Source organism: Roseateles sp. GW835-FHT13E02, from assembly GCF_058794035.1.
Window position 1 is genome coordinate 1 of the sequence record NZ_JBXAGJ010000018.1, and the last position, 115,343, is coordinate 115,343.

General features: G+C 65.9%; 88 protein-coding genes and 6 tRNA genes (1 of these 94 running past the window's edge). 49 read left to right on the forward strand and 45 right to left on the reverse strand.

Features of this window, described 5'->3' with window-relative positions:
* Nucleotides 1–6,065, reverse strand: a 6,065-nt coding sequence (locus tag AC1Q6P_RS17165; protein WP_492703265.1) for a heme utilization protein, incomplete at its 3' end; no start/stop codon positions are given.
* Between the two features lie 476 nt (nt 6,066–6,541).
* Entirely contained in the window at nt 6,542–16,603 is a 10,062-nt protein-coding gene (locus AC1Q6P_RS17170) for an SPM autocatalytic domain-containing protein (protein ID WP_492665296.1), read from the reverse strand.
* A 619-nt stretch (nt 16,604–17,222) separates the two neighbouring features.
* Here AC1Q6P_RS17170 and AC1Q6P_RS17175 point away from each other — a divergent pair.
* Together AC1Q6P_RS17175 and AC1Q6P_RS17180 are read left to right on the forward strand one after the other, a co-directional pair.
* The gene (locus AC1Q6P_RS17175) at nt 17,223–18,179 is read left to right on the forward strand and encodes a glycosyltransferase family 2 protein (protein WP_492665295.1); all 957 of its coding nucleotides are present in this window, start codon (nt 17,223–17,225) and stop codon (nt 18,177–18,179) included.
* A 2-nt stretch (nt 18,180–18,181) separates the two neighbouring features.
* A complete protein-coding gene (locus tag AC1Q6P_RS17180) occupies nt 18,182–18,856 on the forward strand; it encodes an acyltransferase (RefSeq protein ID WP_492665294.1) in 675 nt (224 codons plus the stop codon).
* An 11-nt stretch (nt 18,857–18,867) separates the two neighbouring features.
* On the opposite strand, the gene AC1Q6P_RS17185 is transcribed toward AC1Q6P_RS17180, so the two are convergent.
* The 3 genes from AC1Q6P_RS17185 to AC1Q6P_RS17195 all read right to left on the reverse strand — a co-directional run bounded on the left by AC1Q6P_RS17185 (nt 18,868) and on the right by AC1Q6P_RS17195 (nt 21,709).
* Nucleotides 18,868–19,743: a hypothetical protein gene (locus AC1Q6P_RS17185; protein ID WP_492665293.1), complete on the reverse strand. Its 876-nt coding sequence runs from the start codon at nt 19,741–19,743 to the stop codon at nt 18,868–18,870.
* Nucleotides 19,744–19,882: 139 nt separating this feature from the next.
* Nucleotides 19,883–20,848, reverse strand: coding sequence for a class I SAM-dependent methyltransferase (locus tag AC1Q6P_RS17190; RefSeq protein WP_492665292.1), 966 nt, complete (start codon nt 20,846–20,848; stop codon nt 19,883–19,885).
* A gap of 156 nt (nt 20,849–21,004) precedes the next feature.
* The gene (locus AC1Q6P_RS17195) at nt 21,005–21,709 is read right to left on the reverse strand and encodes a GntR family transcriptional regulator (RefSeq protein WP_492665291.1); all 705 of its coding nucleotides are present in this window, start codon (nt 21,707–21,709) and stop codon (nt 21,005–21,007) included.
* A 95-nt stretch (nt 21,710–21,804) separates the two neighbouring features.
* Between AC1Q6P_RS17195 and scpA the strand changes: the two genes are divergently transcribed.
* From scpA to AC1Q6P_RS17235, 8 genes are all read left to right on the forward strand, one after another.
* Nucleotides 21,805–23,982 (forward strand): methylmalonyl-CoA mutase, encoded by a 2,178-nt coding sequence (gene scpA, locus AC1Q6P_RS17200; RefSeq protein ID WP_492665290.1) that lies wholly within the window; start codon nt 21,805–21,807, stop codon nt 23,980–23,982.
* A 19-nt stretch (nt 23,983–24,001) separates the two neighbouring features.
* Complete coding sequence (locus AC1Q6P_RS17205) at nt 24,002–24,544, forward strand: GNAT family N-acetyltransferase (protein WP_492665289.1); 543 nt, start codon at nt 24,002–24,004, stop codon at nt 24,542–24,544.
* Nucleotides 24,541–25,581: a methylmalonyl Co-A mutase-associated GTPase MeaB gene (gene meaB, locus AC1Q6P_RS17210; protein WP_492665288.1), complete on the forward strand. Its 1,041-nt coding sequence runs from the start codon at nt 24,541–24,543 to the stop codon at nt 25,579–25,581. Before AC1Q6P_RS17205 ends, meaB begins: the two co-directional genes overlap by 4 nt.
* A 78-nt stretch (nt 25,582–25,659) precedes the next feature.
* A complete protein-coding gene (locus AC1Q6P_RS17215) occupies nt 25,660–27,192 on the forward strand; it encodes an acyl-CoA carboxylase subunit beta (protein ID WP_102766911.1) in 1,533 nt (510 codons plus the stop codon).
* Nucleotides 27,189–27,689 (forward strand): hypothetical protein, encoded by a 501-nt coding sequence (locus AC1Q6P_RS17220; RefSeq protein ID WP_492665287.1) that lies wholly within the window; start codon nt 27,189–27,191, stop codon nt 27,687–27,689. The genes AC1Q6P_RS17215 and AC1Q6P_RS17220 overlap by 4 nt, the downstream gene beginning before the upstream one ends.
* A gap of 38 nt (nt 27,690–27,727) precedes the next feature.
* The gene (locus tag AC1Q6P_RS17225) at nt 27,728–29,848 is read left to right on the forward strand and encodes an acetyl-CoA carboxylase biotin carboxylase subunit (protein WP_271009633.1); all 2,121 of its coding nucleotides are present in this window, start codon (nt 27,728–27,730) and stop codon (nt 29,846–29,848) included.
* A 127-nt stretch (nt 29,849–29,975) separates the two neighbouring features.
* Nucleotides 29,976–30,434 (forward strand): VOC family protein, encoded by a 459-nt coding sequence (locus AC1Q6P_RS17230; RefSeq protein WP_492665286.1) that lies wholly within the window; start codon nt 29,976–29,978, stop codon nt 30,432–30,434.
* Nucleotides 30,435–30,455: 21 nt separating this feature from the next.
* Nucleotides 30,456–31,850 carry a 3-oxoacyl-ACP reductase gene (locus tag AC1Q6P_RS17235; RefSeq protein WP_492665285.1) on the forward strand — a complete coding sequence of 465 codons (1,395 nt, stop codon included), beginning with the start codon at nt 30,456–30,458 and terminating at the stop codon, nt 31,848–31,850.
* A gap of 16 nt (nt 31,851–31,866) precedes the next feature.
* Here AC1Q6P_RS17235 and AC1Q6P_RS17240 read toward each other — a convergent pair whose 3' ends face one another.
* The 5 genes from AC1Q6P_RS17240 to AC1Q6P_RS17260 form a co-directional block, all read right to left on the reverse strand.
* Nucleotides 31,867–32,475, reverse strand: a complete 609-nt coding sequence (locus tag AC1Q6P_RS17240) for a PqiC family protein (RefSeq protein WP_492665284.1) — start codon at nt 32,473–32,475, stop codon at nt 31,867–31,869.
* 17 nt (nt 32,476–32,492) lie between these two features.
* On the reverse strand, nt 32,493–33,503 hold the full coding sequence (locus AC1Q6P_RS17245; RefSeq protein ID WP_492665283.1) for an MlaD family protein: 1,011 nt from the start codon (nt 33,501–33,503) through the stop codon (nt 32,493–32,495).
* The gene (locus tag AC1Q6P_RS17250) at nt 33,500–34,303 is read right to left on the reverse strand and encodes an ABC transporter ATP-binding protein (RefSeq protein WP_171828736.1); all 804 of its coding nucleotides are present in this window, start codon (nt 34,301–34,303) and stop codon (nt 33,500–33,502) included. Before AC1Q6P_RS17250 ends, AC1Q6P_RS17245 begins: the two co-directional genes overlap by 4 nt.
* Complete coding sequence (locus AC1Q6P_RS17255; protein ID WP_492665282.1) at nt 34,303–35,457, reverse strand: MlaE family ABC transporter permease; 1,155 nt, start codon at nt 35,455–35,457, stop codon at nt 34,303–34,305. Before AC1Q6P_RS17255 ends, AC1Q6P_RS17250 begins: the two co-directional genes overlap by 1 nt.
* A gap of 173 nt (nt 35,458–35,630) precedes the next feature.
* On the reverse strand, nt 35,631–36,458 hold the full coding sequence (locus AC1Q6P_RS17260; protein ID WP_492665281.1) for a substrate-binding periplasmic protein: 828 nt from the start codon (nt 36,456–36,458) through the stop codon (nt 35,631–35,633).
* Between the two features lie 511 nt (nt 36,459–36,969).
* Between AC1Q6P_RS17260 and AC1Q6P_RS17265 the strand changes: the two genes are divergently transcribed.
* The 23 genes from AC1Q6P_RS17265 to AC1Q6P_RS17375 all read left to right on the forward strand — a co-directional run bounded on the left by AC1Q6P_RS17265 (nt 36,970) and on the right by AC1Q6P_RS17375 (nt 58,639).
* A complete protein-coding gene (locus tag AC1Q6P_RS17265) occupies nt 36,970–37,866 on the forward strand; it encodes a LysR family transcriptional regulator (RefSeq protein ID WP_171828738.1) in 897 nt (298 codons plus the stop codon).
* A 55-nt stretch (nt 37,867–37,921) separates the two neighbouring features.
* Nucleotides 37,922–39,334, forward strand: coding sequence for a 3-isopropylmalate dehydratase large subunit (gene leuC / locus AC1Q6P_RS17270; protein WP_492665280.1), 1,413 nt, complete (start codon nt 37,922–37,924; stop codon nt 39,332–39,334).
* A gap of 118 nt (nt 39,335–39,452) precedes the next feature.
* Nucleotides 39,453–40,103 (forward strand): 3-isopropylmalate dehydratase small subunit, encoded by a 651-nt coding sequence (gene leuD / locus AC1Q6P_RS17275; protein ID WP_492665279.1) that lies wholly within the window; start codon nt 39,453–39,455, stop codon nt 40,101–40,103.
* Nucleotides 40,104–40,132: 29 nt separating this feature from the next.
* Nucleotides 40,133–41,224, forward strand: a complete 1,092-nt coding sequence (gene leuB / locus AC1Q6P_RS17280) for a 3-isopropylmalate dehydrogenase (protein WP_171828741.1) — start codon at nt 40,133–40,135, stop codon at nt 41,222–41,224.
* Nucleotides 41,225–41,326: 102 nt separating this feature from the next.
* Entirely contained in the window at nt 41,327–42,484 is a 1,158-nt protein-coding gene (gene asd / locus AC1Q6P_RS17285; RefSeq protein WP_492665278.1) for an aspartate-semialdehyde dehydrogenase, read from the forward strand.
* A gap of 382 nt (nt 42,485–42,866) precedes the next feature.
* A complete protein-coding gene (locus tag AC1Q6P_RS17290) occupies nt 42,867–45,470 on the forward strand; it encodes a FimV/HubP family polar landmark protein (protein WP_492665277.1) in 2,604 nt (867 codons plus the stop codon).
* A 152-nt stretch (nt 45,471–45,622) separates the two neighbouring features.
* A complete protein-coding gene (gene truA / locus AC1Q6P_RS17295) occupies nt 45,623–46,408 on the forward strand; it encodes a tRNA pseudouridine(38-40) synthase TruA (RefSeq protein ID WP_223696900.1) in 786 nt (261 codons plus the stop codon).
* 52 nt (nt 46,409–46,460) lie between these two features.
* Nucleotides 46,461–47,132, forward strand: a complete 672-nt coding sequence (locus tag AC1Q6P_RS17300; RefSeq protein WP_492665276.1) for a phosphoribosylanthranilate isomerase — start codon at nt 46,461–46,463, stop codon at nt 47,130–47,132.
* A 20-nt stretch (nt 47,133–47,152) separates the two neighbouring features.
* The gene (gene trpB, locus AC1Q6P_RS17305) at nt 47,153–48,448 is read left to right on the forward strand and encodes a tryptophan synthase subunit beta (RefSeq protein ID WP_492665275.1); all 1,296 of its coding nucleotides are present in this window, start codon (nt 47,153–47,155) and stop codon (nt 48,446–48,448) included.
* Nucleotides 48,448–49,245 (forward strand): tryptophan synthase subunit alpha, encoded by a 798-nt coding sequence (gene trpA / locus AC1Q6P_RS17310; RefSeq protein WP_492665274.1) that lies wholly within the window; start codon nt 48,448–48,450, stop codon nt 49,243–49,245. Before trpB ends, trpA begins: the two co-directional genes overlap by 1 nt.
* A gap of 34 nt (nt 49,246–49,279) precedes the next feature.
* The gene (gene accD / locus AC1Q6P_RS17315) at nt 49,280–50,152 is read left to right on the forward strand and encodes an acetyl-CoA carboxylase, carboxyltransferase subunit beta (RefSeq protein ID WP_102766892.1); all 873 of its coding nucleotides are present in this window, start codon (nt 49,280–49,282) and stop codon (nt 50,150–50,152) included.
* Between the two features lie 100 nt (nt 50,153–50,252).
* Entirely contained in the window at nt 50,253–51,620 is a 1,368-nt protein-coding gene (gene folC, locus AC1Q6P_RS17320) for a bifunctional tetrahydrofolate synthase/dihydrofolate synthase (RefSeq protein ID WP_492665273.1), read from the forward strand.
* 152 nt (nt 51,621–51,772) lie between these two features.
* Nucleotides 51,773–52,726, forward strand: coding sequence for an SPOR domain-containing protein (locus AC1Q6P_RS17325; RefSeq protein ID WP_492665272.1), 954 nt, complete (start codon nt 51,773–51,775; stop codon nt 52,724–52,726).
* A gap of 58 nt (nt 52,727–52,784) precedes the next feature.
* A complete protein-coding gene (locus tag AC1Q6P_RS17330) occupies nt 52,785–53,273 on the forward strand; it encodes a CvpA family protein (RefSeq protein WP_492665271.1) in 489 nt (162 codons plus the stop codon).
* A gap of 91 nt (nt 53,274–53,364) precedes the next feature.
* Nucleotides 53,365–54,879, forward strand: a complete 1,515-nt coding sequence (gene purF / locus AC1Q6P_RS17335) for an amidophosphoribosyltransferase (protein WP_492665270.1) — start codon at nt 53,365–53,367, stop codon at nt 54,877–54,879.
* Nucleotides 54,880–54,881: 2 nt separating this feature from the next.
* Entirely contained in the window at nt 54,882–56,120 is a 1,239-nt protein-coding gene (locus tag AC1Q6P_RS17340) for an O-succinylhomoserine sulfhydrylase (RefSeq protein ID WP_102766887.1), read from the forward strand.
* Nucleotides 56,117–57,550, forward strand: a complete 1,434-nt coding sequence (gltX, locus tag AC1Q6P_RS17345; protein WP_492665269.1) for a glutamate--tRNA ligase — start codon at nt 56,117–56,119, stop codon at nt 57,548–57,550. The genes AC1Q6P_RS17340 and gltX overlap by 4 nt, the downstream gene beginning before the upstream one ends.
* A gap of 124 nt (nt 57,551–57,674) precedes the next feature.
* A tRNA-Ala gene (locus AC1Q6P_RS17350) sits at nt 57,675–57,750 on the forward strand.
* Between the two features lie 119 nt (nt 57,751–57,869).
* Nucleotides 57,870–57,945 (forward strand) — tRNA-Glu (locus tag AC1Q6P_RS17355).
* Nucleotides 57,946–58,033: 88 nt separating this feature from the next.
* Nucleotides 58,034–58,110, forward strand: a tRNA-Asp gene (locus AC1Q6P_RS17360).
* 155 nt (nt 58,111–58,265) lie between these two features.
* A tRNA-Ala gene (locus tag AC1Q6P_RS17365) sits at nt 58,266–58,341 on the forward strand.
* Nucleotides 58,342–58,398: 57 nt separating this feature from the next.
* Nucleotides 58,399–58,474: transfer RNA gene (locus AC1Q6P_RS17370), tRNA-Glu, on the forward strand.
* 88 nt (nt 58,475–58,562) lie between these two features.
* Nucleotides 58,563–58,639, forward strand: a tRNA-Asp gene (locus AC1Q6P_RS17375).
* A gap of 517 nt (nt 58,640–59,156) precedes the next feature.
* Here AC1Q6P_RS17375 and lexA read toward each other — a convergent pair.
* A complete protein-coding gene (gene lexA, locus AC1Q6P_RS17380; RefSeq protein WP_492665268.1) occupies nt 59,157–59,912 on the reverse strand; it encodes a transcriptional repressor LexA in 756 nt (251 codons plus the stop codon).
* A gap of 112 nt (nt 59,913–60,024) precedes the next feature.
* Here lexA and AC1Q6P_RS17385 point away from each other — a divergent pair, with 112 nt between their 5' ends.
* Entirely contained in the window at nt 60,025–60,996 is a 972-nt protein-coding gene (locus tag AC1Q6P_RS17385) for an asparaginase (protein ID WP_492665267.1), read from the forward strand.
* Nucleotides 60,997–61,024: 28 nt separating this feature from the next.
* Here the strand turns inward: AC1Q6P_RS17385 and AC1Q6P_RS17390 are convergent, their stop codons facing one another.
* Complete coding sequence (locus tag AC1Q6P_RS17390; protein ID WP_492665266.1) at nt 61,025–61,450, reverse strand: organic hydroperoxide resistance protein; 426 nt, start codon at nt 61,448–61,450, stop codon at nt 61,025–61,027.
* A 16-nt stretch (nt 61,451–61,466) separates the two neighbouring features.
* The gene (locus AC1Q6P_RS17395; RefSeq protein ID WP_492665265.1) at nt 61,467–61,952 is read right to left on the reverse strand and encodes a MarR family winged helix-turn-helix transcriptional regulator; all 486 of its coding nucleotides are present in this window, start codon (nt 61,950–61,952) and stop codon (nt 61,467–61,469) included.
* Nucleotides 61,953–62,119: 167 nt separating this feature from the next.
* Here AC1Q6P_RS17395 and AC1Q6P_RS17400 point away from each other — a divergent pair, with 167 nt between their 5' ends.
* Nucleotides 62,120–62,482 (forward strand): DUF1304 domain-containing protein, encoded by a 363-nt coding sequence (locus AC1Q6P_RS17400; RefSeq protein ID WP_223696890.1) that lies wholly within the window; start codon nt 62,120–62,122, stop codon nt 62,480–62,482.
* Between the two features lie 108 nt (nt 62,483–62,590).
* Here the strand turns inward: AC1Q6P_RS17400 and AC1Q6P_RS17405 are convergent, their stop codons facing one another.
* The 9 genes from AC1Q6P_RS17405 to queF form a co-directional block, all read right to left on the reverse strand.
* Entirely contained in the window at nt 62,591–64,594 is a 2,004-nt protein-coding gene (locus AC1Q6P_RS17405) for an ABC-F family ATP-binding cassette domain-containing protein (RefSeq protein WP_492665264.1), read from the reverse strand.
* The gene (gene prmB, locus AC1Q6P_RS17410) at nt 64,591–65,508 is read right to left on the reverse strand and encodes a 50S ribosomal protein L3 N(5)-glutamine methyltransferase (RefSeq protein ID WP_492665263.1); all 918 of its coding nucleotides are present in this window, start codon (nt 65,506–65,508) and stop codon (nt 64,591–64,593) included. Before prmB ends, AC1Q6P_RS17405 begins: the two co-directional genes overlap by 4 nt.
* A 119-nt stretch (nt 65,509–65,627) precedes the next feature.
* On the reverse strand, nt 65,628–67,319 hold the full coding sequence (locus AC1Q6P_RS17415; RefSeq protein ID WP_492665262.1) for an aspartyl protease family protein: 1,692 nt from the start codon (nt 67,317–67,319) through the stop codon (nt 65,628–65,630).
* 267 nt (nt 67,320–67,586) lie between these two features.
* The gene (dapE, locus tag AC1Q6P_RS17420) at nt 67,587–68,735 is read right to left on the reverse strand and encodes a succinyl-diaminopimelate desuccinylase (RefSeq protein WP_492665261.1); all 1,149 of its coding nucleotides are present in this window, start codon (nt 68,733–68,735) and stop codon (nt 67,587–67,589) included.
* Between the two features lie 84 nt (nt 68,736–68,819).
* Nucleotides 68,820–69,974 carry a PilT/PilU family type 4a pilus ATPase gene (locus tag AC1Q6P_RS17425; RefSeq protein ID WP_102766877.1) on the reverse strand — a complete coding sequence of 385 codons (1,155 nt, stop codon included), beginning with the start codon at nt 69,972–69,974 and terminating at the stop codon, nt 68,820–68,822.
* A 78-nt stretch (nt 69,975–70,052) separates the two neighbouring features.
* Complete coding sequence (gene dapD, locus AC1Q6P_RS17430; protein ID WP_492665260.1) at nt 70,053–70,877, reverse strand: 2,3,4,5-tetrahydropyridine-2,6-dicarboxylate N-succinyltransferase; 825 nt, start codon at nt 70,875–70,877, stop codon at nt 70,053–70,055.
* Between the two features lie 29 nt (nt 70,878–70,906).
* Nucleotides 70,907–72,163 carry a succinyldiaminopimelate transaminase gene (dapC, locus tag AC1Q6P_RS17435; RefSeq protein WP_492665259.1) on the reverse strand — a complete coding sequence of 419 codons (1,257 nt, stop codon included), beginning with the start codon at nt 72,161–72,163 and terminating at the stop codon, nt 70,907–70,909.
* 26 nt (nt 72,164–72,189) lie between these two features.
* On the reverse strand, nt 72,190–72,615 hold the full coding sequence (locus tag AC1Q6P_RS17440) for an SET domain-containing protein (protein ID WP_171828761.1): 426 nt from the start codon (nt 72,613–72,615) through the stop codon (nt 72,190–72,192).
* A 45-nt stretch (nt 72,616–72,660) separates the two neighbouring features.
* Nucleotides 72,661–73,092: a preQ(1) synthase gene (queF, locus tag AC1Q6P_RS17445; protein ID WP_102769474.1), complete on the reverse strand. Its 432-nt coding sequence runs from the start codon at nt 73,090–73,092 to the stop codon at nt 72,661–72,663.
* Between the two features lie 400 nt (nt 73,093–73,492).
* Between queF and smc the strand changes: the two genes are divergently transcribed.
* The 3 genes from smc (at nt 73,493) to paeA (ending at nt 79,535) form a co-directional block, all read left to right on the forward strand.
* Nucleotides 73,493–77,005 carry a chromosome segregation protein SMC gene (gene smc / locus AC1Q6P_RS17450; protein ID WP_492665258.1) on the forward strand — a complete coding sequence of 1,171 codons (3,513 nt, stop codon included), beginning with the start codon at nt 73,493–73,495 and terminating at the stop codon, nt 77,003–77,005.
* Nucleotides 77,006–77,111: 106 nt separating this feature from the next.
* On the forward strand, nt 77,112–78,167 hold the full coding sequence (locus tag AC1Q6P_RS17455; protein WP_492665257.1) for a cell division protein FtsZ: 1,056 nt from the start codon (nt 77,112–77,114) through the stop codon (nt 78,165–78,167).
* A gap of 60 nt (nt 78,168–78,227) precedes the next feature.
* Nucleotides 78,228–79,535 carry a polyamine export protein PaeA gene (gene paeA, locus AC1Q6P_RS17460; RefSeq protein ID WP_223696891.1) on the forward strand — a complete coding sequence of 436 codons (1,308 nt, stop codon included), beginning with the start codon at nt 78,228–78,230 and terminating at the stop codon, nt 79,533–79,535.
* 24 nt (nt 79,536–79,559) lie between these two features.
* On the opposite strand, the gene AC1Q6P_RS17465 is transcribed toward paeA, so the two are convergent.
* Both AC1Q6P_RS17465 and AC1Q6P_RS17470 read right to left on the reverse strand, forming a co-directional pair.
* Nucleotides 79,560–80,453: a DMT family transporter gene (locus AC1Q6P_RS17465; protein WP_492665256.1), complete on the reverse strand. Its 894-nt coding sequence runs from the start codon at nt 80,451–80,453 to the stop codon at nt 79,560–79,562.
* Nucleotides 80,454–80,577: 124 nt separating this feature from the next.
* Nucleotides 80,578–81,357 carry an SDR family NAD(P)-dependent oxidoreductase gene (locus tag AC1Q6P_RS17470; RefSeq protein WP_492665255.1) on the reverse strand — a complete coding sequence of 260 codons (780 nt, stop codon included), beginning with the start codon at nt 81,355–81,357 and terminating at the stop codon, nt 80,578–80,580.
* Nucleotides 81,358–81,563: 206 nt separating this feature from the next.
* Here AC1Q6P_RS17470 and AC1Q6P_RS17475 point away from each other — a divergent pair, with 206 nt between their 5' ends.
* The gene (locus AC1Q6P_RS17475) at nt 81,564–82,532 is read left to right on the forward strand and encodes a LysR family transcriptional regulator (RefSeq protein WP_492665254.1); all 969 of its coding nucleotides are present in this window, start codon (nt 81,564–81,566) and stop codon (nt 82,530–82,532) included.
* Nucleotides 82,529–84,652 (forward strand): NAD-dependent DNA ligase LigA, encoded by a 2,124-nt coding sequence (gene ligA / locus AC1Q6P_RS17480; protein ID WP_492665253.1) that lies wholly within the window; start codon nt 82,529–82,531, stop codon nt 84,650–84,652. The genes AC1Q6P_RS17475 and ligA overlap by 4 nt, the downstream gene beginning before the upstream one ends.
* Here the strand turns inward: ligA and AC1Q6P_RS17485 are convergent.
* From AC1Q6P_RS17485 to AC1Q6P_RS17495, 3 genes are all read right to left on the reverse strand, one after another.
* Nucleotides 84,644–86,803: a putative bifunctional diguanylate cyclase/phosphodiesterase gene (locus AC1Q6P_RS17485; RefSeq protein WP_492665252.1), complete on the reverse strand. Its 2,160-nt coding sequence runs from the start codon at nt 86,801–86,803 to the stop codon at nt 84,644–84,646. The genes ligA and AC1Q6P_RS17485 overlap by 9 nt on opposite strands.
* A gap of 245 nt (nt 86,804–87,048) precedes the next feature.
* Nucleotides 87,049–88,314 (reverse strand): 3-deoxy-D-manno-octulosonic acid transferase, encoded by a 1,266-nt coding sequence (locus AC1Q6P_RS17490; RefSeq protein WP_492665299.1) that lies wholly within the window; start codon nt 88,312–88,314, stop codon nt 87,049–87,051.
* 83 nt (nt 88,315–88,397) lie between these two features.
* On the reverse strand, nt 88,398–89,786 hold the full coding sequence (locus AC1Q6P_RS17495) for a phosphomannomutase/phosphoglucomutase (RefSeq protein ID WP_492665251.1): 1,389 nt from the start codon (nt 89,784–89,786) through the stop codon (nt 88,398–88,400).
* 399 nt (nt 89,787–90,185) lie between these two features.
* On the opposite strand from AC1Q6P_RS17495, the gene AC1Q6P_RS17500 reads away from it, so the two are divergent.
* The 4 genes from AC1Q6P_RS17500 (at nt 90,186) to AC1Q6P_RS17515 (ending at nt 94,164) form a co-directional block, all read left to right on the forward strand.
* Nucleotides 90,186–91,214, forward strand: coding sequence for a sensor histidine kinase (locus tag AC1Q6P_RS17500; RefSeq protein ID WP_492665250.1), 1,029 nt, complete (start codon nt 90,186–90,188; stop codon nt 91,212–91,214).
* 40 nt (nt 91,215–91,254) lie between these two features.
* The gene (locus AC1Q6P_RS17505) at nt 91,255–92,070 is read left to right on the forward strand and encodes a LytR/AlgR family response regulator transcription factor (RefSeq protein WP_492665249.1); all 816 of its coding nucleotides are present in this window, start codon (nt 91,255–91,257) and stop codon (nt 92,068–92,070) included.
* 160 nt (nt 92,071–92,230) lie between these two features.
* Entirely contained in the window at nt 92,231–93,367 is a 1,137-nt protein-coding gene (locus tag AC1Q6P_RS17510; RefSeq protein ID WP_492665248.1) for a sensor histidine kinase, read from the forward strand.
* Nucleotides 93,364–94,164: a LytR/AlgR family response regulator transcription factor gene (locus AC1Q6P_RS17515; protein ID WP_271009598.1), complete on the forward strand. Its 801-nt coding sequence runs from the start codon at nt 93,364–93,366 to the stop codon at nt 94,162–94,164. The genes AC1Q6P_RS17510 and AC1Q6P_RS17515 overlap by 4 nt, the downstream gene beginning before the upstream one ends.
* 232 nt (nt 94,165–94,396) lie before the next feature.
* On the opposite strand, the gene AC1Q6P_RS17520 is transcribed toward AC1Q6P_RS17515, so the two are convergent.
* Together AC1Q6P_RS17520 and AC1Q6P_RS17525 are read right to left on the reverse strand one after the other, a co-directional pair.
* Complete coding sequence (locus tag AC1Q6P_RS17520) at nt 94,397–95,596, reverse strand: helix-turn-helix domain-containing protein (protein WP_102766855.1); 1,200 nt, start codon at nt 95,594–95,596, stop codon at nt 94,397–94,399.
* A 220-nt stretch (nt 95,597–95,816) separates the two neighbouring features.
* Nucleotides 95,817–98,369, reverse strand: coding sequence for a GspE/PulE family protein (locus AC1Q6P_RS17525; RefSeq protein WP_492665247.1), 2,553 nt, complete (start codon nt 98,367–98,369; stop codon nt 95,817–95,819).
* A gap of 263 nt (nt 98,370–98,632) precedes the next feature.
* On the opposite strand from AC1Q6P_RS17525, the gene pcp reads away from it, so the two are divergent.
* The 5 genes from pcp (at nt 98,633) to AC1Q6P_RS17550 (ending at nt 101,989) form a co-directional block, all read left to right on the forward strand.
* The gene (gene pcp / locus AC1Q6P_RS17530; protein WP_102766853.1) at nt 98,633–99,295 is read left to right on the forward strand and encodes a pyroglutamyl-peptidase I; all 663 of its coding nucleotides are present in this window, start codon (nt 98,633–98,635) and stop codon (nt 99,293–99,295) included.
* 131 nt (nt 99,296–99,426) lie between these two features.
* On the forward strand, nt 99,427–99,705 hold the full coding sequence (locus AC1Q6P_RS17535; RefSeq protein WP_102766852.1) for a BufA1 family periplasmic bufferin-type metallophore: 279 nt from the start codon (nt 99,427–99,429) through the stop codon (nt 99,703–99,705).
* Nucleotides 99,706–99,718: 13 nt separating this feature from the next.
* The gene (locus AC1Q6P_RS17540; RefSeq protein ID WP_492665246.1) at nt 99,719–100,624 is read left to right on the forward strand and encodes an MbnB/TglH/ChrH family RiPP precursor modification enzyme; all 906 of its coding nucleotides are present in this window, start codon (nt 99,719–99,721) and stop codon (nt 100,622–100,624) included.
* On the forward strand, nt 100,621–101,406 hold the full coding sequence (locus tag AC1Q6P_RS17545) for an HvfC/BufC family peptide modification chaperone (RefSeq protein ID WP_492665245.1): 786 nt from the start codon (nt 100,621–100,623) through the stop codon (nt 101,404–101,406). The genes AC1Q6P_RS17540 and AC1Q6P_RS17545 overlap by 4 nt, the downstream gene beginning before the upstream one ends.
* 55 nt (nt 101,407–101,461) lie before the next feature.
* Nucleotides 101,462–101,989, forward strand: coding sequence for a DoxX family protein (locus AC1Q6P_RS17550; RefSeq protein ID WP_243392708.1), 528 nt, complete (start codon nt 101,462–101,464; stop codon nt 101,987–101,989).
* 24 nt (nt 101,990–102,013) lie between these two features.
* Here the strand turns inward: AC1Q6P_RS17550 and tolA are convergent, their stop codons facing one another.
* The 16 genes from tolA to AC1Q6P_RS17630 form a co-directional block, all read right to left on the reverse strand.
* Entirely contained in the window at nt 102,014–102,940 is a 927-nt protein-coding gene (gene tolA / locus AC1Q6P_RS17555; RefSeq protein WP_102766850.1) for a cell envelope integrity protein TolA, read from the reverse strand.
* A 7-nt stretch (nt 102,941–102,947) separates the two neighbouring features.
* The gene (tolR, locus tag AC1Q6P_RS17560) at nt 102,948–103,397 is read right to left on the reverse strand and encodes a protein TolR (protein WP_271009592.1); all 450 of its coding nucleotides are present in this window, start codon (nt 103,395–103,397) and stop codon (nt 102,948–102,950) included.
* A 19-nt stretch (nt 103,398–103,416) separates the two neighbouring features.
* Nucleotides 103,417–104,115, reverse strand: coding sequence for a protein TolQ (gene tolQ, locus AC1Q6P_RS17565; RefSeq protein WP_102766848.1), 699 nt, complete (start codon nt 104,113–104,115; stop codon nt 103,417–103,419).
* Nucleotides 104,112–104,585, reverse strand: a complete 474-nt coding sequence (locus tag AC1Q6P_RS17570; RefSeq protein WP_492665244.1) for a YbgC/FadM family acyl-CoA thioesterase — start codon at nt 104,583–104,585, stop codon at nt 104,112–104,114. Before AC1Q6P_RS17570 ends, tolQ begins: the two co-directional genes overlap by 4 nt.
* A gap of 11 nt (nt 104,586–104,596) precedes the next feature.
* On the reverse strand, nt 104,597–105,808 hold the full coding sequence (locus AC1Q6P_RS17575; RefSeq protein ID WP_492665243.1) for a pyridoxal phosphate-dependent aminotransferase: 1,212 nt from the start codon (nt 105,806–105,808) through the stop codon (nt 104,597–104,599).
* A complete protein-coding gene (gene nusB, locus AC1Q6P_RS17580; protein WP_171828778.1) occupies nt 105,805–106,344 on the reverse strand; it encodes a transcription antitermination factor NusB in 540 nt (179 codons plus the stop codon). The genes AC1Q6P_RS17575 and nusB overlap by 4 nt, the downstream gene beginning before the upstream one ends.
* Nucleotides 106,341–106,814, reverse strand: a complete 474-nt coding sequence (gene ribH, locus AC1Q6P_RS17585) for a 6,7-dimethyl-8-ribityllumazine synthase (protein WP_102766844.1) — start codon at nt 106,812–106,814, stop codon at nt 106,341–106,343. Before ribH ends, nusB begins: the two co-directional genes overlap by 4 nt.
* Before the next feature lie 14 nt (nt 106,815–106,828).
* A complete protein-coding gene (ribBA, locus tag AC1Q6P_RS17590; protein WP_171828780.1) occupies nt 106,829–107,929 on the reverse strand; it encodes a bifunctional 3,4-dihydroxy-2-butanone-4-phosphate synthase/GTP cyclohydrolase II in 1,101 nt (366 codons plus the stop codon).
* Nucleotides 107,930–107,977: 48 nt separating this feature from the next.
* Entirely contained in the window at nt 107,978–109,072 is a 1,095-nt protein-coding gene (ribD, locus tag AC1Q6P_RS17595; protein ID WP_492665298.1) for a bifunctional diaminohydroxyphosphoribosylaminopyrimidine deaminase/5-amino-6-(5-phosphoribosylamino)uracil reductase RibD, read from the reverse strand.
* 60 nt (nt 109,073–109,132) lie between these two features.
* On the reverse strand, nt 109,133–110,137 hold the full coding sequence (locus tag AC1Q6P_RS17600) for a recombination-associated protein RdgC (RefSeq protein WP_492665242.1): 1,005 nt from the start codon (nt 110,135–110,137) through the stop codon (nt 109,133–109,135).
* Nucleotides 110,138–110,202: 65 nt separating this feature from the next.
* Nucleotides 110,203–111,645, reverse strand: coding sequence for a type IV pilus modification PilV family protein (locus AC1Q6P_RS17605; protein WP_492703268.1), 1,443 nt, complete (start codon nt 111,643–111,645; stop codon nt 110,203–110,205).
* 49 nt (nt 111,646–111,694) lie between these two features.
* Nucleotides 111,695–113,017: a PilX N-terminal domain-containing pilus assembly protein gene (locus AC1Q6P_RS17610; RefSeq protein WP_492665240.1), complete on the reverse strand. Its 1,323-nt coding sequence runs from the start codon at nt 113,015–113,017 to the stop codon at nt 111,695–111,697.
* Nucleotides 113,014–113,742, reverse strand: coding sequence for a PilW family protein (locus AC1Q6P_RS17615; RefSeq protein ID WP_492665239.1), 729 nt, complete (start codon nt 113,740–113,742; stop codon nt 113,014–113,016). The genes AC1Q6P_RS17610 and AC1Q6P_RS17615 overlap by 4 nt, the downstream gene beginning before the upstream one ends.
* On the reverse strand, nt 113,736–114,296 hold the full coding sequence (locus AC1Q6P_RS17620) for a GspH/FimT family pseudopilin (protein ID WP_492665238.1): 561 nt from the start codon (nt 114,294–114,296) through the stop codon (nt 113,736–113,738). Before AC1Q6P_RS17620 ends, AC1Q6P_RS17615 begins: the two co-directional genes overlap by 7 nt.
* Nucleotides 114,293–114,772 (reverse strand): type IV pilin protein, encoded by a 480-nt coding sequence (locus AC1Q6P_RS17625; RefSeq protein ID WP_492665237.1) that lies wholly within the window; start codon nt 114,770–114,772, stop codon nt 114,293–114,295. Before AC1Q6P_RS17625 ends, AC1Q6P_RS17620 begins: the two co-directional genes overlap by 4 nt.
* Before the next feature lie 106 nt (nt 114,773–114,878).
* Nucleotides 114,879–115,343: the 3' portion of a GspH/FimT family pseudopilin gene (locus AC1Q6P_RS17630; RefSeq protein WP_271009581.1), read on the reverse strand. It continues 81 nt past the right edge of the window; 465 of the gene's 546 nt are visible here — the last part of the coding sequence; the start codon falls outside the window, past its right edge; it ends in the stop codon at nt 114,879–114,881.

A 115,343-nucleotide genomic window follows, 5' to 3' on the forward strand; every position in this document is an offset into this window, starting at 1 on the left:
TTCAGGTCGTCGCTGGACAGGTTCTGGATCTGGCTGGCCGTCAGCGCATTGACTTGCGCCGTGGTCAGCGCGCCGAGCTGGTCGGACGCCAGCGCACCGAGCTGGTCGCTGTTGAGGTTGCGCAGGGCGCTGGTGTTGATCGCCTGCAGGTCATCGGTGGCCAGCTTGGAGACTTGTTCCGTGCCCAGGCCGGCAATCTGCACGCTGTTGAGCGTGGCGGCTTGCTGGGTGGTCAGGGCGACGATCTGGTCGGTGGTCAGGGCGCCGACCTGGCCGGCCGTCAGGCCACGCAGGCCACCCGTGCCGATGGACGCCAGGTCCTCGGTGGTCAGGGTCTTGATCTGGTCGGTGCTGATGGCGCCGACCTGGGCCGAGCTCATGGCGCGGAACTGCGCGGTGGTGAAGGCGTTCAGGTCGTCGCTGGACAGGCCTTGGATCTGGCCGGCCGTCAGTGCATTGACCTGCGCCGTGGTCAGGGCGCCGAGCTGGTCGGATGCCAGGGCACCGAGCTGGTCGCTGTTGAGGTTGCGCAGGGCACTGGTGTTGATGGCTTGCAGGTCATCGGTGGCCAGCTTGGAGACTTGCTCCGTGCCCAAACCGGCAATCTGCACGCTGTTGAGTGCCGCGGCCTGGGCCGTGGTCAGGGCCACGATCTGGTCGGTCGTCAGCACACCCACTTGGCCCGCGCTCAGGCCACGCAGGCCGCCGGTGCCGATGGCGGCAAAGTCCTCGGTGGTCAAGGTCTTGACCTGGTCGGTGCTGATCGCGCCAACTTGCGTCGAGCTCATGGCGCGGAACTGGGCCGTGGTGAAGGCGTTCAGGTCATCGCTGGACAGGCCTTGGATCTGGCCGGCCGTCAGTGCGTTGACTTGCGCGGTGGTCAGGGCGCCGAGCTGGTCGGATGCCAGGGCACCGAGCTGGTCGCTGTTGAGGTTGCGTAGGGCACTGGTGTTGATGGCTTGCAGGTCATCGGTGGCCAGCTTGGAGACTTGCTCCGTGCCCAGGCCGGCAATCTGCACGCTGTTCAGGGCGGCGGTTTGCTGGGTCGTCAGGGCGACGATCTGGTCGGTGGTCAGCGCGCCGACCTGGCCGGCGCTCAGGCCACGCAGGCCGCTGGTACCGATGGCCGCGACATCCTCGGTGGTCAGGGTCTTGATCTGGTCGGTGCTGATGGCGCCGACTTGCGTCGAGCTGATGGCGCGGAACTGTGCCGTGGTCAGCGCATTGAGGTCGTCACTGGACAGACCTTGGATCTGGCCCGCGGTCAGCGCATTGACTTGGGCGGTGGTCAGGGCGCCGATCTGGTCAGAGGCCAGGGCACCGAGCTGCTCGGTCGTCAGATTGCGCAGGGCGCTGGTGTTGATGGCTTGCAAGTCATCGGTGGCCAGCTTGGAGACTTGCTCCGTGCCCAGGCCGGCAATCTGCACGCTGTTGAGCGTGGCGGCTTGCTGGGTGGTCAGGGCGACGATCTGGTCGGTGGTCAGGGCGCCGACCTGGCCGGCCGTCAGGCCACGCAGGCCACCCGTGCCGATGGACGCCAGGTCCTCGGTGGTCAGGGTCTTGATCTGGTCGGTGCTGATGGCGCCGACCTGGGCCGAGCTCATGGCGCGGAACTGGGCGGTGGTGAAGGCGTTCAGGTCATCGCTGGACAGGCCTTGGATCTGGCCGGCCGTCAGTGCGTTGACTTGCGCGGTGGTCAGGGCGCCGAGCTGGTCGGATGCCAGCGCACCGAGCTGATCGCTGTTGAGGTTGCGCAGGGCGCTGGTGTTGATGGCTTGCAGGTCATCGGTGGCCAGCTTGGAGACTTGCTCGGTGCTGAAGCCCGCGACCTGCACGCTGTTCAGGGCGGCGGCTTGCTGGGTGGTCAGGGCGACGATCTGGTCGGTCGTCAGCACGCCGACCTGGCCGGCCGTCAGGCCACGCAGGCCACCCGTGCCGATGGCGGCAAAGTCCTCGGTGGAGAGGGCTTTGATCTGGTCGGTGGTGATGGCCGCGACCTGGGTCGAGCTCATGGCCCGGAACTGGGCCGTGGTCAGCGAGTTGAGGTCGTCGGTCACCAGGCCTTGCACCTGGCCGTTGTTCAGTGCGTTCACCTGCAGGGTGGTCAGGGAGGCCAGCTGATCCGAGGCGAGCGCGCCGACCTGTTCGGTACTCAGGGCCCGCAGGGCACTGGTGTTGATGGCTTGCAGGTCGTCCGTGGCCAGCTTGGAGATCTGCTCCGTCGTCAGGCCGGTCACCTGCACGCTGTTGAGCGCAGCCGTTTGGGCCGTGGTCAGCGCAACGATCTGGTCGGTGGTCAGGGCGCCGACCTGGCCGGCGCTCAGGCCCCGCAGGCCGCCTGTGCCGATGGCGGCGAAGTCCTCGGTGGTCAGGGTCTTGACCTGGTCGGTGCTGATCGCGCCAACTTGCGTCGAGCTCATGGCGCGGAACTGCGCCGTGGTGAAGGCGTTCAGGTCATCGCTGGACAGGCCCTGGATCTGGCCGGCCGTCAGTGCATTGACTTGCGCGGTGGTCAGGGCGCCGAGCTGGTCGGACGCCAGCGCACCGAGCTGATCGCTGTTGAGGTTGCGCAGGGCGCTGGTGTTGATCGCCTGCAGGTCATCGGTGGCCAGCTTGGAGACTTGCTCCGTGCCCAGGCCGGCAATCTGCACGCTGTTCAGGGCGGCGGCTTGCTGGGTGGTCAGGGCGACGATCTGGTCGGTCGTCAGGGCCCCCAGCTGGCCGGCCGTCAGGCCACGCAGGCCGCCCGTGCCGATGGCGGCAAAGTCCTCGGTCGTCAGGGTCTTGATCTGATCGGTGGTGATGGCCGCGACCTGGGTCGAGCTCATGGCGCGGAACTGGGCCGTGGTGAAGGCGTTCAGGTCGTCGCTGGACAGGTTCTGGATCTGGCTGGCCGTCAGCGCATTGACTTGCGCCGTGGTCAGCGCGCCGAGTTGGTCGGACGCCAGCGCACCGAGCTGGTCGCTGTTGAGGTTGCGCAGGGCGCTGGTGTTGATGGCTTGCAGGTCATCGGTGGCCAGCTTGGAGACTTGTTCCGTGCCCAGGCCGGCAATCTGCACGCTGTTGAGCGTGGCGGCTTGCTGGGTGGTCAGGGCGACGATCTGGTCGGTGGTCAGGGCGCCGACCTGGCCGGCCGTCAGTCCACGCAGGCCACCCGTGCCGATGGACGCCAGGTCCTCGGTGGTCAGGGTCTTGATCTGGTCGGTGCTGATGGCGCCGACCTGGGCCGAGCTCATGGCGCGGAACTGCGCGGTGGTGAAGGCGTTCAGGTCATCGCTGGACAGGCCTTGGATCTGGCCGGCCGTGAGTGCATTGACCTGCGCCGTGGTCAGGGCGCCGAGCTGGTCGGAGGCCAGGGCACCGAGCTGATCGCTGTTGAGGTTGCGCAGGGCGCTGGTGTTGATGGCTTGCAGGTCATCGGTGGCCAGCTTGGAGACTTGCTCCGTGCCCAAACCGGCGATCTGCACGCTGTTGAGCGCCGCGGCCTGGGCCGTGGTCAGGGCCACGATCTGGTCGGTCGTCAGCACACCCACTTGGCCCGCGGTCAGGCCACGCAGGCCGCCGGTGCCGATGGCGGCGAAGTCCTCGGTGGTCAGGGTCTTGACCTGGTCGGTGCTGATCGCGCCAACTTGCGTCGAGCTCATGGCGCGGAACTGGGCCGTGGTGAAGGCGTTCAGGTCATCGCTGGACAGGCCTTGGATCTGGCCGGCCGTCAGTGCGTTGACTTGCGCGGTGGTCAGGGCGCCGAGCTGGTCGGATGCCAGGGCACCGAGCTGGTCGCTGTTGAGGTTGCGCAGGGCGCTGGTGTTGATGGCTTGCAGGTCATCGGTGGCCAGCTTGGAGACTTGCTCCGTGCCCAGGCCGGCAATCTGCACGCTGTTCAGGGCGGCGGTTTGCTGGGTGGTCAGGGCGACGATCTGGTCGGTGGTCAGCGCGCCGACCTGGCCGGCGCTCAGGCCACGCAGGCCGCTGGTACCGATGGCCGCGACATCCTCGGTGGTCAGGGTCTTGATCTGGTCGGTGCTGATGGCGCCGACTTGCGTCGAGCTGATGGCGCGGAACTGTGCCGTGGTCAGCGCATTGAGGTCGTCACTGGACAGACCTTGGATCTGGCCCGCGGTCAGCGCATTGATTTGGGCGGTGGTCAGTGCGCCGATCTGGTCAGAGGCCAGGGCGCCGAGCTGCTCGGTCGTCAGATTGCGCAGGGCGCTGGTGTTGATGGCCTGCAAGTCATCGGTGGCCAGCTTGGAGACTTGTTCCGTTCCCAGGCCGGCAATCTGCACGCTGTTGAGCGTGGCGGCTTGCTGGGTGGTCAGGGCGACGATCTGGTCGGTGGTCAGGGCGCCGACCTGGCCCGCCGTCAGGCCACGCAGGCCACCCGTGCCGATGGACGCCAGGTCCTCGGTGGTCAGGGTCTTGATCTGGTCGGTGCTGATGGCGCCGACCTGGGCCGAGCTCATGGCGCGGAACTGGGCGGTGGTGAAGGCGTTCAGGTCATCGCTGGACAGGCCTTGGATCTGGCCGGCCGTCAGTGCGTTGACTTGCGCGGTGGTCAGGGCGCCGAGCTGGTCGGAGGCCAGCGCACCGAGCTGATCGCTGTTGAGGTTGCGCAGGGCGCTGGTGTTGATGGCTTGCAGGTCATCGGTGGCCAGCTTGGAGACTTGCTCGGTGCTGAAGCCCGCGACCTGCACGCTGTTCAGGGCGGCGGCTTGCTGGGTGGTCAGGGCGACGATCTGGTCGGTCGTCAGCACGCCGACCTGGCCGGCCGTCAGGCCACGCAGGCCACCCGTGCCGATGGCGGCAAAGTCCTCGGTGGTCAAGGTCTTGACCTGGTCCGTCGAGATGGCAGCCACCTGGCCCGAACTCATGGCGCGGAACTGGGCGGTGGTGAAGGCGTTCAGGTCATCGCTGGACAGGCCCTGGATTTGGCCGGCGGTCAGTGCATTGACTTGCGCAGTGGTCAGAGCGCCCAGTTGGTCCGAGGCGAGCGCGCCGAGCTGGTCGGTGCTGAGATTGCGCAGTGCTGCCGAGTTGATGGCTTGCAGATCATCGGTGGCGAGCTTGGAGACTTGCTCGGTGCCCAGGCCGGCGACCTGACTGCTGTTCAGGGCGGCCGCTTGTTGGGTGGTCAGGGCGACGATCTGGTCGGTCGTCAGGGCGCCCACTTGACCAGCGCTCAGGCCGCGCAGGCCGCTGGTGCTGATGGCGGCAAAGTCCTCGGTGGTCAAGGTCTTGATCTGGTCGGTGCTGATGGCGCCGACCTGGGTCGAACTCATGCCGCGGAACTGCGCCGTGGTGAAGGCGTTCAGGTCATCGCTGGAGAGGCCTTGAATCTGGGCGGCAGTCAGTGCATTGACCTGGGCGGTGGTCAGGGCGCTGAGCTGGTCGGAGGCCAGGGCGCCGAGTTGTTCGGTCGTCAGATTGCGTAAGGCGCTGGTGTTCAGCGCCTGCAGATCGTCGGTGGCCAGTTTGGACAGCTGCTCGGTGCTCAGTCCCGAGACCTGGGTGCTGTTCAAGCCCGCCGCTTGCTGGGTGGTCAGCGAGACGATTTGATCGGTGGTTAGGGCCCCCAGCTGCCCGGCGCTCAGGCCGCGCAGGCCGGAGGTGCCGATGGCGGAGACATCCTCCGTGGTCATGGTCTTGAGCTGATCGGTGGTGATGGCCGCCACCTGGGTCGAGCTCATGGCCCGGAACTGTGCCGAGTTCAGCGCGTTCAAGTCGTCGCTGCCCAAGCCCTGGACCTGGCTCGCCGTCAGGGCATTGACCTGGGCGGTGGTCAGGGCGCCGAACTGGTCGGAGTTCCAGGCCGCCAGCTTGTCGGTGCTGAGCTGACGGATCGCCGCGCTGCTCAAGACCCGCAAATCGTCGGTCTGGAAGAAGGCCACCTGGTCGGAGCTCAAGGACGCGAGCGCCAAAGTGCCCAGCGAGGCGAATTGACGGGTCGTCAGCGCAATGATCTGGTCGCTGCTGAATGCCGCCCAGTCTTCGGAGGTGAGGCGGGACAGCGTGCGCGTGGACAGGCCTGCAATCTGCTCTGTCGAGTAGCCGGGGATCAGTGTCGTCATGATGAGCTCACTTGGTATGTTCCTGGTTCCAGGGCCGGATCGGGCATCTGGAACCGATGATTCGCTGGGCTAAAACTGGCCTTGCTTCAGCAATTACGTGCTCGGACTGGGGCGTGAACGCCGCCGCCGGGCGGGGGGGTGTGCGCATCCACACTGCGCTTGTGTCGTCGGCTTCCTGGGTGGCCGGAGATCAGGGCGGGCTTGCGCAGGCCGCCATGCTCTCCTTCCGCTTCCGTGGGATTTCGACGTTGCTGGACCAAACTTGAGCAAGCACCCCCGCGCATGCGGCGGTGCTCATCCCGGCCTGAGATCTGGCTTTTCATGCTTTGGGCTCCCTGGTCAGAGTTTTCCGGAACTTGAGCCGGCCGAATCGGGCATAACAAGCCGATTGCCTGCGCATTTCTGCCTGCCACGGCGGCCGAAGCGATGCCGTGGCATTGAAGGGAAGGTGGGATCGAGCTTGCATCGCGGGGCCCTCAGATCAGGGGAGGTGGCAGGCTGTCGTCGTCCAGCCAAGAACGACGCAAGGCCGCCAGGGCATGTGCGCCTTGCGCAGCCGACACCTGCTGGTCCTGTGCGGATGGGGCCAGCAAGGACGCGCTGGGGCCGCTCAGCAGCTCACCCAGGGCCGGCATGCTGGCGGCCGGGCCGGCGCTGTCGCCGCCACGGTCGCGGGCAAACCAGACATCGACCAGGGCGTGGTTCTGACCATCCTCGGTGCGGTAGTCCGAGACCAGGCCGAGCAGATTGCCCTGATCCAGGCTGCTGCCTTGCTGGGCTTGCAGGTTGAAGTCGCGAATGCCCAGTTCCTGCAAGGAGCGCAGCTCGCCGGCGTCGGTGCGGCCATCGCCGTTGCCGTCGACCCAGACCTTGAGGTCCTGGAAGCCGGCGTCGAGGGCGTCCAGACGGCCGTCGCGGTTGAGGTCGAGCTCGGCCATGGCGGCAAAGCCGTGGCTGGCGCGTTGGCCATTGGCCAGCAGCGTGCCGCTGCCGAACAGCTCGCGGCCGCTGTTGATCTGGCCGTCACCGTTGCGGTCCATGACCAGCAGGCCATCTTGCGGTGCCACCCAACCCCATTGGTGGGCATGGCCGGTGCCGAACATATCGAACTGCGCGCCCTGCGCGGCGGCCACGGTGCTGACGCCGTTGCCATCCAGGTCCAGCACGATGGGCGTGGCCAGGTACAGGCCTTCCAGCTGTTCGGCACTGAACACATTGGCAGCAGCGTCGCTGAAGGCCAGCACCTGGGTCATGTTCAACGAGGCCAGGTCCTCGGGTTCGAAGCCCGGGATCTGGTCGGTGGTGAAGGCATGGATCTGCTCGGTCGTCAGGCCGTGCATCTGCTCGGTGGTGAAGGCCTTGATGTCGTCGGTGCTGAGGGAGATGATCTGCTCGGTGCTGAAGCTGCCCAGCTGACGTGAGCTGAAGGCGGCGATCTGCTGGCTGCTCAGGGCCTGGATGTCCTCGCTGCTGAAGCTGCTGATGTGCTCGGTGCTCAAGGCCAGGATCTGCGGTGTGGACAGGGCGCTCAGGTGCTCGGTGTTGAGGGCGGCGAATTGCTCGCTGCTCAGCTGCTGAACCACCTGGGTGCTCAGGGCCCGCAGGTCTTCGGTTTGCAGCCGTGCCATATCGGCCGCCTCGATGCCGGCCACCTGGCTGCTGCTCAGGGCCGCGAACTGGCTGCTGCTCAAGGCCCGCAGCTGGTCCGAACCCAGGGCGGTGAAGTCTTCTGCGCTCAGCCCTCGCAGAGAACCGGTGCTGATGGCGGCCAGATCCTCGGTCGAGAACTGCAGGAGCTGATCCGTGCTGAGTGCACCCAGCTGGGCCGAGCCCATGGCATAGACCTGGCTGCTGTTCAGGGCGCGGATGTCCTCGGTGCTCCAGCTCTGGACCTGTGCCGTGGTGAGTGCACCCACCTGCAGCCGGCTGAGGGTCGCGATCTGGTCGCTTTGCAAGGCATTGAGCTGTTCGCTGCTCATGCCGCGCAGGGCGAAGATGCTCAGGGCGCCGACATGCTCGGTGCTCAGGCTGGCCACCATCTCGGTGCTGAAGCCCTCGATCTGGGCCGAGGTGAATCCACGGACCTGCTCGGTGTTCAGGCTGCGCAGCTCTTCAGTGCTGATGGTGCGCACCTGGGCGGCTGTCAGCACGGCGAACTGGGCGTTGGTGAGACGGGTCAGCTGCTCGGAGCTGAGGGCGGTGAATTGCTCGCTGTCCAGGGCGCGGATGGCAGCGGTGGACAGGGCTTGCAGATCGTCGGACTGCAGCTTGGCGATTTGGTCCGTGCGCAGGCCTTCGGCCTGGGCGGCGGTCAGGGTGGCGGCCTGAGCGGTGCTCAGGGCCACGATCTGATCCGTGCCCAGGGCGGCGATGTCGCCGGCATCCAGGCCGCGGAAGCCCGCCGTGCTGATGGCGGCGAAGTCCTCGGTGCTCAGGGTGCGCAGCTGGTCGCTGCCGAGTGCGCCGATCTGGGCCGAGTTCAGGCCGCTGAACTGGGTGCTGGTCAGGGCATTGAGGTCATCGCTGCCCAGGCTCTGGAACTGCTCCAGGGTCAGGGCATTGACCTGGGCCGTGCTCAGGGCCTGGATCTGCTCCGAGCTCAGAGCCGCCAGCTGCTCGCTGTCCAGGGCCCGCAAGGCGCTGGTGTTGAGGGCACGCAGGTCCTCGGTTTGCAGCTTGCTGATCTGTTCGGTGTTCAGCCCGCTGACCTGGGCGCTGCTCAGGGCTGCGCTCTGGGCTGTACTCAGGGCCACGATCTGATCGGTGCGCAGCGCGCCGATCTGGTCGGCGCTGAAGCCTCGCAAGCCGGCCGTGCCGATCGTGCTCAGGGCCTCGGTGCTGAGGCTGCGCAGCTGGTCGCTTTGCAAGGCGGCCAGCTGGGTCGAGGCGATGGCCTGGAACTGCTCGCTGGTCCAGGCATTGAGGTCTTCGCTGCGCAGGCCCTGGATCTGCTGGGTCTGCAAGCTGTTGAGCTGCTGCGTGCCCAGGGCACGCCATTGCTCGGAGCCCAGGGCCGCCAATTGGTCGGTGCTGAGGGCGCGCAGGGCGCTGCTGCTGAGGGCGCGCAGGTCTTCGGTCTGCAGCGTGCGCATCTGGTCGCTGCCCAGTCCGCTCACCTGGCTGCTGCTCAAGGCGGCGAACTGGCTGCTGCTCAGGGCCACCGTGGCTTCGGTACCCAAGGCTCCGAGCGTGGCGGCACTCAGACCGCGCAGCCCGGCCGTGCCGATGGCGGCCAGGTCTTCGGTGTTGAGCAGGCGCAACTGGTCGCTGCCCAGGGCAGCCAGCTGGCCGCTGCTCAGGGCGGCGAACTGGGTGGTGGTCAGCGCATTCAGGTCCTCGCTGCGCAAGCCTTGCATCTGGCTCGAGGTCAGCGCGTTCACCTGGGCCGTGCTCAGCGCAGCCAACTGATCGGAGCCCAGGGCCGCGATCTGATCGGTGCTGAGGGCCCGCAGGGCGCCGCTGTTGAGGGCTTGCAAGTCATCGCTGGCGAGCTTGGCGATCTGGTCGGTGCGCAGACCGGCGATCTGGGCGCTGTTCAGCGCTGCCACCTGGGCCGTGCTCAGCGCCACGATCTGCTCGGTGCCCAGGGCGCCGAGCTGGCTGGAGCTCAGGCCCCTCAGCCCAGCGCTGCCGATGGCCGCCAGGTCTTCGCTTTGCAGGCTGCGCAGCTGGTCGCTGAGCAGGGCCGAAACCTGGGTCGAACTCAGGGCCGCGAACTGGGCTGTGCTCAGGGCGTTGAGGTCCTCGCTGGCCAGGCTCTGGATCTGACTGGAGCTCAGGCTGTTGACCTGGGCGGTGCCCAGTGCCGCCCACTGCTCGCTGCTCAAGGCGGCCAACTGCTCGCTGCTCAGGGCGCGCAGGGCGCTGCTGTTCAGGGCTTGCAGGTCGTCGCTGGCCAGCTTGGCCAACTGATCGGTGCGCAGGCCCTGCACCTGGCTGCTGTTCAGGGCGTTGACCTGGGCCGTGCTCAGGGCCACCAACTGGTCTGTGCCCAGCACACCGAGCTGACCGGCGCTCAAGCCCTTGAGCCCGGCTGTGCTGATGGCGGCCAGGTCTTCGGTGCTGAGCGTGCGGATCTGTTCGGTCAGGATCAGGGCGATCTGGGCCGAGCTCAGGGCCCGGAACTGGGCGGTGCTGAGGGCGTTGAGATCTTCGCTGGACAGGCTTTGCACCTGGGCCGCGGTCAGGTTGTTGATCTGGTTGGTGCTGAGCGCCATCCATTGCTCGCTGCTCAGGGCCGCCAGCTGCTCGCTGCTCAGTGCGCGCAAGGCGCCGCTGTTGAGTGCCTGCAGATCGTCGGTGGCCAGCTTGGCCATCTGGCTCGCTTGCAGCCCCGCGACCTGGACGCTGTTGAGGGCCGCCACCTGGGCGGTGGTGAGCGCGATCAGCTGATCGCTGCCGAGCACACCGAGCTGCGCGGCGCTCAGGCCGCGCAAGCCGGTGGTGCTGATGGCGGCCAGGTCCTCGGTGCTCAGGGTGCGGATCTGCTCGGTCAGGATCAGGGCGATCTGCGAGGAGTTGAGGGCGCGGAACTGGCTGCTGCTCAGCGCGTTCAGGTCCTCGCTGCCCAGGCTCTGGATTTGCGCCGCAGTCAGGCTGTTGACCTGCTGCGTACCCAGGGCCGCGAACTGATCCGAGCCCAGGGCGCGCAGTTGATCGGAGCTGAGCGCGCGCAGGGCGGCGCTGTTGAGCGCCGCCAGGTCGTCGGTGGCCATGCGGGCCAGTTGATCGGTGCGCAGGCCCGCGATCTGGGCGCTGTTGAGGGCGGCCGCTTGGGCGGTGCTGAGGGCGATGATCTGCTCGCTGCTCAGCACGGCCAGCTGGTCGGCGGCCAAACCCTTCCAGGCCGCCGTGCTGAGGGCGGCCAAATCTTCGGTGGCCAGGGCCTGGACCTGGTCGCTGCGCAATGCGCCCAGCTGGGCGGAGTTGAGGGCGCGGAACTGCAGGCTGGTCAGCGCATTCAGGTCCTCGGTGGCCAGGCTTTGCACCTGGCTGCTGCTCAGGGCGTTGACCTGGGCGGTGCTGAGCGCGGCCCATTGCTCGCTGCCGAGCGCGGCCAGGCGATCGCTGGCCAAGGCCTTGATCGCATTCAGGTTGAGGGCCTGCAGATCGTCGGTGGCCATGGCGGCGACCTGCTCGCTGCTCAGGCCCTGGATCTGGGCGCTGTTCAGGGCCGCCACCTGGGCGGTGCTGAGGGCGCGGATTTCATCGCTGCTCAGCGTGGCCAGCTGGTTGGCCGGCGCCGTGCTGAGGGCGGCAATCTGGGCGGTGGTGAGGGCGGCGATCTGGTCCGAGCCCAGGGCCTGGAACTGCTCGCTGCTCAGGGCTCGGATGGCGGCTGAGCTGAGCGCGCGCAGGTCCTCGCTCTGCATGGCCACCAGCTGGTCGGTGCGCAGGCCCTGGATCTGGGCGCTGTTCAGGGCCGCGAACTGGCTGCTGCTCATGGCCACGATCTGCTCGGTGCCCAGGGCGCCCAGCTGGGCGGCGCTGAGACCGCGCAGGCCGGTGCTGCCGATGGCGGCGAGATCCTCGCTTTGCAGGCTGCGCAGCTGGTCGCTGCCCAGGGCGGCGATCTGTGCCGAGCCGATGACGCGGAACTGGGCCGTGCTCAGGGCATTGAGGTCTTCGCTGCCCAGGCTTTGCAGCTGGCTGGGCGTCAGGGCATTGACCTGGGCAGTGGTGAGCGCAGCCCATTGGTCCGAGCCCAGCGCGCGCAGCTGATCGCTGTTCAGGGCACGCAGGGCGCCGCTGTTCAGGGCACGCAGGTCGTCGGTTTCCAGGCGCGCGATTTGATCCGTGCGCAGGCCGGCCACCTGGGCGCTGTTCAACATGGCGGCCTGGCTGCTGCTCAGGGCCACGATGTGTTCGGTGCCCAAGGCCGCCAGCTGCTCGGCGCTCAGGCCGCGCAATCCGGTCGTGCTGATGGCCGCCAGGTCTTCGGTCTGCAGGCTGCGCATCTGATCACTCGAGAGGGCCGCGATCTGCGCCGAGTTCATGGCCCGGAACTGGGCGCTGGTGAAGGCGTTCAGATCCTCGCTGGCCAGGCTTTGAATCTGTGCCGAGGTCAGGGCGTTGATCTGCTGGCTGCTCAGCAAGGCCAGTTGCTCGGAACCCAGGGCGGCGAGCTGCTCGCTGCTGAGCGCGCGCAGGGCGGCGCTGTTCAGGGCTTGCAGGTCGTCGCTGGCGATCTTGGCGATCTGATCGGTGCGCAAGCCGCTGACCTGGGCACTGTTCAGCACCGCGACCTGGGCGGTGCTCAGGGCGATGATCTGGTCGGTGCCCAGGGCACCGAGTTGGTTGGCACTCAGGCCTCGCAGAGCGCCGGTGTGGATGGCAGCCAGGTCTTCGCTGGCCAGGGCGCGCAGCTGGTCGGTCGTCAATGCCGCTACCTGGGCCGAGTTGAGGGCGCGGAACTGGGCCGTGCTCAGCGCATTGAGGTCCTCGCTGGCCAGGCTCTGGATCTGCACGCTGCTCAGGGCGTTGAGCTGATTGCTGCCCAGCACCCGCCATTGATCCGAGCCCAGGGCGGCCAACTGTTCCGAGCTCAGGGCGCGCAAGGCCGCCGAGTTGAGCGCTTGCAGGTCATCGGTGGCCAGCTTGGCCATCTGGCTGGCTTGCAGACCCGCCACCTGGGCGCTGTTGAGAGCGGCGGCCTGGGCGGTGCTGATGGCAATGATCTGATCCGTGCCCAGTACCGCCAGCTGGGTCGAGCTGAAGCCGCGCCAGGCGCCGGTGTGGATGGCAGCCAGATCGTCGGTGGCCAGGCTGGCGACCTGCTCGGTGCTCAGCGCGGCGATCTGTGCCGAGTTGAGTGCTCGGAACTGGGCCGTGCTCAAGGCGTTGAGGTCTTCGCTGCCCAAGCCCTGGATCTGGCTGCTGCTGAGTGCGGCGACCTGGGCCGTGGTCAGGGCTGCCATCTGGTCCGAGCCCAGGGCGGCCAGCCGGTCGGTGCCCAGCGATTGAAGCGCACGGGTGTTGATGGCGGCCAGGTCTTCGGTCGCCAGGCTGGCGAACTGGTCGCTGCTGAGGCCACCGATCTGGGCGCTGCCCAGGGCTGCAATCTGGGCCGAGCTGAGGGCACGAATCTCGTCGCTGCTGAGCACGCCCAGCTGGTTGATCGGCGAACTGCTGAGCGCCGCGATCTGCGCGGTGCTCAGAGCAGCAATCTGTTCTGAATCCAGCGCCCGCATCTGATCGGTGCTGAGGGCGCGGATGGCGCCGGTGCTGAGGGCTCGCAGATCATCGGTCTGCAGATGGCTGATCTGCTCGGTGCTCAGGGCCTGGATCTGGGCGCTGTTCAGTGCCGCGGCCTGCGCCGTGGTCAGGGCGATGATCTGGTCGCTGCCCAAGGCGGCGATCTGGTTGGCGCTCAGGCCGCGCAGACCGGCAGTGCTCAGCGCTGCCAGGTCTTCGGTTTGCAGGCTGCGGATTTGATCGCTGGCTATCGCTGCCACTTGGGCCGAGTTCATGGCGCGGAACTGGGCCGTGGTGAGGGCGTTCAGGTCTTCGCTGGACAGGCTTTGGATCTGCACCGAGCTGAGCGCGTTGATCTGGGCCGAGCCCAGGACTGCCCATTGTTCGCTGCCCAGGGCGGCCAGCTGCTCGCTGCTGAGGGCGCGCAGGGCGGCACTGTTGAGGGCTTGCAGGTCATCGCTGGCGATCTTGGCGATTTGCTCGCTGCGCAGGCCCTGCACCTGGACGCTGTTCAAGGCAGCGAACTGCTGGGTGCTCAGCGCCACGATCTGATCCGTGCCCAGGGCGCCGAGCTGAGCGGAGTTCAGGCCGCGCCAGCCGGCACTGCCGATGGCCAGCAGGTCCTCGCTTTGCAGCGAGCGCAGCTGATCGGTGCTCAACGCGCCCACCTGGGCCGAGTTCAGGGCCTGGAACTGCTGGGTGCTGAGGGCATTCAGGTCTTCGCTGGACAAGGATTGCAGCTGGGTCTGCGTCAGCGCATTGACCTGCTGTGTGCCCAGGGCGGCCAGCTGATCGCTGCTCAAGCCGGCCAGTTGTTCGGTGCTGAGGCCTCGCAGGGCGCCGCTGTTGAGCGCGCGCAGGTCATCGGTGGCCAGCCGGCCCATCTGGGCGGCGCTCAGGGATTGGACCTGGGCGCTGTTGAGCACGGCGTACTGCTGGGTGCTCAGGCCGATCAGCTGATCGCTGCTCATGGCGGCCAACTGGCCGGCATTGAGGCCGCGCAGGGCGGCGGTGTTGAGGGCGGCGAGGTCGGAGACATCGAGCGCCTGTACCTGATCGCTGCCCATGGCCGCGACCTGGCTGGAGTTCATCGCCGCAAACTGGCCGGAGCTGAAATCCTTGAGCGAGGCACCCAGCCCCTGAATTTGCGCGCTGCTCAACGCAGCCACCTGCTGGCTGCTTAGTGCTTGCTGAGAATCCGAACTGAGGTTGCCCAGCTGCTCGGAGCTGAGCGCGCGGATGGCGGCCGTGCTCAGGGCGCGCAGGTCGTCCGTCTCCATGGCCTGCACCTGCAGGCCCGTGATCTGGCTGCTCGTCAGCGCCGCCGCCTGGGCGGTGGTCAAGGCGGCGACCTTGCTGCCGGTACCCAGGCTTTCGAGCTGGGCCGAGCTGAGTCCACGCAAGCCCGCGGTGCCGATGGCGGCCCAATCTTCCGTGCCAATCCCGGCAATCTGATCCGTCAGCAGGGCGGCGGTCTGGGCCGAGCTCATGGCTTGCCACTGCGTGGCCGTCAGGGCATTGAGGTGTTCGCTGTCCAGGCTGCGGATCTGGGCCGAGGTGAGGGCATTGAGCTGGGCCGTGCCCAGGGCCGCCATTTGCTCGGAGCCCAGGGCCACCAGCTGTTCGCTGCTCAGTGCACGCAGGGCGCCGCTCTGGATGGCGCGCAGGTCTTCGGTCTGCAGGGCGGCGATCTGGTCGCTGCGCAGGCCGCCGATCTGGGCGCTGTTGAGCACCGCCATCTGGGCGGTGGTGAAGGCGCGGATCTCGTCGGTGCTGAGTGCCGCCAGCTGGTTCACCGGGGCGCTGGCCATGGCGCTGAGTTGGGCCGTGCCGAGCACGGCAATCTGGTCCGAGCCCAGCGCGGCGATCTGTTCGCTGCTGAGCGAGCGGATCACGGCGGTGCTGAGCGCGCGCAGATCCTCGCTTTGCAGGGCGGCGATCTGGTCGGTGCGCAGACCTTGGGCCTGCACGCTGTTGAGGGCCGCGAACTGCTGGCTGCCCATGGCCACGATCTGCTCCGTGCCCAGGGCCGCGAGCTGCTCGGCGCGCAGGCCGCGCAGACCGGCGCTGCTCAGGGCGGCCAGGTCTTCGCTGCTCAGCGTGCGCATCTGGTCGCTGCTGATGGCCGAGAGCTGGGCCGAGTTCAGGGCGCGGAACTGGGCGCTGCTGAAGGCATTGAGGTCGTCGCTGGACAGGCTCTGAATCTGGGCGGCGGTCAAGGCGTTGACTTGCGCCGTGCCGAGTGCGGCCAGCTGGTCCGAGCCGAGCGCGGCGAGCTGATCGGTGCCGAGGCTGCGCAGGGCCGCGCTGTTGAGCGCTCGAAGATCGTCGCTCGCCAGCTTGGCAATCTGCTCGGTGCGCAGGCCGGCGACCTGGGCACTGTTCAGCGCTGCAGCCTGGGCGGTGCTCAGGGCCGTGATCTGCTCGGTGCCCAAGGCGCCGAGTTGCTCGGCGCTGAGACCGCGCAAGGCCGCGGTGTTGAGGGCGGCCAGGTCTTCGGTTTCCAGGCCGCGGATCTGGTCGGTGCGCAGAGACGCGACTTGGGCTGAATTGAGCGCGCCAAACTGGCGGCTGCTCATGGCATTGAGCTCCTCGCTGGCCAGGCTGGCCAACTGGCTGCCGCTGAGGGCAGCCACCTGGGCGGTGCCCAGGGCTTGCCACTGCTCGGAGCTGAGCGCCGTCAGCTGTTCGCTGTTCAGCGCGCGCAGGGCGGCCGTGTTCAGGGCCTGCAGATCGTCCGTCGCCATCTTGGCGATCTGTTCGGTTTTCAAACCAGCGACCTGGCTGCTGTTGAGCGAGGCCACTTGCTGCGTGCTCAGGGCGACGATCTGGTCGCTGCCCAACTGGCCCAGCTGGTTGGCGCTCAGACCGCGCAGGCCGGCTGTGCTGAGGGCCACCAGGTCTTCGGTGCTGAGGCTGCGCAATTGATCGCTGCCCAGGGCCGCGATCTGGCTGGATTGCAGGGCGCGCATCTGTGCGCTGTTGAAGGCATTCAGGTCTTCGCTGAGCAAGCCCTGAATTTGCGTGCTGCTCAGCGCGGCCACCTGTTGGGTGCCCAGGGCGCCGATCTGGTCGGAGTCGAGCGCGGCGATCTTGTCCGTGCTCAGAGCGCGCAGGGCGGTGCTGCTGAGTGCGCGCAGATCGGCGGTTTGGAAGAAGCGAATCTGCTCGCTGCTCAGCGCGCTCATGGCAAAGCTGCCGAGTGAGGCGAACTGCTGCGTGGTCAGGGCCTGGATCTGGTCGCTGCTGAAGGCAGCCCAATCTTCGGTCGAGAAACGGCCCAGCGTGCGGGTGGTCAGGCCCGCAATCTGGGTGGTCGACAAGTGGGGGATCAGGGTGCTCATCAGTGGCTCGCTCGGGCAGGCGATGGCAGCGGGCATTCATGCATGCCCAGCCGCACCGTCCCGACCTCCTCAGGGGTGTTCAGTGGTCCGACCCGGCAACTCCTGTGAAACCATGAGGCAGCGCACCCCAGCGGCGACAGGGTCGATGTCGCGCCGTGGTGATCGAGCGGGCTCGAATGGCGGAACACAGTCCCTGTGATCAGGGGCTGTGTGCGCTTGATTCGAACGTCAGGGCCGGAAAACCATGCCTGTTCCGGGCATGAGTTCTCGATTCCTGTGCTAGCGCTTTCGACGAATGCCGCCCGGACTTGAGCCCGCAGCCTGGGGGGGGTCCCCCGGGCTGTGGCGCAAGAGCTGGCGGTGAAGGGTCGGGTGCGCATGGCGGGCTGCTTCAGGTGTCAGAGTGAAATGGCGGTTCGGTTCGTGTCCAACGGAATCGTTTTGTTCTTCTGTGTGAAAAAAGGCCTCAAGTTCTTCGAGGCTCTACCGATGTTAGGAAATGGTGCGAAAAACGAAGGTCGCATAAGGGGGCGCATTGCTCGCTTGTTTGGCGCGCTGTGCGCTCTGCGTCTTCGATGTAATGGCAGGGCCGCAAGCTGCGGTGAGACCGTCGCGCGCCATGCACATCACCACCCTGATCCCGGCCTACAAGACCAAATACCTGCAAGAGCTGCTGGCCGGCTTGATGACCCAGACCCGCAAGCCGGATCGGATCGTCATCTCCGACGACAGCCCCGGCGGTGAGTTCACGCAGCAGCTGCTGTCCCCGCGCTATGCCAACTGGGTGGCCACGCTGCCGCTGGAGCTGCATGTCGGCCGCCGTGCCGGCGCCTACGAGAATTTCAAGAACCTGGTGCGGCTCTGGGCGGGCCGCAGCGAGCTCTTCCACATCCTGCTGGACGACGACGTCATCTTTCCGGACTTCTACGCCCAGCATCTGCAGACCCACCAGATGGCCGAGCTGTCCTGCAGCATCAGCGCCCGCTGGAACGCCAACGAACGCGGCCAGCCCATCGAGGGCATGCCGGTGCCCGAGGCGATTGCCAGCTCCAACAGCCGCATCATGTCCATGGGCCCCAAGGCCATGTTCTCGAGCACGGTGCCGGGCAGCGTCAACTGGCTGGGCGAGTTCTCCAATTGCGTGATCCGGGCGCGCTGCGCCGAGCTGCTGGAGCAACCGGCCTTTGGCGGCGTGTCCTACGCGGGCTTGTGGGACCTTGGCTTCTTCCTGGCCGCCAGCCTGCAAGCGCCGATCGGCTACATCCAGGACCGGCTCGGCTACTTCCGTGCCGGTGGCGAGGGCCATTCGGCCCAGCGCAACGGCCCGCACATGAAAGCCGCCTACCTCGGCTATGTGGCCCTGGCCGTCGGCGGTTGCCGCATCGGCCAGGTCACGCCGGAGCAGATGCGGATGTGCGCCACCGGCATGGCCGGTGCCCTGGTCAAGAACTATGCCGATCAGCCGGACGTGATGGCCTTTGTGCCCCTGCTGCTGGAGTTGGGTCAGGGCAGCGAAGGGGCTGAAGCGGCCTTTGTCGAAGCCTGGCATGGCTTCCTGCAATCCCACGGGTTTTGAACATGGCCTTGCAGAACCGACTGGAACGCCTGCGCGGCCTGATCTCGCGCAGCTCCCCCTTGGAGCTGGAAACCTGGGTGCGCGCCTTGCTGGTGCACTACTTCTTTCATGTGTCCGACAAGCAGCGCATCGAGATCCAGGGCCCGGGTTCGCGCAGCCTCAACTTCCTGACGCCCACGGTGCTCAAAGGGGCTGGGCGCATCGTGCTCAGCACCAGCACCGTGTTTGGTGTGCCGCGCTCGCCGGGCAGCTATGCCTGCAGCTATGTGGAGTCGCGCACACCCGATTCGCTGATCGAGATCGGCCCCGGCACGGTGTTCAACAACCGCCTGAACCTGATCTCAGAGGGCGCGGCCATCCGCTTTGGCGCCAACTGCCTGGTCGGCGCCGAGCTGCAAGTCATGGACAGCAATCTGCACGACTTGCGCCTGGCCCACCGCCGCGAGCCCGACCCGCAGCCGGCCGAGGTGGTGATCGGCGACGAGGTCTTCATCGGCTCACGCGTGACCATCCTCAAAGGCGTGCGCATCGGCCGCGGCTGCGTGATCGCGGCCGGCGCCGTGATTCAGCCGCATTTCCAGGCGCCCGAGTTCTCGGTCATTGCCGGCAACCCGGCGCGGGTGGTGGGTCGCTTGCCGGAGGCGGGGGAGCTCGATGCCACCGTGGTTGCCGGCTGAATTGGCTTACGCTATTGCCCAGAGTTGACTCTCTGGCTGTAATAGTGGACTGCATAGGCCAAGCCCAGTGCCAGCAGCGCTGCCAGAAACATGCTCATGTTGCGAGCACGCCCCATGCCCATGGCGGGCGCGACAACGGGCGCCACGACGACGGGCACCGGCCCGACGGGCGGTACGGGGACAAGTGGAGGAGCAAGCGGAAGCGCCGCCAACGCCGCCGCAGCCTGTGCTGCGGCAAGAACCACCGCCGGTAGGCCATGTAGGCTTTGCAGATGCCAGTTGTGCGGTGCGTTGAGCGTCTGGGTGACCAGTTGGCGCAGATGGGGGGGGACGAAACCGGCGCCGACCTGGTGCCAGCCCAGGGCGTCGTGGACTTGGAAGGCCCCGGCCAAAGCCGGCATGCGCATCGGTTGGTACCAGCCGCCGGGGGGAATGAGCGGGCTGGGGCCCAAGGTATTGGGCGCAGCCAGCGAGCCCACCACCTGCACACTGGCCAATTCGTCATCGACAGGCGTGTTGTTGGCGATGTTGTTGTTGATGTCGTTGGCCAACAAGTTCAGATCGGCCAGGCTGTTCACCTGAACGTACAAGGTTTGAAACGGCCCGTGGTTCACCAGCTGGACATGCACGATGTGATAGTTCGCGACTGCCAGCGGTGCTTGCAAATTGATGCCCGTCTCTTCATCGAACTCGGCGTAGGCCGCAGCGAGCGCTGCCATGCCGTTTGGAATGGCGCCGCCCGGAAAGCACACCTGCCCTGCGCCATTGAGCAAGACGGGTGGGATGCTCGGGACATTGTTGAATCGGGTGCCGAGGAACCGTTTGGTCGCCGTCAGCACCTGTTGCCCAGCGGCGTGGTTGCACCACACCATCACGTAGACACTCATGAGACACCTCCCGTGCAGGCCACTGCACTTGTCGATGTCTGAGAGAGTAATTGGGGTCTCGGTTCTCTGCGTGTGCTTTGTACCGGCGCCAGCCAGCACTTGTCCTCGCTGGGGGGGATGTCAGATCGCAGTTGACCTGTCAGGACTCGTCCATCAGCCTCAGCAGATAGGTGTCTTCCACGCGCTTGGCGCGCTCGACGCGGCGGCCCAGTTCGTTGACGGCCAGGTGCAGGTCGATCGAGCCTTTCTGCGCGACCATGGCTTGCAGGGACTCGGGCAGGTCATAGCCGATGGTGGAGGGCGGCAGGGCCGGGTCGTGGTTCTGTTTGGACAGGCCCACATATTCCCAGCTGCCCAGCATGGAGTGGCGGCCCCAGCTGTCGCCCGGGGGCAGGGCGGTGCCGGGGTCGACCGCGCGGCAGACGATGGAAATGAATCCGCATTCCTTGCCCGCCACATGCAGGGGGCTGTTGGACGGGTGGCGGCTGTAGAGGCAGTCAATCGGTGCGAAGTTGAAGTAGCGCAGCATGTACTCCAGCAGCGGGATGCTGGGGTACCAGAAGGTGTTGGGCTCGGTCTGCAGCTTGCCGGCGGTGTTGAAGTGCATCAGGTCGGACTGCTCGTTCACCACATTGGTGGAGAGCATGAAGAGACCGTTCTTCTTGACCAGGGGGCGGGCGCTGGCCAGGGTGTGCATGGGCGAGAACACGTGGTACAGCACGCCCGACAGGTTCACATAATCGAACATGCCATCGGCAGCCAGCTTCTGCGAGAGCTCGTACATCAGGCCGATTTCGCGGAAATCCCAGCTCGCACCGTAGACGCTTTGCAGCAAGGCCATCTTGTCGGCGCAGTGCGGCACGGCGTCGGCCGCGACGATGCGTTTGGCGCCCTTGCGGTGCATCAGCACAGGGATCACGCCTTCCATGGTGCCCAGGTCCAGGCAGTCCTGGCCGTGCAGATGGGCATTGCGCATCAGCATGCGCGGCATGTAGGGGAAGTCGGTGGGGTAGCTGCCCGGTGCGATCAGGCCCGGGGCCAGTTCCACGGTGTAGTACCACCAGGCTTTGGCGGCCTGTTCCAGCTGCTCGCGGCTCATGCTCATGTCGGTGCGCTCCTTGCGGGGATGGGATGAAGGCGGGGCTGGCGCGCGCAGCAGCGAGCCCGGATGCCGTGCAGTTTGCACGGCAGCGCCACCCCCGAAACCCCGGTGGAGCCGGGTGCTTGGCCCCCAGTTCCAGGCTTTGGACGCCGCCGCTGCTCAGGCGCCGGTTGCGGCCGCCAGGCCGTTGTCGAAATGCGCCCGCATCAGGCGCGCGGCCTCGTCGGCGCGCCGGGCTTGCAGGGCCTGCATCAGCTCGCGGTGCTCGCGCAGGGAATCCTGCAAGCGGCCCTGCTTGAACAGCGAGTGGTGGCGGTTGAGCTTCATCACGCGGCGCAGGTCGGTGACGATCTGCTGGCGCCAGCGGTTGGCTTCGATCTCCAGCAGGCGCAGGTGAAAGCGCTCGTTGGCGGCGAAGAAGGCGTCGCGCTCGTCCACCTGGCGCTCCAGCGCCTCATGCAGGGCTTGCAGCTCGGCCAGATCCGCCTCGCTGCCTTGGGCAGCCACGCGGGCGGCGGCGTCGCTCTCGAGCAAGGCCAGCAGCTGGTAGGCCTCACGCACATCGCGCTCGCTCATCTCGGTGACATAGGCGCCGCGGCGCAGCTTCATGGTCACCAGGCCTTCAACGGCCAGCACCTTGAGTGCCTCGCGCATGGGCGTGCGGCTGATGCCCAGCTCGCCGCAGAGCTTGAGCTCATCGATCCAGGCGCCGGGTTCCAGCTGGCGGCTGAAGATCTGTTGGCGCAGGTGCTCCGCCACCTCTTGATAGAGGGCGCGGTGGGCCAGTGCGTGGGCAAGCGGGAGCGCCGGAGCGGCCGTTCCGAGTGCCGGGCTGGGCTTGATCGAGCGAGGTTCGGCAGGCATGGTGGGGGTGCGTCGCCGTCAGTGTAGCGTCAATTCTGAATTTATAATTATGAATGATGGTCGCGCTATGATGGGGTGTCCGCAGGAGCCAAGAGATGTCTGAATCCAAGAAGCAAGCGTTCGAATTCCCGCAAGCCACGCTGGCGCAGTGGGAAAAAGCCGCCGCCAAATCCGCCCCCGGGGGCGATGTCTCGGCCCTGAACTGGCACACGCCCGAGGGCCTGACGGTCAAGCCGCTCTACACCGCGGCCGACACGGCGGGCCTGCCCTATGCCGACACCTTGCCCGGCTTCGAACCCTTTCTGCGTGGCCCGCAGGCCACCATGTATGCGGTGCGGCCCTGGACCATCCGCCAGTACGCGGGCTTCTCCACCGCCGAGGAAAGCAACGCCTTCTACCGCAAGGCCCTGGCGGCCGGCGGGCAGGGCGTGTCGGTGGCTTTTGATCTGGCCACCCACCGCGGCTACGACAGCGACCATCCGCGCGTGACCGGCGATGTCGGCAAGGCCGGCGTGGCGATCGACTCGGTCGAGGACATGAAGATCCTCTTCAACGAGATCCCGCTCGACAAGGTGTCCGTCTCCATGACCATGAACGGCGCCGTGCTGCCGGTGCTGGCGGGTTATGTGGTGGCGGCGGAGGAGCAGGGCGTCAGTCAGGACAAACTCAGCGGCACCATCCAGAACGACATCCTCAAGGAGTTCATGGTCCGCAACACCTACATCTACCCGCCCGAGCCCTCGATGAAGATCATCGGCGACATCATCGAGTACACGGCGCAGAAGATGCCCAAGTTCAACTCGATCTCGATCTCGGGGTATCACATGCAGGAAGCCGGCGCCAACCAGGCGCTGGAGCTGGCCTTCACCCTGGCCGACGGCAAGGAGTATGTGAAGACCGCCCTGGCCAAGGGCCTGGATGTCGATGACTTCGCGCCGCGCCTGTCCTTCTTCTGGGCGGTGGGCATGAACTTCTATCTGGAGATCGCCAAGATGCGGGCGGCGCGCCTGCTCTGGTGCCGGATCATGAAGGGCTTCGAGGCCAAGAACCCCAAGAGCCTGATGCTGCGCACCCACAGCCAGACCTCGGGTTGGAGCCTGACCGAGCAGGACCCCTACAACAACGTGGTGCGCACCACCATCGAGGCCATGGCCGCGGTCTTCGGCGGCACGCAAAGCCTGCATACCAATTCGCTGGACGAGGCGATTGCCCTGCCGACCGAGTTCAGCGCCCGCATTGCCCGCAACACCCAGCTCATCATCCAGGAAGAGACCCACATCACCAGCGTGATCGACCCCTGGGCCGGCAGCTACATGATGGAATCTCTGACCCAGGACATGGCCGACAAGGCCTGGGCCATCATCGAAGAGGTTGAGGCCATGGGCGGCATGACCCGTGCGGTGGACAGCGGCTGGGCCAAGCTCAAGATCGAGGCCAGCGCTGCCGAGAAGCAAGCGGCCATCGACTCGGGCCGCGATGTCATCGTCGGCGTCAACAAGTACAAGCTGGCCAAGGAAGACAAGATCGAGATCCTCGATGTCGACAATGTCCGCGTGCGTGACGGCCAGATTGAGCGGCTCAAGGCCATCAAGGCCAGCCGCGACAGCGCCGCTGTTCAAGCTGCGCTCCATGCCCTGACCGAAGCCGCCAAGTCCGGCCAAGGCAATCTGCTGGACCTGAGCATCCAGGCTGTGCGCCTGCGCGCCACGGTGGGCGAGATCAGTGATGCACTCGAGGCGGTGTACGGCCGCCACCGCGCCGACACCCAAAAGGTCACTGGCGTCTATGCAGCGGCCTATGACTCGGCCGAGGGCTGGGCCAAGTTGCAGGATGAGATCAAGGCCTTTGCCGATGAACATGGCCGCCGCCCGCGCGTGATGGTCGCCAAGCTGGGCCAGGACGGCCACGACCGCGGCGCCAAGGTCGTGGCCACGGCCTATGCCGACCTGGGCTTCGATGTGGACATCGGCCCCTTGTTCCAGACCCCCGAGGAATGCGCCCGCCAGGCGATCGAAAACGATGTGCACGCGGTCGGCATCTCGACCCTGGCCGCCGGTCACAAGACCCTGGTGCCGGCCATCATCGCGGCGCTGAAGGCACAAGGTGCCGACGACATCATCGTCTTCGTCGGCGGCGTGATCCCGGCGCAGGACTACGACATGCTTTATGAGGCCGGCGTCAAGGGCATCTACGGCCCCGGCACCCCCATCCCGGCCAGTGCCAAGGATGTGCTGGAACAGATCCGCCAGTCGTTGACGGCCGCTGCGGCGTGAGCGGCACCGGGAGCCGCGCATGAGTGCCTATCAGCTGCAACCGGTGGCGGGCGAGGATCTGGATGCGCTGTTTCAGCTGCGCATGGAGGCCTTGCGGCCCAGCCTGGAGCGACTGGGGCGCTTCGACCTCGTGCGCAGCCGCGATCGTTTTGAGGCCTTGTTCGAGCCCGAGACCATGCGCCACATCTGTCGCGGCAGCGAGCGGGTCGGGTTCTTGATGCTGCGCGAAACGCCCGCGGGTGAAGCGCCAGCCTTGCGCCTGGATCAGCTCTATCTGCAGCCCGCGGCACAAAGCCAAGGCATCGGCTCCTGGGTGCTCAGCTGGGCCAAGGACCAGGCGCGGCGGGCCGGGCGCGACCTCAGCCTCTCGGCCCTCAAGCTCAGCGATGCCAACCGCTTCTATCTGCGCCACGGCTTCAAGGCGGTGGGCGAGAGCGAGTTCGACATCGACTACCTCTGGCGCCTGCCTGCCGCCGGCGACGAGGTGCGCCTGGCCCAGGTGCCGGATGGCATTGCGCCTGTCTGGTCGGGCGTTCAAGGCGAGCGGCCGGGGCGCGCATGACGCTCGTGTTGCCCAGCCCGAGTCTGGCACCGGCCTTGCTGGCCGGCCCCGGCCCCCAGCAGCGCCGGGCCATGGCCAAGGCCATCACCTTGCTGGAGTCGACGCGCCGTGATCACCGCGCCCAGGCCGACACCTTGCTGACCGAGTTGCTGCCGCACACGGGCCAGAGCTTTCGCCTGGGCATCTCGGGCGTGCCCGGCGTGGGCAAGAGTACCTTCATCGAGGCGCTGGGCCTGTTTCTGATCGCACGCGGCCACCGCGTCGCCGTGCTGGCGGTGGACCCGAGCAGCAGCGTCTCGGGTGGCTCCATCCTTGGCGACAAAACCCGCATGGAACGCCTGTCCATGGACGAGCGTGCCTACATCCGCCCCAGCCCCAGCAGCGGCACCCTGGGCGGCGTGGCCGAGAAGACGCGTGAGGCTATGCTGGTCTGCGAAGCGGCCGGTTTTGATGTGGTCATCGTCGAGACCGTCGGTGTGGGCCAGAGCGAAACCGCCGTGGCCGGCATGACGGACATGTATGTGCTGCTGCAGCTGCCCAATGCCGGCGATGATTTGCAGGCGATCAAGAAGGGCGTGATGGAACTGGCCGATCTGGTCGTCATCAACAAGGCCGATCTCGATTGGGCGGCCGCCACCCGCGCTCAGGCCCAGATCGGCTCCAGCCTGCGGATCTACGGCTTCCATGGCCACAGCCACACGGACCACGCCACGGCAGGCAAGACCTGGCACCCACAGGTGATGCAGCTCAGCGCCCTCAAGCCCGAGCAGGGCGAGGGCCTGGAGCGCTTCTGGGCCCAGGTGACGGCTTACCGCGAATTGCAGCAGACCCAAGGCCACTGGCTGGCCAAACGTCAGCAACAGGCGCAGAGTTGGATGTGGGAGCGCATCCATGCCGGCTTGCGCCAGCAGTTTGCTGAGGCGCCTGCCGTGCGGGACTGCCTTGCCGAAATCACCGAAGACGTGCTGCAGGGTCGCCTGGCCCCGTCCACCGCGGCACGGCAGCTTTTGAATCGATTTTCTGGAGACCAGAAATGAAACCCCCACGCCCATTGACAGGGCTGCCCCCCGAGGGGGCGCGTCCTTCCTTGGGACGGCCCGACGAAAGGACTTCCCATGCATGACATCCAACAAAGACTGGAAGAAAAACGTGCCCAGGCCCGTCTGGGCGGCGGCGAAAAGCGCATCGCTGCCCAGCATAAAAAAGGCAAGCTGACGGCGCGCGAACGCCTGGAGCTGCTGTTCGACGAAGGCACCTTCGAAGAATGGGACATGTTTGTCGAGCACCGCTGCGTGGATTTCGGCATGGCCGAGAACAAGATCCCCGGCGACGGCGTGGTTACCGGCTACGGCATGATCAACGGCCGCCTGGCCTTCAGCTTCAGCCAGGACTTCACCGTCTTCGGCGGCGCTTTGTCCGAGGCCCATGCCGAGAAGATCTGCAAGGTCATGGACCAGGCCATGAAGGTCGGCGCGCCGGTGATCGGCCTCAACGACTCGGGCGGCGCGCGCATCCAGGAAGGCGTGGCCTCCCTGGGCGGCTATGCCGATGTGTTCCAGAAGAATGTGCTGGCTTCGGGCGTGATCCCGCAGATCAGCATGATCATGGGTCCTTGCGCCGGCGGCGCGGTCTACTCGCCGGCCATGACCGATTTCATCTTCATGGTCAAGGACTCGAGCTATATGTTCGTGACCGGGCCTGAGGTGGTGAAGACCGTGACGCACGAAGAGGTGACGGCCGAAGAGCTCGGCGGCGCCGGCACCCACACCAGCAAGAGCGGTGTGGCCGACCTCAGCTTCGAAAACGATGTCGAAGCCATCCTGATGCTGCGCCGCTTCTTCAACTACCTGCCGCTGAACAACCGCGAGAAGGCGCCGACCCGGCCCAGCGGCGACCCCGGCAACCGCCTCGACCATTCGCTCGACACCCTGGTCCCGGACAACCCGAACAAGCCCTATGACATGAAGGAGCTGATCCAGAAGACGGTCGACGATGGCGACTTCTTCGAGCTGCAGCCCGACTACGCCAAGAACATCCTGACCGGCTTTGCACGCATGGAAGGCCAGACGGTGGGCATCGTCGCCAACCAGCCGCTCGTGCTGGCCGGCTGCCTGGACATCAAGAGCTCCATCAAGGCCGCGCGCTTTGTGCGCTTCTGCGATGCCTTCAACATCCCGGTGATCACCTTCGTCGATGTGCCTGGCTTCATGCCAGGCACCAGCCAGGAGTACGGCGGCATCATCAAGCATGGCGCCAAGCTGCTGTATGCCTATGCCGAGTGCACGGTGCCGAAGGTGACCGTGATCACCCGCAAGGCCTACGGCGGCGCCTACGATGTGATGGCCTCCAAGCATCTGCGCGGCGATGTCAACTTCGCCTGGCCTAACGCCGAAATCGCGGTGATGGGCGCCAAGGGGGCGGTCGAGATCATCTTCCGCGAGGACAAGGGCGACCCGGAGAAGCTGGCCGCCAAGGAAGCCGAATACAAGGCCCGCTTCGCCAACCCCTTTGTCGCTGGCGCCCGGGGCTTCATCGACGATGTGATCCAGCCGCATGAGACCCGCAAGCGCATCTGCCGCTCCCTGGTCATGCTCAAGGACAAGAAGCTGGACAACCCCTGGCGCAAGCACGGGAACATTCCGCTGTGAGAGCTGCGAAGGCGCTGCTGATGTCGGGCTTGCTGCTGAGCGGCAACTTGTGCGCGCGCGCGGCCGTGCCAGCGGCGGACTGCGTGGCTGCCCATGCCCAGGCTTATGCGTCTTCAGTGCCCGCCGAGGACTCGGCCGCGTCAGCGCCGGAAAGCGCCTCGGCCCAGCAGCTGTTCGCCAGTTGTGCCTTGCAGCGCTACGGTGCATCGGCCGCCAGCCGCGTGGAGGCCTGCGGCAACGATCTGGCGAGCCTGCCGGTGATCCTGCTTTATCGCGTCGATGGCCTGTCACGCAGCCAGGCCCTGGCCGATCTGCAGCGCGAAGGCGCGCTCAGCGATGGCAGCGAGTACGCGCAGCGCGCGCCGGCCATGCTGAGCTTTGCCTACCAGGGCGCTGCGGCGGCCAAGGGGCAGGGCGCTGCCTGGATCGAGCGCCGCGTCGTCGAATGGACCGATCTCTGCCTGGCTGGGCGCCTGCGTTTCTCGAACCCGCGCTGAAGCCGGCCGAACCAATTTACTGATGGGGACAAGACATCATGTTTGAAAAAATTCTGATCGCGAACCGGGGTGAGATCGCTTGCCGAGTGATCAAGACGGCCCGCAAGATGGGCATCAAGACCGTGGCCGTCTACTCCGAGGCCGACAAGGACGCCCGCCATGTGGAGCTGGCCGATGAGGCCGTGCTGCTGGGCCCGGCGCCCAGCCGCGAGTCCTATCTGGTGGCCGATAAGATCATCGCGGCAGCCAAGCAGACCGGCGCCCAGGCCATCCACCCCGGCTACGGCTTTCTGAGCGAGAACGAGGAGTTTGCGCGCCGGGTCGAGGAAGAGGGCATTGCCTTCATCGGCCCTAAGCATGGCTCCATCGCCGCCATGGGCGACAAGATCGCCTCCAAGAAGCTGGCAAACGCCGCCCAAGTCAACACCATCCCGGGCCACAACGAGCCCATCCTCTCGCCTGAAGAGGCGGTCAAGATCGCCCAGGGCATTGGCTACCCGGTGATGATCAAGGCCAGCGCCGGCGGTGGTGGCAAGGGCTTGCGCGTGGCCTTCAACGACAAGGAATGTTTCGAAGGCTTCAGCAGCTGCCGCAATGAGGCGCGCAACAGCTTTGGCGACGACCGCGTCTTCATGGAGAAGTTTGTCGAGGAGCCGCGCCACATCGAGATCCAGGTGCTGGGTGACAGCCAGGGCAACACGCTCTACCTGTGGGAACGGGAATGCTCCATCCAGCGCCGCCACCAAAAGGTGATCGAAGAGGCGCCGTCGCCCTTCATCAGTGAAGCCACGCGCAAGGCCATGGGTGAGCAGGCCGTGGCCTTGGCCAAGGCGGTGAACTACCAAAGCGCCGGCACGGTGGAGTTCGTGGTCGGCAAGGACCAGAGCTTTTACTTCCTGGAGATGAACACCCGCCTGCAGGTGGAGCACCCGGTGACCGAGTGCATCACCGGCCTGGACCTGGTCGAGCAGATGATCCGTGTGGCCGCCGGCGAGCCGCTGAGCCTCAAGCAAGAGGACATCAAGCGCGAAGGCTGGGCGATCGAGTGCCGCATCAATGCCGAAGACCCGTTCCGCAACTTCCTGCCCTCGACCGGCCGCCTGGTCAAGTACCAGCCGCCGCAGGCCAATCTGGAGCAGGGTACGCTGACCCTGCAGGGTGAGAGTTATGCCCAAGGTTCATTCGGCGGCGAGGCAGTGACGAACACCGCTTGGGGCGGCGTTCGGGTCGACACCGGCGTCTACGAAGGCGGCGAGATCCCGATGTTCTACGACTCGATGATCGCCAAGCTCATCGTCCACGGCCGCGACCGTGCCGACGCCATCGCCAAGATGCGCGAAGCCTTGAATGGCTTTGTCATCCGCGGCATCTCCAGCAACATCCCCTTCCAGTCGGCCCTGCTGGCGCATGAGGACTTCAAGTCCGGCAACTTCAACACCGGCTTCATCGCCCAGCATTACGGCGGCGGCTTCCGCGCCGAAGATGTGCCGCACAGCGATCCGCTGTTCCTGGTCGCCCTGGCCGGCTTCATCCGCCGCAAGGCGCGCGAGCGTGAGGCCGGCATCAGCGGCCAGCTGCCGGGCCATGAGGTGCGCATCGAGCACGACTACGTGGCCCTGGTGTCCGAGGGCACGGCCGGCCAGCAGGCCCGCCACGCCCTGCACATCTCCGAGTTCGTGGGGCACCTGGGCGAGGCCCTGGTACGCGTCGGTGAAGGCGCCGAGGCCAAGAGCTATCGCATCGTCTGCAACTCGCGCCTGAACGACATCCGCCTGACCGGCACCGTCAACGGCCAGCCCTTTGTGGCCCAGGCCGAGCGCGGCACGGCCAAGCAGCCGCTGGCTTATCGCTTGCAGCACAACGGCTACGCCATCCTCGTCAATGTGCTTTCGCCGCGTGCCGCCGAGCTGCAGGCCTTGATGCCCTTCAAGGCTCCGCCGGACACCAGCAAGTTCCTGCTCTCGCCCATGCCGGGCCTGCTGGTGCAGATCGCTGCGCATCCGGGCCAGACCGTGCAAGCCGGCGAGCGCCTGGCCGTGATCGAGGCCATGAAGATGGAAAACATCTTGATCGCCGAGCGTGACGTCAAGGTGGCCGAGGTGCTGGCCAAGGTGGGCGAGAGCTTGTCGGTGGATCAGCTGATTCTGAGGTTTGAGTGAGGTTGATGGGTGAACAGGTGAATGGTTCACCAGGCGCGCAGCGCCGCTCACCTGTTCACTCGTTCACTTCTTTCATCCCCTTGCCCAACAAGCCGACCTCAGCAACTCTAATCAAGGTGACCCAAACATGAAACCCTACAAGATCCTCGGCATCCAGCAGATCGCCATCGGCGGCCCCGACAAGCAGGCCTTGCGCAAGCTCTGGGTCGATGTGCTGGGCCTGCAGGTCACCGGTAACTTCGTCTCCGAGCGCGAGAACGTGGACGAAGACATCTGCGCCATCGGCCGGGGCCCGCACAAGATCGAGGTCGATCTGATGCAGCCGCTCGATCCCGAGAAGAAACCGGCTGTGCACGCCACGCCGCTCAACCATGTGGGCCTGTGGGTGGACGACCTGCCCAAGGCCGTCGAATGGATGACGGCGAACGGCGTTCGTTTCGCACCGGGCGGCATCCGCAAGGGCGCGGCCGGCTACGACATCTGCTTCATCCACCCCAAGTCCAGCGCCGAGTTTCCGATCGGTGGTGAAGGCGTGTTGATCGAGCTGGTGCAGGCGCCAGCCGAGGTCATCGCCGCCCTGGGCTGATCGGGCCCTTCACGGACCGCCATGGCTTCGAGCTCAGATCCTTTGATCGGCCTGACCGCTGGCCGCTTGACGGGCCCGCTCGTGCGTGCGCTCGGCCTGCCGCGCCCACGCGCCTTGCGGCGCGAGGCTGGCCCCTACCGCAGCGACGAGCTGCGAGGTCGACAGCTGGTATTGACCGCCATGCCGGGCGGGCATGCGGGCGAAGCTGCGCGAAGCTTGCTGCAGGCACTGGGCGCCCGCCTGTTGACGGAGACCGATCTGGCCGCCGATGCGTCGGCCCGAGTCGACATCGCCGTGCTGGACGCCACCGGCTGCCGTGAGCTCGCGTCCCTGGCCCAGCTGCGCAGCTTTTTTGCGCCCCTGCTGCGCCGCCTGGCGCCCTGCGCCAAGCTCTTGCTGCTGGCGCCTTGTCCGCTGGAGGCCGCTCGCCTTTCGCCCGAGGCTGCGGCGGCCGCCCAAGGCATCGACGGTTTCGTGCGCAGCCTGGCTAAAGAGCTGGGCCGCAGCCATGCCGCCACCGTCAATGCGCTGCAGGTGCCGGTCGCGGCGGCGAGCGCTTTGCTGGGGCCTGTGCGCTTTTTCTGCAGCGCCCGCAGCGCTTACGTGTCCGGGCGGATTCTGCGTTTGGATGCAGACCAGGCTCTTTATGCGAGCCCTGAACTCCCTTCGGTGCCAGGCCGCTTGCGCGAGCGCCTGGCCGTGGTCACCGGTGCCGCGCGGGGATTGGGCGCTGCCACGGCGGCGCGCCTGGCCGAGGAGGGCGCTCGCGTGCTGTGCATCGATGTGCCCTCGGCCGAGCCGCATTTGCGCGAGCTGGCGCGGCGCATCCAGGGTGACGCCCTGGCGCTGGACATCACCAGCGCCGCAGCACCCGCGGCGCTGTGCGACTGGCTGCGCCAACACCCTGGCCTGGCGGTCGATGTGCTGGTGCACAACGCCGGCATCACGCGTGACCGCAGCCTGTTCAAGATGAGCGAGGCCGAGTGGAAGCAGGTCATGGCCGTCAATCTGCAGGCCATCCTGGCCATCGATGCGGCGCTCGATCAGTCCGATCTGCTGGCGCCCGGCGCGCGAGAGATCTGCCTGTCGTCCATCAGCGGCATCGCCGGCAATGCCGGCCAGACCAACTACGCCACCAGCAAATCGGCCCTGATCGGCTACGTCGCTGCTCGCAGTACCGTGCTGGCCTCCCGCGGCGCCACCGTCAATGCCGTGGCCCCCGGCTTCATCGAAACCGACATGACCCGCCAGATGCCCTGGCTGATCCGCGAAGCCGGCCGCCGCCTCAACGCCCTGTCCCAGGGCGGCCAGCCCCGCGACGTGGCCGAGGCCGTCGCCTTCCTGGCCTTGCCGGAATCCGGCGCCGTGCGGGGTCAAGCCTTGCGGGTGTGCGGTCAGGCTTTGATGGGGGCTTGAGCAGGGCCAGCGCAGCCTAGTTTGCCGCGATGGCCTGGGCCAGCGCCCAAAGCGCCGCCCGATGCGCCGCCACCAGTGCATCGGTGCCGCCGTCTCCCGCCGGCACTTCGAAGCGCTGTACGCGCACCTGGGGCGGTTGGCGGCCACTGGGGTCCAGCCAGGTCCAGCGTGCTTGCAGCACCAGCAGCGGGCGTGGGCCTGCGTCCGCGTCTGCGTCCAGCCTTTGGATGTCCACGCGCAGCTGTCGTTCGGCCCTGAGCCCGGGCGGCAGGGGCAGGCGCCAGATGCGGGCGCTGCCGTGCAAGCGGGCCAGGTCTTGCTGCAGCAAGCGGGGGATGGCGTCGCGCAGGGGCTCGGCCCAGCGCTCGCTCGGGGTCAGACGCAGCATGGCCTGGCCGCTGGGGCGGACGATGGCGTCGCGGTCCAGGTACTCGGGAATCTGCACCGGGCCGAGGGCCCAGATGCCAGCGGAGGCCGACGCGGCTGAATCGGCCGAGACCGGGGCGGCGATTGGGCTGGATGATGTACCGGGCGGTTCCGCGCGCAGCTGGTAGTACTGCACCTGGGGGGAGCTGCCGCAGGCGGCGAGCAGGCTGAGGCCGATCAGCACGGGGACGGCCTTCATTCGATTGAGGAATCTGCTCATTTGGCGCGGCCCTTGAGTACGGCTTCGGGTTGCTGGTCCAGGGTGTCGGCCAGCTCGCGCAGGGCGCGGGCGGCTTGGGCGATGTCCTTGAGCGCGCGCTGCAGGTTCTGGTTCAGCGGCGCCTCGTCCTGTGCCACATCGGCCACCGCCGCGGCAGCACGGGCCAGTTCGGTGGAGACCCGGCGCAGGTCCTGCACCACGGCGCCCTCGGGATTGAAGGTCTTGCCCACCCGCTCGGCCGATTCGTTGACGGTCACGGCCGCGCGGCTCATGCGCTCCATGGCGTCCTGGGTGGCGGCCAGGGCGTTCAAGGCGGCGTCGCCCACCGGGCCGGCGCGGCGGTCCAGCTGCTGGCTGAGGCGGCGCAGGCTGGCGCTCACCGCCTCGATGTCCTTGAGGGCGCGGCTCAGCTCGGGCCCCTCGATCAGCCGCCGGCCGGTGCTGGCGATGGCCGAGAGGTCGCCCACCAGGCGCTTGATATCCAGGCCGTCCACCTGGTTGCGCAGGTCCTGAAAGGGCGTGGCCACGGTGGGGATCTGCACATAGCGGCTGGCCTCGACGGTGCTGCCCACGGTGGGTTTGTCGGGTCGGAAGTCCAGGTCCACATAGAGTTGCCCGGTCAGCAGGCTTTGCAGACCCAGCTGGGCACGCAGGCCGCGCTCCACCAGGGCTTTGAGCGAGGTGGCGCCGCTGCCCGGCAGGCGTTCGCCGCTGAGGTTGCCGATCATGTCGCGCTCCAGTTCGGCTTCCACCGGGATGGACACCGCATTGCTGGCGTTGTTGTAGGCCACGCCGATGGCGCTGACATTGCCCAGGTGCACGCCGCGGAACACCACCGGCGCGCCGATCTGCAAGCCGTAGATGGAGCCGTGGAAGTACATCACCACGCGTTCCTTGCCGCCCAGCAGCTTGCCGCCAGCGATGACGAACACGGCGATGAAGAGCAGGATCAGGGCGGTGACGACGAACAGGCCCAGCAGGGCGGGGTGACCGTGGCGCTTTCTCATGCGTGGCCTCCGGAGCCGGACGTTTCGCCGCGGCGCAGAAACAGGCGCACCGCCTCGGGGCCAGTCTCCAGCAAACGGCGCGGGGCATCGAGCGCGGTCATGGTTTTCTCCTTGGCATCGAGAAACAGGGCGCGGTCGGCTACCGCAAAGATGCTGCTCAATTCATGCGTCACCAGCACGATGCTGGTGCCCAGATGATCGCGCAGATTGAGGATCAGTTCATCCAGGCTGGCGGCGCTGAGCGGGTCCAGGCCGGCCGAGGGCTCATCGAGGAAGAGCAGAGGCGGGTCCAGGGCCATGGCGCGGGCGATGGCGGCGCGCTTCTTCATCCCGCCGCTGAGGGCGCTGGGCAGCTCGTCAAAGGCGGCTTCCATGCCGACCAAGGCCAGCTTGAAGCGGGCCATCTGCTCGGCCGCGTCTTCGTCCAGCTCGCTGAACTCGGTCAGCGGCAGCATCACGTTCTCACCCACCGTCATCGAGCTCCACAGCGCCCCGCCCTGGAACATCACGCCGAATTGGCGGCGCAGCTGCGCCAGCGTGTCGTCGTCGGCCTCGGCCAGGTCTTGCTCGCCATAAAGTACGCGGCCCGCGGCCGGCGTCTGCAGGCCGATCAGATGGCGCAGCAGGGTGCTCTTGCCACAGCCGCTGCCGCCCATCAGCACCAGGATCTCGCCGCGCTGCAGCTCGAAGCTGATGCCTTGCTGCAGCACGCGACCCGGCACGGCCAGGGTCAGATCCTCGGCGCGGAGCAGGGGCAATGGCGAGGGCACGGGCAAGGCCTGTTGCGGCTGCGTGTCCATCACCAGCCCAGACGTTGAAAGGCAATCGTCAAGGCCGATGCGGCGATGACGATCCAGATGATGGCCTGCACCACGGCGGCCGTGGTCGCCTCACCCACGGCCTGGGCGCTGCGGCCGGCGTGCAGGCCCTGGCGGCAGCCCGCCATGGCGACCAGCACGCCGTAGACCGTGCCCTTGAGCAGGCCGATGCCCGCATGCGCCAGGGTGATGGCCTTGGAGCTGCGGTAGAGGTAGTCCAGCAGCTCGACATGGAAGATGCCCACGGCCACCAGCAAGCCCGCCATCATGCCCACCACGGCGGCAAAGGTGGTCAGCAAGGGCGCCATCAAGGCCATGGCCAGCACGCGCGGCAGCACCAGGTGCTCGACCGGGTTCAAACCCAGGGCGCGCAAGGCGTCGATCTCCTCGTTCGCCTGCATGCTGCCCAACTGGGCGGCAAAGGCGGCGCCGACCCGGCCGGCCAGCATGATGCCGGTCATCAGGGCCGCGATTTCGCGCACCACGCCGATGGTCACCAGATCGGCCATGAAGGCCTGCGCGCCCAGGCGCTGCAGCTGGGCCGCGCCCATATAGGCAATGATGAGCCCGACCAGAAAGCTGACCAGGGTGACGATGGGCAGGCTGGCCGGGCCGGTGGCGTGCAGTTGCTGGGCCAGGTCTTCGCCGCGCATGGCGGTGCTGCCGCGCAGGGCGCGGTAGACGGCGATCAAGAGCTCGCCGGTGAAAGCCAGGGTGTCGCGCGTGCGGCGGTAGCGGGCCTGCCAGTCCAGGCCGATGCGCGTGAGCCAGCGAGGGCGGCGTTTGCCGTTCGTCGTGTCGCCGGCGCTCTGGCGGGCGGCCAGGTCCAGCATGCCGCGCAATCCGGGCGGCAGAGCCTCGGTGTTCAGCGCCTGCTGGCGGCTGCGGCTCAGGGCCCAGAGCTGGGCGGCGAGGCGGCTGTCGAAATGGCTGAGTGCCTGGCCGTCGATATGCAGGAGCAGGAGCCGGGCGGCCCCGGGCGGATCCGTCGAGTCTTGTGGTTCGGGGGGCGGCGGCAGCAGGGGGCCGCCGCGCCAATCGCCGCTCAGGCGCAGCCGCAGGCCCGATTCGTCCTGCAGCCATTGCGCCAGGGCGGCTTGCCCTGCGCCAGCGTTGCCTTGCTGTGCCTCGCCCAAGTCTGCTCCCGCGCTGCCGGACCGGCCGTGTGCGCCTAGGTTAACAGCCCGCTCCCCGCTGCGGGAAGCCCGTGTGGCCGTGAGCAGTTGCACCCACCAAAAAAGAACGGCGACCCGAGGGCCGCCGTTGTTGTTGTTGCTGTTGCTGTTGCAGGCTTGCGCCTGCTTGCGAATCAGTCCACGGACTTCATCAGGTGCGAGACCTGACCCTTGAACTCGGGCGATTCGCGCAGCTTGCCTTGCAGACGCCAGACCTCGCGCGCCGTCTGGCCATGCTTGGCGAAGAAGGGCTTGGAAAAGATGGTGAAGTAGGCCTTGTCGACCAGGGGCGGGCTGATTCGTTCGATCTTGCTGTGCAGCGCTGGCAGGGCGGCCAGCGAGGCCTCGGCCTCGGTGGTCTGCAGGGCCGCGGCGAGGTAGCGGCCCGAGGCCACGCGGTTCAGCAGCTCGTCGGCCGTGGGCGCGTTGTCCTCGACCTTGACGCCCAGCTGTTTCAGCTGCGCGACGATGGAAAAGCCGGCCTGGGCGCCAAAGGTGCCGCTGCCGGACAAGGCCTTGCCGTCCCAGCTGACGCTGGCGCCCTTGGTCTTGTAGAGCGCGTAGGTGGCGCGGTACATGCGCTTGGTGGCGTCGGCCTCGCCGTCGAGCTTGAGCGGGTAATGGGCAAACTCAGCGCGCTCGGCGCTGAAGCTGGCGTTCATGGCGCCGTCGATCTTGCCGCTTTTGACTTCAGCCAGGCATTGCTTCCAGGGCATGGGCACCAGCTTGATCGGCGTACCCAGCTGCTTTTCCAGCTGCGCCATCATGATCTGGCTGTAGCCGGGTTTGTCCTTGAGCAGCCAAGGGAAGGCGTCTTCGTTCTCGTGGCAGATGTGCACGCTCTCGGGGCCGCCCTCGGCGGCTCGGACTGGCGAGCACAGGCCTAGCAGGGTGCCGCATGCGAGCAGGCTGAACAAAATGCCCTTGTGGGCGCGATGGGGGGAGGTGTGCAGTTGGGGCATGGGAGGCAATCGCGAACGATTCATCAAGAAGGTGAGTGAGTCATCCTAGGCCGCACCCCGCCCGCCCAAGCGCAGGAATGTGTGCATTCCTGGGCTCATTTCTCACTTGCGTGCGGCCGGCCTGTCGTGGACCTGACAGTGACAGCGATCGGATCTGGGTGAACGCGACACTTTCGGCGTTCTTCTGGGATGGGGCCTTTGCCAATGCCTCTGGGGTTGAGTTCTGTGGCCGAGCGGCCTGCTGCACATCCTGTGCCCCATCTTCGCGCTTGCTAAAAAACATGGAATCACAGCGTGCCTGGCTGGTTTAGACTTCGTGAGGCGCGAAGATGCAATTGATGAACTCTGTGTGCGCATCTTGTTGGCGAAAGCTAAATTTCGTCTCTCGAGGGTGATTGCCGCCGGTCTGCCCTGCGATCGGTGCTTGTTTCCCGCATACCTAACTTGCTTTTCTTCGCGCCACGGACCCTGATTTCCCGCTCTTGTCGGACCTTCGAACTCGGACACACCCATGCGCCTTGATCTGACCACCCTCAACCTCGTGCTGGCCATCGAGCAGACGCGCTCCATCACGCGCGGCGCGCAGCAAGAGCATCTGGCCCTGGCCGCGGCCAGCAAGCGGGTGTCCGATCTGGAGGCGCGCCTGGGCGTGCAACTGTTCGAGCGCCGCTCGCGTGGCGTCGAGCCCACCGAAGCCTGCCGCGCCCTGGTGCGCCACATCCGCTCCCTCCATGCCTCCTTGCATGCGCTCGAGAGCGAGGTGGTCGAGTTCGCCCGCGGCATCAAGGGCCATCTGCGCATTGCCGCCAACAGCGGTGCGATTGCCGAATGCCTGCCGGCCGATCTGGTGGCCTTCAGCCAGGGCCACCCGCAAATCCGCATCAGCCTTGAAGACCTGACCAGCGCCGAGGTGCAGGCGGCGGTGGCCGAGGGCCGGGCCGATGCCGGCGTGTTCACCGCGCCCTTGCTGGACAGCCGCCTACAGACCTGGTCCTACGCCCGTGGCCGCCTGGCCGTGCTGGTGCCCCAGCGCCATGCGCTGGCGGCGCAGGACAGTGTGCGTTTTGCCGACTTGCTCGATTACGACCTGATTGGCCTGCATGCCGGCGCCTCGGCCCAGGAAATGATGCGCCAGCAGGCCCAGGCCCTCGGCCGCACGCTCAATGCCCGCATCCAGGTGCGCGGCTTTGATGCGATAGCCCAGCTCGTTGAGGCCGGCCTGGGCGTGGCCGTGCTGCCCGGCGGGCCGGCCGAGCGCTTCTCGCGCGTGTTCGACGTCAAGCTGCTGGCCCTGGACGAAGACTGGGCCGTGCGCGAGTACTGCCTGGGCGTGCTGCGCCAGGAGCGCCTGCCGGCCGTGCTGCAGCGCTTTGTCGACAGCCTCTGCCCGCCGGCGCCCAAGGCTTGATGGACCCTCAAGCCGAACCGAACTCATCGATTGAATTGAAGGAAAGAAGACTGTCATGACTGCTCGCACGCTCTACGACAAGCTCTGGGATGAGCATGTCGTCCACACCGAAGACGACGGCACGGCCGTGCTCTACATCGACCGCCATCTGCTGCACGAGGTGACCAGCCCGCAGGCCTTTGAAGGCCTGGAGCTGGCCTCGCGCAAGGTCTGGCGTTTGTCGGCCAATCTGGCGGTCAGCGACCACAATGTGCCCACCACCGACCGCAGCGGCGGCATCTCCGACCCGATCTCCAAGCTGCAGGTCGACACCCTGGACCAGAATTGCGACCGCCACGGCGTGACCCAGTTCAAGATGAACGACAAGCGCCAGGGCATCGTCCATGTGATCGGCCCGGAGCAGGGCGCAACGCTGCCCGGCATGACCGTCGTCTGCGGCGACAGCCACACGTCCACCCACGGGGCCTTTGGCGCGCTGGCGCATGGCATCGGCACCTCCGAGGTCGAGCATGTGCTGGCCACGCAGACCCTGCTGGCCAAGAAGGCCAAGAACATGTTAATCCGCGTCGAGGGTCAGGTCGTGCCCGGCGTCGGCGCCAAGGACATCGTGCTGGCCATCATCGGCAAGATCGGCACGGCGGGCGGCACCGGCTACACCATCGAGTTCGGCGGCTCGGCCATTCGCGCGCTGACCATGGAAGGCCGCATGACGGTTTGCAATATGGCCATCGAAGCCGGTGCCCGCGCCGGCCTGATCGCCGTGGACGAGACCACGCTCAACTATGTCAAGGGCCGGCCCTTCACGCCGACCGGTGTCGAATGGGATCTGGCCGTGCAGTACTGGCGCGGCCTGCATTCGGATGCCGGCGCGCATTTCGACTTGGTGGTTGAGCTGGACGCCAGCCAGATCCGCCCGCAAGTCACCTGGGGCACCTCGCCCGAGATGGTGCTCGATGTGAACGCCCGCGTGCCAGACCCGGACAAGGAAAAGGACGCAGTCAAGCGCGGCGCCATCGAACGCGCCTTGCAGTACATGAGCCTGGAGCCCAACAAGGCGATTGCCGACATCCATGTGGACAAGGTCTTCATCGGTTCCTGCACCAACAGCCGCATCGAGGACATGCGCGAGGCCGCCGCCGTGGTGCGCCGCATCGGCGGCCGCCTGGCCTCGAATGTGAAGCTGGCCCTGGTCGTGCCCGGTTCGGGCCTGGTCAAGGCGCAGGCTGAAGCAGAAGGCCTGGATCAGGTCTTCAAGGCCGCAGGATTCGAGTGGCGCGAGCCCGGCTGCTCCATGTGCCTGGCCATGAATGCCGATCGCCTGGAGCCTGGCGAGCGCTGTGCCTCCACCAGCAACCGCAATTTCGAAGGGCGCCAAGGTGCTGGCGGCCGCACTCATCTGGTCAGCCCGGCCATGGCCGCCGCGGCCGCCATGCGCGGCCATTTCGTCGACGTCAGCCACTTGGCATGACCCGCCCCCTAAGCGCTTCGCGCGCCCCCTCAAGGGGGCGTCACCGCGCGACCGGCAAAGCCGGATCGCCGGTGCCTGCTGGGTGGGGCACGAAAGAATTTTGAGAAAGGTTTCTCTGATGGATAAATTCACCCTGCACCAGGGCCTCGTCGCCCCCATGGATCGCGAGAACGTCGACACCGACGCCATCATCCCCAAGCAGTTCCTCAAGTCCATCAAGCGCAGCGGCTTCGGCCCTAACTTGTTCGATGAGTGGCGCTATCTGGATGCCGGCGAGCCCGGCCAGGACCCGGCCAGCCGCCGGCCCAACCCCGATTTCGTGCTCAACCAGGCGCGCTATGCCGGCGCTTCGGTGCTGTTGGCGCGTGCCAATTTCGGCTGCGGCTCCAGCCGCGAGCATGCGCCCTGGGCGCTGGAGCAGTACGGCTTTCGCGCCCTGATCGCGCCCAGCTTTGCCGACATCTTCTTCAACAACTGCTTCAAGAACGGCATCCTGCCCATCGTCTTGCCCGAGTCGCAAGTGGCGCGGCTGTTCGACGAAGTGCATGCCTTCCCGGGCTACCAGCTGAGCATCGATCTGCCGCGCCAGGTGGTGATCAAGCCGGACGGCACGGAGCTGCCCTTCGAGGTGCAGGCCTTCCGCAAGTTCTGCTTGCTGGGCGGTTTCGACGACATCGGCCTGACCCTGCGCCATGCCGACAAGATCAAGGCCTTCGAGGCCGAGCGCCTGGCCGCCAAGCCCTGGCTCAAGCACCAGTTGTCGGCCTGAGCGCCACGCGAATTTTTCCAAGGACAGATATGAAGATCGCAATCCTCCCCGGTGACGGCATTGGCACCGAAATCGTCGCCGAAGCCGTCAAGGTGCTCAAGGTCCTGGACCTGCCGCTGGAGATGGAAACCGCGCCGGTGGGCGGCGCCGCTTACGAGGCGGCCGGCCATCCCTTGCCGGACTCCACCCTGCAGCTGGCCAAGGATGCCGACGCCATCCTGTTCGGCGCCGTGGGTGACTGGAAGTACGACAAGCTGGACCGCCCCCTGCGCCCCGAGCAAGCCATCCTGGGCCTGCGCAAGCACCTGGGCCTGTTCGCCAACTTCCGTCCGGCCATCTGCTACGAGCAGCTGACGCACGCCTCGAGCCTGAAGCCCGAGCTGGTGGCTGGCCTGGACATCCTCATCATCCGTGAGCTGACCGGCGACATTTACTTCGGCCAGCCGCGCGGCCGCCGCACCGCGGTGGACGGGCATTTCCCGGGCAGCGAGGAAGCTTTCGACACCATGCGCTATTCGCGCCCGGAGATCGAGCGCATCGCCCATGTCGCCTTCCAGGCCGCGCGCAAGCGCAACAAGCGCGTCACCTCGGTGGACAAGGCCAATGTGCTGGAGACCTTCCAGTTCTGGAAAGACGTGATGATCGAAGTCGGCGCCCAGTACCCCGACGTCGAGCTCGACCATATGTACGTGGACAACGCCGCCATGCAGCTGGTCAAGGCGCCCAAGCGTTTCGACGTGGTCGTGACCGGCAATATGTTTGGCGACATCCTCTCGGACGAGGCGGCCATGCTGACCGGCTCCATCGGCATGCTGCCCTCGGCCTCCTTGGACAAGAACAACAAGGGCCTGTACGAGCCCAGCCATGGCAGCGCGCCGGACATCGCCGGCAAGGGAATCGCCAATCCTCTGGCTACAATCCTGTCCGCTGCCATGATGCTCAAGTTCTCCCTCAACCAACCCGAAGCTGCTGCTCGTATCGAAGCCGCAGTGGGCTCGGTGTTGTCCCAAGGTCTGCGTACCGCAGACATTTGGAGCGAGGGCACCCAGAAGGTGGGCACGCGCGAGATGGGTGACGCTGTAGTTGCAGCGATTACCACGACCAAAACCATGAAGGGCTAGTTCAGCTCCGGTTCGTCTCGCCCCTACACCCCCGGCGACACGAGCCGGGGGAGAAGAAGTCCAGAGGCTTTTTTCTTTTTTAGGGCGATAGAGGTAACAGCGATGACGACACTTGTTGGATTGGTAGGCTGGCGCGGCATGGTGGGTTCGGTCCTGATGGACCGGATGAGCGCAGAAAAAGACTTTGACCTGATCGAGCCGCTGTTCTTCAGCACCTCGAACGCCGGCGGCGCCGCCCCGGCCCAGGCCAAGAACGAAACCAAGCTCCAGAACGCGTTTGACATCGAGCAGCTCAAGCGCTGCGAGATCATCATCACCGCCCAGGGCGGCGACTACACCAGTGAAGTTTTCCCCAAGCTGCGCGCCGCCGGCTGGACCGGTCACTGGATCGATGCGGCCTCGACGCTGCGCATGGAATCTGACGCGGTCATCATCCTGGACCCGGTCAATCTGCCGGTCATCAAGGACGCCTTGGCCAAGGGCGGCAAGAACTGGGTCGGCGGCAACTGCACCGTGTCCTGCATGCTGATGGGTGTGGGCGCGCTCTACAAGGCCGGTCTGGTCGAGTGGATGAGCACCCAGACCTACCAAGCTGCCAGCGGCGGCGGTGCCCAGCATATGCGCGAACTGCTGACGCAGTACGGCACCTTGAACGCGTCCGTGCGTGCCTTGCTGGATGACCCCAAGAGCGCCATCCTCGAGATCGACCGCCAGGTCATTGCCACCCAGCGTTCCTTGAGCGCTGCCGAGACCGCCAGTTTCGGCGTGCCCCTGGGCGGCTCGCTGATCCCCTGGATCGACAAGGATCTGGGAATCGGCAAGAGCCGGGACGAGCCCGGCTGGGGCCAATCCAAGGAAGAGTGGAAGGGCATGGCCGAGACCAACAAGATCCTCGGCATCGGCGAGGGTTTCGGTTCCAGCGCCATTCCGGTGGACGGCTTCTGCGTGCGCGTGGGCGCCATGCGCTGCCACAGCCAGGCCCTGACTTTCAAGCTGAAGAAGGACGTGCCCCTGGCCGACATCGAAGCCATGATTGCCGCCGACAACGAGTGGGTGAAGCTGGTGCCCAACACGCGTGAAGCCACGATCAAGGACCTGACCCCGGTGGCCGTGACCGGCACCATGACGATTCCCGTCGGCCGCCTGCGCAAGCTGGCCATGGGTGCGGAGTATCTGGGCGCTTTCACCATCGGTGACCAGCTGCTCTGGGGCGCGGCCGAACCGCTGCGCCGCATGCTGCGCATCCTGCTGGACCGCTGAGGCGAGGGGCTTCGCCGAGTGGGGTGCGCAAGGCGCCCGCTCAGTGATATCCCGCATTCACGTTGCCCCCAAGCGACAAGCTGGGGCGGACGGGCGAAACTCAGCGGGGGCAAAAGTGCTTTTCAGGCATTGCCTGAGCTTGTGAGCGTATATGCTCGCCGCTATTGAGTTTTCCGGTCCGTGGACCTGGCGCGGACTTGGCGCGAGAGGATGGCATCGTGAGTGCTGTTGTGCGGAGAATCGTGATCGTCGAAACAGGCGGACACCCCTTGGTGCCCGCCTTGTTGCTTTGGGGGATGCCTTGAAACTACATAAAAGCGCCGTGGGTAGCGCACTGGGCCGCACATGGGGCCGTTTTTCTCTGACTCATGTGGCCGCCGCCATGTTGGCCGCCGCGAGCAGCGGAGCGTGGGGCCTGGGTCTGGGCAAGCTGACCGTGCAATCGGCGCTGGGCGAGACGCTCAAGGCCGAAATTGACATCACCAGCATCAGTGCCGAAGAGGCCGGCACCCTCAAAGTGCGCGTGGCGCCGCCCGAGTCCTACCGCGCCACCGGCGTCGAGTACAACGCCGTGCTCACTGGCACGCAGGTGCAGGTGGTGCGCCGTGACGGCCGCAATGTGCTGCGCGTCAGCAGTGATCGCGCCGTGCAGGAGCCGTTTGTCGATGTGATTCTGGAGCTGACCTGGGCCAGCGGCCGCTTGGTGCGCGAATACACCTTGCTGTTCGATCCGCCGGCCAATCCCAAGCCCAGCAGCGCCGCGCCCGCCGTGGCTGCAGCGCCGGTGATTTCTTCGCCGGCTTCGGAGGCCACGCCCCTGCCAGCCGCTGCCAGCCGCCCGCGCCCGCCCGTGCCAGCACCGGCGGTGGCCGAAGCGACCCGGCCGCGCGCTGAAGCACCGGCGCCTCGCCCGGCTCCGGCCCCCGTGCCTGCGCCGGCGCCACGCGCTGCAGCCGCACCGGCCGCGTCCGAGTATGTGGTCAAGCCCGGCGACAGCCTGTCGCGCATTGCAGGCAAGACCCAGCCCGCTGGCATCTCGCTGGACCAGATGCTGGTGGGTCTCTACCGCAACAACGAAGACGCCTTCATCAACGGCAATATGAACCGCCTGAAGGCCGGCAGCGTGCTGCAAGTGCCTTCGGCCGAGAGCCTGGGTTCGGTCAGCACGGCCGAGGCCCGCCAGGTGATCCGCGCCCAGAGCGCCGATTTCAATGCCTACCGCCAGCGCCTCAGCGGCGCCGCGCCGACGATCAAGCAAGACGAGAGCGATCGCCAGGCCAAGGGCCGCGTGCAGGCCGCCGTGGACGATCGCAAGCAAGCTGCCGCACCCACGCCGGACAAGCTGACCCTGAGCAAGGCCGCCGACGGCAAGACCGCGGCCGTGTCCAAGGACACCGAGAAGAAAGATTCCGCCGCCCGCGTGGCCGAGTTGACCCGCAATGTGGAAGAGCTGAAGAAGCTCTCCAGTGCGGCCAAGCCCGCTGCCACACCTGCACCTGCACCTGCACCTGCGCCGGTCGCTGCACCCGCTCCGGCCCCAGCGCCGGTGGTGGCTGCGCCCGTGCCAGCTCCGGTGGTGACGCCGCCCGCTCCAGCCCCGGCTCCGGTGGCATCGGCACCTTCGCCGGTGGCCTCCAAACCGCTGCCTAGCACGGCGGCGCCGGCGGCTTCCAAGCCTGCCAGCGCGGCCATGCCGCCGGCTCCGGCCGCCGAGGTGGCCGAGCCCAGCCTGCTCGACCATTTGCTGGACAACCCGCTGCTGCCGCTGTCGGCCCTGCTGGTGGCCGCGGCCGGTGGTTTCGGTTTCTACCGCTTCCGCAATCGCAAGGCCCAGGCCAAGTCCGACACGGGCTTCCAGGAAAGCCGTCTGCAGCCCGATTCCTTCTTCGGCGCCACCGGCGGCCAGCGCGTGGACACGCGCGATGCGGCCAACGGTGCCTCGTCGATGAATTACTCGCTGAGCCAGCTGGACGCTATCGGTGATGTCGACCCCGTGGCCGAAGCCGACGTCTACCTGGCTTACGGCCGCGATCTGCAGGCCGAGGAAATCCTCAAGGAAGCCCTGCGAGCCAATCCCGAGCGTATGGCCATCCGCCTCAAGCTGCTCGAGGTTTACGCCAAGCGCCGCGACATCAAGGGCTTCGAGCAACTGGCCATCCAGCTGTACGCCGAAACCCAGGGTCGTGGCGACGACTGGGCCAAAGCTCAGGAGCTGGGCCGTCAGATCGATCCCGAGAACCCGCTCTACCAGCCCGGTGGCGCACCGAGCCTGCCGGCCAGCGGCCGCGAAGTGCATCCCGAGCCCATGGACGCCAGCACCCTGCCACACACGGTGAATGCTGGCGGTCATCTGGCCACCGAGCCGCTGGGCCGCAACGCGCCCGACACCGGCCCGACCAGCGTGTTCGATCTGGACCTCGATCTGGATCTGGATTCGCCAGCGCCTGCGCCGTCGCCGATCTCGATGGAAGCCACGCAAGCCTTGCCTACCACCGTGGATCAGGCGCCCATGGCCATGGACTTCGACCTCTCGCCGCCGGCCACGCCGACGCAAGCGGGCGGCGCCGATCTGGAGTTCGATCTGGACGACCTGAGCGACGAGCGCCCGGCCACCGTGGCGCCGGACAGCGGCAACGGCGCCCTGGACTTCGACCTCTCGTCCATCGACCTGGACCTGCCGGCCACGCCCGCGGCTCCGGCCGCACCGATTCCCGCGCCTGAGTCGACCTCGGGTGCCGATCTGGCCGCTGAGTTCGATGCGTTGATGAACCAGGTGCCCGAGCCGGCTGCGCCGCCGGTGGTGCCGGACATCGCCGACCTGGGCCTGGACGATGGCGACCCGCTGCTGCGTCAGCTGGAACTGGCCGACGAGTTCCGCCAGATCGGTGACACGGAAGGTGCGCGCGAGGTGCTGACCGAGCTGATCTCCAAGACCAGCGGCACTCTGCGCGACAAGGCGCAAGCCATGCTCAACGAGCTGCGCTGACCGGCCCTTGTGGCATCCTGTGAGGCGCTCGGCTTGGCCGAGCGCCTTTTTCTTTGTGGAGTGAGCGATTGATGTCGGGGCAAGACGAGGCGGGGCAAGACCAGGCGGTGCAGCTGGGGTCGGTGGAAGAGGGCGCAGCTGCCGCAACAGCGCTGCAGCGCGTGGCGCTGGGCGTGTGTTATCGCGGCCAGGGCTACCACGGCTGGCAAAGCCAGAAAGACCGCCGCACGGTGCAGGACGTGCTGGAACGGGCGCTCAGCGAGTTTGCTGCTGCCGAAGTGCGCACCATCTGTGCCGGCCGCACCGACACCGGCGTGCATGGGCTCAACCAGGTGGTGCATTTCGACACGGCCGTGCGGCGCGAGGCGGCCTCCTGGGTTCGTGGGACCAATCGCTACCTGCCGGCCGATGTGGCGGTGCAGTGGTGCGTGTTCCCGCCGGCCGACTTTCATGCCCGCTTTCTCGCGCGCGGCCGGCGCTACACCTTTGTGCTGCTGGAGTCGCCGGTGCGGCCGGCGGTGGAGGCCGGCTCGGTCGGTTGGGTGTTCCGTCCGCTGAATCTGGAGGCCATGCAGGCCGCCGCGGCCTTGCTGATCGGCGAACATGATTTCAGCAGCTTCCGCTCCTCGGACTGCCAGGCGCTGTCGCCGGTGAAGACGGTGCGCGCGATCGAGATCTCGCGCCGCGGCGCCTACTGGCGCTTTGACTTCGATGCCTCGGCCTTTTTGCATCACATGGTGCGCAACATCATGGGCTGCCTGGTGGCCGTGGGCGCTGGGCACCGCGACCTGCGCTGGATGGCCGAGGTGCTGGCGGCACGTGATCGCAGCCGCGCCGCGCCGACCTTCTCGCCGGACGGGCTCTACTTCAATGGCCCGTACTACGACGCGGAGTTGGCCATCCCGACCCGCACCGCGGCCATGGATTGGCTACCCTGAGCACCATCTGACTCAGTTTTCTACGTTCCTGTTTCCGCTGAGGCGCCTGCGCATGAGCCGTACCCGAATCAAGATCTGTGGCCTGACCCGCGAGGCCGATGTGCTGGCTGCAGTGTCGGCTGGAGCCGATGCCATCGGCTTCGTGTTCTACGCCAAGAGCGCCCGCTTTGTCAGCCCGGCGCGGGCGGCCGAGTTGGCGCGCCTGCTGCCACCGTTCGTCACGCCGGTGGGCTTGTTCGTCAACGCCAGCGAGGCTGAGGTGCAGGCGGCGCTGGCGGCGCTGCCGAACATGCTGCTGCAGTTCCACGGCGATGAAAGCGCGGCGGATTGTGAGCGTTACGGTCGCCCCTATCTGCGCGCTGCGCGCATGGAGCCGGGCTTCGATTTGCTAGACTACGCCCAACAGTTTTCAACAGCACAAGCCATCCTGCTCGACGCCCACGTCGAAGGCTATGGCGGTGGTGGAAAGGTTTTCGATTGGTCACTCATTCCAAAAAACGTGCTCTCTCCAGTCGTTTTGTCTGGTGGGTTGCATGCCGGAAATGTGCTGACTGGCGTGCTTCAGGTCCGGCCCACGGCCGTTGATGTGAGCTCCGGCGTCGAACAGGCCAAGGGCCTGAAGGACGCTGCCCTGATCCAGCGGTTCTGCGCCGCCGTGCGCGAGGCCGATGCCCAAATCGATCAGCAGATCGATGCCCAAGCGGCTCGCCAGAACTGCGTCTGAAGAGAAGCACGATTCCCACCATGCAAGACTACGCACAGCCCGATGCCCAGGGGCATTTCGGCCCCATCCATGGCCAAACCTACGGCGGCAGCTTTGTTGCCGAGACCCTGGTTCACGCACTCGACGAGTTGAAAGAGGCCTACGCTCATTTCAGCAAGGACCCGGAATTCATCAAGGAGTTCAAGCGTGAGCTGGCACATTTTGTCGGCCGCCCGAGCCCGATTTATCACGCCGATCGCCTGAGCCGCGAGCTCGGTGGTGCCCAGGTCTACCTCAAGCGCGAGGACTTGAACCACACCGGCGCGCACAAAATCAACAACACCATCGGTCAAGCCCTGCTCGCCAAGCGCATGGGCAAGAAGCGCATCATTGCTGAGACCGGCGCAGGCCAGCACGGCGTGGCCACGGCCACCATCTGCGCCCGTTACGGCATGGAATGCGTGGTGTACATGGGCAGCGAGGACGTCAAGCGCCAGAGCCCCAATGTTTACCGCATGCATTTGCTGGGCGCCCGCGTGGTGCCGGTGGAGTCGGGCTCCAAGACGCTGAAAGACGCGCTCAACGAGGCCATGCGCGACTGGGTCACCAACGTTGAGTCGACCTTCTACATCATCGGCACGGTGGCCGGCCCGCATCCTTACCCGATGCTGGTGCGCGATTTCCAGCGCGTGATCGGTGACGAGTGCCTGACCCAGATGCCCGAGATGATCGGCCGCCAGCCCGATGCCGTGATCGCCTGTGTGGGCGGCGGCAGCAATGCCATGGGCATCTTCTACCCTTACATCCCGCATGCCGGCACGCGCCTGATCGGCGTGGAGGCAGCCGGGGAGGGCATGGACAGCGGCAAGCATGCGGCCACACTGAGCGCCGGCAGCCCGGGTGTGCTGCATGGCAACCGCACCTACCTGCTGCAAGACGACAACGGTCAGATCATCGAGACCCACTCGATCTCGGCCGGCTTGGACTACCCCGGCGTCGGCCCCGAGCATGCCTACCTCAAGGACATCGGCCGCGCCGAGTATGTGGGCGTGACCGATGCGGAAGCGCTGGCCGCCTTCCACCACCTGTGCCGCACCGAGGGCATCATTCCGGCGCTGGAGTCCAGCCATGCGGTGGCCCATGCCATGAAACTGGCGCCGACGATGCGGCCCGATCAGCACCTGCTGGTCAATCTGTCCGGCCGTGGCGACAAGGACATCGGCACCGTGGCCGATCTGTCCAAGGCCGAGTTCTACTGCCGGCCGTCTTGCAAGGGACAGTCGGTCAAGGGCGGCGAGCAGCCGGTCCATGTGCTGAGCTCGAAAGGAGGCCTGTGATGAGCCGCATCCAAGCCACTTTCGCCCGTTTGGCCGAACAAGGCCGCAAGGCCTTGATCCCCTTCGTCCACACCGGTGATCCTTACCCCGAAACCACGGTGCCGCTGATGCGCGCCATGGCCGAGGCCGGCGCCGATGTGATCGAGCTCGGCGTGCCGTTTTCTGACCCCATGGCCGACGGCCCGGTGATCCAGCGCGCGGCCGAGCGGGCCTTGCAAAAAGGCATCGGCTTGGCCCGTGTGTTGGCCGATGTGCGCGAGTTCCGTCAGGCCGACGATGTCACGCCGGTGGTGCTGATGGGCTACGCCAATCCGATCGAACGCTACGGCATAGCCCGTTTCGTCGACGATGCGGCGGCGGCCGGTGTCGACGGCGTGCTGGTGGTGGACTATCCGCCCGAGGAATGCGAAACCTTTGCCGCCCTGCTGCAGGCGCGCGGCCTGGACCCGATCTTCTTGTTGGCGCCCACCTCGACCGAGGCGCGCATGGCCCGCATCGGCAAGATCGCCAGCGGTTATGTCTACTACGTCTCCCTCAAGGGCGTGACCGGCGCGGGCCACCTGAACACCGCGGCTGTGGCCGAAATGATCCCGCGCATCCGCCAGCATGTCAGCGTGCCGGTGGGCGTGGGTTTCGGCATCCGCGATGCGGCCACCGCCCGGGCCGTGGCCGATGTTTCGGACGCGGTGGTGATCGGTTCTCGCCTGGCCGAGCTGCTGGAGACGCAGACACGCGATAATGTCGCTTTGACGGGTGCCCAGTTCATCCGCGAGATCCGCGCTGCGCTCGACGCGTAGCCTGACCTGAGAACCAGAACAAAGGAGTCTGCTTGTGAGTTGGCTTGAGAAACTGTTGCCGCCCAAGATGCAGCAAACCGACCCGACCGAGCGCCGCATGGTGCCGGAAGGTTTGTGGATCAAGTGCCCGTCCTGCGAGACGGTGCTCTACAAGACCGATCTGGAAAAGAACGTCAACGTCTGCCCCAAGTGCAGCCACCACCACCGCATCGGTGCCCGGGCTCGCCTGGACGCCTTCCTCGACGGCGAAGGCCGCTACGAGATCGGCCAGGAAGTGCTGCCGGTGGACGCGCTGAAGTTCAAGGACAGCAAGAAGTACCCCGATCGCCTGAAGGAGGCGCTGGAGCACACCGGCGAAACCGACGCGCTGATCGTCATGGGCGGCGCCGTGATGACGCTGCCGGTGGTGGTGGCCTGCTTCGAGTTCAATTTCATGGGCGGCTCGATGGGTTCGGTGGTCGGTGAGCGCTTTGTGCGTGGCGTGGAAACCGCCATCGAGCAAAAGACGCCGTTCATCTGCTACACCGCCACCGGCGGCGCCCGCATGCAAGAAGGCCTTCTGAGCCTGATGCAGATGGCCAAGACCAATGCGGCCCTGACCCGATTGGCCAAAGCCAAGCTGCCTTACATCAGCGTGCTGACCGACCCGACCATGGGCGGCGTGTCGGCCTCCTTTGCCTTTGTCGGTGATGTGGTGATCGCCGAGCCGAAGGCGCTGATCGGCTTTGCCGGCCCGCGCGTGATCGAGAACACCGTGCGCGAGAAGCTGCCGGCCGGCTTCCAGCGCGCCGAGTTCCTGATGGAAAAGGGCGCCGTGGACATGATCGTGGACCGCCGCGAACTGCGCGAGACCATCGCCCGCTCGCTGGCCATGCTGCAACGCCAGAGCTCGGACGCCGTGGCCTGAGCTGCCTTGGCAGCCTCTGTCTGAGCCCTCGCTCCTCACCCCACACGGCCAGGCCCACAAGGTCTGGCCGTCTTTCTTTGCTGGAAGCTTTTTCCTCGCCATGACCTCTCAGAACCTCACGCCCGTGCCTGTCACTCTGGACGACTGGCTGGCCCATTGCGAACGCCTGCATCCCAAGACCATCGACATGACCCTGGAACGGGTCACCACCTTGCGCGAGCGCCTCGGCTTGAACTTCGAGCCGCCCGTGGTGGTGGTGGCTGGCACCAATGGCAAGGGTTCGACCTGCGCCATGCTCGAGTCCATCGCCCTGCAGGCGGGCTACCGCGTGGGCCTCTACATCAAGCCCCATCTGGTTCATTTCCAGGAGCGCTGCCGGGTGGGCGGGGCGCCGGTAGAGGCCGAGAGCCTGCTGCCGCATTTCGCGGCGGTGGAGGCGGCGCGCGGCGAGATGACCCTGAGCTACTTCGAGTTCACCACCCTGGCCATCATGCGCCGTCTGGCGGCCGAGCCGCTGGATCTGGTGATTCTCGAGGTGGGGCTGGGCGGGCGCCTGGATGCCGTCAACTGCATCGACGGCGACTGCGCCGTCATCACCAGCATCGACCTGGATCACACCGAGTACCTGGGGCCGGACCGTGAGTCGGTGGGTCGCGAGAAGGCCGGCATCATGCGCGCCGGCCGCACGGTGATCGTCAGCGACCCCATGCCGCCGGACAGCCTGGCGGCACGCGCCGCCGAGATCGGCGCCGATCTGCGCCAGCTGGGCGTTGATTTCAGCTACAGCGGCGATCGCCAGCAGTGGCAATGGTCAGGCCGCGAGCGCCGCTTCAGCGGCCTGGCCTATCCGGCGCTGCGCGGCGTCAATCAGCTGCTCAATGCGGCCGGTGTGCTGGCGGTGTTCGAGGCCTTGTACGAGCGCCTGCCGATCAGCGCGCAGGCGGTGCGCACCGGCCTTGCCTTGGTGGAGTTGCCCGGGCGCTTCCAGGTCGTGGCCGGCCAGCCGGCCCTGGTGCTGGACGTGGCGCACAACCCTCATGCCGTGGCGGCCCTGGCCCAGAACCTGGACCAGATGGGCTTCTACCCGCGCACGCATGCGGTCTTCGGCGCCATGGCCGACAAAGACCTGGCCAGCATCTTTCAACGGATGGCCCCGCTGGTTGACGTCTGGCATTTCTGCAATCTGGAGCTGCCCCGCGCCGCCAGCGCCGCCGATTTGCAGGCCCAGTTCGCCGTCCTGCAGGCCGAAGGGCGCCTGAAGGCGCCGCCGCAGGTGCGGCTGCACACCCATGCGCAGCCGCTCGACGCCCTGGCGGCAGCGGCGGCCGAGGCAGACCCCGCTGATAGAATTCTGGTCTTCGGTTCCTTCTACACAGTGGGTGGCGTACTCAAGAACGGTGCCCCCCGTTTGCAGTCCCACAAACCGCCGTCAGAAGCGGTGCCGCCACCGCAATTCCCCACCGCCTGATCGGGCTGGGTCGCCAGATTCGCCGGGCGGCCGGGCGGGGTGTTCGGTGCGGCGCTGAAGCGCCGAGGCCGGACGCCTCACCCGCTCCGGTGCTTCGCTTTCCATCGTCAACGCTGTCCTCCTTCACCTCGGCGCAGGCCGGATTTCTTGCCATGGGTTTGCTGTCCTTTTTCAAGCGCGACAAGGCCGCACCGGCTGCCAAGCGGGTGTCGGATTCGGCCGATGCGGTGCAGCAGCTGCGCCTGCGCGCACGCCATCGCTTGATCGGTGCCGCGGTGCTGGTGGGTGTGGGTGTGATCGGCTTCCCGCTGGTGTTTGAGACCCAGCCGCGGCCCATCCCGGTGGACCTGCCGATCCAGATCCCCAGCAAGGACGGCGCGGCGCCTCTGGCGATTCCGCAGGCCCGGCCGGCTCAGGCGCAGCAGCCTCAGCAAAGCCTGCCGACACTGGCCTCCGAGGACGAATTCGAGGTGGCCAAGTCTTCGGCCAACACCGCCGCAGGCAGCAGCCGTGCCAGCGAGGGCAAGGCGGCTTCCAACGCGGCGCCGACCCCGCTGCCGGTTCCCGTTCCGGCCAAGGTGGCTGAAAAGGCGATCGAGAAGGCGGCAGAAAAAGTGGCCGAGAAGCCTCCGGTCAAGCCGATCGAGCGACTGGTCGACAAACCCGCCGAGAAGCTGGCTGACAAGCATACCGACAAGACCAGCAGCAAGCCGAGCACAGAGAAGCCTGCCGACAAGGCCACCGAAAAACGCAATGCCGCCGCCAACAGCAGCAACCACAGCCCCGAGGCCGCCCGCGTGCAGGCCTTGCTCGAAGGCCGCAGCGGCGGCAGCATAGCCGCTGCATCGGCCAGCAAGCCCGGCGAGGCCGCGACCGGCGCACGCCACATCTTGCAGATCGGCGCCTACGCCGACAGCAAATCGGCGCAGGAGGTTCGCATGAAGGTCGAGCGTCTGGGCCTCAAGACCTACACCCAGGCTGTGGACACGGCCGCAGGCAAGCGCATCCGTGTGCGCCTGGGCCCGTATGCCAGCCGCGAGGAGGCCGACAAGGCCGCCGCCAAGCTCAAGTCCGCCGGTTTGTCGGCCGCGGTGCTGACACTTTGATGCTGCACAAGGTCGCCTTGCTGGGGCATGCGCGGCTTGCGCGGGAGCACGGTGCACCATGAGCTGGGTGGACCTGACCCTGCTGAGCCTTTTGCTGCTGTCCGTGCTGGTTGGCCTGTGGCGGGGTTTGGTGTTCGAGTTGCTGTCTCTGGCCGGCTGGCTGGTGGCCTACCTGGCCGCGCCGCATGTGTCGCCCTGGCTGCAGGCATGGTTGCCCCAGCAGCGTCTGGGGCCGAGCTTGAGCGCGGGCTTGGGTCTGGTGCTGAGCTTTGCCCTGGTCTTGTTGCTCTGGGGCCTGGGTGCGAAACTGCTGCGGGCCTTGATCCATGCCTCGCCGTTGAGTGTGTTGGACCGCCTGGCGGGCGCCGGATTCGGCGCGCTGCGGGGGCTGTTGCTGGCCTTGTTGCTGGTGGTGCTGGTGCAGATGACGCCGGCGGCGCAGTGGCCGGCCTGGCAGGAATCGCGGCTGGCGCCGCAGCTGCATCAGGTGCTGGGCGCCTTGCGGCCGCTGCTGCCGGAGGCGGTGGTGAATCGATTGCCGGCCTGAGCCACAAGCTCGGGCCGGTGTGAGTTGGAGCGGTGCCTCGCGGCGCCGCTGGGTATTGCGTAGAAAAGTCTCATCCAGAGAAGGAAAAGCCATGTGCGGCATCGTTGGCGTCATCTCCCGTTCCCCTGTCAATCAGCTGATTTATGACGCCTTGCTGCTGCTGCAGCACCGCGGTCAGGATGCGGCGGGCATCGTCACGATGCAGGGCAACAAGTGCTTCATGCACAAGGCGCGCGGCATGGTGCGCGACGTCTTCCGCACCCGCAATATGCGTGCGCTGCCCGGCAGCATCGGCCTGGGCCAGGTGCGCTACCCGACTGCCGGCAATGCCTACAACGAGGAAGAGGCCCAGCCCTTCTACGTCAACGCGCCGTTTGGTTTGGTGCTGGTTCACAACGGCAACCTGACCAATGCGCAGGGCCTGAAGACCGAGCTGTTCGACATCGACCGCCGCCACATCAACACCGAGAGCGACTCCGAGGTGCTGCTCAATGTGCTGGCGCATGAGCTGGAGCAGGTGGCGCGCGACCTGCCGCTGAGCCCCGAGGCCGTGTTCCAGGCCGTGCGTGCCGTGCACAAGCGCATCAAGGGCAGCTATGCCGTGATCGCCCTGATCGCCGGCCATGGTTTGCTGGCGTTCCGCGACCCTTTCGGCATCCGCCCGCTGTGCTTCGGCCAGGCGGCCGATGGCGAGTTCATGGTGGCCAGCGAGAGCGTGGCGCTGGAAGGCAACGGCTTCCAACTGGTGCGCGATGTGGTGCCCGGCGAGGCCCTGTTCATCGACATGAACGGCACGCTTCACACCCAGCAATGCGCCGAGAATCCGACGCTGAACCCCTGCATGTTCGAGTTCGTCTACCTAGCCCGCCCGGATTCGGTGATGGACGGCATCTCGGTCTACCAGGCCCGCCTGAACATGGGCGAGACGCTGGCGCAGCGCCTGATCTCGACCATGCCGCCCAGCGATATCGATGTGGTGATCCCGATCCCGGAATCGAGCCGCCCCTCGGCCATGCAACTGGCCCATCGCATCGGCAAGCCCTACCGCGAAGGCTTTGTGAAGAACCGCTACGTCGGCCGCACCTTCATCATGCCGGGGCAGGGCGCGCGCAAGAAGTCGGTGCGCCAAAAGCTCAACGCCATCGGCCTGGAGTTCAAGGGCCGCAATGTTCTGCTGGTGGATGACTCCATCGTGCGCGGCACCACCTCCAAGGAAATCGTGCAGATGGCCCGCGAGGCCGGTGCGCGTAAGGTCTATCTGGCCTCGGCCGCGCCGCCGGTGCGCTTCCGCAATGTCTACGGCATCGACATGCCGACCAGCGAAGAGCTGGTGGCGCACAACCGCAGCATCGAAGAAATCCGTGCTTTCATCGGCGCCGATGCGCTGATCTACCAGGATGTGGATGCAATGAAGCGCGTGGTCGCGGCCTTGCAGCCGAATCTGCAAGGCTTTGAAGCGTCCTGCTTCGACGGCCGCTACATTACCGGCGATGTGACCGCCGAAGACTTCGCCAAGCTTGAAGCCCAGCGCCGCGCCCAGGGCGACGAAGAAGAGGGCCCGGCCCGCACCCGCCTGGCCCTGCAAAGCGGGGGCGAGGGCCAATGAGCATGAGCGAGGAAGCCCGCCGCATCGCCCGCGCCACGCTGCCCGAGGGCCTGCGCCCCGAGACCCTGGCCGTGCGCACGGCCTTGCCGCCCAGCCAGCATTGCGAAAACTCCGAAGGCCTGTTTCTGACCAGCGCCTATGTGCAGCCGGACGCAGCCACCTCGGCCCAGCGCTTTGCCGACTCGGAAGACTTCACCTACTCGCGCACCAGCAACCCGACGGTGCGCAGCCTGGAAGCGCGCCTGGCCGCCATGGAAGGCACCGAAGGCGCCATCGCCACCGCCACCGGCATGAGCGCCATCCTGCTGCTGTGCATGGGCTTGCTCAAGGCGGGCGACCATGTGCTGTGCTCGCGCTCGGTGTTCGGCACCACCATCAATCTGTTCGCCAAGGAGTTTGGCAAGTTCGGGGTCGAGACGACGTTCGTTTCGCAGACCGAGCTCGCCGAATGGCGCGCGGCCCTGCGCCCCAACACCCGGCTGCTGTTCGCCGAGACGCCGACCAACCCGCTGACCGAGGTCTGCGACATCCGCGCCCTGGCCGACATCGCCCATGGTGCCGGTGCGCTGCTGGTGGTGGACAACACCTATTCGACGCCGGCGCTGCAGCAGCCCACGCGCTTCGGCGCCGACTTGGTCATGCACTCGGCCACCAAGTACATGGACGGCCAAGGTCGGGTCATGGGCGGTGCGCTGTGTGGCCCCAACCGCCTGATCAAGGACGTGTTCGGCCCGGTCATGCGCACGGCCGGCATGGTGCTCTCGCCTTTCAACGCCTGGGTCATTTTGAAAGGGCTGGAGACCTTGAGCCTGCGCATGAAGGCCCAGAGCGAACAAGCCCTGGCCGTGGCTCGCTGGCTGGAGGCCCGGCCCGAGGTGGCACGGGTGTACTGCCCGGCTTTGCCCTCGCATCCCCAGCATGAACTGGCCATGCGTCAGCAGTCGGGGCAGGGCGGGGCGGTCCTGTCTTTCGAGCTGAAGGCCGACACGCCCGAGGCCGCGCGAGCCGCGGCCTTCCATGTGATCAACAGCACCCGGGTGCTCAGCATCGCCACCAATCTGGGCGACACCAAATCCATCATCACCCACCCAGCCACCACCTCGCATGGTCGCCTCAGCGAGGCCCAGCGCCAGGCCGCCGGCATCAGCCAGGGCTTGATCCGTCTGGCCGTCGGTCTTGAGCATGTCGACGACATCACCGATGACCTGAACCGCGGCCTCTCCACTTTGAACAGCTTATGAGCCAACACGCCAACACTCCCGTGCGCACCCGCATTGCGCCGTCGCCGACCGGTTTTCTGCACCTGGGCACGGCCCGCACTGCCCTGTATTCCTGGGCCTATGCCCGCCACTACGGTGGCAAATTCGTGCTGCGCATCGAGGACACCGATGTGGCACGTTCCACCCAGGATTCGGTGGAGCAGATCCTGGCTTCGATGAAATGGATGGGCCTGGACTACGACGAAGGCCCGATCTACCAGATGCAGCGCCTGGAGCGCTACCACGCGGTGGCCGAGCAATTGATCGGTGAAGGCAAGGCCTACCGCTGCTACTGCACGCCCGCCGAGCTGGACGAGATGCGCGAGGCCCAACGCGCCCGCGGTGAGAAAACCCGTTATGACGGCCGCTGGCGCCCGGAGCCCGGCAAGGTGCTGCCGCCCGTGCCGGCCGGTGTGACACCGGTGGTGCGTTTCAAGAATCCGATGGACGGTGACGTCACCTGGGACGACCTGGTCAAGGGCCCCATCACCATCAACAACCGCGAGATTGACGACCTGATCATCGTGCGTCCGGCCGCTGAAGACGCGCCGGCCGGCAGCCTGGGTGTGCCGACCTACAACTTCGCCGTGGTGGTGGACGACTGGGACATGCAGATCAGCCATGTGTTCCGCGGTGACGAGCATGTCAACAACACGCCCTGGCAGATCAATATCTTCCGTGCCCTCGGCGCGCCGCTGCCGGCCTTTGGCCATGTGCCGGTGATTCTGGGTGACGATGGTCAGAAGCTGTCCAAGCGCCGCGGCGCGGTCAGTGTCACGGCTTACGAAGAGGGGGGTTACCTGCCCGAGGCCATGCTGAACTACCTCTCTCGCCTGGGCTGGAGCCACGGCGATGACGAGCTGTTCAGCCGAGAGCAACTGGTGTCCTGGTTCGATGGCAGCCATCTGAACAAGAGCCCCGCGCAATGGGACCCGGCCAAGCTGGAATGGGTCAACAGCCAATACATCAAGCAGGCAGATGACAGCCGTCTGGCTGCGCTGGTGGCGGCGCATTTCGCTGCACGCGGCGTGCAGGTGGATGCCGCCAAGCTCGTGCCCATGTGCAGCCTGTTCAAGGACCGTTGTTCGACGACCGTGGCTCTGGCCGACTGGCTGGCCATGTACTTCGGCCCGGTCAGCCCCTCGGCCGAGGATCTGGCGGCGCATGTCACGGACGCGGTGAAGCCGGCCCTGGCTGCGCTGGCGGACAAGCTTGAAGCACTGCCTGAGTGGAGCAAGCCCGTCATTGCCGCCGCCATCAAGGAAACCATCGGCGCGCATGGCCTGAAGATGCCTCAGCTGGCCATGCCGGTGCGGGCATTGGTGTGCGGGCGTGTGCAAACGCCCAGCGTCGACGCGGTGCTGGAACTGTTCGAACAAGAAATTGTTGTGAAACGCTTGCGCTCCTTGTAAAAAGCGTCCTATAATCTATGTCTTGCTTGAACAGCGCGAAACTTTAGATGTCTCGCGGTGCTTTGGAAGGCGAGGCGATCCACAAGGAGCGACTCGGCAGCCTGAAGTACTGATAAGAATCGTCGGGGGTATAGCTCAGCTGGGAGAGCGCTTGCATGGCATGCAAGAGGTCAGCGGTTCGATCCCGCTTACCTCCACCAAATTCAAATTGAGTTTGTGTGGCGCGCGGTTCAGATGCAAAAGTTTTGCGATATACTGCAGAGCTTGAATATATAGAGTTAATTGCTGTATACTATGCGGCAGTTAATAAGAAGGTTTAGTCCCCTTCGTCTAGAGGCCTAGGACACCACCCTTTCACGGTGACTACAGGGGTTCGAATCCCCTAGGGGACGCCAAGTTTGACAAGGCTTGGTGGTTATTGAAAAATAACCGCAAACTTGTTTGATGTGATTTAAATTGTGTATATAATTTAAATCATCATCTGGAGTGGTAGTTCAGTTGGTTAGAATACCGGCCTGTCACGCCGGGGGTCGCGGGTTCGAGTCCCGTCCACTCCGCCAGCTTTGAGGCAAAGATTGAAATGTCTTTGTCTGCGTTGAAGAAGTCTGCTGCGGTAGATTTCAAAGGCGGCCAAGAAATTGGCCGCTGTTATTTGTGAAGTTGTTTGAGGTTTGACACGCTTGAATGGCGCGGCGACCGAGATTCGCAAGGATCTGGGGGTATAGCTCAGCTGGGAGAGCGCTTGCATGGCATGCAAGAGGTCAGCGGTTCGATCCCGCTTACCTCCACCACCAAATTTTGTTTGGAAGTGGCGCGCGATTCAGGATGTGATCAGGCTAGAAGGTTGAGTCCCCTTCGTCTAGAGGCCTAGGACACCACCCTTTCACGGTGACTACAGGGGTTCGAATCCCCTAGGGGACGCCAAGTTTGACAAGGCTTGGCAGTGTTTGAATGAGCACTGCGTAACTTGTCCGGTGCAGCGCAATATCGATTTTGATATTGTGGCTCATCTGGAGTGGTAGTTCAGTTGGTTAGAATACCGGCCTGTCACGCCGGGGGTCGCGGGTTCGAGTCCCGTCCACTCCGCCAACATATTGAGAAACCCCGCAAACGAAAGTTTGTGGGGTTTTTTTATTTGCCGCTCGATATCCGAGCCTTGGTACTGTTGGTGAAAACGGGCTATTTGATCAATACCTGCCCGACATTTCCTTGTCGTTCCGGCGGTTCAGTCGCGAAATCTCCATTGGAGATCAAACCATCAGCGATGGCGCATCGTCTGTGAGGTATTCAGCTGCATTAATGCAAGGGTTCCATACTGAGCTTGGCAAGGTTCTTGCGCGTTCAGGCGGCGCCTCTTTTGGGTCTGGTGCAGATTGCTTTGCTCCAGCCACACACCTCGTGATCGGACGAATGTTTGATCAAGCGTCCGTCCGTTCAGGACCAATGTGAATAAACAAAAGAGCCTCCATTGGAGGCTCTTTTGTTTGTGCTGGGTCTTCCGCGACATGAGGCGGCCAGCGATTCAGACGCGTCGTTGGCTGTCTATCGACGGGCGGAGCAAGTAGGCCCGACCCGGGCAAGGGCTGCACATCGTGCGGTCGGGGGATCAACTGAACATCTGATTGCGGATCAGGCCCACCGCCAGCCCCTCGATGGCAAAGCTGTCGTCATCGGCGGCCACTTGAATCGGTTCGAAATCGCTGTTCTCGGGCAGCAACTCAATGCCACTGCGGCCGCGCTTGAATCGCTTGACGGTCACTTCGTCGCCGATTCGGGCCACCACGATCTGGCCGTTCTTGGCGTCCGAGGCTTTCTGCACGGCCAAAAGATCGCCATCTATGATGCCGATGTCTTTCATGCTCATGCCTTTCACTTTGAGCAAAAAGTCGGGCTTCTTGGCGAACATGCTGGCCTCGACGGCATAGTTTTGCTCGATGTGCTCCTGCGCCAGGATGGGGTGGCCGGCGGCCACGCGCCCTATCAGCGGGAGATTCAGCTGGGCCAGGCTGGCCAAAGGGAAATCGAGTTGCTGCCGATCGCTGCCGCGGGGCGCGGCGCGGCCGCGCGCATATCCAGCTTGAAACTCGCGCGCCTCTTGTGACTCTCGGGCATCGCGTGCGGAGTTGAGCGCTCTCAATGTGTCAGACTTCAGGCGGATGCCGCGCGAGGTGCCGCCGACCAGTTCGATCGCTCCTTTGCGAGCCAGGGCTTGCAAATGCTCTTCGGCGGCGTTGGCAGAACGAAAACCGAGTTCGGCGGCGATTTCGGCCCGGGTGGGTGGAGCGCCGGTGCGTTCGATGGCGGCTCGCACCAGATCGAGAATCTGCTGTTGGCGCGCGGTGAGTTTCGGGCTGTCTTCCACGGTGGTCGTCCTCTGCTTGGGGCCCTGGGGCTTGATTGCCTGAATATTTATCCAGTGACTGTATTTTCATCCAGGAATTTCAAAATTGCAAAGCAAGCAAGAAACAATTGCCGTGAATGCGCCGGTGTCTGAAGCGAAATCGGGGCTGGTCGTGATTCTCGGAACCGGCGGCACCATCGCCGGTACGGCGGCCGATGCCTCGGACAATGTCGGTTATCAGGCCGCGCAGCTCGGCGTGGCGCAGCTGATTGCGGCGATCCCGCCGCTCGCCCACCGTGCGCTGGAGGCCGAACAAGTTGCGCAGCTGGACAGCAAGGACATGGATTTCGCGACCTGGCGTTTGCTGGCGGAGCGGGTCGCGGCGCATCTGGCGCGGCCAGAAGTGGCCGGCGTGGTGATCACCCACGGTACGGATACCTTGGAAGAGACCGCCTATTTCCTGCAGCGCGTCCTGGCACCCGGCAAGCCCGTGGTGATCACCGCGGCCATGCGGCCTGCGACCGCCCTGCAGACCGATGGCCCGCAGAACCTGCTGGATGCAGTCACCCTCGCTGCGGAAGGTAGGGTGCCGGGTGTTTTGGTGATGTTTGCTGGCAGCATCCATTCCGCCGAACAGGTGCGCAAGGTGCACAGTTACCGGGTCGATGCCTTCGCGTCGGCCGACGGCGCGCGTCTGGGGGCGATGGAGGAGGGGGGGGTGCGTTGGTTCGCCGCGGGCCCGCAGCGCGGTGCGCAGCCGGTGGTGGGCCTTGCCCACTTGCCCCAAGGCGACCTGAGCTGGCCGCGGGTGCAGATCGTGCTCAACCATGTCGGCGCCGATGGCTCGGTGGTTCGAGCCTTGTTGGCGCAGGGTGTGGATGGGCTGGTGGTGGCCGGTACCGGCAATGGCAGCCTGTCGCAAGCTCTGGAAGCAGCGCTGCGCGAAGCACAGCAGCAAGGCGTGCGCGTGCTGCGCAGCACGCGCTGCGATGCCGGGCCGGTCACTGCTTCGGCCGAGGCCTTGCCCAGCGCGGGAGCGCTGAGCCCGGTGAAGGCGCGAATCGAGCTGCTTCTGGACTTGCTTTCAAGCCCCGTGCTGCGCTGATTCGCGCCTCTGGCCTTGCTCGGTCGACTCAGGCCAGGTTCAGCGTGACGTCGATATTGCCGCGGGTGGCGTTCGAGTAGGGGCAGACCTGATGGGCGGCGTCCACCAGGTCTTGGGCCACGCTGCGCTCCACGCCGGGCACCGAGATGTTCAGGGCCACCTGGATGCCGAAGCCGGCCGGGATGGGGCCGATGCCCACATCGGCGGTGATGGACACTTCGGCCGGCAGGGCGACCTTCTTCATCATGGCGACATGCTTGAGGGCGCCGATGAAGCAGGCCGAATAGCCGGCTGCGAACAGCTGTTCGGGGTTGGTGCCCGGGCCGCCGGCGCCACCCAGTTCCTTGGGTGTCGAGAGTTGCACGTTCAGCGCGCCGTCCGAGCTGGACGAGCTGCCTTGGCGGCCGCCGGTGGAGGTGGCGCGGGCGGTGTAGAGGACTTTGTCGAGTGCCATGGTGATGTACTTCCTATCAATCAAGGGTGGTGGGTGAAAGTTCGGCGTCCGCCAGTTGCTGTCGCAGCTCGTGCAGGCGTCGGGTCAGGGAACTCAGTTCTTCCAAAGAGCAAGCGGCCGCACAGGCGAGCTGCGGTGGAATCTTTTGGGCTTGCACCTTCAGGTCTAGGCCCTTGGGCGTGAGCAGGATGTCGACACGCCGCTCATCTTGCGCGGCGCGCTGCCGTTTCACAAAACCCGACGTTTCCATGCGTTTGAGCAGGGGCGTGAGCGTTCCGGAGTCGAGCGACAGTCGTTGCCCCAGGGTGGAAACGCTGATGCCGTCCTGCTCCCAAAGCACCAACATCACCAGGTACTGCGGGTAGGTCAGGCTCAAGGGCTCCAGCAAGGGCTTGTACAGCTTGGTCATGGCCAGAGAGCTGGCGTAGAGCGCGAAGCACAGCTGCTGGTCCAGACGCAGCCAGTCCTCGTTTGCGGCGGCGGCCGGGGCAAGCTGTGGCATGTCAGGCGGGGGACGTTGGGATGGGCGTGGCATGGGTGATAATGTAGTCCTCAATTTAATTGCACACAATTTATGTGGTTAAATGTGGTTGAGGGTCTTGGTGCCAAGCGGGGTCGATGCGGCAGCGCAGGGCCAAGCAGACCCGGTGTCCTGAAAGCGAGCACAAGATGGTTCTGAGCGTGGTGGCGAATGGTTTGGTGGCCTTGGTGGCCGCCTTGCACCTGTATTTTTTGGTGCTGGAGATGTTCTTCTGGACCAAGCCTTTGGGTCGGCGCGTGTTTCGCCTGACGCCGGAGTTTGCCGAGGCCAGCAAGACCTTGGCGGCCAATCAGGGCCTGTACAACGGCTTTCTGAGTGCCGGCCTGGTGTGGGGCCTGCTGCAGGGCGCGGCCGGTGTGCCGACGCAACTGTTCTTCTTGGGCTGCGTGGTGGTGGCCGGCGTGTTCGGCGCCGCCACGGTGGGCAAAAAGATTCTGTTCGTGCAGGCGCTGCCGGCGGCGCTGGCTGCAGCCCTGGTCTTGCTGGCCTGAGCGTCTCAAACCCAGCGCCGGAAAAGAAAAGGGCCCGAGTTACCTCGGGCCCTGCTCATCGGCTCATGAGCTCATGGCTTTATGGGTTCATGGTCTTCTGGGTGCAAATCAGGCGGCCGCGTGAATCGCGTCGACCTCGGCGCTGAGCTCCAGCCAGCGCAGCTCGGCGCTTTCCAGCTCGTCGTGGATGGCCTTGAGGCGCTTGCCAGCTTCAACGATCTGAGCCGGTGTCGCCTTGCCCTCCGCCAGTTGGGCCTCCAGGGCCGTGCGTTCATCGGCCAGCTTGTTGAGCTTGGCGTCGATGGCGTCCATCTCCTTGCGCAGCGGGCGGGTTTGGTCGGCGAGCTTTTGGCGGGCCTGGCCGCTGAGTTTGCGGTCCTCGCGCGCGGCCGGGGCCGGGGCTGGAGCAGGTGCGGCTGCCGCAACTGGAGCCGGGGTGGTTGCCGCCGCCGTGCTGCCTGACTTGCCGGCTTTGGCCAGGCCCTTGGCGGCATCCTTGGCGGCCTTGGCGGCTTCCTTGGACTGGTCCAGCAGCCAGCGCTGGTAATCGTCCAGGTCACCGTCGAAGGGGGACACCACGCCCTTGCTGACCAGCCAGAACTCGTCGCAGACCTCGCGCAGCAGGGCGCGATCGTGGCTGACCAGCATCACCGTGCCCTCGAACTCATTGAGCGCAATCGACAGCGCCTCGCGGGTGTTCAGGTCCAAGTGGTTGGTGGGCTCGTCCATCAGCAGCAGATTGGGGCGCTGCCACACCAGCATGGCCAGCACCAGGCGGGCCTTCTCGCCCCCCGAGAGGCTGCCCACCTGCTGGTTGACCATGTCACCGACAAAGCGGAACTGGCCCAGGAAATCGCGCAGCTCCTGCTCGCGCGCCTGCGGGCTCACCTCTTTGGCCAGGCGGACCATGTGCGAGAGCGGGCCTTCCTCGGGCCGCAGCACGTCCATTTCCTGCTGGGCAAAGTAGCCGATGGTCAGGCCCTTGCCCTCGGTGATCTTGCCGCCCATGGCGCGCTGCATGCGGGCCACCGTTTTCACCACAGTGGATTTGCCCTGGCCGTTGGCGCCCAGGATGCCGATGCGCTGGCCGGCCAGCACCGAGCGGTCGATGCCGCGCACGATGATGTTCTCGACGCCGTCGACCTCATAACCGCAAGCCACGTCGTCAAACATCAGCATGGGGTTGGGCAGGCTGACGGGCTCGCGGAACTCGAAATTGAAGTCCGCCGAGGCCAGCACCGGTGCCAGTTTCTCCATGCGCTCCAGGGCCTTGACCCGGCTCTGCGCCTGCTTGGCCTTGCTGGCCTTGGCCTTGAAACGATCGATGAACTTCTGCAGGTGCGCAATGCGCTCTTGCTGCTTGCCAAAGGCGGCTTGCTGCTGCTCCATGCGCTCGGCGCGCATGGCCTCGAAGGCCGTGTAGTTGCCGCCGTAGCGGTGCAGCTTGGCTTCGTCCAGGTGCAGGGTGACTTTGGTGATGGCGTCCAGGAACTCGCGGTCATGGCTGATCACGATCAGGGTGCCGTCGTAGCGCTGCAGCCAGGCTTCCAGCCAGACCAGGGCGTCCAGGTCCAAGTGGTTGGTCGGTTCGTCCAGCAGCATCAGCTCGGCCGGGCACATCAGGGCGCGGGCCAGCTGCAAGCGCATGCGCCAGCCGCCGGAGAAGCTGTTCACCGGCGCATCGACCTGCTCGCCCTTGAAGCCCAGGCCCATCAGCAAGGCCTGCGCGCGCGGTTTCGCGTCGAAGGCGCCGGCGTCCATCAGCAGGGCATGGGCGTCGGCCATGGCATGGCCGTCCTCGGCCGCTTCCGCATCGGCCAGGGCCTGGCGCGCGGCCATCAGGCGCACATCGCCTTCGAGCACAAACTCGGTGGCCGGCATGTCGGTTTCCGGCATGTTCTGAGCCACTTCGCCCACGGCCCATTGGCGGGGGATGTCCACCTCGCCCTTGTCGCTTTGCAAGCGGTCGGTCAACAGGGCAAAAAGGCTGGACTTGCCGGCGCCGTTGCGGCCCACCAGGCCGACTTTTTCGCCCGGTTGCAGGACGACGCTGGCGTCGTCGAGCACGACCTTGGTGCCGCGTCGCAGCGTGATATTGCGCAGGGTGATCATGGCGTGGGGCGACCTTCCGGGTTCTTGTTCTTGTGGGCGTTCATCATGTTCAGGGATTCTTCGGTGATCAGCAGCACCTGGTCGGCCCCCGAGGAGGTGTCCATCCAGGCCACTTCCAGCTCGGGGAAGGCGGCTTCAAAAAACGGGCGCTCATTGCCGATCTCCAGCAAGAGCACGCCGCGCGGTTTGAGCACGGCAGGTGCCTCGGCCAGCAGGCGGCGGATGAAATCCATGCCGTCATCGCCGCCGGCCAGGGCCAGCTCGGGCTCGGCGCGGTACTCAGCCGGCAGGCGGGACACGGTCTCGCTGTTGACATAGGGCGGGTTGCACAGAATCAGGTCGTAGCGGCGGCCGGCCGCCAGGGCCGGCGCCAGACCATCGCCCTGCATCAACCGGATGCGCGACTGCAGGCCATGCTTGTCGACATTGATGCGTGCCACTTCCAGGGCTTCGGCGCTCAGGTCCAGGCCGTCCACCTGCACCTCGGGCCAGGCCATGGCGGCCAGCACGGCCAGCGAGCCATTGCCGGTGCACAGGTCCAGCACCTCGGTGGTCTGGTCGGAGAGCCAGGCATCGATGCTGGCATCGGCGATCAGCTCGGCGATGAAGCTGCGCGGCACGATGGCGCGCTCGTCCACGTAAAACGGCACGCCCTGCAACCAGGCTTCGCGAGTCAGGTAGGCGGCGGGCTTGCGCGTCGCAATGCGTTGCTCGACCAGCTCGGCGATGCGCGCTTGCTGGGCGTCGCTCAGCGTCAGGGCCTCGTGCTCGTCCAGCTGGTCCAGCGGCAGCCCCAGGGCCCAGAGCGCCAGCCAGGCGGCCTCGTCAAAGGCGACAGCCGTGCCATGGCCAAACGAAACGCCCGCCTCGGAAAGGCGGGCGGCTTGGGCCTCGATGCAGTTCAATAAATTCATGGGGGCTCGGTGAAGGGCAGGGCGTGATTGTCGCCGATGGCGCGCGCCCCCTCGCCAACCCGTTACCGCAAACCCGTCACTGCCAACCCGTCACCGGCAAGCAGCCACAGGCTGCCGGCCTAGGGCGCGGAGGCTGGCGTGGGCTTGGCCGCGGCCGCGTCGACCGCCAGGCCGTAACGACCCGCCTCCTGGTCGATCTCCGGACGGTGCTCGCGTGCTGCTGCGAGTGCAGCTTGGGCGCCTGCGGCGTCGCCCAGCTTGCCCAGTGCGATGCCACGGCCGTAGTGAGGCCAGGCGAGCTTGTCGTCCAGCTTCAACGCACGATCAAAATCGGCCAGGGCCTTGTGCCACTCACCCTGCCGCAGGCGCAACCAGCCTCGGCTGTCGAAGTACTTGCCTTGCTCGGCATCCAGATCGATGGCCCGATCGCAGTCCCGCAGCGCCTGTGTCAGGTCACTGTGGAGCATCACGCGCGTCCAGCAGCGCTGGTTCAGCGCGTCGGCGGTGGCCAGGTCATGCGGGTAGGCCGCGAGCCAATGGTCCAGCTGCTTCACCACGGCGGGCAGGTGCTGCAGGCGCAGGTATATCTGCGCCATCTGCAGGCGCTGCGGGGCTTGCGCGGGCAGCAGGCGATCCAGTTCGTCCAGGTCCTGGAGCGCGGCATCCGGCTTGCTCGGCTTGGCCATCAAGGTCGCCCGCTTCATCCTCGCTTCGGCATGCGCCGGGTCTGCCGCCAGCGCTGCGTCCAGGTCTTGTTTGGCCAGCTTCCCCTGCCGCATCTGCAGGTGCAGGGTCGCACGAATCACGCGGTGTTCGGCGACTTGGGGCTCCATCTCGCAGGCGCGGTCCAGGTCGGCCAAGGCTGCTTTGTAGTCCTTGCGCGCCATCGAGGCGGCGCCGCGCCGGGCGTAGGCCGAGGCCTTGGCTTCGGGGCCGAGTTCGGGCAGGCCGCTGGACTTGGCTTCGTCGCTGTCGTCCTTGGGCTCGGGCTTGCTCAGCGCGAACACCTGGCCTCCGTTGTAGGTGAAGTACATGCGGCGCTGCTTCTTGGACACATAGATGCGGTGCGAGAGGAAAAAGTCGACGCCCAGCAGCATGTCGATCTCGCGCAGCTCGAAGTCAGCCACGCTCAGGCGCACGTTGTGCACCACTTCGCCCCCCAGCTCGAAGCGATCGATCGCGCCGCTCCAGCCGGCCACCGTGCCTTGGCCCACACCGCCCACCCGGCCGGTTGGCTTCAGATCCGTGACGCCGACACTCTTGGCCGCCTTGAGCGACATCACCGTGCGGGCGCCGGTGTCGAACAACACACGCAGGCGTTTGCCATTGACCAGGGCGATGGTTTCGATGGCGGGGGTCTTGATCTTGCGGTCGGGGCGCAGCAGCTCGATCTCTGAAACCGGCGTGTCGCCGGCCCAGTAGGCCATGCCATGCTTGTCGCAATCTTCGTTGGGGAACATCAGGCGGACCAGACCATGCGCCAGGTCGTACTCGGTGTCGGCCACCGACAGGATGTTGCGGCCCAAAAGGCCCATGGTGCCGTTGCGGTCGTCGTTGCCGCCGATCACAAAATCGACGTTGGGCAACTCGCCGCCAAGCAAATTGATGTGTTCTGCGGTGGCAAGGCCCGCGTGTTCGTCTCGCCCGGTCACGCCTGTGATTTCCATGCCCCAGGGAAGGGCACGCACCTTAATCTTCAGCTGCTGGGCTGCGGCATGGGTGAGGGTGCTGAAGAACGCGCCGCTGTCGACGATCAGGGGAATGTCCTGCCCGTTGATGCCCAGCGTGGCCACCGCCCGAGAGCCCTTCATCGTGACTGGCAACTCCAGGCTCTGAACCTTGCAGGCGGCCCAGCCGGGCTGAGCGCAGGCCACCCAGAGGCCCAAAGCACTGATCACTGCGAGCGCTTGATGAGCCCAGCGCTTTGCTGCACGCGTGCCCGTGCTTTTTCTTGTCATCTCCTTGGCCTCCCTGCCTGCCTGCCTGATTGGTTTGGGTTTGCGCGTGCATTCGTGCTTGCGCGGGCTGCACTGCCTGCTCTTGCAGGTCTTGGGCTGCCGTTGAGTTTGGACTTTAGGTCAGTTCAGCAGCTGCTCCAGCGTGCGGCGGTAGATGTTTTTCAAAGGTTCAAGGTTGTCGACCGGCAGGTACTCGTCCACCTTGTGAATGCTGGCGTTGATGGGGCCGAACTCGATCACTTGCGGGCAGATCTTGGCGATGAATCGGCCGTCCGAGGTGCCGCCGGTGGTGGAGAGCTGGGTCGGGCGGCCGGTCTCGGCCTCGATGGCGGCGCAGACGGCGCCGCTCAGCGCGCCCACGGGGGTCAGGAAGGGCTCGCCGCCCAGGGTCCAGTCGAGCGCGTATTCCAGCCCGTGGCGGGCCAGCAGCGATTGCACGCGGGACTTGAGGCCTTCCGGGGTCGACTCGGTCGAGAAGCGGAAGTTGAAATCCACCACCATCTCGCCGGGGATTACGTTGGTGGCGCCGGTGCCGGCGTGGATGTTGGAGATCTGGAAGGTGGTGGCCGGGAAGTAGTCGTTGCCCTCGTCCCAGCGGGCGGCCGCCAGCTCGGCAATGGCGGCGGCGGCCTGATGCACCGGGTTGCGGGCCAGCTGGGGGTAGGCCACATGGCCTTGCACGCCCTTGACCTTGAGCTTGCCCGAGAGCGTGCCGCGGCGGCCGTTCTTGATCATGTCGCCGACCTGCTCCACCGAAGTCGGCTCTCCGACGATGCAGAAGTCCAGGCGCTGACCCTGGGCCTTGAGACGTTCGCAGCAGACCTTGGTGCCGTCGACCGAGGGGCCTTCCTCGTCGCTGGTCAGCAAAAAGGCCAGGCTGCCGCGGTGCGCGGGATGGGCGCGCACAAACTCCTCGGCGGCCACCACCATGGCGGCCAGCGAGCCCTTCATATCGGCCACGCCACGGCCGTAGATGCGGCCCTCGCGGTAGCTGGGCACAAAGGGGTCGGAAGCCCAGGCGTCCAGCCGCCCCGGCGGCACCACATCGGTGTGGCCGGCAAACATCAGCACCGGGCCGGCTGCCTCGCTGCCGCGCTTGATCGCCCACAGGTTGCTGACACGGAAGTTGTCGGGCCCGCTGTCCATGCGCTGCAGCTCGAAGCCCAGGGCAGACAGGCGCGCGCCAATCAGCTCCAGGCAACCGGCGTCATCGGGCGTGACGGAGGGGCGGGCGACCAGCGCTTCCAGCAGGGCGAGGGTGTCGGACATGAAGGCGAGGGCAAAAGAAAGGAGAGGGGAAAAAGACGCGCTGAAGCCTGAGTAGGCGCTGCGCCGCACAGCGCAGCACGGACTTCAGTCGCCGCGCACGTCCAACGTGATCTCGGTGAAGCTGGCTTCGTCGCCGGCCGCTTCTTCCTTGGCCGGCGCTTGCTTGAGGGCGCCAGGGCTGTCGTTTTGCAAGCGCCAGAGCAGGTTGGTCGGCGAGTCGGCAAAGGCCAGGCCTTCGTCGCGGGTGATGGTGCCGTCCTTGATGAGCTGGGCGAAATGCTCTTCGTAGCTTTGCGAGCCTTCGGCGATGGATTTCTCCATCGCGTCCTTGACCCCGCCGAAGTCACCTTTCTCGATGAACTCGGCGATCAGCTTGGTGTTGAGCATGATCTCGATCACCGGGATGCGGCCGCCGGCCGTGGCGCGCACCAGGCGCTGCGAGATGATGGATTTCAGGCCTGCGGCCAGGTCGTTCAGCAGTGCCGGGCGCGACTCGGGCGTGTAGAAGGACAGGATGCGGTTCAGCGCGTGATACGTGTTATTGCCGTGCAGCGTGGCCAGAACCAGGTGGCCGGACAGGGCGTAGGAGATCGCCGCCGTCATGGTCTCGCGGTCGCGGATTTCACCGATCAGGATGCAGTCCGGCGACTGGCGCAGTGCGTTCTTCAAGGCAATCTGCAGCGAGGCCGTGTCGCGGCCCACTTCGCGCTGGTTGACCACCGAGCGCTTGTTGCTGAAAAGGTACTCCAGCGGGTCCTCGATGGTGAGGATGTGGCCGGCCATGGTCTGGTTGCGCAGCTCCAGCATGGAGGCCAGCGTGGTGCTCTTGCCCGTGCCGGTAGCGCCCACCATCAGGATCAGGCCACGCTTTTCCTGCACCAGCTTGCCCAGGATGGGCGGCAGGTTCAGCTCTTCCAGCGAGGGGATGACGTGCGGGATGTGGCGGAACACCGCGGCGATGGTGCCGCGCTGGCGGAAGCCCGAGAGGCGGAAGCTGCCCACGCCGGGGATGGCCACCGCCATGTTCAGCTCGCCGTTCTGGTCCAGCTCGGCCATCTGGGCCGGGTCCACCACCTCGGCGATCAGCTGACGCGGCTGCATGGGCCCCAGCAACTGATCCGACAGCTGCACGATCTGCCCGTTCAGGCGGATCAGCACCGGCATCTTGGCCGAAAGGTAAGCGTCGGAGGCACCCTTCTCGGCCATCAGCCGCAGGATGCGTTCCATATTTCCACTCATCCGCTGTCTCCCCGTTCTTGGTCTTCAAGCCGCTGGATGCGCCCCGGTCTCGGCCGGGGCGGTGCTTTTGTGCCCGGTTCAGGCGCGCAGCAGGTCGTTGATGCTGGTCTTGGCGCGGGTGCCGGCGTCGACCTTCTTGACGATGATGGCGGCGTACAGGCTGTACTTGCCCTCGTTCTTGGGCAGGCTGCCGCTGATCACCACCGAGCCAGCCGGCACGCGGCCGTAGCTGACGGTGTCGGTCTCGCGGTCATAGATCGGCGTGCTCTGACCGATGTAGACGCCCATGGAGATGACCGAGTTTTCTTCCACGATCACGCCTTCCACCACTTCCGAGCGGGCGCCGATGAAGCAGTTGTCTTCGATGATGGTGGGGTTGGCCTGCAGGGGCTCGAGCACGCCGCCGATGCCGACGCCGCCGCTCAGGTGCACGTTCTTGCCGATCTGGGCGCAGCTGCCGACGGTGGCCCAGGTGTCGACCATGGTGCCTTCATCGACGTAGGCGCCGATGTTGACGTAGCTGGGCATCAGGATCACGTTCTTGGCCAGGAAGCTGCCACGGCGGGCCACGGCCGGCGGCACCACGCGCACGCCGGTGGCGCGGATGGCTTCCTCGCTCAGGCCGCCGAACTTGGTCGGCACCTTGTCGAAGAAAGTCATGTCGCCGGCGCCCATCAAGCGGTTGTCGTTCAGGCGGAAGGACAGCAGCACGGCCTTCTTGACCCACTGGTGCACCGTCCACTGGCCCACGGCTTGGCGATCGGCCACACGCAGGCGGCCGGCGTCCAGATCGGCCAGCACATGCTCCACGGCCTCGCGCACTTCGGGGGCATTGGCGGCCGTGATGTTGGCGCGGTTGTCCCAGGCCAGTTCGATGGTCGATTGCAGATGGGCTTGTGTCATGAGTGAAAGCTCGCGGCAGCGGGTGCCAGTCAGGAGGAAAGGGAAGAAGAGGAGGAAAAGGATTCGATGTAGGCGACGATGCGCTGGGCCGCTTCAAGGCATTCCGCGCTTTCGGCCACCAGGGCCAGCCGGATGCGGCCAGCGCCGGGGTTGACGCCGTGGGCCTCGCGCGCCAGCAGGCTGCCGGGCAGCACGGCGACATTGTATTGAGCCAGCAAGCCTTGAGCGAAGGCGATGTCATCGCCGCCGTGTATGTGGCGCGGCACGCCGCACCAGAGGTAGAAGCCGGCGTCCGGCAGGGCCACGTCCATGTGGGCAGCCAGCAGCGGTGTGACGGCGGCGAACTTGGCGCGGTACTGCGCACGGTTCTCCACCACATGGACTTCGTCGTTCCAGGCGGCCACGCTGGCGGCTTGCACGATGGGGCTCATGGCGCTGCCGTGGTAGGTGCGGTAGAGCAGGAACTTCTTCAGCAGCGCCGCGTCGCCGGCGACAAAGCCTGAGCGCATGCCCGGCACGTTGCTGCGTTTGGACAGGCTGGTGAAGGCGATCAGGTTCTTGAAATCCGCGCGGCCCAGGCGGGCGGCGGCCTCCAGGCCGCCCAGCGGCGCTTCCTCGCGGAAGTAGATCTCCGAGTAGCACTCGTCCGAGGCGATCACAAAGCCATGGCGATCACTGAGCTCGAAGAGCATGCGCCATTCGTCCAGCGGCATGACCGCGCCGGTCGGGTTGCCGGGCGAGCAGACGTAGAGCAGCTGGGTGCGGGCCCAGGTGGCCTCGTCGATCTGTGACCAGTCGGCGGCGAAGTTCTTGGCCGGGTCGCTGTTGGCAAAGGCCGTCTGCGCGCCGGCCAGCAGGGCGGCGCCTTCGTAGATTTGGTAGAAGGGATTCGGGCAGACCACGGTGGCGCCGGCGCGGCTGGGGTCGATCACGGTTTGCGCCAGGGCGAACAGGGCTTCGCGCGAGCCATTGACCGGCAGCACCTGGGTGGCCGGGTTGAGGTTGAGGCCGTAGCGGCGCTGCAGCCAGGCACAGATGGCTTCGCGCAGCGCCGGCTCGCCGGCAGTGGCAGGGTAGCCCGACAAGCCTTTGAGGCTGGCCATCAGGGCGTCTTCGATCAGCTTCGGTGCCGGATGCTTGGGCTCGCCGATGCCCAGGCTGATGGGCCGGTAGGCGGGGTTGGGGGTGATGCCCGCGTTCAGGGCGCGCAGGCGCTCGAACGGATAGGGGTGCAGCTTGTCCAGCAGCGGGTTGTGGGGCACGGAAGAGGCGGCAGCAGCGTTCATGACAGCGGGTGAGGGAATCGCCGGCATCATAGCCAGCCCAGGCACCCCGGCTGGCTACAGCGACAGGCAAGCCTGCCTTCGTGGTGGGTGGCGCCGTAGGCCACAGTGATCTCCTCGCCCACGGCAATCTCCTGCAGGGCGAAGAACTCGATGGCGCCGTCTTCCACGGCGATGCGGGCATTGGGCCGGCAGCTGTGGTTGGTGAAGCGCATGGGGTCGCTGGAGCGGGTGGCGTCCACCGCCCGGCTGCTGGACAGCTCGACCAGCATGATGCGCTGGCGGCCTTGGGCGCGCCGCCGGGCCTCGGCCACGCTGATGGCCTCGCCGGTGAGCGCGCCGATCTTGGCGCCCGCGGGCACAGGCTCGGCCGCAAACACGCCGAAGCCATCGATGCGGCTGCGCCGCACCGTGACTTCGATCAGCTGGTAGGCCGGATGCGAGGCGAGGGCCAAGGCGGCGAGATGCTCAAGCAGGCAGGATCAGGAAGCGCGCTTGATTCAGCGCAGCAGGCCAGACTCGAAGCCGTGGGCCGGCAGGTCCACGCGCGGCTGCTGCTTCCAGCCTTTCTTGCGGTGCTCGACCACCACATTGGTGTAGATGCCGCCGCGCACATACCACTTGGCGGTGATGCGGATGAAGCGCGGGTCGGTGACCTTGACGATGTCTTCCAGGATGGTGTTGGTCACCTTCTCGTGGAAGGCGCCCTCGTCGCGGTAACTCCAGAAGTACATCTTCAGGCTCTTCAGCTCGACGCAGTACTGGTCCGCAATCATGTCGATGGTGAAGTGCGCGAAGTCGGGCTGGCCGGTCAGCGGGCAGTGGCAGGTGAACTCGGGCACCTGGAACTGGATCACGTAGTCGCGCTCGGGAGCCGGGTTGGGGAAGACGTGCAGCTCTTTGCTCGGGGCCGAGGGCGGATTGGGCGGCATCTCGCGCATCTTGGGCGCGGGCTTGGCCGGGGGGGCCTTGGAGGCTGGCTTGCTGGCGGCCTTGATCGGAGCCTTGTAAGCCTCGGCGGGCAGCACCGCAGGCGCGGCGGCCTTGCGTCGGGGGGCGGCGGCTTTGGCGGCGGTCGTAGCGGAGGGGGTCTTGGACGAAGTGAAGGGCGAGGACTTGGCCATGGCGTCAATGCAGGGCGGCCACCGCGTCGAAACAACGCGACGGCGTGCCAAAAGATGGGGAAGGGCGGATGGTATCATCCAGGCCCGCTCAAGCCCCAGGTTTAAGGGCTTTTGTTCAAATAAATCAACAGCTTAGGAGGCTCGTCGGGAGCCGCTGCCGGTGCAAATCGAGCGGCCGCGCCCGGCGGGTAAGAATGGTCTTGCGCCCATGCGTCTGAACTCGATCAAGCTCTCGGGCTTCAAGTCCTTCGCCGATCCCACGGTGTTCCAGCTGCCCGGGCAGCTGGTCGGCGTGGTCGGGCCCAATGGCTGCGGCAAGTCCAATATCATGGACGCGGTGCGCTGGGTGCTGGGCGAGAGCAAGGCCAGCGAGCTGCGGGGCGAGTCCATGCAGGACGTGATCTTCAACGGCTCGGGCAACCGCAAGCCGGCCAGCCGCTCCAGCGTGGAGCTGGTGTTCGCCAACGAAGACGGCCGCGCCGGCGGCCAGTGGAACCAGTTCTCGGAAATCGCCGTCAAGCGCGTGCTGACCCGCGACGGCACCTCCAGCTACTTCATCAACAACCAGCCGGTGCGCCGCCGTGATGTGCAGGACGTGTTCCTAGGCACCGGCCTGGGTCCGCGCGCCTACGCCATCATCGGCCAGGGCACCATCAGCCGCATCATCGAATCCAAGCCGGAAGAGATGCGCATGTTCCTGGAGGAGGCGGCCGGCGTCTCCAAGTACAAGGAACGCCGCCGAGAGACCGAGAACCGGCTCAAGGACACGCGCGAAAACCTGACCCGCGTCGACGACATCCTGCGCGAGCTCAACAACAACCTCGAAAAGCTGGAAAAGCAGGCCGAGGTGGCGGCCAGCTACCGCGCCTTGCAGGACGCTGGCACGCTCAAGCTGCACCAGCTCTGGTTCCTCAAGCACCGCGACGCCACCTCCGAGCAAGGCCGGGTCAAGGCCGAGCATCTGGAGGCCGTCAATGCGCTGGAATCGCGCATGGCCGAGCTGCGCCAGGTCGAGGCGGAGCTGGAGACCGTGCGCCAGGCCCATTACGCTGCAGGTGACGAGCTGCACGCTTCACAAGGCCGTTATGCCGAAGCGCAGCTGGAAGTCAGCCGCCTGGAGGAGCGCATCCGCTATGTGGTCGAAGGCCGCCAGCGGGTGGAATCGCGCCTGATCGAGCTGCAGGCCCAGAACACCCAGTGGCAGGAGCGATCCGTCCAGGCCCAGGAGGAGCTGGAAGCCATCGCCGAGCAGATCGCCACGGCCGAGGAGCAGAGCGAGATCCTGGCCGCCCAGGCTGAGGAGCAAGCCGCCAACCTGCCCAATGGCGAAGACGCGGTGCGCGCCGCCCAGGGCCGGGCCAATGAGCAGCGCGCCCTGGTCGTGCAGGTGCAGCAGCAGATCCAGGTGCTGGCGGCCGAGAGCCGCAGCATCGAAGAGCAGGCCCGCCAGCTGCGCACCCGGCGTGAGCGCCTGGCGGCCGAGCGTCAGGGCCTGGCCGTGCCCGATGCCGATCGCCTGGCTGAACTGAAGCGCCAGAGCGAGGCGGCTGACGAAGCCCGCGACATGGCCGACGCCCGCCTGCAAGAGCTGCAGGAGCAGGTGCCGCTGCAAGACGAGCAGCGTCGCCATGCCCAGGCCGATGCCAATGCCCAAGGCCGGCGCCAGTCCGAGCTCTCGGCTCGGCTCGATGCCTTGCGCGCCCTGCAGGAGAAGGTGCAGACCGAGGGCAAGCTCAAGCCCTGGCTGGCCAAGCATGGCCTGGATGGCCTGCAAGGCCTGTGGACCAAACTCCATATTCAAGCGGGCTGGGAAAACGCCCTGGAGGCCGCGCTGCGCGAGCGCATGAGCGCCCTGCAGGTCGGTCGCCTGGAAACGGTGCAGGCTTTTGCCGCCGATGCGCCCCCGGCCCGGCTGGCCTTTTACTCGCCGCCGGCCGCTGCCATTGCCAACACCCACGAAACCCTGGCGCGCCTCAGCGATCTGCTGCGCCTGGACGATGCCGGCCTCAAGGCCTTGCTCAACGACTGGCTGGAGGGTGTCTACACCGCGGCCAGCCTGGAAGAGGCCCTGGCCCAGCGCGCCCGCCTGACCCATGGCGAGCTGATCATGACCCCGGCCGGCCATGCGGTCAGCCAGTTTGCGGTCAGCTTCTATGCGCCTGATTCCGAGCAGGCCGGCATGCTGGCCCGTGCGCAGGAAATCGAGCAGCTGCAGCTGGAACTGCGCGCCCAGACCCTGATTGCCGAAGAGGCCAAGAGCGCCCTGGTGCGCGCCGAAGCCGCCTACACCGAAGGCTCGCAGCGCCTGGTGCTGCTGCGTCGCGAGGGCGGCGAGGCGCAGAACCGCGCCCACCAGCTCCACGTCGAGCTGCTGCGCCTGACCCAGCAAAGCGAGGCGGCCAGCGCCCGGCGCGGCCAGCTGGAAGGCGAGCTGGCCGAGATCGATGCCCAGGCCGAGGAGTTGCAGGAACGCCGTGTCACCGGCGAAGCTCGCTTCGAAGAGCTGGACATGCAGCTGGCCACCACGCAGGAGCGCCATGCCGAGCTGGACGAGGCGGTGATCCTGGCCGAACGCCGCCTGGGCGAGGCGCGCGAGCAGCTGCGGGCGCTGGAGCGCCGCGCCCAGGAATCGCAGTACAGCGCGCGCGCCCTGGCTTCGCGCCGGGCCGAGCTGCAGCGCGCCATCGAAACCGCCCAGCAACAGGTGCAGACCAACACCGCCTCGGCCGAGAGCCTGCAGCGCGAGATGGACACGCTCAACGATGCCGCCGCACAGGCCGGCCTGCAGGACGCGCTGGCGCTCAAGATGGAGCGCGAGCAGGCCCTGGCCGCCGTGCGCAGCAATTACGACGACCTGAGCCTGCGCTTGCGCAAGGCCGACGAGCAGCGCCTGACCTTCGAGCGCAGCCTGGACCCGCTGCGCGATCGCATCACCAAGCTGCAGCTGGAGGAGCAGGCAGCCCAGCTCGGCGGCGCCCAGTTCATGGAGCAACTGGTCGCCGCCGAGGTGGACCTGGAGGCCCTGGCCCAGGGCATCGAGCAAGGCCAGGTCAAGCTCTACGGCCTGCAGGGCGAGATCGACCGCATCAACCGCGAGATTGCCTCGCTCGGTGCCGTCAACCTGGCTGCGCTGGACGAGCTGACGTCCGCGCGCGAGCGCAAGACCTTCCTCGATTCGCAGTGCGCCGACCTGATGTCGGCCATGAAGACCCTGGAAGATGCCATCCACAAGATCGACCTGGAGACCCGCGATCTGCTGGGCGCCACGTTTGATCAGGTCAACCACCATTTCGGCCGCATGTTCCCGACCCTGTTCGGCGGCGGCCAGGCCAAGCTGGTGATGACGGGCGATGAAATCCTCGACGCCGGCGTGCAGGTCATGGCCCAGCCGCCGGGCAAGAAGAACAGCACCATCCACCTGCTGTCGGGCGGTGAAAAGGCGCTGACGGCGATTGCCCTGGTGTTTGCGATCTTCCAGCTCAACCCGGCACCGTTCTGCCTGCTGGACGAGGTGGATGCGCCGCTCGATGACGCCAACACCGAGCGTTATGCCAAGCTGGTGGCCGAGATGAGCAGCGGAACCCAGTTCCTCTTCATCTCGCACAACAAGATTGCAATGGAAATGGCCGAGCAACTGATCGGCGTGACCATGCAGGAACAAGGCGTGTCCCGCATCGTGGCGGTAGACATGGACAAGGCCCTGGCCATGGCCGAGGCCTGAAGAGGATGAGCAGCGAGAAGATGCAGCAGCAGAAAGCGACAACTGTGACGAAGAAATGGATGCGGGCGCAGCTTGCGGGCTGGCGCGCTGAGCGGGGAGCCTGCGCATGAGCCTGACCGAAATGCTGGCCATCCTCGGCGGCCTGGTGCTGGCCGGTGTGGTGGGCCACGGCGCCTGGAGCGCCCGCAAGGCTGGCCCGCGCCGCGCCGAGCCGCAGAAAGAGCCGGTCATGGACGGCCAGCGCCAGGAGCCTGGCCTGGACGGCGCCGCCGCCGCCGAGCCCTCGGGGGCGGGCCTGGACGAGGCCTTGCCGCCCGTCAGCCGCCCGCCGCGCAAGCCCTCGGCCCGCATCGATGCCTTGATCGACGCCATCGCCACCATCACCCTGGACGCACCCATCAGCGGCGAGATGGCCACCTCCCACCTGCCAGGCAGCCGCCGCGCGGGCACCAAGCCCTTTCACATCGAGGGCCTGAACGCCGAGAGCGGCGAGTGGGAACTGCCCCTGGCCGGCCAACGCTACGGCGAGTTCCAGGCCGGCGTGCAGATGGCCAACCGCAACGGCGCGATGAACGAGATCGAGTACTCGGAGTTCGTGCAGAAGGTTCAGGGTTTCGCCGATGGCATCGGCGCTTTTGTGCAGTTTCCCGACATGCTCGATGTGGTCAGCCGCGCGCGCGAGCTGGACCAGTTTGCCAGCGCCCACGATGCCCAGCTGGCCGTGGTGCTGCGCGCCCGCAATGCCGCCTGGACCCTCGGTTATGTGCAGCAGATGGCCTTGCGCCACGGCTTTGTGCCGGGTGCCATGCCCGGGCGCCTGGTGCTGCCGGCGGCGGAAGAGGGCGCGCCGCCCATCCTCTCGCTGAGCTTTGATTCCCAGGCCGCGCTGGCCGAAGATCCGCAGCAGTCCTCGCTGCGCGACCTGGCCCTGTCGCTCGATGTGCCGCAGACGCCGGAGGCGCTGGAACCCTTCGCCAGCTGGCAGGAGGCCGCACGCGGCCTGGCCCGCGACATCGAGGCCGATGTCTGCGACGACCGCGGCCACGTCCTCAATCTGCACGCCTTCGCCAGCATCGGCCAGGAGCTCAGCACCCTCTACCGTGCCCTGGCTTCGCGCGATCTGGCGGCTGGCACGCTGGCGGCGCGCCGTCTGTTCAGCTAGGCTTCGAACGCAACGCGGTCCAGCGCCGCCCATCGCCAACCCCGACCCAAGGATCCCAATTTGCTCAGCAACCTGCTCTTCATCGCCGTCCTGATCGCCGCCAGTGCCTTTTTCTCGGTGGCCGAAATGGCGCTCGCCGCCTCGCGGCGGATGAAGCTGCGCCAGCTGGCCGATGAGGGTGATGGACGTGCGGAGCAGGTGCTGGCGGTGCAGGAGCAGCCGGGCCACTACTTCACGGTGGTGCAGATCGGCATCAACACCGTGGCCATTCTCGGCGGCATCGTCGGCGAAGGGGCTTTGACCCCGCATTTCGCCGCCATGCTGGGTTATCTGGTGGCGCCCGAGCTGGCCCAGACCCTGGGTTTTGGCCTCTCATTCGCCTCCATCACCTCGCTCTTCATCGTGCTGGCCGATCTGGTGCCCAAGCGCCTGTCCATGAATGAGCCCGAACGCATGGCGGTTGCGGTGATCGGCCCCATGCAGTGGCTGGTGGCCTTGTTCAAGCCCCTGGCCTGGGTCTTCAGCGTGCTGACCGAAGGCCTGATCCGCGTGATGGGCCTGCCGGCCGCGCGCGACAACAGCATCACCCATGCCGACATCCTGGCCCTGGCCGAGGCCGGCAACCAGGCCGGTGTGGTGGCGGACGCCGAGCAGCAGGTGATCGAGAACGTGTTCGAGCTGGACACCCGCACGGTCGAGAGCGCCATGACCACGCGCGAGCGGGTGGTGTTCTTCTCGATCAACGACGACGACACCCTGATCCGCAACCGCATCGCCGATGATCCGCACTCGACCTATCTGGTCTGCGAGAGCGAGATCGACCAGGTGGTGGGCTATGTGGACGCCACCGATCTGTTCCAGCGCGTGCTGCGCGACGAGCCCATCGCCCTGCGCGCGGAAGGCCTGGTCAAGAAGGTGCTGATCGTGCCGGACCGCCTGACCCTGTCCGAGGTGCTGATGCAGTTCCGCGAAAAGCACGAGGACTTTGCCGTCATCGTCAACGAATACAGCCTGGTGGTGGGCGTGATCACGCTCAACGATGTGATGAGCACGGTCATGGGCAGCCTGGTCACCTCCTACGACGAGGAGCAGATCGTGCGCCGCGAGGATGGCTCCTTCCTGGCCGATGGCATCACCCCCATCACCGAGGTGCAACGTGCGCTGGAGCTGGACATCCTGCCCCATGCCGGCCAGTACGACACCTTGGCCGGTTTCCTGATGGTGATGCTGCGACGCATCCCCAAGCGCACCGACCAGGTGCTCTGGGCCGGCTGGCGCTTCGAGGTGGTCGATGTGGACAGCCACCGCGTCGACCAGGTCATGATCGCCCGCGTGCCGCCGGTGCCGGCGATCGAGAGCGGCGGCTGACTCGGCCGCTTCGATGAGGGTCGTTCAGCCCGCGGCCGGGGCTGCTTTGCGGCCCAGCTGGATCAGTCCCACCGCCAGCGCCGTGCCCAGCAGCACGATGGCGCAGCCCATGGCCATGTGCAGGGTGAAGGCCTCGGCCAGGAAGACATAGCCCCAGATCACCGCGAACACCGGGATCAGAAAGGTCACGGCGATGGTGTTGGTGGGCCCCACGCGCTGCATCAGGCGGAAGTAGAGGATGTAGGCCACGCCCGAGCACAGCACCGCCAGCATGGCCACGCTGAGCCAGGCCTGGCCGCTGGGCATGCGTTCGGGCCAGCTGAACAGGGCGGGCAGCAGCAGCATGGCTGAAGCGGTGAGCTGGCTGCCGGTGGCGACGGTCAGAGGGTTCAGGCCGTTCAAATAGCGTTTGCTGAAGTTGGCGACGATGCCGTAGCACAGGGTGGCCAGCAAGCAGGCCAGGATGGCCCAGCCGCTGCCGCCCGGCTTGAAGCTGGCTTGATCCCAGGCCAGGAACACCACGCCCGCAAAGCCCAGGGCCAGGCCGCAGAGGCGGCTGAAATCCAGGCGCTGACCCAGCCACACCCAGGCCACCATCGCCCCCCAGAGTGGCGTGGTGGCGTTGAGGATGCTGGACAGGCCAGCCGTGATCGACAGCGCCGCGTAGGCGTAAAGCGCAAAGGGCAGGGCGCCGTTCAGCAGGCCCACCACCATCAGCGGCCGCCAGTGCTGGCGCAGTTCCGCCAGGCCGACACGGAAGGTCAGCAGCGGCAGCAGAAAGAGGCTGGCGCCCAGCACCCGCATGGTGGCCATGGGTACCGGGCCGAACTCATGGGCGCCGAGCCGCATGAACAAAAACGAGGCGCCCCAGATGGCGGCCAAGAGGCTCAGTTCGATCAAATCCTTGGGCTTCATCATCTCGTGCCGGTGCTTTCCATGGCCGGCGACGGGCCAGCGAGCCGGCATGATAGGGGCTGGCCGGCGCCGGCCCACCCGTATCTTGCGTTCGGCCCGCCCCGGCTGGGCGCGCAGCGCGCCCCATTCAGAGAAACATGCCGCCCGAGGCTTCGATGCGCTGGCCGTTGATCCAGCCGCTGCCGTCGCTCAGCAGGGCGGTGATTGCGCCGCCGATATCGTCCGGCAGGCCGACCCGGCCCAGGGCCGTTTGCGCTGCGATGAAGTCATTGACATCAGCGTTGTCGCGCACCACGCCGCCGCCGAAATCGGTCTCGATGGCGCCGGGCGCCAGCACATTGACGGCGATGCCGCGCGGCCCCAGCTCCTTGGCCATGTAACGGCTCAGCACTTCCACCGCGCCCTTCATCGCGGCGTAGGCGCCATAGCCGGGCAGGGCGAAGCGGGTCAGGCCGCTGGAGATGTTGAGGATGCGGCCGCCGTCCCGGATCAGCGGCAGCAGCGTCTGGCTGAGCAGGAACACACCCTTGAAATGCACACGGAACAGCTCGTCGAACTGGTCCTCGGTGGTGTCCATCAGGCTGGCGTAGACGCCCATGCCGGCGTTGTTGATCAGGTGGTCGAAGTGCTCACGCTGCCAGGTCTGGGCCAGCGCCGTCTGCACGGCGGCGGCGAAGCTGGCAAAACTTTCGCTGCGGCCGGTGTCCAGCTGCAATGCCACAGCGCGGCGGCCCAGCGCCTCGATCTCGGCCACGGCGCGGGCCGCTTCGTCGGCCCGGCTGTGGTAGCTGAGGATGATGTCGTGGCCCTGAGCGGCCAGGTGCAGGGCGCTGCTGCGGCCCAGTCCTCGGCTGCCGCCGGTGATCAGGGTGATGGGCGGGCGGGGGGAAGGAGTGCGGGTGTGCATGGATGCGTCTCGGTGAATGGTCGAATGCCCGGTCGGGCCCTTGGTCGCTGCTGCTGGTGCTTGCTGTTGCTTGCTGGTGCTGTTGCCGCTGCGGCTTGCTGCCAGAACAGAGCGTGAGCGAAGCTTATTGAAAGCCTGGAATTCGATAAACTGCTGTTCTGAAGAATGACTGTTCGCCAAATCAAGACAATGCAAGGGGCCCAGCGATGAATCCGATGGAGCAGATGCAGGTCTTCAGCCGTGTGGTGGAGACCGGCAGCTTCACCCAGGCTGCGGCCAGCCTGGGTCTGGCCAAGGCCAGCGTGTCGGCCGCGGTCCAGCAGCTGGAGGCGCGGCTGGGCACGCGGCTGCTGCATCGCAGCACCCGCCGCGTGCAGCTGAGCCAGGACGGCCAGCTCTTTTACGAGCGAGCCAAGGATGTGCTGGCCGATCTGGACGAGCTGGACGGCATGTTTCGCCAGGCAAGTCCGCAATCGCTGCGTGGCCGTCTGCGCCTGGACATGTCCACCGGCGTGGCGCGCCAGATCGTGATGCCGCGCCTGCCCGAGCTGCTGGCGCTTCACCCGGAGCTGGAGATCGAGTTCGGCAGCACCGAACGTCGTGTCGATCTGGTCCGCGAAGGTTTTGATTGCGTCCTGCGCGTCGGCCCGCTGGGCCAAGCCGAGGCGGGGCTGCCGGCGCGCCCGCTGGGCCTGCTGTCGATGGTCAACTGCCTGAGCCCCGCTTATCTGGCCCGCCACGGCGAGCCCCAGGGTCTCGACGATCTGCGCCAGCACCGTCTGGTCCATTACGTCTCGGTGCTGGGCGCGCGCAGCAGCGGTTTCGAATACCTGGACGCCAGCGGCCAGCTGCAGCGCCAGGCCATGGCGGGCGCACTCACGGTCAACAACGCCGAGGCCTATCAGGCCGCCTGCCTGGCCGGCCTGGGCCTGATCCAGGCTCCGCGTGTGGGCGTGCAGGCCTTGCTGGATCAGGGCCTGCTGCGTGAAGTCCTGCCCGCCTACCGGGCGCCGGACATGCCGCTGAGCCTGCTCTACGCCCACCGGCGCCAGTTGCCGGCTCGGGTGCGCGTGGTGATGGACTGGTTGGCCAGGGTGGTGGCCGAACATCTGCGGCAGGGCGCTGCACGACCGGGCGGCGAGGCAGGCCTCGCTCAGCCACAATCCACACCATGAGTTCCACGCCCCACGATTTGTTTTCCGCGCTGCCCGCCGAGGCATCCAGCCCTGCCGCCGCTGTCACTCCAGCGGCCGCCCGCGCTGCTGAACTGCGCGACACGCTGAACCACCATGCCCACCTCTACTACGTGCTCGATGCGCCGGCCTTGCCCGATGCCGAGTACGACAAGCTGTTCCAGGAGCTGCAGGCGCTGGAGGCGGCCCACCCCGAGCTGCTGACGCCCGATTCACCCACACAGCGCGTGATCGGCCAGGTGCTGGACGGTTTTGCGCCGGTGCGCCATGCCGTGCCCATGCTCTCCATCCGCACCGAGACCGACACCGAGGCCTCGGGCGCGCTCAGCTTTGACCAGCGTGTGCGCAAGCAGCTGGAGCTGGACGAGGCGGCCGCGCCGGTCGAGTACGCGGCCGAGCTGAAGTTCGACGGCCTGGCCATCAATCTGCGCTACGAGCAGGGCCTGCTGGTGCAGGCGGCCACGCGTGGCGACGGCGAGACCGGCGAGGACGTGACCCAGAACATCCGCACCGTGGCCCAGATCCCGCTGCGCCTGCGTGGCGTCACGGTGCCGGTGCTGGAGGTGCGCGGCGAGGTGTACATGCGCCGCGATGACTTCGAGGCCTTGAATGAGCGCCAGCGCGCCGCCGGTGACAAGACCTTCGTCAACCCGCGCAACACCGCCGCCGGTGCGGTGCGCCAGCTCGACCCGGCCCTGGCGGCGCAGCGGCCCCTGAGCTTTTTTGCCTACGGCCTGGGCGAGGTGCAGGGCTGGGCCCTGCCGCCCACGCACAGCGGCTTGCTGGCTGCCCTGGCCGAGATGGGCCTGCCGGTCTGCGCCGACCGGGCGGTGGTGCGGGGCGCCGAAGGCCTGGTGGCTTTTCATCAGGCCATGGGCGCCAAGCGCGATGCCCTGCCTTTCGACATCGACGGTGTGGTCTACAAGATCAACAGCCTGGAGCTGCAGCAGCGCCTGGGCTTTGTCAGCCGCGAGCCGCGCTGGGCCGTGGCCCACAAATACCCGGCGCAGGAGCAGCTGACGCGGCTGAACGACATCGAGATCCAGGTCGGCCGCACCGGCAAGCTCACCCCGGTGGCCAAGCTGGAGCCGGTGTTCGTCGGCGGCACCACGGTGTCCAACGCGACCTTGCACAACGTCTTCGAGCTGCGGCGCAAGGGTGTGCGCATCGGCGACCAGGTGATCGTGCGCCGCGCCGGCGATGTGATCCCCGAGGTGGTCGGTCGCCTGGCCCAGGCCCGCGCCAGTTATGTGCCCAACTTCCGCATGCCGCGCAGCTGCCCGGTCTGCGGCAGCGAAGCGCTGCGCGAGCGCGGCGGCATGGACTACCGCTGCAGCGGCGGCATTTCCTGCCCGGCCCAGCGCAAGCAGGCCCTGCTGCATTTCGCCAGCCGGCGTGCGGTGGACGTCGAGGGCCTGGGCGACAAGCTGGTCGATCAGCTCGTCGATGCCGGCATCGTGCTGAGCTTGCCGGGCCTGTACAAGCTCGGCGTGGCCAAGCTGGCCGCCCTGGACCGCATGGCCGAAAAGAGCGCCCAGAACATCGTCGACGCGCTGGAGAAAAGCAAGCGCACGACCTTGGCGCGCTTTCTCTTCGGCCTGGGCATCCGCCAGGTCGGCGAGACCACGGCCAAGGACCTGGCCCGTCATTTCGGCCGCATCGATGCCTTGATGGACGCCAGCGTCGAGCAGCTGCTGCAGGTCCGCGATGTCGGCCCTATCGTGGCGCAGAGCATCCACACCTTCTTTGCCCAGCCGCACAACCGCGAGGTGGTCGAGCAGCTGCGCGCGGCCGGCCTCAGCTGGGACGAGGGCGAGGGTGCGGCCGCCCAGGTCGGCCCGCAGCCTCTTGCCGGCAAGACCCTGGTGCTGACCGGCACCTTGCCGACCTTGTCGCGCGACGCGGCCAAGGACTTGATCGAGGCCGCAGGCGGCAAGGTCAGCGGCTCGGTGTCCAAGAAGACCCACTATGTGGTCGCGGGTGAAGAGGCCGGCTCCAAGCTGGACAAGGCGCGCGAGCTCGGGGTGACGGTGCTGGACGAGGCGGGCCTGCAGGCCTTGCTGCAAGCCTCGCCGGCAGGCGAGCTGACCCGCTCAGACTGAGGCGGTTCTGGCGGGGCTGGGGCTGCCGGCGCTAGCGCTGCGGCCTTGCAGCTGGCTTTGCAGCTGCTCGGCGCTGACGGGGCGGCTGAACAAAAAGCCCTGCACCTGGGCGCAGTCCAGGGCTTGCAGGGCGGCCAACTGCTCGGGGGTTTCCACGCCTTCGGCCACGGTGTTCAGGCCCAGGCTGCGCGCCAGGCCGATCACGGCTTCGATGATGGCGCTGTCGCCTGCTTGCGCACCGGCCTGCGCGATGCCGGCCACAAAGGAGCGGTCGATCTTGAGCGTCTGGATCGGCAGCAGCTTGAGGTAGGCCAGCGAGGAATAACCCGTGCCGAAGTCATCGATGGAAAGCTGCACGCCCAGCGCATGCAGATCGTTCAGCGTGGCCAGGGCGTTGTCGGCATTCATGATCACCGATTCGGTGATCTCCAGTTCCAGCGCCCGGGGCGGCAAGCCGGTGGTGGCCAGGGTTTCGCGCACCAGCTCGACAAAATCGCCGCGCTCCAGCTGCCGCACCGAGACATTGACGGACACATGGTCCAGCACTAGACCGGCGGCGCGCCAGGCCATCATGTCCTCGCAGGCGCGGCGCAGCACCCAAGCGCCCAGCTCGTTGATGAAACCGCTCTCCTCGGCCAGGGCGATGAAGCGGCCCGGCGGCACTGCGCCCAGCTCCGAGCTGTGCCAGCGTGCCAGGGCCTCGACCCCGCAGCAGGGGCCTGCTTCGTCAACACCGTCGGAAGCCTGTGCCAGGAACTTGCTTTGGTAATGCACGCTCATCTCGCCGCCCTCCAGGCTGCGGCGCAGCAGGCGTTCCATATGAGCGCGGGCCAGCGCGGCCTGGGTCAGCTCGGCGCGATAGAAATGGAAGCGGTTGCGGCCGGCGCGCTTGGCTTCGTACATGGCGGTGTCGGCGGCGCGGGCCAGCTCCTCGCCCGTGGTGCCATCGCTGGGGAAGAGGGCGATGCCGATGCTGGCCGAGACCTGCACCTCATGGCCTTGCAGCTCCATCGGTCGACACAGGGTCTGGATCAGCTTGTCGGCCACCACCGGGGCGTCCAGCAGCGCGTCCTCGCTTTCGAGCACGCAGACGAACTCGTCCCCTCCCAGGCGGGCCAGCAGATCGCTGCTGCGCACCAGGGCGCCCAGACGTCGCGACACCTCGATCAGCAGGTCGTCACCGACGGAGTGGCCCAGCATGTCGTTGACTTCCTTGAAGCGATCCAGATCGAGGAAGAGCACGGCCAGCTGCCGCTGCTGGCGCTGCGCCTTGGCGATGGCATAACGCAGGTGTTCATGACACAGCAGGCGGTTGGGCAGGCCGGTCAGCGGGTCGTGGTGGGCCAGGTGTTCCAGCCGGGCCAGGGCGGCGCGCAGCTCTTCGGTGCGGTCTTGCACGCGCTGGTCCAGCACCCGGTTGGCGTCCTCCAGCGCCTGCGCCTGGCGGCGCAGAATCCCCTGGGCCCGCTGCACCAGCAGCAGCTGCAGGCCGTAGAGGCCCAGCATCAGCCCGAAACCGAACAGCACCAGGCGGCGGTGCAGGGCGGCCAGGCGCTCGACGAAGGGCGTGACGTCCTGGTAAAGCTCGATCACGCCCTGTGGCGCGCTTTCGCCGGGCGCGGGCGGTATGGGCATGTAGCTGCTGATCAGGTCAACCTGGGCGCGCTGCCCCTCGAAGGCGTCGAAGCTGTCGCGATGAACCAGCGCGCTGGCCGTGCGGCCGGCCAGGGCCGACTGAAAGCCGGCGTTGTCGCGCTTGTTCTCGCCGATCTGCCCGGCACTGCTGGAATAGACGGTCAGGCCGGCGCGGTTGTAGAGCTTGATCTTGATGATGTCGGCATTGCGCATCAAGGCGCGGGCCTGTGCGTGCAGACCGTGGGCCTCGATCATGGTGCGCAGGCTGTCTGGGTCGTCGGGCAAGTCTGCCGCCAGCAGGGGGCTCAGCTGCGCACCGAGGGCGTTGATGAACATGGCCGTCATCGCCTCGTTGCGGCGCTCGGCCATGTGGATCAGCTCGCGCTGCATTTGCGCACGCATGCTCAAGGTGAGCAGCAGGCCGACGGCAGCGATCAGGCCGAGCGAGACCAGGGAGAAGTAGCGGGTCAGGCGGAATTGGCTGTTGGGGGCCGCTGGGGGGGCTGGGGGCGACAACGGGGCGGGCGGCCGCTGCAGGCCTGCCGGGCCACCAGCGGTGGCCGGCGCTTTCAGCGAATCGGAGTGGGGGTGGCCCTGCCCAGGTGTGGATCGCATTGTGCTCCCTTGCCGCCCGCCTCATGTTTCGTCTGCGAGTGCGGAACACAAATGTAGGCCAAAGCGGCTGACGCCGGCATGACGAAGCGCACATCCGGCAACGGGTCGGCGCCGATCAAGCACAGCAAACGGGGGGCGCTCGCCTTTCAGGCCAAGGGTGCAGGCTCGAGCGCCAAGATGTCGGCGGCCATGCGTGTGGCGGCGCCGCGGTGGCCTTGCGCAAATGCCAGCGCGCGCTGGCGCATGGCCACGGCATCGTCGGGCTGTTGGCACAGGTGCAGCGCAGCACTCAAGGCCTGGGCCAGGTCGGGCTGGCGACGGGCCGCGCCGGCCGCCTCGGCCAACTCTGCCGCCTGAGCGAAATTGAAGGTGTGCGGGCCCATCAGCAAGGGGCAGCCGCAGGCGGCGGCTTCGATCAGGTTCTGGCCGCCGAGAGGCGCAAAGCTGCCGCCCAGCAAGGCCACATCGGCCAGGCCGTAGTAGAGCGCCATCTCACGCATGGAATCACCCAGCCAGGCATCGGCCGCCAGCGCCTCCGGGCCGGGCGCATCAGCCCACTGGCTGCGCCGCGCCAGGCGCAGGCCGGCGTTGCCGATGGCCTGGGCCACCTCGTCAAAGCGCTGCGGGTGGCGGGGCACGATCAGCAGCAGGGGACGGCCGGCCGCCTTCAGTGCGGCGCTCTGGGACTGCCAGGCCTTCAGCAGCAGGGCTTCTTCGCCCTCGCGGGTGACGGCGGCCAGAATCACCGGCCGACCGAGGGCCTCGTGCCAGGCCTGGCCGCGTGCCAGCAGCACAGCGTCCACCGTCATGTCGAATTTGAGATTGCCGGCCACCTGCACGCGCGGCACGCCGCTGGTACGCAGGCGCTCGGCATCGGCCTCGGTCTGGGCCAGGGCCAAGCTGAGGCGCTGAGCGGCCGGGTGGAGCAGGGCGCGCAGGCGCTCGCCGCGCCGCTGGCTGCGAGCCGACAGCCTGGCATTGGCCAGCACCATGGGCAGGCCGCGCCGTGCCGCCTCGGCCTGCAGGCAGGGCCAGATTTCCGTTTCCATCAGCACGCCGACGCCGGGCTGCCAATGCTGAAGGAAACGGCGCACCGACCCCGGTGTGTCAAAAGGCAGCCAGACCTGGGCGTCGCCATTGCGCAGCAGCTCGACACCGGCTTCGCGACCCGTGGCCGTGCTGTGGCTGAGCAGCAGGCGCAGCCCCGGCTGGGCGCGGCGCAGGGCGTCGATCAGGGCCGCCGCGGCCCGGGTTTCGCCCAGCGAGACGGCATGCACCCAGACCCAGCCGGGTCTGGGGTGCTCATGGGCCGGGTAGATGCCCAGACGCTGGCGCAGAAAGCGCCGGTACAGCGGCTCGGCCCGGCCTCGCAGCCACAGGCGCAGCAGGTAGGCCGGCGTGAGCAGGCGCATCACGCCGCCGTACAGCCACAGCGCCAGGCGAGCGGCCAGGGTGGCTTCCAAGCGCGCAGCCTCGGGGGAACCCAAACCCTGGGTCAATGGCCAGCGGCGAAGGTGGCGTCGGGCTTGACGCGCTTGAGCTGGGCCAGCACATCATGCTCGATGCGGGCCAGGGCTTCGGGCGTCTGGCCTTCGAAGCGCAGCACCAGCACCGGCGTGGTGTTGCTGGGGCGGACCAGGCCGAAGCCGTCTTCGTACTCCACGCGCAGGCCGTCGATGGTGACGATCTCCTTGGCGCCGGGGAACTCAGCCACTTCCAGCAGCTTCTTGACCACCTCGTGGTGCTCGCCTTCGGCGCAGGGCACATTGATCTCGGGGGTGTTGAAGCTGTTCGGCAGGCCGTTCAGCACGGCGCTGGGGTCGGCCACCTTGGACAGGATTTCCAGCAGGCGGGCGGCCGTGTACATGGCGTCGTCAAAACCGTACCAGCGGTCCTTGAAGAAGATGTGGCCCGAGAGCTCGCCGGCCAGGGGAGCACCGGTTTCCTTGAGCTTGGCCTTGGCCAGGGAGTGGCCGGTCATCCACATCAGCGGGCGGCCGCCATGCTCGCGGATCCAGGGGGCCAGGCGCTGGGTGCACTTGACGTCGAAGATGATCTCGGAGCCGGGCTTGCGGCCGAGGATTTCGGCGGCGAAGAGCATGATCTGGCGGTCCGGCATGATCATGGTGCCGTCCTTGGTGACCACGCCCAGGCGGTCGCCATCGCCGTCGAAGGCCAGGCCCAGTTCGGCATCGGTGGCGTGGACGATGCGCTTCAGGTCGTCCAGGTTTTCCGGGCGCGAGGGATCGGGGTGGTGGTTGGGGAAGTCGCCATCGACCTTGGAATAGATGTCGATCACCTCGCAGCCCAGGGCGCGCAAGATGGCCGGGGCCGAGGCGCCGGGGATGCCGTTGCCGGAATCGACCACGATCTTCATCGGGCGCTTGAGCTTGGCATCGCGCACGATGCGGTGGCTGTACTCGGGGATGATGTCCATCGGGCCGACCCGGCCCTGGCCGACCGTGTAGTCCTCGGCCTCGATGCGGCGGCGCAGGCTCTGGATCTGCTCGCCGTAGACGGCGGCGCCTTTGAGCACCATCTTGAAGCCGTTGTAATCCTTGGGGTTGTGGCTGCCGGTGACCATGATGCCGGAGTTGCAACCATGCTTGCTGCGGGTGGCGGCCACGTAATACAGCATGGGCGTGGTGACGGCGCCCAGGTCCACCACATCGAGGCCGGTGGACTGCAGACCACGGATCAAGGCGGCCACCAGGCTGGGGCCGGAGATGCGGCCGTCACGGCCCACGGCCACGGCTTTTTCGCCCAGCTTGCGCGCCTCGGTGCCGAAGGCGCGGCCCAGATGTTCGGCCAGGTCTTCGTTCAAGGAGGTGCCGACGACGCCACGGATGTCGTAAGCCTTGAAGATGGATGCGTGAACTTGCATGTGTTGTGCTTCTGCCTGAAGTTGACGGGCGGGTGATGGGCGAGCGCTGAGCGCGGTACGCCGGAATTGCGTGGGTGCCAGCGGCGCCAAGCGTCGCGTGGAGGGTGGATTGTAGGCAGGCTTGATGTCGGCTCTTCCGGCAACAGAACGCTTCGCACGCGGGCCTGCGTTCGAGACGCCGGCTCGTCGATTCGTTCCGGTTTGAAACCACCGATCGCACGCCGGCCCGCCCATGATCGCCTCTTGCCTAAACTGCCGTGCATGAATCCACTGAGCAATGCGTGGCGGCACACGGTCAGCACCGCGTTTGACGACCTTTGGCACATCGGCGCACCTCGCCGTTTGCCCGGGTACGTCCATTGGCCACTGATCGCCCTCACGGGTGCCAGTGTGGGGGGCTTGATCGTTCTTTTGGCAGCCTTGTTCAGCGGCAATCTGCTGCGCATGGGGTGGTGGTCGCCCAATTTTTTGTGGTCCATGCTCACGGGCAGCATCATCATGGGGCTGTTGCAGGGCAGCTTCATCGCTTTGGGTTGGCTCATTCCGTCTGAGCGACTCCGACAGTGGCGTGACGGCGTGGGCCGATCGCGCTGGCTGGTCTACATCGGCTTGCCTGCGCTGTGCAGCGTGCTGGGTCTGATTCTGCTCGATGTCCTGATGCGTTCCGTGGCCATGGGCAGCCTGGCCCGACCTCGATGGCCCAACTTCGGTCTGGTGATCACCTTCCTGATCTGCGGGACCTTGCTGGCCGGCCTGAGCTGGTGGCGATTGCGCGCCCAACTGCAGGCTCACAAGGTTCGCCAGCAGATGACCGAGGCGCAGCTGCGGCTTTTGCAGGCTCAGATCGAGCCACACTTTCTATTCAATACCTTGGCCAATGTGCAGGGCTTGATCGACTATGAGCCGGCCCTGGCCAAGCGCATGCTGGATGCGTTCACCGACTATCTGCGCGCCAGCCTGCTACAAATGCGCGCTGAAGACGTCAGCCTGGGCGAGGAACTCGACCTGGTGCAAAGCTATCTGACCGTGATGCAGTGCCGCATGGGTACACGCCTGCGTTGGCAGCTGGACATACCGGCCGAGCTGCGCACCGCCCGCATCCCGCCTCTGCTTTTGCAGCCCTTGATTGAAAACGCCATTCACCACGGCTTGGAACCGCAGATTGATGGAGGGCAGCTTTGCTTGAGCGCCCGCATGGAAGGCTCGGGTTTGTGCATCGAGATCGATGACGATGGCATCGGCCTAGCTGCTGCGCAGCAGCGTCACCGCCGGGGCAGCGGCGTGGCCCTGAAGAATATCCGTGAGCGGCTGCGGGCCACCTACGGCCCTGGGGCCAGTTTGCAACTGCAGGCGAGAACGGACGAACATGGCACGCACGTGCGCCTGAACTTGCCCCGCCTGCACCCTCAATCGGCGCCCGCCATCTGATGACCCCGAGATTGAGCTGAATCCGATGAATATTGACGCCATGACTCGCCCTCGCGCCCTGCTTGCTGACGACGAACCTCATCTGCTGCGCGTGTTGCAAGACCGGCTGCATGAGCTGTGGCCTGAGCTGGAGATTGTGGCCGCGGTCCAGCATGGTCTTGCTGCAGCCGAGCAGATTGAACGGCTGCAGCCCGACATCGCCTTCCTGGACATCCAGATGCCCGGGCTGACCGGCTTGGAGGTGGCCCAGGGTATCGAAGGCGCGACCCGCGTCGTGTTTGTGACCGCTTATGACGAACACGCGCTGAACGCGTTCGAGCACGAAGCAGTGGACTACGTGCTCAAGCCGGTTCGGGCTGAGCGGCTGCAGCTGACGGTGGACCGCTTGCGCCGTGCCTTGGCGGGCCGTCTGGGCGCGCCTTGGCCTGTAGGCGACGAAGGTGGCATGCCGGCGCCTTCATCGCAAGCCGATGCCGCTCAACTGGCCAAGTTGCTGGCTCAGCTGATGCCCAGCGCTCGCCCTGTTCAGCCGACGCTGCGCCATCTGCGAGCCAGTCACGGCAGCAGCACGCACATCATCCCGGTCGAGGACATCCTGTACCTGCAGTCCGACGAGAAATACACCCTGGTTCGCACGGCAGCGCACGAGTACCTGATCCGCAGCTCCATCCTGGAGCTGGCCAGCCAGCTGGACCCGCAGCGCTTCTGGCAGGTGCATCGCGGCATCCTGATCAATGTGGATCACCTGCTGTCCACCCGTCGCGACGACAACGCGCGGCTTTTGCTAAAGATGCGCGGCCATGAGCGCGAGCTGCCCGTGAGCCGGGCCTATGTGCATCTGTTCAAGGCGATGTGAGTGCAAGCCGGGCCAGTGGGGAAGGGCAAGCCTGCGCCGCGACCATTGACGGCCCCGGCTTGCCGTTCGGCGGCCTGTCTTGCCACTCATCGCAGGAAAGGCTTTTGGGGGACACTCGCGCCCTAAGCTTCAGCGCATGTTCAAGCTGAACCGTCCCTCCATGAAAACCAATTCCTTCACCGCTGAGCTGCGCTATGCCGCCCGTCGCTACTTCCGTCTTTACAAGCAGCGTGACGAAGCCGGCTGGGCCCGGGGTTTGATCACAACCGGCATAGGCCTGGCCTTCCCCAGTCTCTTCCTCATTCTGGCCGTGCTATTCGGTAGCGCCACAATCACCGCGCTGAACGTGGCATTCAGCTGGCTCAATGGCTTGTTCATCGCCTTCTTGATCCACGGCGTGTACCGGCTCATCGAACTGACGCAGCCGCAAGCGCGGCTCGATGCAATCCAACAAGGGGGCTGGCGGGCGGGGCTGTTCTTCAGTCTGATCCCGGTGGCCTGTATTCTTTTGGGCATGGTGCTGTTCGCCCAGGGCCTGGGCTGGTGGATGCAGTTGCAGGTCTCGACGCCGCTGGAAAGCACCCGTGGCCTGAGCCAGTTTCTTTTCATCTCGCTGGTGGGCGTCTTGATTGGCTGGGCGGTTGACCACCAGGTGCGCCGCCGCCAGGCCCTGGAGTTGCAGGCCACCGAGGCCCGCCTGCTGCACCTGCAAGCGCAGATCGAACCGCATTTTTTGTTCAACAGCCTGGCGGCGGTTCAAAGCCTGATCAAGCCGGCGCCGGACCAGGCCCTGGCCATGTTGGAACACTTCACCGACCATTTGCGTGCCAGCCTTGCCGCCCTGCGTGAGGACAGTTGCCTGCTGGGCACCGAGCTGCAAGCCGTGCGCAGCTATCTGGCCCTGATGCAGATCCGCATGGGCGACCGCTTGCGCTTTGTGGTGGAGGCTGAGCCCGCGGCCGAGCAGTTGCGCCTGCCTCCGCTGCTGATTCAGCCTCTGGTCGAGAACGCCATCGTCCACGGCATCGAACCCAAGGATGAAGGCGGCGAGGTGCGACTGCGCGCCTGGATCGAGGGAACAAGCCTCAAGGTGCTGGTGCAGGACGATGGTCTCGGCCTGCTGGCCAAGCCCCGCCGCAGCCAGCAAGGGCATGGCATCGCCCTCAAGAACGTACGTGAACGGCTGGCGGCCCGCCATGGCGCGCGCGCCATTTTGGATCTGCATATCGACGAGGCCGGCTGCCGCGCCTTGCTGTCCCTCCCCATCCAGCCTAGAGATCAAGGACCAGCAGCATGAGCCTGCGCGCCATCATCGCGGACGACGAAATTCATCTGGCCGAACACCTGAAGTCCGAATTGAGCCGGCTATGGCCGGAGCTGGAGGTTCTGGCGCTTGCACGCACTGGCCGCGAGGCCGCCCGCCTGATCGAAACCCTGCAGCCTGAGCTCGCGTTTCTCGACATTCAGATGCCGGGCTTGACGGGTCTGGAGGTGGCGCAAGGCATCGAGGGCAAGACCCGGGTGGTGTTTGTCACGGCTTACGACGAGTACGCCGTCGAGGCGTTTGAGCATGCCGCGCTCGACTACCTGCTCAAGCCCCTCAAGTCCGAGCGCCTGGCCCGCACTCTGGAGCGCGTGCGGGCGGGCTTGGCGCAAGACGCAGCCGCTGCTGCTGCGGCCGAGCCACTGACGGATGCCGGTCTGGCCGGCGTGCTGCGCCAGCTGATGGTCCGCAGCGAGGGGGGCTCAGCCGGCGCTGTGCCCGCCCCGCGATTGCGTTATGTGCGGGCTGGGCAAGGGGAGTTGATGCACCAGGTTCCGGTTGAAGAGGTGCTGTTCTTCCATGCCGATGACAAGTACACCGTCGTGCAGACGGCCGAGGCCGAGCATCTGATCCGCACGCCCATCGTCGAGCTGGCTGAGCAACTCGACCCTGAGCAGTTCTGGCAGGTTCACCGCTCGACCATCATCAATTTGCGCCATCTGGCCGGCACCCGGCGTGACGAGGTCAGTCGCCTGTTCGTGCGCATCAAGGGTCAGGCCCGCGAGCTGCCGGTGAGCCGGGCCTATGTGCATTTGTTCAAGGCCATGTGAGCTTTCGCGCTGAGGGCAGGTCTGGCGACTCCATCGAGACGTCTGTACACGGCGGAAGGCCTTCGTGAGCGTCCCCTCCGTGGTGTCCCTGCCCGCACCTCAGCGGCCTGCTGTGCGGTCACATGCTCATCCGGCCACCCATGGCGTGTTGGTCTGGCGGCACGGAGCCCGAGCGACCGAGGCGCGCGCGCGCGAGGCCGGGGGGGGGGCAGGAGCTCCGGCCTTCAGTTTCTCAGAGCCCAGGGCGCAGATCGGTGCTCACGCCTTTGAGCTTGCGGTAGAGCGTGCTGCGGCCGATGCCCAGCTGACGTGCTGCCAGCGCCATATTGCCCTGGCAGTTCTGCACCGTTTGGAGAATCATGCGCATCTCTGACTCGCGCAGCGTCAGTGCATCGGCCGGCACCATGCCAGAGACTGAGGCGCCGTCGCTGAGCAAAGGGCTGAAGGCGGTGTCGCTCTCGAAGCCGCTGTGTCCCTCGGCGGCCGGTGGCAAGGCCGAGGCCTGCCGGACGGCCATGGCATCGCCGGCAAGGACCACTGGCGTCGGGTGGGCGCCCACGGGGACCACGGCAGCGGGAGTGCCCGCGAACTGCATCGGTGACGCAGCGCCGTTGGCGCCGGGACTCAGGCGCCCGTAGAGCAAGGCCGAGCCTTCCTTGACACCCGCCGCAGGGTGCAGCATCAGGCTCATGGCCGGCTCGGCCTGGCGGCGGCTCAGCTCGAACAGCTCGCCCAGGCTCAGGCCGAAGAGCTGTTGCAGATCGAGGCGGCGCAAGGCGGTTGAGGGCAGGTTGAGCAGGTCGAGGGCGCGTCGGTTGGCTCCCAGCAGTTGCCCGTCGTCGCCCAAGGCCAGCACGCCCTCGTTGAGGGTGCCCAGTCGCTGTGGGCTGGCATGCAGATGCAGGCGCAGGTTCTGGCTGAACTTGTCATTGAACCACTGGTTCTCGATCATGCGCGCCGAGATGCGGGCCAGCGCCAGGGTGTGGGGGTGGTAGCTGCGGCGGTCGCTCGAGACGTCGATCACGCCCAGCAAGGCGCCCTTGTGGTCGAAGATGGGTGCGGCCGAGCAGGTCAGGAACTGCAAGGAGCGCAGGTAATGCTCGGCGCCATTGACCAGGGTGGGGCGCTCGGTCATCAAGGTGGTGCCGACCGCATTGGTGCCTTGCGTGGCCTCGGCCCATTGCGCACCCGGCGCCAGGGCCACTTGCTGGGCACGGGCCAGGAAACCGGGGTCGCCCAGCGAATGCAGCACCACGCCACTGGCGTCGGTCAGCAGCACCATGCTTTGTGCATGGCTGAGCTGCTCGTACAGCATCTCCATCAGCGGCAAGGCCTGGGCGCAGAGCCGGGCATTGCGATGCAGCAGCTCGTTCAGCCGGCTGCCTTCAATGCGGTGGAGATCGGGGGCTTGCTGGGGCTGCAGACCGAACATCTGGCAGCGTTCGTGCGAGCTTTGAATGGTGCTGTGGTGTAGAGCCTGGCTGTGCGCGGAGGCGGTGCCCCGCGCGATTTGGGATGAAAACAAAACCTACCCCTGTGTGCATTATTTGACGGTCGACTATGGTCCAAGCGTCAGGGGCTGACAAGCGGGGAAGATTGGGTAAGCAGGCTCAGCCCCCCAATTTGAAGTAACAATATTTGAAAAACGTATGTCAGGCGTTACTGGTTGCGCGCACTTCGCCCATTGTGGTGGTGCCTTGCAACACTTTCAGAATGCCATCCTGGCGCAGCGAACGCAGGCCTTCGTTCAATGCGGCCTGGAACAGTTCTTCGGCGCGTGCACCGGTCTGGATCAGCCGCCGGATCGGCTTGCTGACGACCAGCAATTCGTGCAGCCCCGCGCGCCCCTTGAAGCCACTGAAGTCGCATTTCTCGCAGCCCGGGCTGTGGAAATGCAGCAGTTCACCACCAATGCCGAAGCGGGCCTGCCAGTCAGCCAGCAGAGCGGCCCGGTCGGGGCGCTGCTCCGGCGCAAAGACGTGGAGGTAATCGTCCAGCCACTCTTCCTGGTCGCTGCTGCTCAAGGGCTCGCCCACACGGCAAGACGGGCACAGGCGCCGCACCAAGCGCTGGGCCAGCACGGCCAGCAGGGAGTCGGCAAAGTTGAAGGGGTCCATGCCCATGTCCAGCAGGCGGGTGATGGTCTCGGCCGCGCTGTTGGTGTGCAAGGTGGACATGACCATATGGCCGGTCAACGAAGCCTCGACCGCGATCTCGGCGGTTTCGTGGTCGCGGATCTCGCCGACCATGATCACGTCCGGGTCGGCGCGCAGGAAGGCGCGCAAGGCCTTGGCAAAGGTCCAGTCGATGCGCGGGTTGACCTGCACCTGGCGCAGGCCGGCCTGGGTGATTTCGATCGGGTCCTCGGCCGTCCAGATCTTGCGTTCGGGCGTGTTGATGTGGGCCAGGGCCGAGTGCAAGGTGGTGGTCTTGCCGGAGCCGGTCGGGCCCACGCACAGCACCATGCCGTAGGGTCGGGCCACCGCTTCCTGCAGGTTCTTGAGGTTGGATTCGCTCAGGCCCAGCTTGGCCAGGGGCAGGGGCTTGGAAGACGAGAGCAGTCGCATGACCACGTCTTCCAGATTGTTGTTGGTCGGGATCGTGGCCACGCGCAGCTCCAGCTTGGACTGCGGCATGAAGCGGCCGAAGTTGATCTTGCCGTCCTGCGGCTTGCGGCGCTCGGAGATGTCGAGCTCACACATGATCTTGATGCGGGCGATCATGGCATTGCGGTAGGTGTGCGGCAGCTCCAGATAGGGGTGCAGCACACCGTCGCGGCGGAAGCGGATCTTGACCTTCTCGCTGCCCGGGTGGGTTTCGATGTGGATGTCGGACACGCCCTGGTTGCTGGCGTCGAGGATCATGGTGTTGATCAGGCGCACCAGGGAGTTGTCGCTTTGCTCGATCGGTTGCTCGTCTTCGCGGACATTGCGCTCCTGGCCCTCCCGCTCCAGGGTTTCGATCAGCTTGTCAGCCTTGTCCAGGCTGAAGTCGATCTGGAACCCGCCTGGCCCCGCATCGGTGGCGCGGCCCAGGGACTCAGAGCCGTAGCGCTCGTAGGCCTGGTGGATGGCAAAGCTCAGCGAGCCGACCTTGGCCAGGGTGGGCGTGACCTTGAGCTGGGAGATGAACTCGACCTCGTCCAGCGCATCGCGCCGGGTGGGGTCTTCCATGGCCACGATCAGGCGCCCGTCGCGCAGCAGCAGGGGCAGCACCTCCAGGCGCTTGGCCACTGCATAGGGCAGTTTGACGATGGCATCGGGCTCGAACGCGAAGTTGGTCACGTCCACCAGCGGATAGCCCATCTTGCGTGCCAGGGCCGATTGCAGCGCTTGCCGCGTCACCACCCCTTTGCGCACCAGCAACTCACCCAGAGGCACCGAACGGTCATCGCGCTGCTGCAGCAGGGCCTGTTCCAGCTGGTCTTGTGTGATCAGGTCCAAGGCCAGCAAGGCCTCACCGATGCGCACCATGGGCATGCGGGCTTGCTGGTCGATGGCTTGGATCAGCTGGTCGGCGGTGACGATCTGCTGGGCCACCAGGATGTCGCCGACGCGGCGCGAGCGCAGATGGCTTTGCTCGTTGACGGCTTCCTCCACCTGATCGGAGGTGGCCAGTTGTTCCTTGATCAGCAGGTCACCGATGCGCTCGCCGATCTCGAAGTGCTCCAGCGCCTCGCGTGGGATGAAGACGCGCAGCACCGAGTCGTCGCTGTCGCTCAGCGGCGGAAAGAGAAAGAGGCCCAGGTCATCATGGCCATGGCCGATGGTGATGCCGCGCAACTCGCCTCCGCCGACGAAGTGCAGCTTGAACTCGCTGCGCGGGCGGTGGTCCAGCCGCAGCACATCCTCGGTGGTCTGCGAGCGCGGCGGCACGGTGATGGGCCGCAGCAGCTTGATGGCCCGGAACTGGCTGAACTTCAGCGGCATGGCGCTGCGTGCCGGCGGCACATTGATCTGCGCCAGGCGCTCATGCGGCGCCACAAGGATCACATGGCCGGCGGTGCGGCTGTTGTTCAGCCCCAGGATCTCGCAGGGCTCGGCCGACAACTGCGGCGTGGCCTGAGGGTAGGCGGCATAAGGCGGCATCGGCCATGCGAAACCATCGGCGGCCCGGCCTTGGGGGCGCTGGGGCGCCAAGCCCTCGCCCGCACTGGAGCCGGCCCTCTCATGGGGCCAGGGCAGTGGGGTGGACAGATCGGTCATGCTGAAAACTCTCCAATGAGGGCAAGGTGCGAGTCAGGGCGCGTCCGCTGACGCGAGACGCGCTGCACGCGCGCCTTGAATGCTAAAGCCGCTGGCTTGGTCGGCAAGCCGCGATTAGCCCAGCCTGCCACATTCTCTTTGTTTTTTCCTCCCGCTCGCTTCGACGCTGGGGCACCGAGCGGTTTCAGTGTCTTGTGCGGCGCGCTTCACACAAGGCCTCACAATCCCTGCCCAGATCGCCATCCATGCCACGGATTTGTTTCATGCCCCACCTTCCGCCGAGCCATCCCTGCATTCTTCTGACCGGCTTTGATGCCTTTGGTGGCGAGTCCATCAACCCCTCCTGGCTGCTGGCCCAGACCCTGGACGGAGCGCTGCTCTCGGGCCACCGGGTGGTCTCGCGTCGTCTGCCCTGTGTGTTTGGCGAGGCCTTGCGCGAACTTCAGCAAGCGCTGGACGAGCTTCAGCCCAGCCTGGTGCTGGCACTCGGACAGGCCGCAGGCCGGGCCGAGTTGTCGCTGGAGCGCGTGGCCATCAATGTCGACGATGCCCGCATTCCCGACAATGCGGGCGCGCAGCCCATCGACGAGCCCGTGATCCCCGGCGCACCTGCCGCCTACTTTTCAACCCTGCCCATCAAGGCCATGTGTGCCGCCCTGCGCGAAGCCGGTGTGCCGGCCGGGGTTTCGCAAACTGCCGGTACCTTTGTCTGCAACCACGTCTTCTTCGGCTTGCAGCATGCCCTGGCGGGCCATCCCGTGCGCAGCGGCTTCATGCACATCCCCATGCTGCCGGAACAGGCGGCTCGGCACAGCCCCATGCCCAGCATGAGCCTGGCCACCATGGAGCTGGGCTTGCGCCTGGCATTGCAGGCGGCCCTGCATGTGAGGCAAGACCTGCATGTCAGCGCCGGCAGCATCGCCTGATTTATTTCTGCTCGGGGCTGTAATCCTGGATCCCTTGCTTGCGACAGACGTGGGCGGCAGGCAAGATGCCGCCGAGTCCGCACTGCGGTCTCGTTCGGTTTCATTCATCTCAGTCTTCAGGAGTTCTTCTTATGCAAAGCAAGCAAGTGGTTTCCGCCGCCTTGGCCGCCGTGTTCGCCGTGGGTTTGGTCGGCCAGGCGGCCGCGCAAGAAAAGGCCGCCAAGGAAAAGTGCTACGGCATTGCCAAAGCCGGAGAAAACGACTGCGCCAACCTCAGTGGCTCGCATTCCTGTGCGGGTCAGTCCAAGGTCGACATGGCCGTGGAGGAGTGGAAGTACGTGGCCAAGGGCAGCTGCAAGTCGCAGAACGGCCTCAGTGCCGAGGAGGCCAAGGCCAAGCTGAAGAAGTAATTCAGTCGGCAGCTTGTCCGGCAGCACCCGCCTTCTTGTCAAGATGAAGCATGGCACCGTGGGCATGGGCTGGCGACAGCCTCATTACGATGCCGTATTGGCGGGTGAGGTCGGCGCCTCGGACGTGGATTTTCTTGAGGTCCATTCCGAGAATTTTTTTGCCGAGGGCGGCGCGAGCCTGCAGGTCTTGCTGGCCGGCCGGGAACGCCTGCCCCTCAGTCTGCACGGGGTGGGCTTGGGGCTGGGTTCGGCGTGTGGGCTGGACCCTTGGCACCTCGATCGCTTGGCTGATCTGGTGGAGCGGGTCGATCCCCTGCTGGTGTCTGACCATGCAGCCTTCACCCGGGCGCCTTGGAATGGCGCGCAGCAAAGCCTGATGCATGCAGCCGATCTGCTGCCCATTCCCTTCGATCGCGCCAGCCTGGACTTGATGATCGGGCATGTGCAGCAAGTGCAGGAGCGCTTGCGCCGGCCGATTCTGGTCGAGAACCTCAGTGCCTATCTGGCCTGGCAGGCAGACGGCGTATCGGCGCTGTCCGAGCCCGAGTTTTTCAATGAGCTGTGCCGGCGCAGCGGCTGCAGGATGCTGCTGGATGTCAACAATCTGGTGGTCAATGCCCGCAACAGTGGCGCCCCGCCGGACGAAGCGGCACGGCGCGCCATTGCCTGGGTGCAGGAGATTGCTGCCGATGCGGTCGGCGAGATTCACCTGGCGGGTCATTTGGAGCTGCCTGACGTGGTCATCGATGACCATGGCAGTCGCGTCTCTGAAGCAGTCTGGCAGGTGTACCGCGCGGCCATCGAGCGTTTTGGACCGGTGCCCAGCCTGGTGGAATGGGACAACGACATTCCTGACTTGTCCGTCTTGCTGGGCGAGGTAGCGCGCGCGCGTCAGGAAATGCGGATCTTGTGTCCATGAGTCTCGATCAGCTTCTACAGCGTCAGCAGGCCTTGCTGCAGGCTTTGACCGCGCCGCCATCCCAGGCCGCTCGCGCATTGCCCGAGGGTCTGGCGGCGCCGCCGGGTTTGAAAGGCGGCGTCGATCGGGGCCTGCTGGCCTATCGACTCAATGCCCAGGTCATGGCCGACAAGGTGCTGGCCCAAGCCTTTCCACGCCTGCGCGAAGTGTTGGGCGAGTCTTCGTTTGCGGCCATGGCTTGGGAATGCTGGCGCCAGCGCCCGCCGCAACGGGGTGATCTCGGCGAGTGGGGTCAGGTCTTGCCTGACTTCCTGGCCGAGCAGGAGGGCATGGACGCCTCGCTCTTGGAATTGGCGCAGCTGGAGTGGGCGGCCCACGGTTTGGAGCGAGGGCCTGATGACGGCTTGGATGCAGAGTCCTTGCAGCTGATGGCCACCGAATCGCCCGCTGACTACACGGTGGTTCTGCGAGCCGGCTCCCGGCTCCTGGACTTGAGTGCGGCTGCTTGGAACGCATGGCAGGGTGGGCCTGTTCCAAATGACGGGTCTGTCGACGCCACGCCCACGCCGGTTTTGCTGTGGCGGCCCTTTTGGCGTGTTGAGGCGCAAGTTCTGAGTGTGGCCGAAGCGGCATTCACGCGCGCGCTTTTGCAGGCGTGCAGCCTGGAGCAGGCGCTGGAGGCTGCGCAAGCGGCGGACCCATGCTTTGACTTTACGGTCTGGTTGCAGCGGGCCTTGGAACGCCACTGCCTCAGTTCGGTGCGTTTACTGGCTCGACCTTAAGGCGAGCCATCGCGCTCGAACACGACCCTCATTTTTTTCCCGAAAGGAGGCGCTCATGGCGACTCAGTGGATGGATGGCCTGCGTTCGGCCTTGTGTTTCTTGATGGATGCCGGTCCGCGGCGCGTGCCGGCCGCGACCGGGCAGCCCGACCGTGTCAACGTCCTGTTGTACGGCATTGAGTTTCAGGCCCAGGGCCTGGCCAGTCTCTTGGCCCGGCTCTATGTTGCACAGGTGTTTTTCCTCTCGGGCTTGACCAAGCTCCGCGACTGGTCGGTGACCTTGGCGCTGTTCGAGGACGAGTACCAGGTGCCGCTCCTGCCGCCGGAGCTGGCGGCCTACCTGGGCACGGCGGGTGAGCTGGCTTTGCCCGTGTTGCTGGTGCTCGGTTTGGGCGGCCGATTCGCCGCCCTGGGCCTGAGCGTGGTCAATGTGATGGCCGTGCTCAGCCTCAGCGAGATCGCTCCGGCCGCGCTGCTGGGCCATCAGCTCTGGGGCGCCTTGTTGCTGATGCTGGCGCTTTGGGGCGCCGGCCCCTGGTCGCTGGACGCCTGGTTGGGTGCACGCCGGGTGGCGCGCGCCTGAACCATCACCCACCCACTCGCTCCCTCACTCGCGCGGCTGGAAGCTGATCACCAGCACCGGCGGCACGCGGCCGTCGGTGTCGCGCGGCAAGGTCTCGGTCTTGTCGATGGCGCGCAGCACGGCCTTGTCCCACTCGGCATCGCCGCTGGACTTGAGCAGCTTGCTGGCCACGATCTGGCCGCTGGGCAAGGTCCGCACCTCCACCTCAGCCACCGGATTGCCGGCGGGCATGTCGGTGTAGATGATGTTGGGGCGGATGCGCGCCTTGATGCGGCCGCCATAACTGGCCGAGGGGCCGGAGCTCTTGAGCGCCGTGCCCGTGGCGCTGGGGCCGCCGCTGGCGCCGGCCATGCCCTGGATGCGGCGCAGGTTCTCCTGGCGCTGCGCCTCCAGCTTGGCTTCGCGTTTGGCTTCTTCGGCCTTGGCTTGCTTGTCTTTGAGCTGCTTGTCGAGCTTCTCTTTCTTGAGCTTGTCCTCGGCTTCGCGCTTGGCCTGCAGCTGCTTCTCGCGCTCGCGTTCGAGCTTTTCCTTTTCCTTCAGAGCCAGCTGTTTTTTGCGCTCGGCTTCCAGCTCGGCCAGGCGCTGCCGTTCGGCCTCCAGCTTCTTTTTCTCCTTGGCCTTGGCGATGGCGATCTCGGCATCGCGCTCGGCCTGGAGTTCTTCGGGGCTGGGCTGTTGGACCTTGGGCTCGGGCTTGGGTTCAGGCTTGGGCGGCTCGGGTTCCGGTTCCGGCTCGACCAGCTTGGGCGCGGCCACTTGCGGCACGGCGGACCACAGCTCCGCCTCAAAGGCCGGCGGGTCTTGCGTGCGCCAGCTCACACCGGCGCTGAGCGCGGCCAGCAGGGCCGCATGGGCGATCAGGGCGAAGGCAAAACCGCGGCCCATGCCGGGCGGGGCCGGCGGGCGCAGGGGATCATGCAGGTGGCGGGCACCCAGGGGCAGGCTGCTCATGGCCGGATCAAGGGTTCCCGCTGCTGCTGTTATTGCCGCCATTGCGCACGGCCAGGCCCACGCGCTGGATGCCGGCGCTTTGCAGCACATCCATCACCTTGACCACGGCTTCGTACTTGACGTTCTTGTCGGCCGAAATCACGACCGGCGTGTTGCTTTGGGCGCCCTGGGCTTGCCGTGCGCGTTCGGGCAGTTGCTTGAGGGTCAGGGCTTGCGGCTCTTCCTGGTCCAGCTTGAGCTTGAGCTTTTCGTCGGGGCCGACGATGACGTGGATCACATGCTCGGGCTGCTGGCGGCTCTTGCCCACGCTGGGCAGGTCCACCACACCGGTGGTGATCAGCGGGGCGCTGACCATGAAGATGATCAGCAGCACCAGCATCACGTCGATGAAGGGCACCATATTGATTTCATTGATGGTGCGGCGGCGAGATCCGCTGCGCGAGGAGACGGCGGCCATGGTGGCGGGCTCCGCGTGCTCAGCGCGCCGGGCCGGCCGGCTGGGCGGGCAGAGTGGCGTTGCGCTGCAGGATGTTGGAGAACTCTTCGATGAAGGATTCCAGGGTGATGGCGCTGCGGTCGATCTGGCGTGCGAAGCGGTTGTAGGCCAGCACGGCAGGGATGGCGGCGAACAGGCCGATGGCCGTGGCGACCAGGGCTTCAGCAATGCCGGGCGCCACGGTGGCCAGGGTCACTTGCTGCACATTGGACAGGCCGACGAAGGCGTGCATGATGCCCCAGATGGTGCCAAACAGGCCGACATAGGGCGAGACCGAACCGACCGAGGCCAGGAAGGAGAGGTTGCTCTCCATGGTGTCCATCTCGCGCTGGAAGCTGGCGCGCATGGCGCGGCGCGAGCCGTCGAGCAGGGCAGTGGGTTCGACCACGCGACGCTCACGCAGCTTCAGAAATTCGCGCATGCCCGAGGCGAAGATGCGCTCCAGCGGCGCGCCACCGGTCTTGCCGTTGACGGCCGTGTAGAGCTCGTTGAGGTTCTTGCCCGACCAGAACTCCTGCTCGAAATCCTCATTGCCCTTTTTGATGCGCGAGAGCGAGATCAATTTGCTGAAAATCACACTCCAGCTGGCCAGTGAGACGGTCAGCAAGGCAGCAATCACCAGCTGCACCGCCAGGCTGGCGTGCATGATCAGGGCGACGATGGAAAGGTCTTGGTTCATAGAGCCACAACAGGTTTTTGGAGCGCCTCGATCACCGAGGCAGGAATACGGCAGGGTTTGAATTCGGCAATCGCATCGCTACCCGCGAGCTGAGCGGACACGCAGCCAATGCGGATCTCGCCTTCGGCGAGCAGGCGGCGGCCCTGGGGCCCCTCGATGAAGGCCTGCTGAAACACCAGCATGCTCGCACGACCGAGCTCGCGCGGCTCGACGGTGACGATGAGCCAGTCATCCAGCCGCGCCGGGCGAAGATAACGCACCGAGGTCTGGCCGACCACGAACATCACGCCCGATTCATGGCGCATGGCCTCCTGGCCAAAGCCCAGGCGACGCAGCCATTCGGTGCGGGCGCGTTCGAAAAACTTCAGGTAGTTGGCATAGAACACCACGCCACCGGCGTCGGTGTCTTCCCAGTACACGCGCAGGCCATGTTCAAAAACGGGTGCGACGGCGCCTGCGTCAGGGTTCATGTCCTTCGAGCTCATGCGGATGCGATCCGGTAACGCGGCAGTTGCTCGGCCAGCCGGGCCACGGCCTCGCGCAGATCGTCCATGCTGCTGGCGTAGGACAGGCGCAGCCAGTGTTCGCTGCCGCTGCGGCCGAAGTCGCGGCCGGGCGTCAGGGCGATCTGGGCGCTGCGCATCAGATCAAAGGCCAGCTCCCAGCTGCCGCGGCCTGTCACGCAGAAGTCGGACGCGTCCATCCAGACGTAGAAAGCGCCGTCCGGTATCACCGGCACGCGCAGGCCCAAGGCTTGCAGCGCCGGCACGATGTAATCGCGCCGTTCGCGGAAGGCCGCGCGGCGCTGTTCGTAGATGGCCAGGCTGTCGGGTTCGAAGCAGGCCAGGGCCGCATGCTGGGCGATGCTGCTGGGGCAGATGAAGAGGTTTTGCGCCAGCTTCTCGATCGGTGCCACCAGCGCGGGCGGCAGCACCAACCAGCCCAGGCGCCAGCCGGTCATGCTGAAATATTTGGAGAAGCTGTTGACCGAGATCACGTCCTCGCCCAGCGCCAGTGCGCTGTGCTCGAAGCGGGCGTCCTGGCTCAGGCCGAGATAGATCTCATCGACGATGGTCACGCCGCCGCGCGCGCGCACGGTGGCCACGATCTCGCGCAAGGCCTCGGGTTCGATCGAGGTGCCGGTCGGGTTGCTGGGCGAGGCCAGCAGCACGCCTCGGGTCTGCTCGGTCCAGGCGTCGCGCACCTGGGCCGGGCTGGGCTGAAAACGCTGCTCGGGCCCGGCGGGCAGCAGTACCGCCTCAGCGTCCACCGCCGCGACAAAATGCCGGTTGCAGGGGTAGCAGGGGTCGGGCATCAGCACCTGATCGCCGGCCTCGAACAAGGCCTGGCAGACCAGCTGTAAGCCTGCCGAAGCGCCGGCGGTGATGACGATGCGCTGCGGCGCGATCGTCAGACCCCATCGCTGGCCGTACCAATCGGATAGGGCCTGACGCAGCGCGGGCAGGCCGGTGGCCGGGGTGTATTGGGTGCGGCCGGCGCTGATGCAGGCCTGTGCGGCCGCTTGCACGGCCGCGGGCGCGCCAAAGTCAGGCTCGCCGATGTTCAGAAAGACCATGGGGCGGCCGCCCTGCGCCGGGTCGCAGATGGGGCTGCGCGCCAGTTCGGCGGCAGCCTTGCTGCACTCCATCACATAGAAAGGCTCGATGTGGTCGAGTCGGCCGGCCAGCTTCATTTCGAAGCGGAACTCCCGCTGCCGGACTTGCCGCGCGCGCTCACTTCCAGCGGGCGCAGATCACCGGCGGCGCGGTCCAGCACGCCGTTGACGTACTTGTGACCATCGGTGCCGCCAAAGGCCTTGGCCAGCTCCACCGCTTCGTTGATGGCCACCTTGTAGGGGATGTCGATGCAGTGCTTGAGCTCGTAAGCGCCAATCATCAGCACGGCGTGCTCGATGGGCGAGAGCTCGGTGGTCTTGCGGTCCACATGGCGCGCCAGCACGCCGTCGAGATCGGACGCTTCCAGAATGCAGCCATTGAGCAGGGCATCGAAATGGGCGCGGTCGGCCTTGTCGAAGTCTTGCTGTTCGCGCATGTGGGCGTCGATGGTGCCGACGTCATCGCCGGTGATCAGCCACTGATACAGACCTTGCAGCGCAGCTTCGCGCGAGCGGCGGCGGGCTGACTTGGGCTGCACGCGCTTGCGCGGGGCGCTGGCGCTCTTGCTGGGGCTCGGGGTGGCGGCTGTCGCGCTCTTGTTGTTCGTGTTCACTGCAGGTCTTCCATCAAATTGGCCATCTCGACCGCCACACGGGCCGCATCACGGCCTTTTTCCTCGGCGCGTGCCCAGGCTTGTTCTTCGTTCTCGACCGTCAGGATCGCGTTGGCGATGGCGATCTGGTTGTCCAGTCCCACGCGCGTGATGGCTGCGCCACTCTCGTTGGCGACCAACTCGAAGTGGTAGGTCTCACCACGGATGATGCAGCCCAGGGCCACCAGGGCGCTGTAGTCCTGGCTGTCGGCCATGGCATTGAGGGCGATGGGCACTTCCAGGGCGCCCGGCACGGTGACGTGGCGGATGTGCTTTTCGTCCACGCCCAGGGCCTTGAGTTCGGCCACGCAGGCCTCGGCCAGGCGGCTGGTGATGGCGTGGTTGAAGCGGGCTTGCACGATGCCGATGCGCAAGTCTTGCCCGTTCAGCGAGGCTTGAGCCGCGGCGTGGCCTTTGTCCGATCCTTGCATGGTGTGCGCTCTTCTCAGGAGTTAGGGGTGGCGGCCTTGAAGCCGGTGACTTCCAAGCCGTAGCCGGTCATGCTGGGCATGCGGCGCGGGCTGCCGAGCAGGCGCATCTTGTGCACGCCGAGTTCACGCAGGATTTGCGCGCCCACGCCGTAGGTGCGCAGATCCATAACGGTGCGTGGTGGCTGGGCGGGCTCGCTGGCTTGTAGGCGTGCCAGCAGGCTGCCGGCTTCTTCGCCGCAATTCAGCAGCACGGCCACGCCGCAGGGGGCGGCTTGCAGCTCGGCCAGAGCGGCGGGAAGCGGCCAGGAGTGGCCGCAGGAGCCGGTGTCCAGCAGGTCGAGCACCGACAGGGGCTCATGCACGCGCACCAGCACCTCGTCGCTGGCCGACCACTGTCCCTTGCTCAGGGCCAGGTGGGTGGCGCCGGTGCGGTCGGTGTAGACGCTGCAATCGAACTCGCCCTGGGCGGTCTGCAGCTTGCGCTGGGCCACGCGGCTGATCAGGGTTTCGTTGCGGCTGCGGTATTCGATCAGGTCGGCAATGGTGCCGATCTTGAGCCCATGCTCCTTGGCGAACTCGATCAGGTCGGGCAGACGGGCCATGGTGCCGTCGTCCTTCATGATTTCGCAAATCACCGCGGCGGGCGTCAGGCCGGCCATCTGGGCAAAGTCGCAGCCGGCTTCGGTGTGACCGGCGCGCATCAGCACGCCACCATCCTGGGCTTGCAGCGGGAAGATGTGGCCAGGTTGCACCAGATCGCGCGCTTCGGCACCGCGGGCTACGGCGGCCTGCACGGTGCGCGCACGGTCGGCGGCCGAGATGCCGGTGGTGACGCCGGTGGCGGCCTCGATGGAGACGGTGAAGGCGGTGGCGTGCTTGGTGCCGTTGCGGCTGGCCATGGGCGGCAGCTGCAGGCGCTCGCAGCGCTCGCGGGTGAGGGTCAGGCAGATCAGGCCACGGCCGTACTTGGCCATGAAGTTGATCGCCTCTGGCGTGACATGGTCGGCCGCCAGCACGAGGTCACCCTCGTTTTCGCGGTCTTCTTCGTCAACCAGGATCACCATACGGCCGGCTGCAAGCTCGGCCACCAACTCGGGGACGGGAGATATGGGCATAAACCCGATTGTAGGCGGGGCAGGGCCGCTGCAACTGGAGCGGGGTCATCAATCGCGCAGCGGCCGGGCCCGCAGGCGCAGATCCTCGCCGATCGGCGTGCATTCTTGCCATTGCCAGCGCTGCGCCTGTTCGAGCTGGCTCAGGGCGGGCAGGGCAGCCAGCTCGCGCCCCGGGCCCAGCAGCAGCGGGGCCAGGTAGACCAGGAGTTCGTCCACCAAGCCAGTGCGCAGCAGGGAGCCGTTGAGCTTGTGCCCGGCTTCGACATGCAGCTCGTTGATGCCGCGCCGGCCCAGCTCGTCGAGCAAGGCGGGCAGATCGACCTTGCCGCCCGGGCCCGGCAGGCTGATCAACTCGGCGCCCTTTTTGCGCAGAGCAGCGGCCGTTGCATGCCCTTCCAGCGACTCAAGCGCGTGGCAGAGCAAGGCCTGACCCGGTGGCGCCAGCAACCGGGCCGCGGGCGATATTTCAAGCCGGGAGTCAACGATGACGCGCAGCGGTTGCAAGACGGTGTCGACCAGGCGCACATCCAGCCGCGGGTCGTCATCGCGCACGGTGCCAATGCCGCTGAGCACGGCGCCCGCGCGCTTGCGCCAGGCATGTCCGTCCTGGCGGGCGGCCGGGCCGGTGATCCATTGGCTGACGCCGTTCTCCAGAGCCGTTCGGCCGTCCAGGGAGGCGGCCATCTTCATGCGCACAAAGGGCCGGCCGCGCTGCATGCGAGAGAGAAAACCCAGGTTCAGCTCGCGCGCTGCCGTGCTGAGAGCGGGGTCTTCCACCCACTCGGCCTGCACGCCAGCGGCGCGCAGCTGCGCCATGCCCTGGCCGGCCACCTGCGGGTTGCTGTCTTCCAGGGCGGCGACCACGCGGCCCAGGCCGGCGGCGATCAAGGCATCACAGCAGGGCGGCGTGCGCCCGTGGTGGGCGCAGGGCTCGAGCGTGACGTAGGCGGTCGCGCCCAGCACCGATTCGCCGCGTGCTTGCGCATCGCGCAGGGCCATCACCTCGGCATGGGCCTGGCCGGCGGCCTGGGTGTGGCCTTGGCCAAGCAGTCGCCCATCGGCCGCGACGATGACGCAGCCGACCCGCGGGTTGGGGTCGGTCAGGCCGATCGCACGTTCGGCCAGGCTCAGGGCATGGCGCATGGCCTCTTGCGCGGAGGCCAGGTGAGTCGGGCGGGGCAGGGCGGCGCTGTGGTTCAACACTCAGTCCCAGGGCGCAGTTTCGAGCGTCTGGCTGGCAGATGCGCTGCCGGTCGGGTCGGTGCTCGGGCTTGCGCTTGCGGGCAGGGCGGCCAATGCAGCACCCGCGGCAAAGAAGTCATGCTCGCCACCAAGGCCGTCGATCAGCTCGGGGATGAGCTTGCACAGCTCGCCGGTGGCCAGGGCGGCGTCGGCATCAAAAGCCTCGTCCTTCTCGGGCGTGTCGCGGCCTTCGAAGGCGAGGTCGAGGAAGCTGATCTTCTTGATCTGCAAGGTGTCGGTGAGCATGAAGGACACACGGTCCTTCCAGCTCATGGCCAGACGGGTGGGGGCCTTGCCGCTTTGCAGATGCTGGCGCACCTCTTCAATGTCCAGCGCATGGCGGGCGTAGCGCACCACGGATTTCATTTCGTCGCCGCTCTTGAGTTCGCACTCGCGGTCGATGGTGAAGCCCTCGGGCGGCACACCGTCCATCAACCAGGCGGCCATGCAGACGGCGGGCGATTCGGCGGTCTGGATCAGGTGCAGGTTCAGGCCGTCGAGCGCCTTGACCAGCAAAGTGACCACCTCTTCGGCGCGGCTGGCACTGCCGGCGTCGATCATGAGGAGCTGCTGAGCCGGCGCGATCCAGACTCGGATGGAAGATTGTTTGGTGAAAGCCTGGGGCAGCAGTTCCAGCGTGGCCTGCTCCTTGAGGTCCTTGGTCTGCTTTTTGCCGGGCTTGCGGCCGGTTTCCTGCTCGACGCGGGCGGCCAGCTCATCGGTGCGCTTGCGCACCACCGAGCCGGGCAGCACGCGCTGCTCCAGCACCAGCTTCAGCAGCCAGTGGCCGCCAATGTCTTCCACCAAGGGGGCGTGGGGAATGTCTCGGGGCGAAGCCCAGCCCAGCGACTGCGCCTGGGTGGCGCCACACTCGACGAAAACGGACTTCGCCAGGCTTTCCTCGATCTGCTCTACCGTGATCTGCCAATCCGCACCGATGCGGTACACCATCAAATTCTTGAACACTGCAGTCCTTGCTCTTCTTGTTGCCTACGACTTTGTGACTCTCGTCCACAAAGCGCGCAATTGTCTCATTGCACTAGGGAGCAGGCCTGGCCTCCCGATTCAAGGTTGCCAACATCAGACTCCAGCCCATTGTGTTGGGATTGTTGAGAATTGAATCTTGCGGGTTGGTGCCAAACTGTCGAGTAATTTGAAAAAACTCCTGTGCTGACGTTTACCGGGGCGCCGGCAGGGCAGCTGTTGATAGGGTTTTGTTGTGCATCGAACTCTGCAGGAACTACAAGAAAGTTTTGATTCGTCAACGCCTTTGAGACATTTATGTAGCTTCTGGGGTGTTCGTTGTTTGATAGCTTCCCGTCGCCGTCATAGTCGGCTGAGTACCGGCAAATCGTCCAGCGAGAAGTTGAATCGTTGACAATAACTTTTAAGCCGGATGAACGGTTGCTCGGGCAAATTCGTTGTCCATTGCTCGGATTGAAGGTGACGTTGGGGCTTTCATTCGATGAAGGGGTGGAACTCACTCCAGATGACCACACTGTCGGAGTGCCGGGCAATGGGTAGACGACGCAGTAATAAGAGACGGACTGATTGCCAGCAGGGGAGTTGGTAAAGCACTCATAGCCTGGGCTTGCTGATGGCGTTGGTCGAATGGGGGATAGCTCTAGGGTTACGGGTAGTGCCGAGCCTTGTAGCAATTGTGGATTTGGATTTCCAGTGTTTGTGCTTGAGAACCAAATCTTTCCACTCAGAAGTAGTCCGTTAATGGTTGTGCAATTCTGTAAATCTGCGGTGGTCAAGTTTGCAGTCGGGCTGGCTGCAGGGGCTGTGCATTTGCTGGAGATAACCCCAGTTAAGTTATTGAATACCCACGCGACTGAGCCGTTCGGTATTGGCTTGAAAACACTAGTGCTATCACCCAAGTCTTTTGCTTCTAGTGGGATGCTGACATCGCGCTCACCTGGCCTGCGAAGCGCTCCGGCAGAAGGAGCGGCAACCAATGAGCCACTCAGAAAGGTCTCTGCCTTGGAGATGAAGCTGTCCAATTGCACGAACTGTGCGCCAGCGGCACGATCAACCCAACTCACGCGGACCTGAACATTGCGCATGGGAGGGAGGGCCTGGGTATGACCTGAGAGCGCTTCTGTCCAGTCGCCGACGGTTCGGCTGATGGAGTAGCTCGCGTTGCCAACATTGATCGATTGGAGGCAGGCGCCTTCGCCTTCCTCACCGGTGCAGGCATTCAAGCTCTGGATGCTGGCAAAGTCACGTGTACCAGCAGGTGAGCTTGCGTTGATGGTTGCGACGGAGAAGTCGCGCAAACGTTCCAGCTCTGATTGGGCGATCCGCATGGCTTCGCTGCGTTGCTTTGACAAATCAGAAGCCCTGCGCATGGTTCCTTGCAGGCCGATCAATGCAACCATGCCGAAGGCCATGATGAGAAGTGCCACCAAGGCCTCAATCAATGCCACCCCGAACTGAGAAGAACCTGGTGGGGCTTGGACTGGCTTCACGAGTCGAGCCCGATGAGTGGGCTTTGAGTGACGATGCGGTGTGCCCATATCAGTAGTTCCACCAACTTCCGGGCATGCGCACAAAGCTCCCGGTCGCATTTTTCAATTGATTGACGACCGAGGGGTGATACCAGATATCTGCCCGCCCAGTGACATCGAGGCCGCCTTCAAGCATGAGCAAGCCCGTGATCAGAGAGGGCTGAGTACTGGATCCGGTCCAGCGTCCTTGTCCCGTAGCGTAGATGAGCCCGGTGAGTTGCATGGGACCCTCGAGTGTCAGCGTGCCTTTCGCCACGATCACCATCGGCATGGCCGCGCTGCCCAAGGTGACGTTGCTGGCAATGGTGACGGGGCCGTCAACCCAGGCCATGCGAACGCCGCGCGCGTAGGCGGTGACTAAGGTGCTCCCACAGTCTGCTTCCGGGCAGGTGATCTTTCGCATGGCCGGTTGATCCAGGTACTGCTGCAGCGTCATGCCGAAATATCTGGAGAACATGCGACCCGTAGGCGCATTCTTCAGGCTCAGGTCATTGTCCAAAATGGCCGTTGTGGGGTCAGAGCCTGGCAGGCTGCTCATTCGGTCCGTGCGTAAGGCCGGACTGCTTGGTCGGGCTTCGCCGGTCACCAAAAGCATGCCGTTGGCACGTGGGTCACTGTTGTGCAAACCGAGACTCTCTGCGTCGACCGTGAGCGTGCCTTTCACAGTCAATGGGCTTGCGGGAGCGTTCTTGAGTGCACTGACGAGGGCAATATCTGCCTCGACCGTTGATCGGCCCTGCATGGCCAGGGCGCTGGCTTGCACATCGGCGCAGGTGGGAATTGAGCTGCCACTGCAGCCAATGGCTCGCAGGCGCATCGTGCCTGGTTTTGGGGGTGGGGGCGGTGTCGCGCTGTTGGCAGGTCGCCGGTCGAGTCTGACATAAAACGTTGGTTGCAGGCTGTCCGCCTCAGTGACTGAAGGGAATGCTGTCAAAGAGACCATTGTGCTTGCGCACTGGCAAGTCCATGTACCCGTTGCGTTGTTGCGAACGCAGGCAGCATGCCCGACAGCACCTGTTGAATCGAGTACGCCGATTTCGCGGGTTTCGGGCTGAATCGAAGTCAGGTAACGATCCCGAAAACTGGTCGTGGCAGTTGCACTGCTTCGGCAAGCTGCGTCAATGTTGATGCCATTGAGCATGCCCAAGGTCCACTCAATGCCCGCCTCTGCAGCTTCAACTGCCACGTTGGCTCGATAGTAGTTGCTGGCAATTCGCTGCTCAAAGACCATGTTTCGATTGGCATACGCAGCCATCATTGCCATGATCAAGAACAAGACCATCACGACGACCAGAGTCGCCGCCCCATGTTGCTTGTTTGAAATGGACCTCATGAGCAAGTCCCAGTGATTTCATCGTTGCGGGCTTTGCCGCTCACGGTCACTTGTCTCACGACATTGCTGTCATGAGCCGCTTGTCCCGTCAATGTGATGGTGATGAGCCTTTGAATTTGACGAGGCGGGCAGTTGACACTCGCACCCTCGCAGCGATCGGGGCAGCTGTCGATCAGGCTGACCGTCTGCTCGTTGCTGCTGACATTGAAAGAGGAGACCAACAAGGTGTTGGAATCTGTCATCGGCTGCCATCGGCCTCCGAGCCGCATGCGCAACATACCGCCTTCGAGTTTGAAGCCGAAGGATTCTGTGTCGTCATCAACCGCGTTGTCTTCGGCCGGGTCGGATGGAATACCCGTACGTTCCTTATGCTTGGCGTAGGCGTAAGTCAAGACTCGCGAATTGTCTTCACCGGTCACACGCAGTGAAGCTGCATACCGATTTTCAATCGGGTTTGAACTCATGCCAGGCGCCCAGATGCCGTTCTGCGGAATGGTCCATGCTCCTGAACGACGAATCTCCCTGAGCATCAAGTCTGCTGCAGCCCGAAGATCTTGTTGAATTTGAGTTTCCAGCACAAGGCGTCGGTGATCCGCCAATTGGCTGGTCATCATCATGCCGGCCCCAGCAATCACGATCATGCCAACGGTGACCCCGACCATCAGTTCAATCAGACTGAGACCAAGTTGCCGGCTTCGAATTGAAGCTCGATTTCGACCTAGCATGATGCAACCCCGGGCATGGTTCCATTGGGTGAGCACGTCTTGATGCGACCCATGGCGTTCACTTGAACTTTCAAGCTGACGCCCCTTCGTCCACTGACCAGGACTGAAAAGTCAGCCGGGTTGGGTGTGAACTGCGGAAAGGTGAACTCAATTCGATTGGCGCCGATACCCGTCGCGCCCGTTGATTCGAAAGTCACACCCAAGCTGCCGGGAATCTGTACTGTCTTGACTTCGGTGGCTGTTGTGTCGATGGGATCACAAGCCGGGGCAGTGGTCGAAAGGCAATTGCAAAAACCCACAGTGCCTCGATAGTTGACCGTGTAGCAACTGAGGTCTGTCGATTTCTTGTAATGGATTTGGACGTTGGTGCCCTTCGCGACCGCCTCAGAGCGTGCAAAGGCCAAATCGTTCGCGATTTCGTCGGCAACCGCAACCACTCGGCGCCTGTTCCACATATCGGCCATGGATGGAGCTGCCAGGGCGGCCAGGACCCCGAGGATCACGAGCACCACCATCAATTCAACCAGCGTCACTCCGTTGCGCTTGTGCTTCATTTGGGCCAGCATTTGCTTGTTGTATTGACTTGTCCGGATTGAGCGGCATAGGTCAATTGCCCTCCTGTCATTGTTGCCATCATGACCGGGCAATCGGAATCATTGTTTTGTAGGCCGCGGGATTTGGCCGTAGCTTTCACGACATAGCCCGTCGCGTAGCTGCCCGTTTCGCCAATCCCCTCCAAGGTCAACTCGTAGTGTTGGATCTGAAGTGATCCCACCAGGTCCGTCACGGAGTTTGAATACGACGATCGATTGGCTCGCCACCTTTCCTGGGCTTGGACCACCGCTGAAATTGCGGTGATTGCCTCCGATCGGCGGCTGCGAGTCGCGTACTCTTTGTAGCTGGGTAGTGCAACAGCCGCCAAGATGGCAATGATGACTACAGTCAGCATCAGCTCGATCAAGGTAAAGCCAGCCGTCTGGTGCCGTCTAAGGCGTAGCAATGCTGGGCTTTTTCGGCGCGGTGTTCTCATGCGTGCATTATGAAAACCGCAAGAGGCGCAATAAGGCGCTACTTTGCCGCTTGTCCTGGGAGCTGAACCGCTTGTCTGCAGACCCTCACTTGAGGGGGGGGGGGGCTCAAGCACAGGTCGGGCTACCGGCAATTGACCCGTTCGGCGAGCATGTCCGAATACGACCTGTGATGGCTATGACATGGCGAAGAGTTTCGCCTTGCTGGCTGCTCACGTCGATGTGGCCTGTGCTTGTTACAGTGCCTTGTCTGCTGTGAAAGCTGAGAGTCGTGACATTGGCTTGCATGGTCAAGCCACTGCTTCGTTGAACCCACTGGGATCGAATCAGTCGCCCGGCGGTGGTGCAGGAGGCTTGACCGTCCGCGTTGCAGCCGCAGGCGCTGACGTCTCCAGCGTAGAGGACATAGCAACTTCCCGCTGCTGTCGAAGAGGTCTTGAAATGCGTGGAGGCGCCGAGCAAGACGGTGTCTCCTCTGGCTTGCTGCAAGTCCGTCATGAGGGTTTGCGACAGAGCTTTGAGGGATTGCACACGTTTGCTGGATTGCAGGGACGGCAAAGCTACCGCTGTCAA

Coding starts and splice junctions, on each gene's coding strand:
- AC1Q6P_RS17615 (WP_492665239.1), bottom strand. CDS start 113,742: ATGCTAGGTCGAAATCGAGCTTCAATTCGAAGCCGGCAACTTGGTCTC.
- AC1Q6P_RS17470 (WP_492665255.1), bottom strand. CDS start 81,357: ATGCACACCCGCACTCCTTCCCCCCGCCCGCCCATCACCCTGATCACC.
- AC1Q6P_RS17250 (WP_171828736.1), bottom strand. CDS start 34,303: ATGGACACGCAGCCGCAACAGGCCTTGCCCGTGCCCTCGCCATTGCCC.
- AC1Q6P_RS17515 (WP_271009598.1), top strand. CDS start 93,364: ATGAGCCTGCGCGCCATCATCGCGGACGACGAAATTCATCTGGCCGAA.
- AC1Q6P_RS17180 (WP_492665294.1), top strand. CDS start 18,182: ATGGCCTTGCAGAACCGACTGGAACGCCTGCGCGGCCTGATCTCGCGC.
- AC1Q6P_RS17625 (WP_492665237.1), bottom strand. CDS start 114,772: ATGAGAACACCGCGCCGAAAAAGCCCAGCATTGCTACGCCTTAGACGG.
- AC1Q6P_RS17340 (WP_102766887.1), top strand. CDS start 54,882: ATGAGCGAGGAAGCCCGCCGCATCGCCCGCGCCACGCTGCCCGAGGGC.
- AC1Q6P_RS17535 (WP_102766852.1), top strand. CDS start 99,427: ATGCAAAGCAAGCAAGTGGTTTCCGCCGCCTTGGCCGCCGTGTTCGCC.
- AC1Q6P_RS17610 (WP_492665240.1), bottom strand. CDS start 113,017: ATGAGGTCCATTTCAAACAAGCAACATGGGGCGGCGACTCTGGTCGTC.
- AC1Q6P_RS17195 (WP_492665291.1), bottom strand. CDS start 21,709: ATGCCTGCCGAACCTCGCTCGATCAAGCCCAGCCCGGCACTCGGAACG.
- AC1Q6P_RS17455 (WP_492665257.1), top strand. CDS start 77,112: ATGAGCCTGACCGAAATGCTGGCCATCCTCGGCGGCCTGGTGCTGGCC.
- purF (WP_492665270.1), top strand. CDS start 53,365: ATGTGCGGCATCGTTGGCGTCATCTCCCGTTCCCCTGTCAATCAGCTG.
- AC1Q6P_RS17425 (WP_102766877.1), bottom strand. CDS start 69,974: ATGAGTGGAAATATGGAACGCATCCTGCGGCTGATGGCCGAGAAGGGT.
- AC1Q6P_RS17215 (WP_102766911.1), top strand. CDS start 25,660: ATGCATGACATCCAACAAAGACTGGAAGAAAAACGTGCCCAGGCCCGT.
- folC (WP_492665273.1), top strand. CDS start 50,253: ATGACCTCTCAGAACCTCACGCCCGTGCCTGTCACTCTGGACGACTGG.
- AC1Q6P_RS17240 (WP_492665284.1), bottom strand. CDS start 32,475: ATGAAGGCCGTCCCCGTGCTGATCGGCCTCAGCCTGCTCGCCGCCTGC.
- dapE (WP_492665261.1), bottom strand. CDS start 68,735: ATGTCCGACACCCTCGCCCTGCTGGAAGCGCTGGTCGCCCGCCCCTCC.
- AC1Q6P_RS17545 (WP_492665245.1), top strand. CDS start 100,621: ATGAGTCTCGATCAGCTTCTACAGCGTCAGCAGGCCTTGCTGCAGGCT.
- tolQ (WP_102766848.1), bottom strand. CDS start 104,115: ATGAACCAAGACCTTTCCATCGTCGCCCTGATCATGCACGCCAGCCTG.
- AC1Q6P_RS17325 (WP_492665272.1), top strand. CDS start 51,773: ATGGGTTTGCTGTCCTTTTTCAAGCGCGACAAGGCCGCACCGGCTGCC.
- AC1Q6P_RS17330 (WP_492665271.1), top strand. CDS start 52,785: ATGAGCTGGGTGGACCTGACCCTGCTGAGCCTTTTGCTGCTGTCCGTG.
- AC1Q6P_RS17525 (WP_492665247.1), bottom strand. CDS start 98,369: ATGACCGATCTGTCCACCCCACTGCCCTGGCCCCATGAGAGGGCCGGC.
- AC1Q6P_RS17190 (WP_492665292.1), bottom strand. CDS start 20,848: ATGAGCATGAGCCGCGAGCAGCTGGAACAGGCCGCCAAAGCCTGGTGG.
- AC1Q6P_RS17550 (WP_243392708.1), top strand. CDS start 101,462: ATGGCGACTCAGTGGATGGATGGCCTGCGTTCGGCCTTGTGTTTCTTG.
- AC1Q6P_RS17490 (WP_492665299.1), bottom strand. CDS start 88,314: ATGCGCCTGCTCACGCCGGCCTACCTGCTGCGCCTGTGGCTGCGAGGC.
- ribBA (WP_171828780.1), bottom strand. CDS start 107,929: ATGCCCATATCTCCCGTCCCCGAGTTGGTGGCCGAGCTTGCAGCCGGC.
- AC1Q6P_RS17400 (WP_223696890.1), top strand. CDS start 62,120: ATGGTTCTGAGCGTGGTGGCGAATGGTTTGGTGGCCTTGGTGGCCGCC.
- AC1Q6P_RS17230 (WP_492665286.1), top strand. CDS start 29,976: ATGAAACCCTACAAGATCCTCGGCATCCAGCAGATCGCCATCGGCGGC.
- ligA (WP_492665253.1), top strand. CDS start 82,529: ATGAGTTCCACGCCCCACGATTTGTTTTCCGCGCTGCCCGCCGAGGCA.
- AC1Q6P_RS17245 (WP_492665283.1), bottom strand. CDS start 33,503: ATGAGAAAGCGCCACGGTCACCCCGCCCTGCTGGGCCTGTTCGTCGTC.
- dapD (WP_492665260.1), bottom strand. CDS start 70,877: ATGACACAAGCCCATCTGCAATCGACCATCGAACTGGCCTGGGACAAC.
- prmB (WP_492665263.1), bottom strand. CDS start 65,508: ATGAATTTATTGAACTGCATCGAGGCCCAAGCCGCCCGCCTTTCCGAG.
- AC1Q6P_RS17570 (WP_492665244.1), bottom strand. CDS start 104,585: ATGAACCCTGACGCAGGCGCCGTCGCACCCGTTTTTGAACATGGCCTG.
- AC1Q6P_RS17205 (WP_492665289.1), top strand. CDS start 24,002: ATGAGTGCCTATCAGCTGCAACCGGTGGCGGGCGAGGATCTGGATGCG.
- AC1Q6P_RS17265 (WP_171828738.1), top strand. CDS start 36,970: ATGCGCCTTGATCTGACCACCCTCAACCTCGTGCTGGCCATCGAGCAG.
- tolR (WP_271009592.1), bottom strand. CDS start 103,397: ATGGCCGCCGTCTCCTCGCGCAGCGGATCTCGCCGCCGCACCATCAAT.
- AC1Q6P_RS17575 (WP_492665243.1), bottom strand. CDS start 105,808: ATGAAGCTGGCCGGCCGACTCGACCACATCGAGCCTTTCTATGTGATG.
- leuD (WP_492665279.1), top strand. CDS start 39,453: ATGGATAAATTCACCCTGCACCAGGGCCTCGTCGCCCCCATGGATCGC.
- AC1Q6P_RS17395 (WP_492665265.1), bottom strand. CDS start 61,952: ATGCCACAGCTTGCCCCGGCCGCCGCCGCAAACGAGGACTGGCTGCGT.
- tolA (WP_102766850.1), bottom strand. CDS start 102,940: ATGAGCAGCCTGCCCCTGGGTGCCCGCCACCTGCATGATCCCCTGCGC.
- AC1Q6P_RS17465 (WP_492665256.1), bottom strand. CDS start 80,453: ATGATGAAGCCCAAGGATTTGATCGAACTGAGCCTCTTGGCCGCCATC.
- asd (WP_492665278.1), top strand. CDS start 41,327: ATGACGACACTTGTTGGATTGGTAGGCTGGCGCGGCATGGTGGGTTCG.
- AC1Q6P_RS17290 (WP_492665277.1), top strand. CDS start 42,867: ATGTTGGCCGCCGCGAGCAGCGGAGCGTGGGGCCTGGGTCTGGGCAAG.
- leuC (WP_492665280.1), top strand. CDS start 37,922: ATGACTGCTCGCACGCTCTACGACAAGCTCTGGGATGAGCATGTCGTC.
- AC1Q6P_RS17175 (WP_492665295.1), top strand. CDS start 17,223: ATGCACATCACCACCCTGATCCCGGCCTACAAGACCAAATACCTGCAA.
- pcp (WP_102766853.1), top strand. CDS start 98,633: ATGCCCCACCTTCCGCCGAGCCATCCCTGCATTCTTCTGACCGGCTTT.
- dapC (WP_492665259.1), bottom strand. CDS start 72,163: ATGAACGCTGCTGCCGCCTCTTCCGTGCCCCACAACCCGCTGCTGGAC.
- AC1Q6P_RS17510 (WP_492665248.1), top strand. CDS start 92,231: ATGAAAACCAATTCCTTCACCGCTGAGCTGCGCTATGCCGCCCGTCGC.
- AC1Q6P_RS17620 (WP_492665238.1), bottom strand. CDS start 114,296: ATGAAGCACAAGCGCAACGGAGTGACGCTGGTTGAATTGATGGTGGTG.
- ribH (WP_102766844.1), bottom strand. CDS start 106,814: ATGCAAGGATCGGACAAAGGCCACGCCGCGGCTCAAGCCTCGCTGAAC.
- AC1Q6P_RS17405 (WP_492665264.1), bottom strand. CDS start 64,594: ATGATCACCCTGCGCAATATCACGCTGCGACGCGGCACCAAGGTCGTG.
- ribD (WP_492665298.1), bottom strand. CDS start 109,072: ATGCGCCATGCCCTGAGCCTGGCCGAACGTGCGATCGGCCTGACCGAC.
- AC1Q6P_RS17415 (WP_492665262.1), bottom strand. CDS start 67,319: ATGAAGGGCTCTCGGGCGGTGGCCACGCTGGGCATCAACGGGCAGGAC.
- smc (WP_492665258.1), top strand. CDS start 73,493: ATGCGTCTGAACTCGATCAAGCTCTCGGGCTTCAAGTCCTTCGCCGAT.
- AC1Q6P_RS17505 (WP_492665249.1), top strand. CDS start 91,255: ATGACTCGCCCTCGCGCCCTGCTTGCTGACGACGAACCTCATCTGCTG.
- AC1Q6P_RS17475 (WP_492665254.1), top strand. CDS start 81,564: ATGAATCCGATGGAGCAGATGCAGGTCTTCAGCCGTGTGGTGGAGACC.
- AC1Q6P_RS17225 (WP_271009633.1), top strand. CDS start 27,728: ATGTTTGAAAAAATTCTGATCGCGAACCGGGGTGAGATCGCTTGCCGA.
- AC1Q6P_RS17495 (WP_492665251.1), bottom strand. CDS start 89,786: ATGCAAGTTCACGCATCCATCTTCAAGGCTTACGACATCCGTGGCGTC.
- AC1Q6P_RS17520 (WP_102766855.1), bottom strand. CDS start 95,596: ATGTTCGGTCTGCAGCCCCAGCAAGCCCCCGATCTCCACCGCATTGAA.
- meaB (WP_492665288.1), top strand. CDS start 24,541: ATGACGCTCGTGTTGCCCAGCCCGAGTCTGGCACCGGCCTTGCTGGCC.
- gltX (WP_492665269.1), top strand. CDS start 56,117: ATGAGCCAACACGCCAACACTCCCGTGCGCACCCGCATTGCGCCGTCG.
- AC1Q6P_RS17170 (WP_492665296.1), bottom strand. CDS start 16,603: ATGAGCACCCTGATCCCCCACTTGTCGACCACCCAGATTGCGGGCCTG.
- AC1Q6P_RS17235 (WP_492665285.1), top strand. CDS start 30,456: ATGGCTTCGAGCTCAGATCCTTTGATCGGCCTGACCGCTGGCCGCTTG.
- AC1Q6P_RS17185 (WP_492665293.1), bottom strand. CDS start 19,743: ATGAGTGTCTACGTGATGGTGTGGTGCAACCACGCCGCTGGGCAACAG.
- queF (WP_102769474.1), bottom strand. CDS start 73,092: ATGCCGCCCAATCCGCCCTCGGCCCCGAGCAAAGAGCTGCACGTCTTC.
- scpA (WP_492665290.1), top strand. CDS start 21,805: ATGTCTGAATCCAAGAAGCAAGCGTTCGAATTCCCGCAAGCCACGCTG.
- leuB (WP_171828741.1), top strand. CDS start 40,133: ATGAAGATCGCAATCCTCCCCGGTGACGGCATTGGCACCGAAATCGTC.
- AC1Q6P_RS17260 (WP_492665281.1), bottom strand. CDS start 36,458: ATGCCCCAACTGCACACCTCCCCCCATCGCGCCCACAAGGGCATTTTG.
- trpA (WP_492665274.1), top strand. CDS start 48,448: ATGAGCCGCATCCAAGCCACTTTCGCCCGTTTGGCCGAACAAGGCCGC.
- AC1Q6P_RS17300 (WP_492665276.1), top strand. CDS start 46,461: ATGAGCCGTACCCGAATCAAGATCTGTGGCCTGACCCGCGAGGCCGAT.
- AC1Q6P_RS17390 (WP_492665266.1), bottom strand. CDS start 61,450: ATGGCACTCGACAAAGTCCTCTACACCGCCCGCGCCACCTCCACCGGC.
- trpB (WP_492665275.1), top strand. CDS start 47,153: ATGCAAGACTACGCACAGCCCGATGCCCAGGGGCATTTCGGCCCCATC.